Raw genomic sequence first — 115,343 nt, 5'->3', positions numbered from 1 at the left:
TTTTACTGGGAGATTCTGGCGGAGTAAAAACAACTCTTGTTCCTGGTACAAATTATAATATTGCTTTCATTTTAGATATTTCTGGAAGTATGGCTTATAATTTGGATCAAAATGCAGGATCAGCAAATGAACGTATTAATTTATTAAAAGCAGGATTAAAGCAGTATATCCAAAATATTGTTCTACCTTTCGCTGATGCTGAGGGCACGGATAAAGGTGGAGAAATTAATTTAGGTCTTATTTCATTTTCTTCTGCAAGTGGGCAAAGTGGGAATTCTACCGATATTAGAATCAATATTAGCGATGTAAAAAGTGGAAACTGGAGCGCAATAGATACAGCAATTTCAAATTTAGTTGCACAAGGTGGTACAAACTACGAAGCTGCTTTTGGTAAAACAGTGGATTGGTTTAAGAGTTTATCTGCAACAGCTGTAAATAAAACAACGGGTGCTGCTAATACAGTAAATAATTATCAAAACCTGACATTCTTTATAACAGATGGTGATCCAACATCTCGCATGAATGGAACTAGTGAAACAAATGATGGTGATGGCACAACTACTACTGTCACTAAGCTTAGCGAATCAAAAACTACGTTTGATCATGGTTTAAATCAAACTTCTGGCAATGCTGGCTTAGGTAATATTAGTAAAGTCAACGCAATTGGGATTGGTAATGCTGTTGATAAATCATGGTTGCAACTTTTTGATAATACTGATTCCGTTGGCAATATTACTGTTGATGTGGGCACTAGTAATGTACCGACAGCGACTACAATAGCCAATTTCAATAATGATACAGGTTTAAGTACACGTAGCAATTGGAAAGTGCAGTCAGGCAATACAGATGGTGTAGTTACAGCCTCTAGCTCAAGTAATGGTCGTCTTGTATTAAAAGACAATGTAGCCGCAAATGGTAAAGCAGCCGTATATGAAGGGCCTGAGATTACTGTAGATAACACTAAGGTATCTAAAGGGTATATTTCATTTAGTTATACACAGCAAAACTGGACTGCAAATGATAGCTTTACTTGGACTCTACAGAAGAAAAATAATGATGGGACTTGGACTAGTGTCGAAACAGGTTCGAATGCTTCTGCAAATGATCATGCTACTAATTCAACTGCACTAACTATGCAAACAGGTATTATTAGCAGTGAAGGTACTTATCGTTTTGTATTTACTGTAGAGGATAAAAATGGTAGTGCAAATTATCAGGCACAAATTGACGATCTTCAATGGAATGTGAGTGCGGGTAGTGATACCGTGACAGGGTCTGGTGGAGAGCCTGATATTGTAATGACAGCAGATCAATTACAATATGCTTTACAAGCAGGGGGCTTATATCCAACTTTAAATGCTGTAGGCAATGATACGATTAATGGCGGTGATGGTAACGATATTATTTTTGGTGATGTTATCAATACCGATGCACTTACTTTTGGCGGTACTCGTAACTTTAATTCTGCGAGCCAACCTGATGCATTAGGGTCAGGTATGGCCGCCTTAGATAAACATTTACAAGTTATTTTGGGTCATACACCTACGGATTTAGAAAAATATCAGTATATTAAAGATCACTACAGTGAATTCAATGTTGCCACTGATACTAGAGGTGGAAACGATACGCTAAATGGTGGTGCAGGTAATGATATTTTATATGGTCAAGGCGGAAATGATACGCTAAATGGTGGCGCCGGTAATGATATCTTATCGACTGGACAAGGTAACGATACTGTTGTTTATAATGTTCTAAATACTGCTGATACTAATGCTGGAAATGGTCGTGATACGTGGATGGATTTCCATGTTGGGAATGTGACGACCGATGGTAACGCCGATGTTCTCAAATTTGGCGCCAGTTTTTTTGATGGGTTATTAGCAAATAATAGTAATATTTCTAATTATATTAAATTTACCCAAAATGGTAGTGATGTCATTCTTTCTGTTGATCGTAATGGAATGCAAGATAGTGTACAAAACTGGTCTGAGCTTGTTGTATTACAAAATCACACAACAACTGAAGTGAACTTGCAGGACTTACTCAATAATCATCAAATCATCATTGGTTAGATCTAATTAAAATGTTTTTAAAAACTGCTTCAGTCATGAGGCAGTTTTTTTAATAGTGAAATAAAATTTATTGGAATGATAAAGTTTTACTTCAAATCAAGTACAATTTTTGACTTGGATATAAGTTTCAAATTCTGGAACAAAAGAATGAACAAATGGCGACACTTTATAAGAATTCCTTTTTATTTATGGTGTAGTTTGTATGTACCGATCAGCTATGCAGATTCTCCCACAACGACAGGTAAGTCAATTAAACAAAACATAGAAAATTTGTTTAGCCCTCATTCTGATGAAGACTTTAATAAAGTGCAATTTAAGGACTTGTCCAACTTTCAGGTGGATACCTCAAAACTGGATCGGTTGCCTGTGGTGGGGATACGTTCAAACACGGCACTACAAGCTTATCCAGACAATTCCAGTTCGAATCGGCAAATTAATCTCATTGACGCGATTCAACTTGGCATTCAACGTAACCCTGAAATTAGCCAAAGTATTTCTACACTAGCCGCCCAAAACTCCAATATTGATGTTGCCAAAGCCCAATACTATCCGCAACTGACCGGGGGAGTGAGTACCGGTGATTTGACGACAGGTGAACGTGGTCGCCAGTTACTGACCCTAAGCGCAACTCAACTGCTTTATGACTTTGGTAAAGTCAAATCCAGTGTTGATACCCAGAAAGCCAAATTGATTGTGGAGCAGGCCAACGTTTTGGTCAGCATTGATGATATTGCCTATCAGGTTGCCTCTGCCGTCATTAACATTGAACGCTATAAACGCATTAGCCAGATTGGAGAACAACAAGTCATCGGCATCCAAAAAATTCTGGATATTGCCAACATGCGCGCCAATGCAGGAATTAGCAGTCAGGCCGATCCCATACAAGCCGAATCCTATCTACAATCGGCGCAATCGAGTCTGATTGCTGAACAATCCTTATTAAGACAATACCAACAGCGTCTACGCACCTTACTAGGATTTGATGTCAGCAATAAAAACTGGACGATTCCTGATGATTTGGTGAAATCCTCTGATCTGTTTCAAGATCCAGAATTTAATACCATCCCCAAAATGATTGCGGCACAGGCCGAAGTTGAAGTTGCCAAATCGCAGAAAAAACAAACCCAATTAAGCCTATATCCGACCTTATCAGTCAAAGGATCCTTAAGTCAGGCTTTGAATGGCGTTAATCCAAACAATGATAAAGATAATGGACTCTATAGTGCGGTGATGCTGGAAGCGAGTAGCAACTTTTATCAGGGGGGAGCTGTTTCGGCGCAGGTCAGATCTGCCAGCTATGCAGAAGAAGCCGCACGTTCCAAAGTTAACTCAGTTTATCTGGACGTACTTGACCAACTACGCACCACACGAGAAAACATCGAAAACAAACAAAGACAAATCCAGGTCCTTTCAGAAAGACAGGCGACTACGGTCAGAACCCGGGAACTTTATCAAGAACAATATAAACTGGGAACGCGTTCAGTACTGGATTTACTCAATGCAGAAATGGCGATCCATTCGGCGAATAACGAGCTTGAAACAGCACGTTATGACATTTACAACAGTCTGGTTCAATTTATCCAGACCACAGGACGCACTCGTCAGGCCTATCAACTTAACCATATTTCAATTCAGGGATTTGAGGTACAACCATGAGTCAAGCACTTAACTATCAGCCGTGGTTACAATCCGTCCTTGTGATTGCCAAACACTACCGAATTGAACCGTCAGAAGAACGCATCCGATTACAACTGGACTGGAACCAGAACCATAACATTGATGATGTGCTGTTACTGATTTGCCGTCAAATGGGACTCAAGTTCCGCAAACTCAAGTTTTCGGCAGAATTACTCAATCCATGGCGATTGCCTGTGATTGCCGAATTTAATGATGGGCAGGTGGGTGTCATAGACAAGGCGGATGGAGAAGGCCATATCAGCATCCAACTCAGTGGAGAACAAGGCCTGGCCCAAAGCTTTACCGTGGATCAACTCAATACCCTGATTAAACACATCTATATCGTTCGTCCGGAAAGCTCGATTCCAGACGCTCGCGTTGATGAATATATCAAACCCTATGAAGCAAGCTGGTTCTGGTCGATTGTCCTTAAAGACTGGAAACGCTATGTGGATATCATGTTTGCCTCCTTAATTGCTAATATCTTGGCACTGGCAACCATTATCTTTTCCATGCAGGTCTATGATCGCGTGGTCCCCTCTCAGTCCTATCCGACCTTATGGGTGTTGGCGGGGGGAGTACTACTGGCTGCCATCTTTGAATTTGTATTGCGCATTGCCCGAATTTACCTGTCTGATATTATTGGAAAACGTGCTGACCTTAAAATCTCAGATCGTGTTTTTGGCCATGCGCTACGCATCAAAAATAAAGAACGTTCCAAATCAACCGGTACCTTCATTTCACAAATTCGTGAACTTGAAGGCGTCCGTGAACTGGTGACCTCCACTACCATCAGCGCCATTGCCGACTTACCGTTTTTCTTCTTATTCCTTGTGATTTTCTGGATGATTGGCGGTAGCTTATTCTGGGTGATGGTACTGGTTGTCCCCTTAATGATTATGCCTGGGCTATTGGTGCAAAAAAAACTGGCCAAACTGGCGCAAGAAGGCATGCGTGAATCCTCTATCCGCAATGCCATCTTAGTGGAAGCCGTACAGGGAATAGAAGACATCAAGCTACTGCGCGCTGAATCACGCTTCCAGAACCAATGGAACCACATGAACGAAGTGTCAGCTGATATTAGTATGCGTCAACGTAAAATTGTGGGGGTATTAACGGCATGGACCCAAAAAATACAAGGCTTAACCTATGCGATTGTGGTTCTCGTGGGATGTTTTGCTGTGATCAAAGGCGACATGACCACCGGTGCTTTAGTGGCGTGTTCGATTTTATCCTCTAGAATGCTGGCCCCCATTTCTCAAATTACCGGTGTGTTGGGACGATTACAGCAAGCCAAAGTGGCCAAGACCAGTCTTGATGAACTCATGAAGAAATCGGTTGATCAACCTGATCAGGCCCACTTAATCCATAAACCCGTGATTTATGGCGATTACGAACTAAAAGGCGTGGCCTTTCAATATGGTCAGGATGATCCGAAACCCATCTTGATTGTACCGAATCTGAGCATTCAGGCGGGAGAAAAAATTGCCATACTGGGGCGTAATGGCGCCGGCAAATCCACCTTATTGCAACTACTTTCCGGGATGCAATTTCCCGTACAAGGCAAAATTAGTCTGGATGGTCTGGATTTAAGCCTGATTGACCCTGCAGATATTCGTCGTGACATGGGACTATTGAATCAAAATGCGCATCTATTCTATGGCACGATTCGTGAAAACCTTACGCTTGGCGCCCCCTTGGCAAACGATGAAGATATTCTCAGCGTCCTTAAAATGACAGGTGCGCTCAGCTTTGTTGAAGAAAAAAAAGAAGGGCTGGATCATCTTATTTTAGAAGGCGGTGTGGGCTTCTCCGGTGGACAGCGTCAAGCCTTGTTATTGGCTCGACTCCTCATCCGACAACCGAATATTTTATTACTGGATGAACCGACGGCATCCATTGATGACGTTTCTGAAAAAATGCTGATTGATCATCTAAAAACATGGCTTGGACATCGTACCTTGATTGTAGCCACGCACCGACGCGCGGTACTGGAACTGGTTGACCGAATCATCGTAGTCAGTGACGGAAAAATAGTAATGGATGGGCCTCGTGATCAGATTCTTCATGGACAATCCGCAGCACAACAGATTCCAGCAGGACAAGGAGCACGTTCATGAGTGATCAATTACAACGCCCAAAACGTGCTTTAAAAGTGTCCTACAAAGAGCCACCATTACCTCGTGCCAGTTTAGTGATCTGGATTATTGGTATTGGCTTACTGGTCTTATTGCTTTGGGCGTGGTTATTTAAACTCGAAGAAGTTTCTACAGGTACAGGCAAAGTTATTCCCTCTTCCAAAGAACAAGTCATTCAATCACTGGATGGAGGGATTTTGACGAAACTGGATGTACAAGAAGGAGACATTGTACAAAAGGGACAAGTGCTGGCACAGTTGGATCCAACCCGCTTTGCCTCCAATGTTGGAGAATCACAATCCTTACTGATTTCAGCTCAGGCCACTGCGGCTCGGTTACGTGCTGAAGTCAATGGGACGGCACTGGCATTTCCAGAAGAAGTCAGAAAAGATCCAAAGCTGGTACAAGAAGAAACGGCATTATATAACTCCAGACGTGAAAATTTAGAACAATCTGTTTCTGGCTTAAAACAAGCCCTGCAACTGGTACAACAGGAACTGGTGATGACTGAACCATTGGTTGCCAAAGGGGCTGCCAGTGAAGTTGAAGTATTGCGTTTAAAACGCGAAGCCAACGATCTGCAAAATAAAATCAATGATGCACGTAACCAGTATTACGTCAAATCACGCGAAGAGCTGTCCAAGGCCAACACTGATACCGAACAGCAAATGCAGATTGTACGCGGTCGAACGGATACCTTAAACCGCACGACATTTAAAGCACCTGTACGTGGCGTGGTAAAAGAAATTGCGGTAACGACGCAAGGGGGAGTGATCCCACAAAATGGTAAGTTGATGACCATTGTTCCACTGGATGAACAACTGCTGATAGAAGCGCGAATTTCACCGCGGGACATTGCATTTATCCACCCTGGACAGGAGGCATTGGTTAAAATCACGGCCTATGACTATTCGATTTATGGGGGGTTAAAGGGCAAGGTGACGGTGATTTCCCCGGATACGATTCGTGATGAAGTGAAGCAGGATCAGTTTTATTATCGGGTCTATATCCGCACAGATTCTGACAAACTTTATAATAAAGATGGCAAGTCATTTAGTATCACGCCGGGAATGGTGGCAACAGTGGATATTCGTACTGGAGAGAAAACCGTACTGGATTATTTATTGAAACCGTTTAATAAAGCAAAAGAGGCTTTGCGCGAACGGTAAATACAAATAGAGACCTAACGAAATAATTGAATCCTCGCTTTTGCGGGGATTTTTGTCATTGCAACTCTTAATTCACGCTATAATATTGCGTTTATTGTTAATCTTTTTTGCTGTTATGCCTTTTACTATTGCGCAACTGGTTTGTTTTGAAGAAGAAATCAAAAAAAGTCGATTTCAGGCATTTGCAACCCCTGTTGAGAATGAAGAGCAAGTGAAGGATTTTTTGGAAAGTTATAAAGATATCAGCACCACTCATCAGTGTTGGGCATGGAAAATAGGGCACCATGTACGTTTTAATGATGATGGTGAACCTTCTGGCACAGCGGGTCGACCGATATTGGCAACCATTGAGGGTAATGAACTTACTAATGTTTTAGTTTTGGTCAATCGTTGGTTTGGCGGGGTAAAGCTAGGAACTGGCGGTTTAGTACGGGCTTATGGCGGTTGTGCTGGGCAATGTTTAACCTTTGCAGAAAAAATAGAATTAATTGAAAAAAAACAGACTGTATTTTCTTGCCATTTTAATGAATGGCCTATTCTTCAGTATGAGCTAAAGCATCAGCAAATTGAATATATTGAAAATTACACAAGTGAAGGAGTTACAGTCGAAGCAGCTTTACAGATTCATCAGATCGATCCCTTAAAATTAAAACTTCAGGATATTACTCGGGGACGAGAACAATTAAACATCGTGGAGCCTGAGCATGAGTGATGAAGGTTTACTCAAATATCGTGAACAGCATAAACATCGCTTGAATTATATGCCATGGTTGTATTGGAGCTTAAAACCTAAACATCGTGAATGGGCAGAAGCATGGCAAAAGGAATACCAAGCTTATTTGATGGAGATGGAAACGGTTGAAATCGGGAAAAATTGTTTTATTTCTCCTTTAGCGCATATTTTTGCAGAACCTGGACGCAAAATTACCATCGGTGATAATACTTTTATTGCAGCGGATTGTACCTTACACGGGCCTTTAAACATTGGTAATGAAGTTGCGATTAATCATCATTGTATTCTGGATGGCGCGCGGGCCGGTATCATTTTGCGTGATCAAGTACGGATAGCCGCATATTGCCATTTATATGCTTTTGATCATGGGATGGAGCTAGATCGTCCAGTGTATCAACAACCAGTTACCTCCAAAGGCATTGAAATTGGTCAAGATGTCTGGTTGGGGGCACATGTTGGCATTAAAGATGGCATTTCGATTGGCCACCATGCGGTGGTTGGCATGAACAGCATGGTAACGAAGGATATAGAAGCGTATTGTGTGGTTGCTGGAAATCCCGCACGTTGGATTAGAAATAGAGAATAGTTGGTTTTTTAATCATTTGATTGTTTTTCATAGAAAATAAGTTAAACAGCATAAAAAATTACCAAAGTTTTCATTCAATTATGCTAAGTTAAAAATAACAAAACAAAATCTCCAAGGCATTAGACCTTAATGAAGAGAGGCTATTATGAGTCGTGTTATTGCATGTATTGATTCTTCACCTTGCATTAATGCAATTGCAGAAGCTGCCGCGTGGGTGGCTAAACAAACCAAGCGTGAACTGGTGTTGCTTCAAATTCTTGATTACTATCCTGCCAGTTATCATTTGGGTGAAATCAGTGGTGTAATTGGTTTTGAGAGTAACGCCATGTTGCTCAAAGAGCTTGCTGAGTTGGAGCAAAAACAAAGTGAACTGGCTTTAGACTATAGCAATAATTTGCTTAAACACATTTCTGAAATGATTGAAGAGAAATATGGTTTAACAAGTTCAAAGATTCAAGAAAAAGGTGATTTTCTAGAACAAAGTTTTAGTATTTTAAAAGAAGATGATTTTGTTGTAATCGGCCGTGTAGGAGAACGGGCAGCAGAAAAAAATAAACCTATTGGCAGTAATGTTGAAAATTTTATTCGCGGTGCAAATTGTACTGTTATGACAGTAGGTGAAACATTTAAAGCGCCTACACGCTTTATCTTTGCTTATGAGTATTCTCCAACTTGCATCAAGATGATGCATCGAATTGCGCAAAGTGATTTACTTAAAACTTTGCAATGCCATTTGCTCTATGTTGGAGATCACCCACAAGTCTTAAAAGATCCAGAAGAATTTTTAACCCATGCAGGCATTGAAGTGGTCACTGTTTATCGTTATGGCGACGTTTCGGAAAATATACTGGAATACCAACGCGAACACGGTATTCAAATGATCGTATTGGGTGCATTTAGTCACAGTAAAATTCATCAGTTCTTTTTGGGTAGTATTGCAACTTCTATTTTCCGTAATGCGACTGTGCCACTGTTGGTGGCTAAATAATTTAAGCGGGTTATCCATAGTTATCCGCAAATCTTGTGGATAACTATATGGACAAGCAATGTAAATAAAAATAGGATATTGATTTTAAAATAAAAATAAATTAAGAGCGTTTTTTGATCATCACTTTACAATGGCAATTGCAAAGCCATCATGGCCTTTGCTTCCCACCGTTTGTAAGGCTGTACAGGATAAAATACGAGGATGATTCTGCAAGGCTTCAAAAGTCTGGCGAATGCCTTCTATGCTAGGTTTCTTATTATTTTGATCCAGAATATCACCTCCGCGAATCACATTATCTAACACAAGAATAGTACCAGAATGTGAAAGATTCAGAGTAAGTTCTAAATATTCAGGATAGCTTTGTTTGTCAGCATCGATAAAAATAAAATCGAACGGTTCAAAGGTAGCAGGATTTATTTCACGTAAAATATCAGCAGCACGTCCGACTTTAAGCTCAACAGGCACTTCAAATTGGGCATGATCAATATTTTGCTGTGCCAGTGCAGCATGAGTATCTCGTCCTTCAATAGTCAGCAGATAACCCTCTTTAGGTAGAGTGCGAGCTAACCAGACTGTACTATAGGCTGCAAATGTTCCTAGTTCCAAAACACGTTTACACTGATTCATCTGAATCAACATTTGTAAAAGCATACCCTGATTAGGTGCAACGGCCAAATGATCTGGAAATCCCTGATTGGCAGTATTATCCAGCGCAAATTGCAGGTTTGGATCTTCGGGAATTAAATGTGAATCGATATAGTGATCAATGTCTGTCCACATCTGTTGCATAACGGGTGTTACCTATACTGAGATAACAGCATTTTAACCATTTCTAATAGATGTGCAATTTTAAGTGAAGGGAAAATCAAAACCTCACTATTTTAAATATTAAAAAAGAGACACGGATGGTCTCTTCCAAACAAGATAAAAATACCTTTAATAATTACACATTGAACTATTACGACTATGATCTGGCCCCCAAGTTCGGTAGCCTTGCGTATCGATATGGATCTGCCCGGAAGCATAAATACCAATCCCCATATCTAGACTTTGTCCATGCTGTGCCCAGAATTGACATAGCTTAAACTTGGTATTTTCTATAAATGCATAATCCTGAGACTGTGGAAACTCTGGACCAATACGAAAGTCGATAGCGGAGTTAAATAAATGTCGTGATGAATTAGCCCCACCTGCACATTGGTTTAAAGGCAGATCTCGATAAACCGAGGTGACTTCAAAATCGGTTAAAACCTTTTGGGCAACTAAGGCTTTAAAAATACGCAAGGTTGGTATGGCATTATTCCATAGTTCACGATTGGGAACCGCATATTGTGAGCGGCCACATTTTTGCCAGTCGCGTGCAGTTTTTAATAATTCAAAATTAGGTACAACATTGGCGACATTATTACGCTCAAGAAAACGTTCATATTCTTGAACACGCGAACGATTATCGCCCATGCTTAACCATGTCAGATAGGCTGCGGGAACGGTTTTAACTGGAACAGGACGTTCTAATGTGACTTTTTCCTGCGGAATATAAATGCGATGTCCAGTTGAAGAGGTAACTTTTCCAGTTTTTTGAGGGGAGGTAGTACAGGCAACCATGACAACGGGTGCAAGGCTTATGGCAAGCAAACCCTTCAAAAATTTCGGCATAATAGAATCAATTGCTTACTTTAAATTGGGCTTATTCTAATCGAAAAGGATGGATAAAATGAGGAAAAATTGCAATGAAATGTGTGATTCCGATACAAAAAGACCAGCGTTTGCTGGTCTAATTTGCAATTACTTCTCTAAATACTGAAGCTTATCTGGTTTACCATTCCACTCTTCACGATCAGCAGGCTGCTCACCAATTTGAGTAATATTATTACCTGCCCATTTTTCAGACAATTCGGCATTGAGTTCAATAAAGACTTCCTGACCTTCTGGTAATTCATCTTCTGAGAAAATCGCATTAGCCGGGCATTCTGGTTCACACAGTGCACAGTCAATACATTCATCAGGATTGATCACCAAAAAATTTGGGCCTTCGTAGAAACAATCAACTGGGCATACTTCTACGCAATCTTGGTATTTACATTTAATACAGTTTTCAGTGACAACGAAGGTCATGGCGACAGCTACCTAAAAAATATGGTTCTAATTCCGAATGCTGTATTTTAGGCAAAAAAGGGGGTGACTAACAATTCCTTTTATTGATATTTATTATTCGGATTGATGAAAAGGACTGATTTATATCACTCTAGTTGATAGTAACTCTCAATTAAGCCACTATTTAGTGGTTTTATGCGATTTTTTTTGGCCACCGCCATCTTGCTTGTTCACAGTTGCCCATGCAATTCTCTCGGCTTCTTCTTGAGAATGTCCACGTTCTAATTCACTTTCTTCAATATGTTTGGCTTGGCGTTTCTGTTTTTGAGTATAAGCCGATTTATCTCCACGTGACATTTTTATTCTCCTGATTTAAATACAGTATCCTATTTTTAACATTGTCCTCCTTAAAACAGGGTAATAAGTTGTCAAAGATCAGTCTTTCTTTGTAAATTTAAAAATGATACTAATAAGTTAAGTGCATCTCTTTAGGCTCGATTTTTCAGATTAAGTCTATGTTTATATACTTGGGATATCTAAAGTTTGTAAATAAGTGTTCCCTTAAAAACCTATAGTTGTGATTTATATTGAGAGCAAAATTTTTAGTCAATTACTTTAATAAATCAATGAGATAAAATAGTAAAACAGATCACTATAAGTGATCTGTTTCGTAAAAATTAAGAACTCAGCGTTGCTTTTAATGAATAAAGTTGTTCAAGCGCTTGACGGGGCGTGAGGTTATCAACATCAATTTGCTTTAACATTTCTAGAGCAGGTGATTGAGCTTCGACTTCAATGATCTTTTCAATCATGGGTGTTTCAATTTCATGATCAACGGCATTGAATAAATCATTTTGAACGGCTGCCTGAATATGTTGCTGCTGTTGCTTTTCTAATATCTTTAAGCGTTTTTGTGCTTCTTTAATAACGCCTGCTGGAATACCTGCCAGTTTTGCGACTTGTAAACCATGACTTTGGCTAGCAGGCCCATGTTGTACTTTATGCAATAAGATCAGGTTGCCATTCATTTCTTTGGCTGTGACGTGATAATTATCAATACCTGCTTCACTACCCAATTCAGTTAACTCGAAATAATGTGTGGCAAATAAGCATAAACATTTGATGCGTTTGGTCAAATCGAGCACACATGCCCATGCCAGAGACAAACCATCATAAGTACTAGTACCACGCCCGACTTCATCCATTAGCACAAGAGACTGGTGAGTGGCATGATGCAAAATTTGAGAAGTCTCAGTCATTTCAACCATAAAGGTTGATTTTCCAGTTGATAAGTCATCCGCTGAACCAATACGGGTAAAAATCCGGTCAATCGGTCCGAGTTTGGCCGCTTTGGCAGGGACATAACTGCCACAATAAGCCAGTAGACTAATCAATGCGGTTTGACGCATAAAGGTTGATTTACCGCCCATGTTGGGGCCAGTAATAATGGCCATACGGTGCTGACTATCTAAGAATGTATCATTTGGAGTGTATGGCGTTTTACTTAATGCCTCGACCACTGGATGACGACCTGCATGAATTTTAATACCAATTTCAGGGCTAAACTCAGGTCGGCTCCAGTGTTGCAAGCGCGCTTGGTGCGCAAAATTTGCCAAGACATCGATCTGGGCAATGGCTGCACTCATCATTTGTAAATTAGCAATATTCTGTCTAAGGGTTTCAAGTAAGTTTTCAAATAATAATTTCTCGCGAGCAAGCGCGCGTGATTCACTAGAAAGAACTTTATCTTCAAAACCTTTGAGTTCTGGTGTGATATAACGTTCTGCATTTTTTAAGGTTTGGCGACGAATATAATGTTCAGGCGCTTGATGTGCTTGAGCGCGTGTTAATTCAATATAATAACCACTCACACGGTTATAGCCAATTTTTAAAGTCGAGATGCCACTGAGTTCACGCTCTTTAATTTCGAGATCAATAAGAAATTGGCCAGCATGATCACGTATTTTACGGAGTTCATCCAGTTCACCATCATAACCTTCGGCAATAACATTACCATCCCTTAACAACACGGGTGGATTTTCAACGATCGCAGAGATAAGCAACTGATGTAGCTCTTTAAAATCTCCTAGTTGTTGATCAAGATGTGTCAATAAGGTGGAGGATTGAGCCTGAATCACAGGTAATAAAGTATGTCTCAAAAATGGAACTTGAGCACAGGCATGACGCAATTGCACCAGATCACGTGGACGCGCACTACCTAATGCAACCCGACTTAGCACGCGTTCAATATCACCAATCTCTTTAAGCACTAAACGCACAGGGGATTCATGATAACCAGTCAATAGCTGCTCAGTTGCATCCAATCGCGCATCTAGAAGTGCTGTGTCACGGATGGGTTGCATTAAAGTACGACTAAGTAAACGACCACCCATTGCTGTTTGACAGTCATTAATTAAATTAAATAAGGATGTGCCATGTTCAAACAGTGGGTCGATAATTTCTAGATTACGACGCGTGATAGGATCCAGTGCGATAAAATCGGAACTTTGCTCAAGTTGAATCGAGCGAATATGTGGCAGAGCAGTTTTTTGGGTTTCTTTGGCATAGTGAATCAGTGCAGCCGCCGATGCTTTAGCAAGGGGAAGATGGTCGATACCAAAACCAGATAATGTCGCGACACCAAGTTGATCACATAGCGTTTTTTGCGCATTATTTAAATTAAAATCAACATTGGGACGTTTTGTAATCGGACAATCGAGTTGCTTTTTAATCTGTTCCAGAATGTTTTGGTCGACTAAATCTTCATCAACTACAATTTCACTTGGCATTAAACGTGAAAGTTCAATCGCCAATTGCTCAGTTTTAAAGTCATGTTCCTGAACTTTAAAAATACTGGCACTGAGATCGAGTAAAGCAAGACCAATTTTATTTTGCTGAATGCATAAGGCAACGAGGTTAGAGGATTGATAACTGCCTAATAGCGCATCATCAGTAATTGTACCAGGAGTGATAATACGTACCACTTTGCGCTCAACAGGCCCTTTACCTGTAACTTCACCCACCTGCTCACAAATCGCAACGGTTTGTCCCGCCTTCACCAAGCGTGCTAAATAACCTTCTGCAGCATGATAAGGTACACCAGCCATTGGAATAGGTTCACCATTAGTTTTACCACGATGGGTCAAAGTGATACCTAATAACTTGGCAGCTTTATGCGCATCATTAAAAAAAAGTTCATAAAAGTCACCCATGCGATAAAAAAGTAAAGCATGCTGATGTTCCATTTTGACCTTAAGATATTGTTGCATCATAGGGGTGTGGCTGGAAAGATCAGTCATGATTTCTTTCATATTCATGTAACTTTATTCCTTAAATTCAAATAATAAATAAATTGGTTTCAAAAATCTGTCTGTCGAGCAAAATTGGATCAATCGTGTTGGCGAGGTTCATTTTATTTCTCACGGATGTCATCTTAACAAATTGAGTGTGTTTGATAAAAAGAATTCCTAAAACGAATGAAGAAATAAACGACAAAAGAAATTGCTTTCTCAACTCGAGTGAACCCTAAGTTGAATTTTAATAATATTGATAAATCTGATATTAGGAAGGGGGCAGGGCTGGATGGGCGCAAAACAGGATTGTAGACTTTTTTATTGTTAGTTCAGCCACTTTAACAGTTCTTTTAAAACAAGGATTCCAAATAAATATTTTTCCTGTAGCTCATCTAGAAAAGAATCGGGGTCTGTCCTGTTAGTTACCGTTTATCTGATGTTAATCGTTCAGAAAGGTGGCTGCTTATCATATTTACTATTACTGCATTAATTCCTTTGATCACTTGCTTAGCGATAGAAATACGATCAGAGTAAAATCAATGAGATGAATTTATGATGTGAAGCTAAACAGGTAGGAGTGCGTATAATCTAAACTACCTGATTAAGCTGAGGTTTTCTAAAGCTGAGTTATCTGGCTTGTATTTTTCAGGCTAAAAAAGTTTCTTGAAGATAACTCCATAACATTTTCCCTTCTATCTCTTCGATGAGGGCACAAGAGCGTCGAATCAGAACACCCGTGGCTTTAGTATGTTTTTCAGTATAAGTCAGAACAATGGCATCTGGCTTTTGCATCAAAATTTGTTCATCGTAGATTTCAATCTGAATGTCCGGCATCTTGCCCTGATTATTTGCGAACAGACCCTTAACCTCTTGCAGGGAAATACGTTTTCCAGCTGCGCCGACCATTTCAAAATGTTCGGCAAAATAATCAATGAGTAGGCCAAGGTCTTGTTCACTATGTTTACCGCTGAAAATTTTTTCAATCAAGACATGCATGCTATGAATGCTTTCGATTGCTTGTTCTTTTATGAGAGCCATATTTTATTTCCATTAAGAAATTGATCATCTACCTTTATTTTAAAACAAAAATAAATGTAAAATTCAATATCATTTTAAATAAATTTATCTCAAGCGTTCCTCAACTAAAATGATAAAAGCTATAATTACTTGTTAAATATAACTTTTATTAATAAATTAAGTTTTTATAATTTTTTTGCTTACTTGCTTAAATACTGAATAGCTAAAAATATCAAAAAAGTATAATTTTATACCTATTATATTATGGAAAATTCCATGTAAAAGTAATAATTATAACGGAGGATTATTTCTCTTATTGAAAACACCAGAAAAGAAGCAGTGTTCTGGGCATAACGTCTTTCAGTAAGAAGACAGATTAGAATAATGGCATGGACAAGGAAGAAAGATGGATACGCACGCAACTGAGCCAAAACGGGCTCAATCCAATGTATACGCCTGGTATGTGGTTTTGCTCTGCATGTTAGCCTATATATTTTCATTTATTGATCGGCAGATACTGGCATTAATGATTGAACCGATCAAAGCTGATCTTGGTCTTTCCGATACGCAGTTCAGTTTATTGCATGGTTTGGCATTCTCACTATTTTATGCCTTTATGGGATTACCACTGGCTTATTTAGCGGATCGTTTTTCACGTCCAAAAATTATTGCCATTGGGGTGGTGTTTTGGAGCATTGCTACGGCATTTTGTGGTTTAAGTAAAAATTTTATTCAGCTATTTTTGAGTCGTATGGGCGTTGGTGTGGGTGAGGCGGCATTATCGCCCGCAGCTTATTCGATGTTTAGTGATATGTTTAGTAAGGACAAGTTGGGTCGTGCTGTCGCGGTTTATTCGATAGGTTCCTTTGTCGGCGGCGGTATTGCCTTTTTGGTCGGCGGTTACGTCATTGGTTTACTGAAAAATATGGATGCTATTCAGGTTCCAATTTTTGGGGCATTAAGAGCGTGGCAAGCTGCATTTATTTTGGTTGGTTTACCTGGGGTATTTATTGGTTTGCTGGTTTTACTCACTGTGAGAGAACCACAACGTAAAGGTCAGCGTTTAAATGCAGAGGGGCAAGTTGAAAAGACCAGCATGAAGGATGCATTTAAGTTTATTAAAAAGCATGGTCGTACTTTTAAATGCCATTATTTAGGATTTACTTTTTATGCAATGGCGTTGTATTGCCTGATCAGTTGGTCGCCCGCGTTCTATATGCGCAAGTTTGGTTTAACACCAACCGAAGCAGGCTATATGCTAGGTAGTGTGTTATTGGTGGCTAATATTCTGGGCGTGTTTTGTGCAGGCTGGCTCAATGACTGGTTTATTCAAAAAGGCAGTAAAGATGCCCCGATGATTACGGGTGTGATTGGGATTGCTGGTTTAATCATTCCGATAATGATTTTTACGCAAGTGAATGAATTGTGGTTATCAGTGGTGTTTTTGGTGCCTGCGATGTTCTTTGCTTCCTTCCCTATGCCAATTTCAACCACAGCCATGCAAATGCTGGCACCGAATCAGTTACGTGCACAAATCTCAGCAGTGTTTCTACTGATCAGTAATCTGGTTGCGGTTGGGATTGGAACCACATTAGTGGCATTGATTACCGATAAAATCTTTGAAAATCCACTCATGGTCGGTATGTCACTGTCGATTGTTGGAACCATTTCCTGTGTACTGGCTTTTATCCTATTGAAAAAAGGCTGTCAGGCATTTAGCGACAGTATGCAGCAGGAGCATGCTTCTTGATTTAATGCTGTAATGATTTGGCATAAAGTCCATTTTGTTGTAATGGGCTTTGTGCTGTACTGCTGAAATTCATAACAAAGGAGTGAAATGATGCAAGCCTCTTTGAAACTGGATCATTTGCATTATCTAGATGAATTTTTATTATTCAAATCTAATGATTATCAAACTATTAAAGAGCGAATTAGTCATTACCTATGTCCCCATCGTTTTGAGGTTGAGGTACAAGAGCCGCTTAACACGCGGTTGAATGGTTTTAGCTTTGGTAATGGTGCCTTGTATGATCTGAAATATAGCGCACCTGTGGTGATTGATATCCAGGAAACCTTCAGCTTCTATTTATTTAGGATCACTCTGGAAGGGGAATGCAAGGTTGGATTCGAGCATCAACATGTGTTGCAATCTGTAGGGATTATGTCGGTCACGCATCCAAATACCCGACAACAGATTGTGACTAATCAGGATTGCCGTAATATTATTTTGAAATTGTCCAAACAGGAAGTCGAAACCCAACTGTTTAAAATGCTTGGTCATACCAGTCGGGTGCCTGTCTGGTTCGATAGCGGCTTGTCTTGTACTGCGGAAGGGATCAGCTCAATTGTAGAAACGCTGAATTATCTATGCCATGCCTATTATAATATTCGGAACTGGAACTTTATCTCAGCCAGTTTCACCCAATATCTGATTGAGCTGATTTTACTTAAAATCCCGAATAATTATAGTGAGCAGTTGAATGCACAACGCCAGCAACTTGTGCCAGGCTATATCAAAAAAGCGCAACAGTATATTCAGGACAATCTGCATCAGGCGATTTCATTAGCAACGCTGGGCCAATATTGTGAGGTATCGATCCGCAGCTTACAAAAGGGGTTTAGCCAATATCTACAGCAGACACCCGTGAAATATATCCGTGAGCAACGTCTGGAGCGAGTACATTCAGCCCTTCAGCAGGCAGCGGATCATCACACTGTGACCGATATTTTACTGGATCATGGGATTCAAAGTTTTGGGCATTTCTCTACGTTGTATAAAAAGCGCTTTGGCTATTTACCATCACAGACCTTAAAAATGAATCCTGTACAACTGGGTGAAACGCAGTCGTAAATGGAATAATCACTGCGCATTTGGATAAGCCAGTTCACGGTGACCGTTCTATGCTGAATAACACATCAATCAGCAGGAACGCACATGAAAATTACAATACTCGGTGGTGGACACGGATGTTATGCAGCCGCAGCAGAAATGGCAGAAAAAGGCCATGATGTGAAATTATGGCGCCGTGACCGTGACGCATTGCAACAGTTGGCGGCAGCAGGCGTACTCAAGATTAAAGACTATCAGGGAAATCGTGCTGTCAAGGTCGGTTTTGAGCAAAGTCAGATTAATCTGACCGATGATTTATACCATGCCATTCAGCATGCCGAGCTGATTATTATTCCTTTACCTGCAACGACACATCTGGATTTGGCTCAGCAGGCCGCACCTTTCTTTCAAGCGGGTCAAGTGGTGTATTTACCGCCTGCAACTTTCGGTAGCTTTATTTTTGCCAAAGCCATGCGGGAGGCAGGTAATACTGCCCAAGTGGCTTTTGCCGAAACAGGCACACTCCCGTATTTGGTACGTAAGCACGGAGTTAATCAGATTGTCGTGAGTGGCTATGCGACCCGATTACCAACAGGGGTATTCCCAAGCGCCTTGTCCGAACATGCATTCCAAGTGTTAAAACAGGCGTATCCAAGTGTTGAGCCAGTTGAAGACAGTTTGAGTGGTGCATTAATGAATGCGGGGCCGATTATTCATCCACCGTTAATTTTGATGAATGCGGGGCCACTGGAACATTTTGAGGCCTGGGATATTCATAACGAAGGTACACAACCGTCGATTCGCCGTGTCACCAATCAGCTTGATGCCGAACGTATACAAGTTCGGGAAGCATTGGGTTATTCTGCGCCGCATTTCCCTTTGGCCGATCACTACAATAAGGATGGAGAGGGGGAAGAATGGATGTATGGTCGTGGGGCGCATGGCAAATTAACCGATAGTGGTGACTGGCGTGAGGACATCGACTTACAGGTACATCGTTACATGCTGGAAGATACCCAGCTGGGCCTCTCCTTCCTGGTTTCGATCGGGCGTTGGGTAGGGGTTGCTACACCTGTGGCAGAAGGACTACTAAATATTGCTTCTGCCCTCACAGGGAAAGATTTATATCAAGAAGGTCGGACTTTTGAGAATCTGGGGCTGGCAGATAAAAGCAAAGCTGAACTACATGTGACTTTGCAGCAAGGAGTCTAAGATGAACCTAATTAAACAGGTTGCTGTACTGGGTGCTGGGCGAATGGGTAAAGCCATTGCGATTGCCTTTGCCTATGCGGGGTTAAAAGTGGCTTTAATCGATGCCCGACCACGTGCGGAGACTGAGTTTGATCAATACCAGACTCAGATCCAAACCGACTTAAATCAGGAATTGCAGTTGCTGGAAAGTATCCAGTTTATTCATTCTGAACAAACGAAAATTATGCTGCATCGGATTGAGATTTTAAGTCGTGCTGTTTCAATCTCTGCCTTAGCAAACTGTGATCTGGTTCTAGAGGGTGTACCCGAAGTTAGGCAAGCCAAAGAGGATATTTTTACTTGGCTGGATCAATATATTACTCCCACCTGTATTGTCGCATCGACCACTTCAACCTTTTTGGTCACGGATATTGCACAAATGATTTCTCATCCAGAGCGGGTAATCAATGCGCACTGGCTAAATCCTGCCTATCTAATTCCGCTGGTTGAGTTAAGTCGTTCTGAGCAAACCTCAGATGAAGTAGTAAATACCCTGAAAAGCTTTTTGCAAGCGATTGGTAAAGTACCTGTGGTTTGTAATGCTAGAGCAGGCTATATTGTGCCACGAATTCAGGCGTTGGCAATGAATGAAGCGGCACGGATGGTAGAAGAAGGGGTGGCTTCGGTAGAAGATATTGATATCGCAATTCGGACAGGATTTGGCCTGCGTTTTTCTGTATTGGGCTTACTGGAATTTATTGATTGGGGTGGCGGTGATATTTTGTATTATGCTTCGCAATATTTACACCAGGAACTCGGTGAACGTTATCGTACGCCTAAGATTATTGCCGAGAATATGCTACTCCAACGTAATGGCTTGAGGGAAAAGCAGGGGTTTTATAACTATCAGCAGGTTGATATTGCGGCTTATAAACAGCAAGTTCTACATACCTTTTCAGATCGGATTGCCAAAAATCAGCTCAAACCAACGTTTAATATTTTCAATCAGCAATAGATTTGATTGAAACGCGAGCCCATCTCTGAATAGACATGGGCTTTTTGCTGTTTTTAGCTGGATGGCATCAAATCAAACAGTTTTTTCAATTGACCATTCAGCTGATGCAGTTCAGCATCATCAAAAGCATTCAGAATCCCAGATAAGGTCACCTGACTAATCTGATTAATTTGTTCGACCAGCTCTTTGCCTTTATCGGTTAGCTTGACCATTGAGATGCGTTCATCTGCTTCTGATGAAAAAACTTGCACAATATCATCTTCAACCAGACGATAAATAGCTTTGGTTGCCGTTGTCAGTTTCAGTGTAGAGAGATTGGCAATCTCGGTAATGCTCGCTTGTTGCAGGGCATTAGTACTTAAAATAATTTTACGACGTGTATTATCGATTCCTAATTTTTTTATTGATTTTTCAATAAGCTGTGTGTATTTACCATTCACCTGAGAGATCCAGAAAAAAGGATAGCTTTGTAAGCTGCTCGGTTCATTGTTAGGTAGAAATTGTTCTAAATGAGTAAGCATAGCCAAGGAATAACTTTTATAAAAAAGGATACTCAGCATTATACAAAAATTAGAAACATTTTCTTGGTCTTGATGATGAAAAATACTTGACAATTACATTACTTTTTCCGATATTTATATTAAGTATAAAAATACATGGAAAAGTGAATGAATATTATTGTACAAGAAGTACAAAAAGGTACAGGTGCTTTGAAAGTTATGGTGAAAGATTCCATTGACATTCAAGGCATTAAAACCATGGTGGGAAGCAAAGCCCTGATGCACGGCCAAGCTGCAACTGCCAATGCCGATGTGGTTGATCGTATTTTAGCGGGAGATTGTCAAATTATCGCGAAAACCAATTTGCACGAACTCGCTTTTGGGATCACTGGCATTAATCAGGTTTTTGGTACGGCAATTAATCCCAAATATCCTGAACTGATTCCTGGCGGTTCATCCAGCGGTTCTGCGGCAGCGGTTGCAGCGGGTCTTGCGGATTTCACATTAGGCACGGATACAGGTGGTTCGATTCGTATGCCTGCGGCATGTTGCGGGGTATATGGTTTAAAGCCAACCTTTGGGCGAATCAGCCGTCAAGGCGTCCATCCAGCAGGCAGTTCACTGGATTGTGTTGGCCCGTTTGCAAATTCAGTCGAAATGATTGAAAGCGCAATGCAAATCATTGATCCAACGTTCCATATGCATATTGAATTAGCACAGGCACCAAAACTGGCTTGGCTCAATATCGCTGCTGATTCAGTCATTATTGATACGATCCAGAGTTATCTGGCTCAAGCTAGCCTGACAGCGTCGCCTGTGGCTGTTGAAGGCTTTGACGTTGCTTTTGAGGCAGGCATGCAGATCATTAATTATGAAAATTGGCAGGCCTATGGCGAGTTGACCCAAACAGGCTTGTTGGGTGCTGACGTCAATGGGCGTTTGCTGAAAGCAGCCCAAACCACATTGGCCCAAGTTAAACAGGCAGAACAGGTCAAAGCACACTTTGCAGCTGAGATTGATGCTTTGCTGGCTCAATACGATGCTTTGATTTTACCCACTTTACCGCAGCTTCCCCCTAAAGTTATAGATGCTGAAAATACTGTGGCTTTTTTGAATCTTACAGGTTTGGTTCGGCCTTTTAATCTTTCTGGACATCCTGCGATTTCAGTACCACTGGAAACTGAACAAGGTCTGCCAGTGGGCTTGCAAATTGTGGCGAAATGGAATGCGGATGAATATTTATGTGCCATTGCGAAATATATCGTGAAAGCTGCGCAATAAATGACAAGGAATTAGGGAATGAATCATTTAGCGACAAAGGAGTTTGTAATGGGTACCAATACAACACAATTAAAAGCCTTATGTCAGGAAATTCGTGAACGTGCCTGCACAGGGGAGTTTGATAACCAAGCGTACGTTAGTCAGGACATCATCGACAAACTAAAACAGATTGGCGTTTACCGTGCTTTAGTCCCAAAACGTTTTGGTGGAAATGAATGGTCACCCAAACAGTTTTGTGAATTGATCGAGCAGTTGTCTAAGGCCGATGGCTCAGTCGGCTGGGTTGCAAGTTTTGGCATGAGTCCTGCCTATTTGGGCAGTTTGCCAGAGGCAACGCTTGAGCAGTTGTATAAAGATAGCCCTGATATTGTGTTTGCAGGTGGCATTTTCCCGCCACAACCCGCTGAAATTACCGATGCAGGCGTTGTGGTGAATGGTCGCTGGAAATTTTCCAGTGGTTGCATGGGGGCGGATATTGTCGGGGTTGGTATTTCTCCACAAAAGGATAATGAAGCCCAAGGTTTACCTCGTATGGCAGTGATGCCAGCGAATAAAGCACAAATCGCTATGACTTGGGATACTGTTGGCCTGAAAGGCACAGGTAGCCACGATCTAGTAGTAAAAGATGTGCTTGTGGCTAAGGAGTGGACTTTTGTGCGTGGTGAACCATCAAAACTGCCTGAGCCATTTTTTAAATATCCATCTTTGTCTTTAGCCACTCAGGTTTTAACCGTAGTGGGGATTGGTGTGGCAGCCGCAGCGATCGAAGAATTTCAAAAACTGGCTCCTGGCAAGTCTTCAATTACTGGCGGGGCTGAAATTGCCAGTCGTCCAGTGACTCAATATGAATTTGCCCAAGCTGAAGCTGAGTTTAAGGCTGCACGCGTCTGGTTCTACGACACCATGCAAATCGTCTGGAATGAAGTACTAGCAGGACGTACACCAGCCGTAGAACAGATCAGTGATATGCGTTTGTCATGCACGCATGTGGCACGTGTTTGTGCCCGTGTAACCCGCAAAATCCAGATGTTGGCAGGGATGACCGCGATTTATACCCATAACCCATTTAGTCGCTTTGTGAATGATACCAATGTGGTAACTCAGCATGCCTTTATGGGGGATGCCACTTTACAGAACGCAAGTTTGGTCAGCTTTGGTATGAAGCCAGCACCGGGCTATTTATAAGCCTAATTTGATTAAAGATCGTGGTAGCAAGGATGAATGACATGAATGAGCCAATGGATATAACGGAACTGTTACAACGCTTGCAACAGCTTGAAGCTCAAAACGCGATTCGTAACTGCATCAATCGTTATATGGAGATTTGTGATGCCTTGAATGCCGATACCGACCTGAATGAATTGATGGATTTGTTTGATCAGGACAGCATTTGGGAAGGAATCGGCGAGAAATATGCTCAGTCTTTTGGTTGTTATGCATCCTGGCAAGCCATTTATGACATGTTCAAAAGCTATACCCAAAAACAGTCGCATTTTGTCATGAATGCGCATTTTGTTAACTCAGAACAAATTTATATCGAAGCCGATCAGGCCAATGCCAGTTGGTTGATGTTGCAAACCTCAACCTTCCGTGATGGTCGTAGCCATTTAAATGCCGCCAAACTCACGGTGCAATTTAAACAGCAAAGCGATGGTCGCTGGAAGATCAAACATTTTCAGACTGAAAACATTTTTAGTCGCCCTGTATCTCACTGGGATAGTACAGCCACATTGCTAGTACCGTCTCAGTAATAAACTAATGGATAGATCGAAAAGGATAGTTGATATGAACAGTATTATTCCAATGCATAACATTGAAATGGATTACAACGAGTTAGTTCAGAGTGATCGTGCCCACACATCTTTATATAAAGATGAACGCATCTTTGAAGATGAGATGGAAAAAATTTATTACAGCACGTGGGTCTGGGTGGCGCATGCCAGTGAAATTCCTGATGCAGGCAGTTATAAAACAATCAATATTGGGAAACAACCAGTTGTCGTAGTCCGTGATCGTAAGAAAAAAGTCCATGTTTTGTTGAATAGGTGTCGTCATCGTGCCGCAACCGTGTGCGAACATAAAAAAGGTAAAACCAACAGTTTTGTTTGTCCATATCATGGCTGGAGTTATGCACTGGATGGTTCATTACGCGGCGTGCCTTCACCTGAAAGCTATGGCGAATGTCTGGATAAAACCGAATTTCCATTAATCAGCCTGCGTGTTGAAGAATACAACGGCATGATTTTCGCGACCTTTAAACAGGATATTGAACCTTTAGAAGATTTCCTCGGCGCTGCGAAAAAGTGGATCGACTTATTCATGAAACAAGGCGCAGGTTATCCGATCAAAGTGTTAGGTGAACACCGTTTCCGTTTTCCGGGTAACTGGAAAATCCAGCTGGAAAATACTACCGATGCTTACCACTTCCCATTGGTACACAAGTCATTCTTAAGTTCAGTCGATGAAAAAACCGAAGAACTGTTTAACTTTGAAAATCAGCCGGGCTATGTCGAAGACTTAGGCAATGGTCACAGTGTGATGGTGATGATACCTGAACTGGTTGATCTGGATGAAGAACTAATGGAGCGTCCGATTCAGGAACGTTTTGAAGACTTGGCTCAAGCTTTACGTGACGAAGGTCATGAAGAGCTGGAAGTCCGCCGTATTGTCCGTGCAGTGGGAGGTTCTGGATTTAACTTGAACTTGTTCCCGAATATTGCCTGCTCAATGGCGTTCTTCCGTGTCATGCAACCGATTTCGGTGAATGAAACTGAAATTCACCATTCCGTCATTACCATGGATGGCGGTCCACAAATTGCCAACCAGTATCGTTTACGTCTGCATGAACATTTTCAGGGTCCATTTGGTTTTGGTACGCCTGATGATTCGGAAGCATGGGAGCGTGTACAACATGGTGCCAATGCCGGTAATGATTTATGGATCATGTTGAATCGCGGTCTGCCAGGTGAAGTCAAAACTGAAGATGGCTTAAAAAGCGATGTGAGTGCTGAAACAGGGATGCGTGCTGCTTATCAGCAGTGGAAAAAGTTGATGACGGCTTAAGGAGAGTGCCATGAAAACCGATTTAAATTTACTCAATGAAGTGACTGCATTTGTCTGGGCAGAAGCGGATATGCTTGATCATTCTGAGCATGATAGCTGGCTGGATCTCTGGAATGAAAAAGGCGTGTACATCATCCCGATCGATCCAAAACTGACGGATTATGAAAATAATCTGAACTATGCGTATGACGATCATCACATGCGTAAATTACGCGTTGCGCGTCTGGAAAATGGCGAGGCGATTTCAGCTTCGCCAAAAGCAAATACGGTACGTAGTGTGTCACGCGTTCGTATTCTCAAAGATGAAGAGGGTGAAATTATCTTACGTTGCGCACAAAACTTGCGTGAGTTCCGCAAAGAAAATCTTAAACATTATACCGCTGACGTGACTTTCTATTTGGTTCGTGATGCAGAACAAGGGTTTAAGATCAACCGCAAAATTATCAATTTAGTTAACTCGACCGATACCTTGGCGGGTATCAGTTACATTCTCTAGGAGCAAAAAATGAAACAGGTTGTTTTAGTCACAGGTGCCGCTTCTGGTTTAGGGAATGTCATTGCCGAATATTTTGCAGCGCAAGGGCATCAGGTGATCCTGTCTGCCAGTACTTTAGAGAAAGCAGAGCAAGCCAAAGCGCGTAGTCCACATGCAGAGAATCTATTTCCACTGAAACTGGATATTTCCGTTGAGGCCGATTTCCATGCAACTGTGCAGTGGATTCAGCAGACATTCTCAAAACTGGATGTGTTAATCAACAATGCCACCATGACCAAAGCAACGCCTGTTTTAGAGATCAGTGCCGCGGATTTTGACATGATCACGCAAGTGAATCAGCGTGGTACGTTCCAGTCTTGCCAGATCATTGGCAAATATATGGCAGCACAAGGTTATGGTCGTATCGTCAATATGGCATCTCTAGCCGGACAAAATGGCGGTACTGCAACGGGTGCGCATTATGCAGCGACTAAAGGCGCCATTATTACCCTGACCAAAATCTTTGCCAAAGAGTTTGCAGCCCAAGGTGTTACCGTAAATGCGATTGCGCCTGGGCCAATGGAATCACCGATTGTACACAGCGTCGTGTCTGACGAAAAAATGGCGCAATTTATTCAAAATATTCCCGTCAAGGCATTAGGCAGCATGGAATTTATTGCCGAGACCTGCGCTCTATTGGCAAGCCCAAGTGCTGCCTTCGTGACAGGGGCAACATGGGATATTAACGGTGGATTATTTATGCGTTAAGCCTCAGGCGAGATGCATATCAGGGAGAGAAATCATGACGATACTATATAACGTGGTGGTAAAAAACCGTCATGTCGAGGGTGGGAATGTTGCAGTCATGGAATTTGAATCTGCAAATTCGACCGTATTACCCAGAATTGAAGCGGGCGCGCATATTGATGTGCACCTCCCGAATGGCATAGTGCGTCAGTACTCATTATGCCAAAATCCGAATGATGTCGGTAAGTTCCGACTCGGGATTTTACGCGATCCAGAATCACGTGGCGGTTCAGTGTCGGCGTTTGATGATTTAAAGGATGGCATGCAGATTCAGGTCAGTGAACCGAAAAACCTGTTTCCTTTAGTGAAATCTAAACATGCCGTGTTGGTGGGTGGTGGTATTGGGATTACCCCACTGATTACGATGGCTTATCAGTTGGCACAGGAAGGAACATCTTTTGAACTGCATTACTGCGGCGCAAGCCCAGAACGCTGTGCTTTTGTCGATGAAATTAAGCACGGCATCTTGGCGCCTTTCACGACCTTTCATTTTAAATCGGAAGGGGCGAATCATCGTGAGTTTTTTCAGTCGGCTATTCAAGACATTGATCAAGACAGTCATATCTATACCTGTGGCCCAAATGGATTTATGGATTGGGTGATCAATTTAGCCTTCACACAGAATTTTCCTGAACAGCAGATTCATAAGGAATATTTTCAGGTTGACATTGAAACAGGTGGCGATGCGTTTGAAGTCGTGGCACAGCAAAGTGGCAAGATCATTATGGTCAATGCAGAAGAAACCATTTTGCAGGCATTGGCTCGTGAAGGCATTGAGATTGAAATGTCATGTGAACAAGGTGTTTGCGGTACCTGTATGTGCGATGTGGTTGAGGGCGAACCTGATCATCGTGACGTTTATTTTACCGATGAGGAAAAAGCCAGTAATGAACAGATTTTAGTGTGCTGTTCACGTTCCAAGTCAGCACGATTGGTACTGGATATTTAATCAGGATAAATCGGTATCCAATATCGACCAGCAATAGGATAAAAGATTCAGGAGAGAATAATGAATTCACTAAAATCAATGGATGAAATCACAATAGATCCAATGCGATTCAGACGGGCTTTGGGAAATTTTACTACAGGTGTCACTATCATGACTGCGCAAAATGAACAAGGGGAAAAGGTGGGGGTGACTGCCAATAGTTTTAATTCAGTGTCTTTAGATCCACCACTGATTTTATGGAGCATTGATAAAAAGTCATCTAGTTTCCCTGTATTTGAACAAGCTTCACATTTTGCAGTCAATATTTTATCAGGTTCGCAGATTGAGTTATCCAATAAGTTTTCACGCCGCAATATTGATAAATATGAAGACACCCGTTATCAGACAGGAGTGGGGCAAGCACCGATTTTGGATCACTGTTCTGCGGTATTTGAATGTGAACGTCATGACATTATTGAAGGTGGGGATCACTGGATTATTATTGGTAAGGTAGTGAATTTTCGTGATGAAGGACGTAGTCCATTGGTATATCACCAAGGTGCTTATTCGGGTGTGATCCCCCATCCTTTACTTCAGTTAAAAGATACGGTGGAAGTTGAAGAGGATTTAGGACAATTACACCAAGGGCATTTATATAGCAATGTGTGTTATCTGATGAGTCGAGCTTTTAAATTTTATCAGACTGATTATATTCCTAAGCAATTAGTGACAGGGTTTCGTACTAGTGAAGCACGTTTATTGCTAGTTCTAGGCAGTGGCACCGCATCCAATAAAGCAGACTTACCGCGGGATATTGCCATGCCGATGCGGGAAGTAGAGCAGGCAGCTTCAATTTTGCAAAAGGATGGCCTCCTGATTGAAAGTAATGGATTTTTTAAACTCACTGAAAAAGGCAAGAAAACCGCACATTATCTATTTGATATTGCTGATAGCCATCAAAATGAAGTGTTTGCAAAATATTCAACAAATGAAAAAGAAATTTTTATTAAAATTTTAAAGGATATCGCGGGCATCATGTAAACATAGCAAGTGACAAATCAAGTACGTGATTTGTTAATCAATGGGGGCTGTTAGGATTTTGACCATACTAGGCGGAACATAATAGTTCCTCATGATTTCATCTATTTAAGGTGAAATACACGGAGGTAAATGATTCTATGAAAAATGAAATCAGTACATGGACACAGCATATTCAAGGTGTGTGTGGTGAATTTGAAACTCGATTTGATGGACAAAGTTCATTGTTTATAGGCGAGGTAAAAGCATTTTTACTGGGTCAAACTGAAATTGCGTTTATTAAAAGTAATGCGAATTTTATTGAGAGAAAACCTGAAATTTTGGATCGAGTTAAAGATCGTTTTTGTTTCCTGATTTTGCAATATACGGGAAAAATGCTACTTAACTATCGCAATGAAACACTATTCTTGAGTGAAGGTGATGTGGTCTTACTCGACTCAGAGGAACATATTATGATGTATCCGCAAGGTCTATTTAGTCATATTTCAGTTCATCTTTCCCGAGAAAAGTTACTTAAAGAAAATATTAGTTCTGAATATTTTGGTAAGCTTATTACCCAAAATATGAGTGGTTTTTTACTCAAAAATATTTTGAAAAATATGTCTGCTGAAAATATTCAACTTTGGTATGCAAATGAAGATGGTAATGCTTTTGAAGATGCACTAATTGCTTTAATTAAACCGACCATTAATTATAAAAATCTTAATCAGCTCAATCATCTTATGGAAAAGGCTGAGCGCTATATCATTGAAAATTTGTCAAAACCTGAACTTTCCCCTAAGCTGATTGCTGAACACATAGGAGTCTCATTACGTCATCTTTATCGGTTATTTCTTCAAGAAAACTTATCCATTAACAAATACATACAGCACAAACGTTTGGAAAGAATTAAAACAGACCTGCTGGATAAAAAAAATAAACAAAGTTCGATTACCCAACTTGCCTTGAAATGGGGATTTTGGGATGGCGCTCATTTTTCAAAAATCTTTAAAAAAACCTATGGCTTATCTCCGAAAGAATTTCGAGAGACGATGCTGGCATAAACATTTTCGATGTCATTTTTAGACAAGTTCGAGGTCATTCCTGAACAAGCTAGTCCCATGCAACTGTGTTGAAATTAAACCAATAAGGAAAGCTAAGAGCGCTTCAATCAAGTTGAAATATGACGTTGATTTTAGTCGCTGCACACAGAGCAAAGAGCATTTTATCGATCTGATACAGATCGCTCAGGGATAGATGAAAAGGATTAACATGATGCGTAAACAAAGATTATTCAAAGAGATACAAAAAATACTGGCGTTTAACTTAGCCATCGCTGCAAGCTTGTGCGCTGTTCATAACACTGCTTATGCACATGGTGAGGCTGCCGAATTGGTACCGTTGTATCAAAATATGAGTGAGCAGGGTGCTAAAGTTGTCAAAGATGATTTTACCAATACCTATACGATTACCAAAGGTTCTATTGTGGTCAGAGCTAAGCCTAATTCAGATCAGGTTTTAGTCAATGGAAAACCTTTAAAGCTTAGTGTACCTGTCTTAATTAAAGAAGGTAAGCCATTTATTTACAAAGAGTTTTTTAATGAGGTCTTCCAGTCTGGTTTAGATCAGACCTTTAAAATTGAAAATACGTTTCATCCACTGAATAGTTTAAATAGCGATGAAATAAAAAAGACATTTGACGTGATTAATCATTCACCATATGCCTATAACAACATGCGTTTTGCCGAGTTAAAACTCAAAGAGCCTGAAAAGGCAAAAGTGTGGGATTTCTTTATCAACCATAAAGATTATAAAGAAGATCGTGTGGCCTCTTTTATTTTATTAAAAGGCAATCAGGCGATTGAAGGTGAAGTGAATCTGAATACCCAACAAGTCACGAAATGGAATGTCCTTAAAGATACACACGGCATGGTGCTGATAGATAACTTTGAGACCGTACAGCGTGTGATTGAGACAAGTCAAGACTATCAGGATGCGTTACGCAAACGTGGCATTACTGACGTTAAAAAGGTCATTACCAATCCATTAACTGTTGGCTATTTTGGGGGTAAAGATGGTTTAGACAAGCAACTGAATGTTTTAAAAGTTGTATCCTATCTCGATACGGGCGATGGTAACTATTGGGCCCATCCAATTGAAAATCTCGTTGCAGTGGTGGATTTAGATAAAGAAAAAATTATTAAAATTGAAGAAGGCGCCATGATTCCTGTACCAATGGCAGACCGACCATACGTCACAAAGAATACCCAGCCATCGAAAATCAAACCGCTCAATATCAGTGAACCTGAAGGCAAGAACTTTACCATTACGGGACAAACCGTGCATTGGGGTAACTGGTGTTTCCATGTTGCACTGGACTCTCGTGTTGGGTTACAGCTTTCAACAGTGACGTACAAAGACAAAGGCGTAAAACGCAAAGTCATGTATGAAGGTAATCTGGGCGGTATGGTGGTTCCGTATGGTGATCCAGATATGGGATGGTACTTTAAATCTTATCTGGACTCAGGTGAGTACGGGATGGGAACCCTTACTTCTTCTATTCAACCGGGAACTGATGCGCCAGAAAATGCAGTGTTGCTGGATGCGGTCATTGCAGACTATAAAGGCCAGCCGCAAGTGATTCCAAATGCAATCGCCATTTTTGAACGTTATGCAGGGCCCGAGTATAAGCATCAGGAAATTTTTGGGGATCAGGATGCCAGTGAAGCCCGTCGTGAATTAGTGATACGCTGGATAAGTACTGTTGGCAACTATGACTACATGTTTGACTGGGTCTTTGCCCAAAATGGTGTAATTGGCATCAATGCGGGCGCAACGGGCATTGAAGCAGTTAAAGGCGTTAAAACTCGTACTATGCATGACAGTACTGCAAAAGAAGACACCAAGTATGGCACTTTGATTGACCATAATATTGTGGGTACAACGCATCAACACATCTATAACTTCCGCTTAGATATGGATGTAGATGGTGAGAACAACAGCTTTATGCATATGGATCCTGTGGTGAAGGCCAATGATCGAGGTGGTGTGCGTACAAGCACGATGCAAATTGACAGTAAAGTGATTAGCAATGAGCAAAATGCGGCTGAGAAATTTGATCCTTCTACCATTCGGTTACTGACGAATTTCAACAAGGAAAATAAATTAGGCAATCCAGTTTCTTATCAATTGATTCCATTTGCTGGTGGAACACATCCTGTCGCCAAAGGCGCAAATTTTGCCAAAGATGAATGGCTATTTAAACGCCTTAACTTTATGGATAAACAAATCTGGGTGACGCAATATAAGCCTGAGGAACGTTATCCGGAAGGGAAATATTCAAACCGTTCCACTCATGACACTGGTTTAGGTCAATTCATTAGCAACAATGACAATATTGAAAATAAAGATCTTGTAGTGTGGATGACAACAGGCACAACCCATGTGGCACGTGCTGAAGAGTGGCCAATTATGCCGACCGAGTGGGTTTATACCTTAATCAAACCGTGGAACTTCTTTGACAGTACCCTGACGTTAAACTTGGGTGAAGAAGAACAAAACACGCAGCACGACCATCACTAAAAAAAATGCAGATGAGTCAGAAAGGGTAACTTAAGGTTACCCCAAGCTGAGCGTCCAGCAGTCTGCTTACAAAAAGGAATTTTGTATGAAAACGCTACTTTCTCAAGTGATGAAAGGGACTCTCTTTGTCTCAATTTTTTCAACTGTACACGCAGGTGAGGTTGAAATTAAACCAACATTTGAAGCAACTTTCGGGGCTTTTAGTAGTGATAAAAGCTATAACGGCGAAAACTTGGATGATGAAAGAATTAATTGGCAAGAAGGCCATCTTAAATATGGTGCCAAAGGACAATATACATTTAATAACAACCAACTCTATGCAAGTTTAAGCGGAATTAGCTCAGCTACATTTGGAGATGGGGACGCTGGTCAAAATAGTAATGGAAAAGAACGTAAAACAGATGTGAATGAGTGGGTTATTGGTTTTAAAGACGGTATCAATAAAGATGAGTTGACGACTTATGATTTAAGTATTGGTCGACAAAACATCATGATTGGTGACGGATTTTTCATTGCGGGTGATGCATTAAACCTCGGTAAACCGCCTGCGTATGGCGCATTGGATCGGGGCGGGGCCTATTATCTGGCAGCACGTCGAAGTTTTGATTTTACTAGCTTGGTTCAGTACAAACCGCAAGAAAATACAACGCTAAAACTGGCTTACTTAAAATCGGACAATAAAGCACAATTTTCACCAGAACTTTTTGTGACTGATCTCATGTATCAGCTCAAAGATAAGGGCGTTGGGTTTACTTATTTAGATGTATTAGACCTTAAAGATACTGAACAGGTTTCAGGGCGCGAAGATCTTAAAAACTACGCTTTACGTTTGAATTATCAGCCTTTACCAGAACTACAAGTTAAAACTGAGTTTGTTGTGCAAGATAAAAAAGATGGTCAAGAAAATGCTGGCTACTTAGCACTGAGCTATAACTTTTTATCTTCAAAATATACACCCTCATTAGGCTATCGTTTTAGCCATTTTTCGGACCAATACGACCCGATGTTTTATGGAAATACGGTCGGGTTCGGTACATGGTTTCAGGGTGAAGTTGCTGGAAATTATGCAGGGCCTTTCAATAAAAATGCTGATATTCATCAAGTCTCTTACATAATGAACTTGAAGGAAAATTTTATGTTAGGCGTCTTGGCTTATAAATTTAAAACGATAAATAAGTCATTAACCAATATGGATGGGCAGGAGCTAGATCTATTTTCGGTTTGGTCGGTCAACAACAATCTCACTGTTGTACCTCTGATCGGACTTTATAAGCCAAAGCATGATATCCAGAATGGCGGTACTCAGAACTATGATGACAAAACCAATGCGTATGCGCAGTTAATTCTGCAATACAGCTATTAAATCGGATAGCGATAAACAGTGTTTTATCAAATGTGTAGTCAGAGATATGAAGTAAGGATGAAATCAGAGAAATAGTTGCTGTTATGACAGGATTTCAAAAATCAAAAAGAGGAAAATAAAATGAGTGAAGTACAGATTTTAGCAAGTGTACAGCAATTTATGGCACGTCAGCATGGTCATTTTATTGATGGAAAAACGACAATACCAGAAATGCAGGAACGAATTGAGCTTATCAACCCTGCTACTGAACAAGTCATTTCAACGATTGCCGTTGCGACTGAAAAAGAAGTTGAAAAGGCCGTTCAAAGCGCGCACGAGGCTTTTACCAATACTTGGGCTAATACTTCTCCTTATGAGCGTGGTCTAAAACTCAATAAATTGGCCGATCTGATTGAACAACACGCTGAGGAACTGGCACAGTTAGAGACGTTGACTACAGGTAAACTGATTAATTTGTCTCGACACTTGGAAGTTACACAAACGGTGGTGTTCTTAAGGTATTTTGCAGGTTGGGCTACAAAGATTAATGGCCAGACTATGCAGCCGTCGATTCCCTCTATGAATGGAGAAAAATATGCTGCTTATACCTTACGTCAACCTGTAGGTGTGGTAGCCGGTATTGTACCGTGGAATTTCTCCTTAATGATCGGGTGCTGGAAAATTGGTTCGGCATTAACCACAGGTTGTACGATTGTGCTCAAACCGAGTGAGTTCACCACGCTTTCCTTGTTACGTTTGGCTGAACTTGCTATTGAAGCAGGGATTCCAGCTGGTGTGATTAATGTGATCACGGGTAACGGTGATGCTGGGCAGCATTTGATTCATTCACCCTTAGTGAAAAAAGTCTCTTTTACGGGTTCGGTCCCTACGGGCATCGCGATTGGTCAACAAGCGATGAAGAATGACTTAACCCGCGTTAGCTTAGAACTGGGAGGTAAAAATGCCGCAGCAATTTTGGCTGATGCTCATCTTGATGAAATTTTGCCTATTTTGTTGCAAGCGACCTTTGTTCATCAGGGACAAGTGTGTGCAGCACCAGAACGTTTCTTTGTTCACCAGTCTAAGTATGATGAATTGGTGGAAAAGATGACGAGTGCCATCCAACAATTAAAAATTGGTTCGCCATTGGATGAATCCAGTATGTTTGGCCCACTCTCAAATAAGCCCCATTTTGATAAGGTCAAACATTATCTTGATCTTGCCCATCAAAATAATCAAATCATTTGTGGCGGTAACGCTATATCAAAAATGGGTTATTTTGTTGAACCGACGTTGTTAAAAGTGCAGGGTGTGGATGATCCCTTATTTATTGAAGAAACTTTTGGCCCCGTAGTAGATGTCATTGCTTTTGAAAATGATGAAGAGCTGATTTCAATGATCAATCATTCTCGTTTTGGTTTAACTGCCAGCCTCTGGACCAATGATTTATCCAAAGCATTGCGTCTCGTCCCACAAATTGAAGCAGGTTCAATCTGGATTAATATGCATACTTTTCTGGACCCTTGCGTACCTTTTGGTGGAATTAAAGCTTCGGGCATTGGTCGTGAATTTTCTGATACTTTTATCGAAGACTATACAGAATTGAAATCTGTGATGATTCGTTATTAAAATATGTTTTATATTTAATTGTTTAGTTGAATTATGGGGATATTCTTGTTAGGAATAATATCCTAATAAGAGCACTCTAATATTCTGTAGCTCAGATTTCATAAAATTGAAAATAAATATTTAATTGGGAAAAGAAAACATAGTTTAGTTTGATGCCAGATGAGGGTGGGCTGAGATTTGATCTACCTCTTTAAATAAGAAATTATATACTTCTTTTGGATGCACCAATCTAAGGCATTATTTTCTCTATAACAATGGTCAAAATCTACTGCTATGTACTGACCCGATTAAGAGTACAATGGGGTCATTGTCGATTAATTACAGCCATATTATGTGGATTTAATCTTAAGAAACAACACCACTATGCGATAATCCGACCAAACCAATCAAACCGAGACCATGGCAGTAGCAAAATAATCTGAATCAGGTGTCGGGGATTCAAAAGAGATTGTAGCAGTCGTTCAGGCCTTAAATTTAAAAATACAAAAGATTTGAAATAAATATTTAGATTTTAGTGTCTCAAAAGAGAGTTTTAAACTCTCTTTTTTTGATCACTTGATTTTTTGCATGCAGCCATACTAAAGACAAGGTTGTAATGATTAACCAAGGAATAAGCGCGATATTCATAGTTTTCCATCCGATCATATCCAGTAATGCTGTAGCATTAAATAAAACAGGTAATCCCACTACATAATAACCATGTGATCTATATTTAAATTAGAGAATGAGTTAGAAAAGACAAATGAATTGAATAATAAATAAAAGTGTTGACATTGAAGTTTACTTTAATCTTACAGTGTAACCATACTCAAAAGTGGACACCGCAATGGACGTATTTAAAAAATTAGTTTTACCAAATGGCTCCCAAATTCAAAACCGTATTGCTAAAGCTGCGATGGAAGAAAACATGGCAGATTTAGAGCAAGCGCCATCAGAGGAACTTATGCGTTTATATCAGGCATGGGCAGAGGGCGGCGCTGGCTTAATTATTACAGGAAATGTCATGGTTGATCGTCGTGCCATGACAGGGCCAGGCGGAGTGGTACTCGAAGATGAAAAGCATTTAGATATTTTCAAACGTTGGGCACAAATTGCGCGTTCCAAAGGTGCGCAAGTGTGGTTGCAGATCAACCATCCTGGTCGTCAAATGCAATCAAACTTGGGTCAGGAAACTTGGGCGCCCTCAGCTATGGGTCTTGATTTAGGCAAAATGTCAGATCGCTTTAATATTCCAGTTGAAATGACTCAAGATATGATTGATGAAGTTATTCAACGTTTTGCCAACACTGCGCGTTTAGGCGAAAAAGCGGGCTTTACAGGGGTTGAAATTCATGCAGCACATGGTTATCTATTAAGCCAATTTCTTTCACCTTTAAGCAATAAACGTCAGGATCAATGGGGTGGCTCATTACAAAATCGGGCACGTATTTTAATTGAAATTGTCAATGCTGTTCGTGCTGTGGTTTCGCCAAGCTTTACTGTTGCCGTTAAACTTAATTCTGCTGATTTTCAACGAGGCGGTTTTAGTGTTGAAGACGCACAACAAGTGGTGTGCATGCTAAATGAATTATCTGTTGATTTGATCGAACTTTCGGGAGGAAGTCACGAAGCACCAGCGATGCAAGGACAAGCAAGAGATGGCCGTACTTTAGCACGAGAGGCCTATTTTCTGGAGTTTGCTCAAGAGATTCGCAAAGTTTCAAACATGCCAGTGATGGTAACAGGCGGCATTCGTCGTAAACAAATTGCTGAAAAAGTCGTTGAAAGTGGTGTAGATATGGTTGGAATTGCGACTGCATTAGCGCTTGACCCGAATTTACCCAATAAATGGAAACAAGGAAAAAATGTTTCGCCTGAGTTAAACCCCATCCATTGGAAAAATAAAACCCTAGCTTCACTCGCAAATATGGCGACAGTTAAATTCCAGCTACGAAAACTGAGTCTCGGTAAAAAAACAAATCCTAGAATCTCTCCATTGTGGGCATTGATACTACAGCAAGTCACGATGGCTCGTCGTACTCGTCAATATAAAAGTCGTATGCGTAATGGGGCATTTTCATCTTAATGAATGGGAATAAATGCAATAAAAGCACATTGCATACTATGTGGTACAAATGGCTATGCGGGTAAATTAAACGCCCGTGAAGCTGTTTGCTTGTGGCTTAAAGTAACTTTAGTTGTCCATAATAAAGGCAAGCTGAAATAACTCATTTAACTAAATGCTAAGATTTAAGGTTTATATTTTTTATCATTCAGCAATAAATACAAAACTTAACCTTTGTTATTTGTGTAATAAAGATTGAGCAAACGTTGGGCATTTTCTTCACACGTCATTTCGTCGGGTTTGTTATTAATGGCATTGATCATGCTACGTAGATTATTTTTACTGATCGATAACTTTTGTTCTAAATCCTGTATATCCTGAATTTTACTTTCTAGTAAACCAATTAAAATATCATGATCCCAATTTATAACATTAGAAGGAAGGAAGACTTTGATTTCATTCAAAGAAAAACCAACTTGCTGAGCTTGTTGAATCAAAAATAATTGCTTCAGGTCATCTTCACTATATTCTCTATAGCCATTTGCTTTGCGCTTTGCCTTTGGAAGTAACTTAATTTGTTCATAATAACGAATTGTAGGAGTGCTCAATCCACTTTTTTTAGATAGCTCGCTAATATTCATTTCACTTAATTGCTCTTGACATTAAAGCTAACTTTAGACTTATAGTGTATCAAAAGCAATATTAATAAATTTGAAAAAACAGAGGCAGTTATGACGAAACGAATTTTACACATTGTCACTAATTTAGATAAATACAAGGGTTTAAAGTACCCAACTGGATTGTGGTTGGGAGAACTTACTCATGCTTATGATGAATTTGAAAAGCATGATTATATTCAAGATATTGTCAGTCCATTAGGTGGTCGTTCTCCCATCGAACCTAAATCATTAGGGCGCTTGGTCGCTGATAAGTCGGTATTGAAACGTAAAAATGATCCAAGCTTTATGAAATTGCTTGAGAATACCAAGAAACCATCTGAGATTAATTGGCAAGATTATGACGTGATTTATTACACGGGTGGGCATGGGGTAATGTGGGATTTTTTGGATAATCCTGATCTTCAGGAAATCACTAAAAATATTTATGAAAAAGGTGGCATTGTTTCAAGTGTATGTCACGGTTATTGCGGTTTATTGAATGTGCGACTTTCAAATAATAAATATCTGATTCAAGGCAAAAAATTGACTGGCTTTGCATGGTGTGAAGAAGTATTGGCAGGGGTTGCCAAGAAAGTTCCTTATAATGCAGAAAAATTAGCAAAAGAAAGAGGCGCAAATTATCAAAGAACGTTCATTCCTTTCACACCCAATGTTGTACAAGACGAACATTTAATAACTGGACAAAACCCTTTTTCTGCGCGTGTTACTGCTAAAACAATTGTTGAGGCCTTAGAAAAAAATAGCTTATTGGGCGGACTTTGAGGAATATAAAGCCCTCAATGAATTCTACTAATAGCGCTATATTGGGGGTTCTTAGCATGAGGTCATTCGATATATAAAAACTAAAAAAGGCGATATATACGTAGGTTTAGAAACTAAATTATGAGCGCTTTTAATGATCCTCATTACTGAATACGGCAAGCAAATATTTTAAATATACCCCTGCTCATCATGTGTCCGAAGTCATTCAAGACCAAAAATAAATGATCTTTTGGCATTGAATGAACATAGCTCGGGGATGTTTTAAATTTTGATGGTTTAATTGCTAAATTCGCATGCTAACACCGAGTTGAAACCCTCGACCAGGCAGTGGGGCAATATATTTTAATGGTGAGTTTTGTGGACGAGCCTCTTGATTGAGCAAATTCGTGCCATTTAAAAATATGTCAACGTCTGCATTTTTAAGATTGAGCGTTTTGCGGATTTCCATTTCAACTAGATTGTAGCCAGGTAAAGGTACTTCTTCCAAAACATTTTTTCCAAGGTAGCGAGGTTTGTCATAATACATACTGGAAAGGTTGGCAAACCAGCTTTGGTTCTCCCATGACAAACTGGCTCCATAACGGTTAGTTGGCATACTTGGCAGATAGACGCCGTCATTGTGCGAGCGTAGTGAATCAGGATTAGTGGCCTCATTTTTAACGAGATCAGCCAGTGCCGATACTTTAAATTGTCCATATTGTTTTAAGTCAATTTTTTGGGATAAATCGAGCTCAAAACCCTTCACAGATGTATCGGTTTGTTTCCAATACTTAAGGGGTAAGCGATTTTGGACTTGCATGCCTGAATGTCCGAGATATAAATAGTTATCAAATTTCATTTGATATACCGTTGCAGCTAGATCAAAACCTGCGTATTGAAATAATCCTGTTAATTCAAGGCTTTTGTTTTGCTCAGGGTTAAGGTTTTGGTTACCTTCTTCTTGGGTCATGATTGAATAATGAGGATTGCTGGCGTATAACTCGTTAATTTCTGGTGCCCGTTCAGACACTGAATATTTAACTTTAGTGCCAAATAATGAACCAAGTTTAATATAAGATCCCACACTATAATTGTTTAGATGAAATGACTGATCTTGAAGAGTGCTATTAGCTGAATTTCTTGAGCGTATAAATTGATCATTTTGGATATGGTGATCCACTTGTTCATGGCGGTAACCCGCATTAAAGGAAATCCAGTTGAAATCTAATTTTTGCTGAATAAAAACAGCGTCGGTTTGAGTATTTACGTCAGGTAAATAACGCTGTGAACCTGAACCTTTCACATCTCTGCGCTGATAATTTAAGCCGATCAGTCCGCTTAATGGACCTATACGACGCTGCGAAAGTAATAATTCTGCCTGCTGTGTATCGAATTTATAATCATTGGCATTGGATGCTCCAAGATATTCACCTGATTTATTGTTCACTTGTGCAAGATGAACCTCTACATTTTCCAACACAGAGAGAGGTTTTAATAATTTTCCTTCGAGTGTATAACGGGTTTGCTTGGTCTTGACGCCAACGGGTAGTCCTTCATCATTTGAATAAAAGGATTTATTTTCCATAGAAAATCCCGGTACACCATATTGACTATCCTTAGAGTCAAGGCTTGCAGCCACATAACCTTGATCAAAAAAATAGGTACTTCCAATCGCAAAATGTTGATTTTCTAGATAACTATTGCCCAGTTTATGTTTATAGTCAGGTGTAATATCTTTGTTAATTTTTTGTTGAGTAAAGGCAGTTGTACCTGGAACATAGTCTGGATTTACAGGGTTATGATATTCTTTGCCAGACCAGACTGAGACAGGATTATCCGTATAAAAAGAAAACTGACCATCCGCCCAATCAGGATTTTCCGTCATAAATTGATCAATATAAGGCTGTGATGCTTTATTATAGAGTTCATTTATACGAACTTCTTTCTGACAAGAGTCGGCAAGGGAACTATTGATACCGCCATTGTTTATAAATACTTGATTGTTACAAGCATCAGCCTTGCTATTCCCCGGGATTTTATAAGAAGAAATACGCTGTGAGGAGAAAAGTAAATTGGTTGATAGATTATTTTGGTTATTAACGTTTAAGCGAATACCTCGAGCATCAACATCATTAAAACCTTTACGTGCGGTGATTTCAAGTTCATGGCTCTTATCTTCCATTTTTCGTGAAATTGTTCCTGTATCAACATCCACACTTCCGCCAATACCGTGCCCACCATAGCGCACACTATCTGAAGATTTATTTACCGTAACAGAACGAATAAATAAGGGATCAAAAGGAATATTAATATCACCACTCAACGCATTCATGCCCAGAATACTTTGTCCATCTTCTAAAATTTGAACGCGGCTGCCTGTTAAACTTCTAATCACAGGCGCGCCAGCGTTAGGCCCAAATGAGCTGCTTTGTACGCCAGAAATCTGTTTGAGCATATCTCCTAAAGTTTTGTTTTGTGCCTGTGTGTTTTTGACTACTGCGATGCTATCCACCGTTGAAGAATGTTCTGCTTCACTATGAATGATTGGAAGATTAGTCAGTTCAGACAAATCATCTGCAGCATGGCTAGAGTGGATACTGGCTAAAAAAGATAAAGTAATAAAACGATAGAACATCAAAGCACCCCATATGTTATTATTGGTATGTTATAACGTAACATATTGTGGGTCAATTGATATGCTTTGAAAATATAGCGTTTAATTTGTAAATTAAAATCACGTCAGCAGTCATGCGGACAAGTCAGTCAAAACCTCATGTTTTAACGGCTATAATCTTGAGCGTAGATAAAAAGGTACAGACGCGCTATACCTTTCATATCTTGATCATATTTTAATTGAAAGCTACTTTCCGTTAATCATGCAAGAGTATGCCAATAAAAAATGATTTCTTTGAAAATAAACAGATATTTATACTTCTAAATGAAGATTATCGTTACAATAGTTCATGTTTTTCATTAAACTATCAAAATCCAATTAAAAGAGAGTTATATATCTAGAGTTTTGGTGTTAATTTATATAAAATTTCTATCCATCATTTGTTGTAATTTTTCAATTTGATGATTATCCCTGTAGTTATACAGTATGAGTAGATATGGAAAGAGTCAGTCTAATTAATGAGTTTGAACAAGAAAAGCAAAAGATTTTAAATAGCTATTTTTCTGATTTGACTTCATTATTAAAAAAAAACCTTGATAAAAATGAACTTGAGCATTTTTTTAAAGAATTATCTTTTTCATTAAATGATATTGAGCAACAAACAGTACGATTTACATTTCAACAATATCTGGATTTTCTGGTTCGTAGCAATAAAAAATTATCTTTACCCGGATTGGGGCTACGCTTAGGTGCCATGAAAACTGTACGGAATTTTGGAATTTATGGCTATGCCTTAATGTCGAGTGAGAATTATACGCAATTCACTGAAATTGCAAATAAAATTTTTGATACCATTTATGAGTCATTGAGCATTAGCCATTGTATAGAGAACGATCAATTAGTCATTACGTATAATGCTCAATCCCCACTTTCTCAAGAACTTTATATTATTTTAATGGAACAGGTTGTCACTTGTGGTATTTCACTCATGCAAACTCAACTACCAGAAAATATTGATTGGAGTGAATGCATATTAAAGTGTAATTATCCAGTACCTGCATATAATAATGATTATGTTCATTACTTTTTGGGTGAAATTCTATTTGATCAACCCTTTATGCAATTATGTGTGCCTGCTTCATGGTTATCACTCAGGTTAAATACAGGAAATCCTTTTATTTTTTCATTATGTGAAAATAAGGTAGAAACTATTTTAAATAGTATTAAAACAAAAAACTCGATATCTAACCAACTTAAACATATTTTATTAACCAGTAATTTTAATCAGCTTCCGACTGTTGAAAATATTGCTGATCAGTTACATATGTCTGATCGTAATTTGCGCATACATTTATCGAAGCAGGGGACATCTTATCGCGAGATTTTAAATGAAGTAAGAAATGAATTAGCATGCAGATATTTAAAAGAAAGTAGTTTATCTATTCAACAAATTTCTTTCTCTTTAGGCTATGGTCATGTGCAAAATTTTTATCGAGCTTTTTTGAAAAATAATCAGATTACACCTGAAAAATTTAGGCAGCAGTTGTGGTTAAATGACAACTACTGCGAACAACCTTAACGTGTGACTTTATTTCTGATACTTCCAATGTGTTCGATTTCACAGGTAACAAGATCACCCTCTTTTAAAAAGACAGGTGGTTCCATGGCAACACCCACACCTTCTGGTGTTCCTGTCGCAATAATATCGCAGGGTTCAAGCGTAAACGCATTAGATAAATAAATGAGTTGATCATTGATGTTGTGTATCATTTCAGACGTGTTGTTTTCCTGACGTAATTCACCATTCACATAACAGCGTAATTCCAGATTTTGTGGATCCTCGATTTCATCTGCAGTTACGATCCACGGGCCAATTGGACCATGTGTGTCAAATGATTTACCCATGGTAAACGTTGGAGTGTGGAATTGCCAATCACGAGCAGAAACGTCATTCACAACGACATAACCAAAAATGGAATCACGTACATTTTCTATTGTTAGATATTTAGATTTTTTACCAATAATAATTCCTAACTCGACTTCATAGTCTAATTTTTCAGTTACGCCAGGATGAATATCACCAAAAGGATCATTAATACAGGTTATTTGTTTGTTAAACCATGTTTGATGACTGCGTTTTTCTACGCCTAGCTTGTCCGCTTCTTCCTGATGCTTTTTATAATTCATACCAATTGCTAGAAATTTTCCAGGACGAGAAATTGGTGCTAAAAATGTAACATCTGAAAGTGAATAATGCGCACTAACGCCAGTACATGATTGCTGAACAAAAGCCAAAGCATCATTTCCAGCCCAGATTAAACTTTCTAAATCAGAGTAGGGCAGATTAATTTTCTTAAAATCAATAATTCCATCTTGGGTTACTAAACCAAATGAAATGGTGTTATCGATACTAAATTTTGCAAGTTTCATAGCATAATTCCTTTTAAATATTAGGCGCGTAAATGATTTGGTTCATAGTTGTGAGTAAAGTCGTGGGGCGGTTGAGGACCCCATGAATGTAAAGCATCTTCCGGAGGCCAATTTTTAGCTCGCCATTCATTACTATTTTGGATGTAATCCATGTCTGCGTAATACTCCACATAGCTTCCCCATGGATCTGCCACATAATAAAAGAAGTTTGATCCGATAGAATGCCGGCCAAATCCCCAGCCTTTTTGATGTCCTTTTTCCTGCATACGCTGTCCACCTAATCCGACTTCATCTGGAGAATTCACTAAAAAGCTCGCATGATGAAATCCGATATGGCTGGATTTAGCAAACGCAATGACATGATGTTCACTGCCTTCGGCGCAATGAGTGAAAACTACCCCATTTCCTGAACGATCTGATAAACGCATTTCAAATATTTGTTCTAAAAATTTGAGTGAGGCATTCACATCAGGTGTAAATAACAAAACGTGTCCCATGCGCCGTGGTCGAATTGCTGGCAATGTCGATTTAGGGGGTAAAGCACCCTGATTAATACGATTTTTATGTCCTGGCGCATTAATCATAAAGGGATTAACAGCAATTTCTTTATAGCTGTCTTCCGCTTCTATAACATGAAATAAAATACCCTGAGGATCAGAAAACCAGATTCCTATTTCGGACTGTCCAAATTGAATATGGCTCTCGATGTGATGTTGATCTAATCGTGCTTTAATTTTTTGCATCTTGCGATTGCTCACCCCTATTTCTAGATGATCTAAAGCCTTATCTTGATGACCTATCAAGAGCACAATACTGGGATGATCAACACCATCGCAGTAAATATTGATGCGATTTGCTGCTTCATGAGAAATTCGTAATCCAAAATCCTGATAAAATGCCTTGGCCAATTCAACATCCTGTTCAGGGATATTCAGGGCGACATGTTTAATAAATATATCTGTCATCACAATTCTCCTTTCAAGCAATCAGTTCCAATTGACAATCAAATTGTGCAATTTGCTCTTTGAGTTGCGAGAGAATGCAACTCAATTCTTGCTTATTTTTAGCTGTCCCAAAAACATAGTGATCTGGTCGAACTAGGAGTGCATGTACTGATAGCGAATTCATGAAAGATAAGATCTGCCCTTGGGTATCGGCAAATTGATGATCTAAAGCATGTTCTTTTGGGGCAACAGGGATGATTTGAATATCTAATTGTTGGATCAATGAAGTAAGGTAAGCATCAAATCCAGTTAGATCGATAGACTGATCGATCAACAGTTTAAATTTATTGCAATCCGTGAAGCGGTCCAATCTGCCCGTTCTACGTTGAAAGCGGACCATGCCATGTGGAGAAAGCATTCCTGCACCATGTAATGGCTTACCCTGATCATCTTGAGCTAATAGACCAGAAGTGAGGTGTGGAAACGGTTGAAGCTGTGGAGGATGATCTGAGAGAAAGGCTGCATCTCGTTTTTGAGCTTGATCCTGATCAGGCATACAAATAATGCTACCGAGAAACATCGAAAGTTTAATCACTTCTGTAACATGAGGTTTACGTTCAAGCTCATACGTTTTTAGAAATTCAGGAGCCGCTTGATGACTCAAAACTTTGTGTAATTTCCAACTTAAATTCCATACATCACGCAGCCCCGCACACATTCCTTGCCCCATAAATGGAGGCATAACGTGTGCGGCATCTCCTGCAAGAATAATACGTTCATTCACCCATGTATCGGTAATAAGAGAACGGAATGTATATAATGCATGACGTACCAGATGGCCTTGTTCAGGTTTAATCCAGTTACCTAATAAAGCATGAACTTTATCTTCCTGAAGCATTTCCTCTCTAGTTTCATGAGGTAAACGCATAAATTCCCAGCGTCTATTTTCTCGACCATCTATTGTTCCGCCAGGTACAATTGTCGTTGGGCGTTCAGGGTTGCAATATTGACCACATTCCACCAGACCTAAGTCTTTCGCTGTAAGATTTTCATTGAGCGTGTAATCAACCACAAGCCAATCAGCTTCAAATCCTAGATCGGTACGCGAGATATTTTGTGATTCTCGAACCAAACTATTTGCACCATCCACACCGAGAAGATATTTAGCTGAATATGTCTTAGTTTCACCACTGATGATATCTTTTACTTCAACCAAAACATGATCTGAAAATTGCTGAATTTGTATACATTCATGTTCAAAATAGACATGGATTTGGTTTCTGTTTCTAACTTCAAGGTCGAGTTCTTTTTCAAAAGAGGGCTGATGAATAAATCTAACTTCACATGTGCCCGAAACAGAACCCTGTGGCCAGTCTATTTTTAACAGTTCTTTCCAGTCCTTGTTAAACCAACGATAAGCTGGAGCGGGTTGAGTAACCTGATTTACAATCTTTCCCAAGCCTGCGGCATGCAGCATTCTATAGATTTCATGATCAATACAGACTGCTCTTGGTAAAGGATAGACCTCGCCCCATCGTTCAAATATTCCGACACTCCAGCCTAATTTCTCTAATAATAAAGCTGAAACTTTACTAACAGGGCCATAACCTATTTGAATAACATCGAAATCTGTCTTGGTTGGATTTTTATTCATTTCTCTAACTCCTTGAAATATCATAAACCCTTATCTTTGCTAGTAAGTTCTAAATAATGTTCTTATCCAAATTTTATTTAGAGCTTTACCTGTCTAGCTAGAATTAAAATATCACCAGAGCATCTTCCTATATAATCTCATTTTCGGAAAAATAATTATCATTTTCGGAAGTTTTCATTTTTTTTAAATAAAAATAAATTTTGAAACTATAGAATTATTAATATTTACTCGATCTGTACACTACTTATTTTTGAAAATTAAATCAATATTTAAAATAAGTTTTTAAATTATAAGTAAAAGTAAAATTCAATGAATGTATTGAGGATATTATTTGTATCTGGATGTTTTGTTTTAAAATGTAGTGGTGAATATTTTGATTTATTTTTTTGTGGTTAACACCTTGTCTGTATTAAGTTTTATCTTAAAAAATATAGAGAATAGTTTACATAAAAATACTTAAAATAAAGTTTATACAATTTTATTGTCGAATTTTTTGTGTTGAAGTGGGGAAGTACTTTATTGGTTTATGTATTTTATATGAGAGTATAAATATATAAATGATTCATAGAAATAAATAATACAAGTCATTGAGATTTATTTAAGTGACTTATTCAACTAAGCATGAGGTAAAGAAAATGAAAAAATTATTGGCAAGCAGCTTAGCATTAAGTTTTGTTTTTATGCTGGCAGGCTGTGAAAAAAAGCAAGATACGAATGATCCCGTAACTCAAGGTGAGACAACCACTCCTCATTCTATGGAGGCAGAACCTGTAACTCCAGCTAACCAAATACATGATGACCTACGAGAAACTTCAGCTCCTGTAGCGATTGAACAGGGTACATCGAGTGCCCAGACTGGACATGCTCAATCCAATCCTTAAGCTCAAATATCTTATATTTAAGTGCCTTTAAAAAGAAGACAAAAGTTAGCATTACTTTTGTCTTCTTTTTAACAGAGGGAGTGCCGATTAAAAAAATAAGGAAAAAGAATTTATAATATTTTTCCGATATTGTAAGATTTTTTGTATTATTTAACTCGTATTTTAAATGATTACAATCAGCCCCCCGAATAGATGTAAAAGTTATCGCCAACTCCATATAATAGGAGTTAACAAATTATGGTTTAAATATTTAAAAATAATTAAGAAACTCTATAGCGTTAGTATCTATTAATTTATATGTGCCGTATTTAATGATTCTGCCCAGTCTTTACCTTTACATCGAGGACATTCATGATCTAAATGGATTAAACGTTGTGTCATTCCGCAATACATACACGAATAAAAAACATCGCTATCCAAATTTTTTGACTTTTTATAGTGATTGGGAAATATCGGCAGCCCCCATTTTGTTTCATCTTTGCCATAAAACAAAATACTTAGACACCCGTCAGTCTCCAATAGAGCCACTTTAATTTGCCCCAAATGTTCTACACTTTGCTGACGCATTTCAGCAAAGAATTCATCATGGGAATATTTTTCTTTGCGCATATCCTGGGTCACCATCAGACCGTTTTCAACAATACATAAAGGCTTACCTTCCAAAAAAATCTCAATTTTTTTACTTTTCATCATGGCCCAAGTTACAAGCCTGTATAGAATAATAATGGTACACATGACCACAAAAGCTTGAGCAATCGGTGCATCATCAATAAACATCGGGTCGCCCGCCGCGCTTCCAAGACTAAGAATAATTGCAATCTCGAAAATAGAGAGTTGTCTAATTCCCCTTTTTCCAGAAAGCTTTAAAAAAATCAGAATAAGCAGGAACATGACACAACATCGAATGATGATTTCCATAACAAGACCCCAAGTTGTGTCATGGAGAAAAATATCGATTAGATCCATCTGGGATACTCGTTCTTATAATAAATAGTTGATAATATTCTACGCAAAAAAATGAGCTTATGTTTTAAATAAGCTCATTTTATAGGATCACAGGTTTTATATTTTATCCCATGCATCTTTCATAGCTTGCTTGGCATGTTCCCATTTCAATCTTGACTCAGCTTTAAGTTCTTCCCAAGACTCTTTCAGATTACCTTCGACTTCTTCAAATCGTGTATCACGATTATACGCTGAACGTGCACGGCTACCCAGCTCATAGGCCTTTGAAAAATCTCGGTCATACTCTAAATCTTCGGTTTCAAGTTGCGCTTCCTGAAAATAGGGGCGAGTTTGATAATTTTCACGCCAGTGTTTATGAGAATCTGTGTCTAACTGTAAACCTTGAGCATTTTGATCCGTGGTCGGTTGATTAGCCATTATAATTCTCCAATAAGTTTCTTACTCTGGATGAAATTTAGGAGAATATTAATTTTATTCTCCTAAATATGCTTGAATTGAAAAATAATCAAATATTACTTTTGCTGATTATTTTGGTTAGATCCTTGCTGATTAACATCTTTTTGGTTAGACCCTTGTTGTTGACGGTTGTCATTTTGCTGTTGTTGCTGACGATTGTCATGGTTAGGATTTTTTTGCTGTTGATTATTACGTTCTTCATTACGTTGATTGTTGGTATTACTCATGATTCTACACCTTACTTTGGTTATAAATAATATCTGAGTAAATCAGATGATTTGATTAAAACATGTTTTATTTTAATTAATAGTGATAACCTGTTTCATTATATTTAAATGTAAAGAAGGGATTTTGGAAAATAAATAACTTTGAACGAGTTAAGGGTTTTAGAGGTTGAAAAATATAACAGTAGTTATATGAGTTGATAGAAAAGAAACATAAAAAAACATAAAGTGTTTTGCTTATTTATTAATTTTTTAATCATGCTTTTAGATATATTATTCAATAGTTTTTTTAATTTAATTCTAGGTTTTTTTAAATATGTGTTTGAAATGATGAAGTTTATTTTTATAACCTATGTAATAAAAAATTCAAATGGATTTTTCTTTAGTTTCTGATCATCTTGATTTAAGTAATCCTGTATAGGTAATATAAATATCAGATTTAAATATTTTTGTCTTTTTAATCATTTCTTCCGTAATTTCAATGGATTCAGCCCTATACTTTTTAAGAGACTGTGTGGAATGTTTAATATATTTTCTTTCATTTTAAGATCATAACAAACCAGACTTTCATGTAAAATGTTTTCTGAGAAATAACTTAATAACAATTGATAAGATAAATAGCCTGCTGAAGCACTTTCAATAAAGAAAATAGCCAATTTCCTTTGAGCCAGTAACCTACATAATTGTCCAAATATTAAGGTCTCAGAAGAATATTTCTTAACGTATTCATTATTTTAACGCGTATTATTTCAATAAGTAATTCAAAATATTAAAATGTAAGATAAGGTTTTTTTATTTAGTTGATAGATAAAAGGTTTTTAAATTTTTCTATTTCAACATTAACCTGATTTAACAAAATTTCGGTAGTAATAAGGGAGGAGTAACGTAAGGTAGTTTTATATTTTCAATTCGGAGAATGAAAATGCCTGTAGTTGTAAAAAAAACATTAGGGAATCTATTGCAGGATGAACATAAAAATTATTATGAATTGGTCTCTTTCTTTTTGGATAGCGATATTTCTAACTTAGAAAAAGAGAAAAAAGCAACTTATCTATTAAATGATGAACTTGATAAGATTCAGCTCAATAAAATTTCGTTACCTCATCATCCTCAAGACATTAAAGAATGGTATAAAAATGAAAATCAAATTGTGGGTCAATGTTATCAAGACTATTTAAATCGACGCAAAGCGGGCAGTGAGCGAGAATATTTTAAAAATGTGGGGCAGGCTTTTGAATTTCTGATCAAGGTGGCCCCTGTAAAAAAAGTTGATGGGTCATGGTTATACAGCCTTATGAAATATTGGAGTGATCCTGTTTTTCATGATCTGATTTTAATCTATCTGGAAGAATTAGGTTTAGGTCAAGCCAAAGCTAATCATGTATGTATCTATGATAATTTATTGCGCAAACTAGGACTGGAGGATTTTGAGCTTTTCCTTGAGGATGAATATTATCATCAACCTGCTATTCAATTGGCTCTAGCGTATGCACCGCCTGTATTTATCCCAGAAATTATTGGTTTTAATCTTGGTTATGAACAACTCCCATTACATCTTTTAATTACCAATTATGAACTAAAAGAGTTGGGTATCGATGCCAAATATTTTAACTTGCATATTACCATCGATAATTTAGACAATGGACATGCCCATAAATCTTTCAAAGTTTTTGAAAATATTTATAAAAAATATAAAGATAAAGAAGTTTTTATGGAAAAGGTCAAACGTGGTTATGCCCTAAATCAGCAAGGGATATCCTCCGTGCACATCATTAAAAATCTTAATTTAGAAAACTTAGTTCATGCAATCCTCAAACGTAAAGCATTGGTGGGGCAATGGGTACATAACGACCAGCAAGAGATTGGTTGTAAAACTATCAATCAGTGGCTGACAAATCCTCAGGAGATTGGCAGTTTTATTGATCAACTGGTAGAAAAAAAATGGATTAAATTGAATTGTAACCCAGAAGAAAGTGTGTTTTGGCGAATGATCAGTCATGCAGAGGGAAAAATGTATGGCGTATTTACCCCAGCAGAAAGACAGATTATTCATGACTGGATGGGGGGAGAACAACATGCATCAAAAATCTTACCTTATAAAAATAATTTGAGTAAAGCCGAGCCTCTACATGATTATCTATTTCGCCATGTGCTGGATGAGCAACTGCAAAACTTGCAGACTAAAGTTGACCAGACAGATCGTTTTGAGCTGAAGTTTTGTAAATTAACGCCTTTTCTGGCTCCTGAATTTCATCATCAAGGCATAGGTCTATGGAGTACCCGTAAATATGCTGAACTTTTATTTCCTTATTTAACGGTTTCAGTGCGTTAAATAAGTGTGCGATGGAGGATCGTATACTTCCTCGTAATTTACGTTTGATACAGAGCTTTGGTGTACATATTTTTCGCTTTAAATAAGAAGATGAAATTTAATAGTGTCGATAAACCTGACCTTAGGGAAGAGGCTAGATTAGAGGGACTTGGTAGCAAAAAATAGACGAATCATATAGAGGATTTAGTGAATTTCGCTGTTTTCAGTATTTGATAATAAAATAAATAACGATTCCATTATTAACTACAAGTTAATGAATGTGCATTTTGGTTGATTGATCCGAATACTAAAAAGGTTTTTGATAAGGAACGGATCAAGACATAACCAAGGAAAAGTACATGGAAGGTTCTGTTCAACATAAAGAGCGATTATGGACAACTCGTCGGCATAGTAAACAGCTTAAACTAGAAATGGCTCAGAAATATACAAATGGTGCTGTTATCCCGACTCAGGACATCATTAAGGTTTTGGAAGTCCTAATTGCTCCGGGAGATCGAGTCGTTTTAGAGGGCAATAATCAAAAACAAGCAGATTTTTTATCGCGCTCACTTGCTCAAGCTAACTCAGAGATTTTGCATGATTTGCATATGATTATGCCAAGTGTTGGTCGACCTGAACATTTGGATTTATTCGAAAATGGTATCGCACGAAAACTAGATTTCTCATTTGCTGGCACACAGAGTTTACGGATCAGCCAATTACTTGAAGATGGTTTGCTGGAGATTGGAGCAATCCATACGTATATCGAATTATATTCTCGTTTGTTGGTTGATCTTATTCCGAATGTCGTGCTGTCTGCTGGTTTTATGGCAGATCGTCAAGGCAATATCTATACAGGTCCAAGTACAGAAGACTCACCTGCACTCATTGAACCGGCTGCATTTAGCGATGGTATTGTGATTGTTCAGGTAAATGAACTGGTTGATGATGTTAAAGATTTACCGCGTGTCGATATCCCTGCTTCGTGGGTGGATTTCGTTGTGGTTGCTGATAAACCTTTTTATATCGAACCTTTATTTACCCGTGATCCAAAACATATCAAGCCTGTTCATGTGCTCATGGCGATGATGGCGATTCGCGGTATTTATGAAAAGCATCAGGTGCAATCACTCAATCACGGTATCGGTTTTAATACGGCAGCGATCGAACTTATTTTACCTACTTATGGGGAATCCTTGGGTTTAAAAGGGAAAATTTGTCGAAACTGGACACTAAACCCGCATCCTACTTTAATCCCTGCGATTGAAACAGGCTGGGTTGAAAGTGTGCATTGCTTTGGCACTGAATTGGGAATGGAAAAATATGTAGCTGCGCGTCCCGATGTGTTTTTCACGGGCAGAGATGGATCTTTACGTTCGAATCGAATGATGTGCCAACTCGCCGGTCAATATGCGGTTGATTTATTTATTGGTGCCACCCTACAGGTAGATGGTGATGGGCATTCCTCTACAGTCACTAAGGGACGTCTGGCGGGGTTTGGCGGTGCGCCCAATATGGGGCACGATCCACGAGGTCGCCGTCATGCTACACCAGCGTGGATGGATATGCGGATTGCTGGAAATACTGAAACTGATACTTATCTCGCGCGGGGTAAGAAACTGGTTGTACAAATGGTTGAAACCTATCAAGAAGGCGGAAAACCAACATTCGTTAAAACTTTAGATGCAGTGGATGTGGCCAAAAAAGCAGGAATGGATTTAGCACCCATTATGATTTATGGCGATGATGTGACCCACCTTCTTACAGAAGAAGGCATTGCCTATCTATATAAAGCCAGAAGCTTGGATGAACGTCGAGATATGATTGCTGCCGTTGCGGGTGTAACTGCTATTGGGCTCAATCATGATCCGAAGAAGACACAAAAATTGCGTCAGGAAGGGCTGGTGGTATTTCCTGAAGACTTGGGAATTCGACGTACGGATGCAACGCGTGAGCTTTTGGCTGCAAAAAATATTGCAGATCTAGTGACATGGTCAGATGGACTGTATCAGCCACCAGCCAAATTTCGGAGCTGGTAATGAATGCGATTTTTAAAAAGTCCCGTTTTGCTACGGCTGAACAGTTGGCTGATCTTGCAGTTCAGGCCTTGTTAGATGAAGTGAATTTGACACCCAAGCCAGCATTGGTTGATCGTCGTGGAAGTGGTGCTCATGATGATTTAAACCTTGAGTTGATGGAGCAATCTGCACACAGCCTATTTTCTATGTTTAAAGCGATGGCAGAAGCAGCGGAATTACATGGCGAAGTCTGTCAGGCACTTCGAGAAGATATTGGACAACTTGGCCGACATGGTGAAAAGCGTATGTTGCAAGTTACGCAAGGCGTGAACACTCATCGTGGAGCAATCTGGTCTATAGGGCTAGTGGTAACAGCAGCGGCTTTAAATATAGGCAATGATGAATCACATTTTATACAGAGAGTATGCACTTTAGCGGGTGAAATTGCTTCGATTGAAGATCGTTTTATTCCAAAGCAGACATTGAGCCATGGACAACTGGCACATCAGAAATTTGGTGTAAGTGGTGCTAAGGAGCAAGCACAGCAAGGATTTCCAGTTATTTTGAAATTTGGATTACCTCAATTAGTGCGTAGCCGTAATTTAAGAATGACAGACACCCAAGCTAATTTGAATGCATTACTTGCGATGATGACACAACTAACGGATACGTGTGTGATTCATCGGGCAGGACTTGATGGACTTTACGAAATGCAGCGTGGTGCTCAGGAGGTACTTGACCTAGGAGGATGTTCAACACATCAAGGGCAGCAACGATTTGAACAGTTGGAACAACGCTTACTCGCCATGCGAGCATCAGCTGGAGGTGCCGCAGATTTACTCGCGACACTGCTGTTCCTGGATCAGGCTGAACAATATAACGTCAAGGAATTACAGGGAAGATATCAATGGAAATATTAAATTTTGAATTTATGGCAAATCGACCGCCTCTAAAAATGACTCGTGTCGGTTGTGTCGGATCGGGTGATTTAGAGATTTTGATGCAACCAGGTATATCAGGAAAAACGACCATTCAGGTAATGACGTCTGTGGATGGTAGTGAGCAGCGTTGGAAAAATTTGTTTGAGCGTATTTTTTTAGAACAAAATGTCCCCGCAGTTCATATTGATATTCATGATTTTGGTGCAACCCCTGGTGTTGTTCGATTACGACTAGAGCAAGCATTTGAGGAAGTACAACATGGCTGATATTGATTATTTACTTAATAAGCAGAGCTTTATTGAACTTGATGCACGTGAACGTGCTAGATCTTTGTTAGATCAAGGTAGTTTTAAAGAACTGCTAGATCCTTTTGCCCAAGTAATGTCACCTTGGCTACCAAAACAAAATATTGTGCCACAGGCCGATGACGGTGTAGTGGTGATGAAAGGGCTGATCGAACAACAGCCTGTGGTGGTTATTTCAATTGAAGGTGTTTTTCAGGGCGGAAGTTTAGGAGAGGTCGGTGGTGCCAAAATCGCTGGTGCACTTGAGCTGGCGATTAAAGATAACCTTAATAATATTCCCACCAAAGCTGTTTTATTACTAGAAACTGGTGGAGTGCGTTTACAGGAAGCTAATTTGGGATTAGCTGCAATTGCGGAAATTCATTCTGCAATTGTTGAGTTAAGACAGTATCAGCCTGTAATTGGTTTGATTGCAGGGAGTGTTGGGTGCTTCGGAGGCATGTCAATTGCGGCAGGATTATGTAGTTATCTGATTATGACGCAGGAAGGCCGTTTAGGTTTGAATGGGCCGCAAGTGATTGAGCAAGAGGCAGGTATTGAAGAATATAATGCCAAAGATCGTCCATTTATCTGGAGTATTACCGGTGGTGAACAGCGCTTTGCTAGTAGTTTGATTGATGCTTATGTCGAGGATGACCGTGATCAAATTAGAGGGCGGGTAACTGAATACATCCATCTAGGGCTCCCTCCGATTCAGCGTAGTACTCAGGCCGAATTTTATTTATCCAAATTGGCTCAGGTTGACACCACACAGCAAATTTTACCGGTTGAGGTTCGAGCATTGTATCAAGGAGATCAGTCGTGAATATGGACGTAAATAACCTTAAAAATTCGATAAGAGGCAAACACTGGTTTCATGCCTTGACCCAAAATTTTGAAGCAGTTGATAGTGGTATAGACTCTTTGCTTATTGCTACTGGGCAATTGCAGGCGGAACCATTAAGCATATTTTGTGTTATTGAGGATCATCATAATCATTTCCCACGTGCAAATAGAGGGGAAGTAGGTTTGTTGGAAGGGTGGTCACTTGCTCAGGCTGTAGATAAGGTGATTCAGGCAGATCAAAACCTTGTAAAAAAGCGTGGCATTCTTTGTATTGTGGATGTACCTAGTCAGGCCTATGGACGTCGTGAAGAACTGCTAGGCATTCATCAGGCTTTAGCTGGTGCTGTGGATAGTTATGTACGTGCCAGACTTGCGGGACATCCCATCGTGAGTTTACTGGTCGGCAAAGCAATGTCTGGTGCATTTTTGGCTCATGGTTATCAGGCGAATCGTGTTCTTGCATTAAAAGATCAGAGCGTGATGGTACATGCTATGGGTAAGGAATCTGCGGCACGCGTAACGTTAAGAACAATTGATGAACTTGAAAAATTAGCAGCCAGTATTCCACCAATGGCGTATGACATTGAAAGCTATAACTCATTAGGATTGTTGACAGATTTGCTTGAAGTAAGTGATCCAGATGATCCTACAGCTTTAGATATTGATTATATCCAGCAGGTATTGATTCACACTTTTGAAGATATTCGTCAACAAGGTAAACATGATCTTAAGCATCGTTTGAGTGCAGAAAATCGTAGCGCATCTCGACATGTTCGTGAACTTTTACATGAGCAATGGCTATGATTTCTTTGCAGCCACATGATTTGCTGTGGGGCATGACATCGGAAATATTATCTGATGATGCACCTCAATGGGTGATTGATACTGTAAATGATTATAGTCCCGTTGTCGTAAGAAGGGCTGAATCTTGGAACAATATGATCCCTGTCGGCATACGTGGTAAACAACGTAATCAACGTTTTGCGCTACAAATGCCTGTTGCCATGATTAAAAAGTGTGTAAAGCCTGAAAGTTTAATCGAAAGGGATTTGAATGTATTTCCGCATCTTCGAGCGAAATTAGCAAATATTTATCCGCTTATGCAAAGTCTAAATTTGCCTTGGGGATATACGGGTAGTGTGGGTTTTGAATTGGCAACAGGATTGAGAACTGTTACAGAAAATAGTGATATTGACCTATTGATTCGCGTTAGAAAAGCCATGTCAAAAACCGATGCCCAAGACATTTTGCTACGACTTGATTCATTGGAGATGAAGCTTGATATACAGCTGCAAACACCTGCTGGAGGAGTTGCACTCAAAGAATGGGCTACCACAACAGGCAAAGTTCTCCTAAAACGCAATGATAATGCCGTTTTGGTTGAAAATCCGTGGTGTTAAAGGAGGCGTGATATGAGCTCGATATGGGTATATCCAGGACAAGGTGCGCAAAGGATCAATATGTTGCATGAATTTCCTAAGCATCACTTGGTCAAGCAATATCTTGAACATGCTTCTGATATTTTAAAAACAGATGTGATGTTACTGGATCAGGCTGAGATGTTGAAGTCAACTTATTCAGTTCAGTTGTGCCTGTATTTGGCTGGTGTAATTAGTTCTGCATTATTACAAGCACATGGATTAAAACCAAAAATTGTTGCGGGTTTATCTATAGGTGCTTGGGCAGCAGCAACTGTAGCAAATGTAATGAGCTTTGAAGATGGTTTACGTTTAGTGGCAAAACGCGGTCAACTTATGCAGGAAGCATACCCAAGTGGCTATGGTATGACTGCGATTTTAGGAACTGATCGAACACAGGTGGAGCAGTGGATTACCCAGATTGATGAGCATACCAATGTATTTATTGCAAATCTGAATGCTGAAAATCAAGTGGTTATTTCTGGCTCGGTACAGGCCATGCAAAAGTTAGTAGCGACTGCTCATGAAGCTGGAGCAACTGCTAAGAAGATTGAGATCAGTGTGCCATCACATTGTGTATTGCTAGAAAAGCAAGCACAGCAACTCGCTTGCTTTATGGAGGGAATACCAACTAAACAACCAACGATTCAATATTTAAGTGGCACATCCGCACGCTTACTCAAAACAGATACGCAGATTGTGGATGATTTGGCGTTCAATATGAGTCGGGTGGTTGACTGGCACAATATGGTTCAGGCAGCTTGGGAACGAGGTGTCCGTTTACAGATAGAGGCTTTCCCAGGAACAATACTCACAGGTTTAGCGAGAAAAGTATTTAAAGAAGGAACGCTTTTATCGTTTCAGAATACACAACTTGAAAGTCTGATTATTGCAATGCAAAAGCAAGAGAATTTTGTATAGATCAATATCAGAAAGAATCATGACACTCAAAGGATAGAGGAAATTTACAATGATTATCTATGGAACAGCAATTTTAGCGATTTGTCATTTATTAGGTGATTACTTGGGTAATACACTTGGAATGTTTTTAGGCGTTAAAGCAAATGTAGGTGGAGTAGCTATCTCAATGATTTTGCTAATTTTATCTAAAGAATTATTAGCAAAAAAAGGTTATCTTCCTCAAGTCACCCAATTTGGAATTTTATATTGGTCAGGCATGTATATTCCAATTGTAGTTGCGATGTCTGCTGGCCAAAATGTCGTTGCCGCGCTTTCAGGCGGAGTCCTAGGCATTATTGTATCTGTGGCTTCACTTGTTGGAACTGTTCTTGTGATCCGATACTTAAATCGTTTAAGCGGTGATTATGAAACATATCAATGGTCTTTAGAAACACCAGAGAAAACTGCATAAGACATTACAATAATATATGGAGATTTAAAAATGGATAATTTGTTTCTTGTACTAAGTAAAAATGCACTTGTAACAGCACTTGCTGTTACGGGACTGATGATGTTTGTTTCACATTTACTATCTAAATATTTAACGAAAGGTAAATTACAAAGCTCAGCAATCGCAATTACATTAGGATTAGTTGTTGCCTATTTTGCTGGAGTTTATACACACGGTACGAAAGGAATCTCTGATATTGCCATTTTTTCAGGATTTGCGCTGTTGGGCGGCGCAATGATTCGAGATTTAGCAATTGCTTCTACGGCGTTTGAAGTGGATGTTAAAGAAGTAAAAAAGGCAGGGAAAATTGGATTAGTTGCATTGTTATTAGGTTGCATTGTACCTTTTGTAATTGGCGTGGTGGTTGCATGGTGTCTTGGTTATAAAGATCCTATTTCAATGACAACTATTGGTGCAGGAGCAATGACTTATATTGTTGGTCCAATTACTGGAACAGCAATTGGGGCGAGTTCAGATGTAATTGCATTATCAATTGCAATCGGTTTGATTAAATCTGTATTTTTTATGATTGGCACTCCTCTTTTAGCTAAGTTTATGTATTTGAAGAGTCCTAGATCCGCTATGGTTTTTGGCGGTTTGGCTGGTACCACAAGTGGTACTGCTGCGGGATTGGCTGGTACAGATGTGCGACTGGTTCCATATGGCGCTTTGGTTGCTACTTTTTATACTGGATTAGGATGTTTGTTAGGACCCTCCGTATTTTTTCTTACGGTCAATGCCATTTTCGGATAAGTTTTAATTATTAAGATACTTGTGGGTAACAGATAAAATCCGTTGCCCCAAATCTACATTTCAAGATACTCCTTGGCAAACATTCTGCACTCCGCAATCAATGCCAATAAATTAGGATCTCTTTCCTTACTTTTTAAAAAAACCAGCCCAATTTCCTGCTTAATTTGATAAGGCTTTTGTAACGGTATTAATTTGACAGAGCTTTCATAAATACTCGAAATACGTCCTGGTAGCAATGCTAATCCTACTCCTGTACTGACCATACTAATCAAAGTGAAAATATCACTTACTTGTAAAAACACTTTGGGATCGATTCCAGCTTTCTCGAAAACAATATCACTATCATTACGCGTTGCAAAACCTTTAGATAGTGTTAAAAAGGTTTCATCTTTAAGTATACTTAAATCAACTTCATGCAGTTTCGCGATTGGTGAGTGTGTGTTGACTGCAAGATAAATGCTATCTTGAAACATGGGTAGACTCTCAAAGTCTGAATCTTGAGTGGTTTCATTTAACGCTACAATAATCGCATCTAATTCGGTAGACTTCAATTTTTTGACAAGATCTAAATTGGAACTAAGCAGCAACTGAATATCGAGTTCCCCACGTCTTAGTTTTAATCGACTGATCACATTTGGAAGAGTATTCACTGTAAGTGAATATAGAGAACCCAAATTGAGCACCTTAGCCGCAAAACCTGCGGCCTCACGGGTTTTATTCACAGTTGTCACAATATCCTGTACAAGTTTATGCGCATGTTCCTGTAGAACATAAGCACTTTTGAGGGGAATCAGATTTCTACCTTCATGTTTGAATAAAGGGCACCTTAGCGCACTTTCCAGTGAATGCAATGCTTTATGAACACTGACATTACTGATTTGCATTTCTCCAGCAGTTTTGGACAGATTTCCATTTCGCATAAAAGCTAAAAAAATCTGAATTTTTTTTAAAGTTAATTCTTCATCAATTTCCATTTTAACGTTTATCCATTTTTGAAAGTGTTAAAGATTTAATCCTTGTATAGATAAGAATATATCTATTGATTTTCTATTAACTGAAAATCTTTAAATTGTGGCTTCTTAGCATCAGCTTGATCACAAAACTTGGCAAAACAATAAAGTTTAATCGATTGTATGAAGTTTTAATTTGTTGATAAATTAACCCTAAGTGGTATCTACTGAAAAATTGAGTATCAAATTGAAATCTAACATATTTTACTAAGTTTTTAAATAAGCTATTGTTTTTACAAGTGCTTATTTTCTTATCTGTGCCTTTGTTCTACGCTCCATAAAATTTTTGGATTGGAATAAAACTATCCTACGCAAGACTGCTCTCAAAGATCCAATCATTTGACTCATGTACATCATTTTCAGAAAGGATTGCAGCAGTTAGCTCACGTTTTAAATTGAAAAAAGCAAAAGGTTTAAAACGAATACTTGGATTTAAACGGGTAAAGATGAGCGTTTTTAACTCGTTTCTTTTGATGAATACAAAATTGTCGAATTGGATAAGGATGAAGGGTTTATAGGCTTTATATACGAACTGTTTTTCAGTGAATAAGGCAGACTTTCTTTTTAGATGTTGTAAAAACAACACTGATTTTTAAAAATGATGAAATATAAACAATAAATTGATCTCTGTTTTTGATTAAGTTTATGAAAAATATAAGAAATAAAGTTTGGCATAAAAGATGCTCTATACAAGTGATATGAAATTGGAAATATCCTAAGGAATACCTATGTCACTTGTTGTCGATAAAAAAGAAGATTCTAAAGAGATCATTAAGAGCGCGCTGTCTGAAATATGGGTCACTCGATGTCCAGTCCCAACCGCAACCGGCATTTCATTAAAGCGTGGTACTTTGATTGAAAAGTTTAAGCAACATCGGATTGATGTGGCTGTACTGCAGGATGCTCGTAAGGGATTATCTATTCATCACTTTGATCATCAGCTTCCTGCATTATTTCGTGAAGGAGGCAATGTGCCGGCATTGGCTGCTCGTTCAGAGGGTGCGCCAAGTCGCCTAATTGGTCTGACGTGGATTGATGAGTGGCAAGTCATTATTGTTCGACCTGATTCGCAGATTAGCCAGCCAGAACACTTAAAAAACGTAAAAATTGCTTTACCAGAATATGCCGATAAACGTGCTGGTAGTATTTTCAGGGCAATGTCATTACAGGGTGTTCGAGGTGCGTTGCAACTTGCTAATTTAACCTTCCGCGACGTTAATTTTGTTGAAGTTCCTGAAAGAGCTGAATCTAAACAAGATCGTGATGCCAGTGCTTATTGGTCAGGTCTGGATGCCTTAATTACGGGTGAAGTGGATGCTGTTTATGTTAAAGGTGCATCTGCTGTTGAGGCTGCAACCAAACGTGGTCTAAAAGTGGGGATTGATCTGGATCAATTTGCAGATGTGACTTCACGTGTAAACAATGGAACCCCTCGACCAATCACTGTGCATCAGGATTTATTAGAAGATCACTTTGATGTGGTGGTTGATTTTCTGGAAGAACTATTTGATACCGCAGATTGGGCGCAAGATCATTTGGATGAGGTGTTGGTGATTCTTGAAGATGAGACTATTGCTGGAGCAGAAAGTGTTGCCACGGCTTATCGTAATAATTTCCATAAATCGTTACATCCCTCATTAAGCGAAGAACGTTTAGAGCTTTTAAAACAACAAAAAGACTTTCTCTGGCTACATGGTTTCTTGGAAAAAGATGTCGATCTCAATGCATGGGTAGATCACCGACCTTTACAAGAAGTCCTTAAGCGCCGTCAAAATAAACAATTTTAAAGAGGATATTGAACATGACTACTCTTATACAAACTCCACTTTCTACTGAATTAACTCATTTTATCGAACAGCACCGTGAAATTGCTGAATTTGCATTTGATGTATTTCGTGAAACAGGCACGATCACGGCAAATGGAACAGTCAATTTTGTTGAACGTGCGCCTGAAAACACCTTGGTAACTTTTAACTATGCCGGCCCTTGGTCTAGAGATAAAAAAAGTAAAGTGGTTGTGGAAACACTTGATGGCGAAGTTCTATTGGGACGAAAAGGGGCGGGTGGGCGCTACAACAAACTTTTTCGTGAACATAGCGACGTTACGACGATATCTCATGTACATGCTCCTAATTTAGGTGCTTGGGCGCAAACACATCGTACGTTACCGCTTCGTTATGTGCCTGTTCAACGCTTCCATTTATTTAAAGAGTTGCCGATTTATATTGATCGTCGTCAGGCGGAAGTTGATTTTATTTTGGATCAACTCAACGTTGATATTGAATATCGCGCGATCTTAGAAGCCAATGGCGGTGCAACGGTATGGGGGCGACAAGGTTTGCAAGAGACAGCTGAATTTATCCTTTTACTTGAAGAGGGAGCTCAGATTCAGCTCTTGGCTGAATTGGCCGGTGGAAGTCGAGAATACGGGCAGGGTGTTTTACAACAGCAGTGGCGAATGAGTGGCTTAACCGATAAAGCGAAGTCGCTTGGATTACTTCCCCTTCATTAGAAATATGATTTGAAAATAAATATAGAGAACACTATGGCTGTAAAACTTTTATGGTATCTCACATCTCCCGATGGGCCCTATCCTTGGTTAGAGTCTGGTCGTTGGGATACCGATTATGAACATTTGCAACAAATTGCAATTACCGCAGATCGTCTTGGTTTTTACGGTTCATTAATGGGGACAAGCGAGTATGAAACATTGGCTGTTGCTGCGAGTCTAATTCCATTTACTGAACGTTTGAAATTTTTGGTTGCTCAGCATCCAGGTGAAGTCCAACCAGCAGTTTTAGCAAAGTACGCACAAACTTTTGATGCATTTTCTAAAGGGCGTTTGTTGTTTAATGTGGTCAATGGCAATGATAAGGGGTTGGCTGCTTTAGGAATCCATTACTCCCATGATGAACGTTATAACTTTAGTAAAGAATATTGGACTGCTTTTCAGCAAAACTACTTAGGAAATAAGGCTGGCTTTCAGGGGGAGTTTATCCAGATTTCTCCACGTCAGGAGGGCAGTTCGCCAATGTCAACTTGGCATGGCCCAACACAAAAACAGGGTGTGCCGCTTTGGGGAGCTGGAACCTCTGCAAAAGGTGTTCAGCATTCGGTTGAACTGCTGGATGTGTATCTAAGCTTTGCAAATACACCGCCATTATTAGGTGAAAAATTTCAAAAAGTTGCTTCTGAGGCTGCAAAAATTAATCGTAATTTAGAGTTTGGCACCCGATTGCAAATTATTGTTCGGGAAACAGAAGAAGAGGCTTGGCAGTATGCTCAATCCTTACTTGATAAAATTGATGTTAGCTATGCAATTGAAGCAGTAAAACGCCAATTGCCACCGCATGAGACGTTGGAAACTTATCAAAGTACCAATCCAATTGTCCAAAGAAATCTGGAATTGTTGCGTCAGGGTATTTTACCGCAAGCTAAAGATTTTGAAATTTATCCTAATGTATGGACTGGGCCATCTTTATTTGGTTTCGATATTTTAAGCCCAGCCGCCGGTACTGCTTTAGTTGGTAGTGCGGAAAATATTGCTAAACGAATTAAAGAATATGAAAGCTACGGTGTATCAGCATTCATCCTATCGGGTTTCCCTTTAATTGGGGAAGCTTATCGTGTGGCAGATTTACTCTTTCCTCTCCTTGAGCTTGATCATGGGTTTGAGTTACCCAAGTTGAATCAACACGTATCTGTTGGTTCTGTGTTGAATCAAGACGTCGTGATTTAAGAGGAAGAGATATGACTAAAATCACACGTAGAGAACTCCTTCAACAGACAGGTTTAGGTTTGGGTGCATTTGCTGCTGTCAGTCTCGTGGGATGCTCTCGTTCTGATTCCATTCCATCGAAGGAAGCTGATTCAAACCTTTCCCAAAATGAAACGCCACAAAAGGGGGGAGTTATTAAAATTGGGGTAATTAATGGTAATCAGGCTGGAAATTTAGATGCACATAAACCGATTGGCATGTCCAGTGCATTTCGAGGTTGGCCCTTATATGCCAAGTTATGGGAGTGGGGGCGTGATATCCAGCCTAAACTGGCGCTGGCTGAATTTGCTGAACCGAATGAAGACGGAACTAAATGGACAATTCGTCTAAAAAAAGGACTTGAGTTCCATCACGGTAAAACTATAACTGCAGATGATGTGATTTTCTCTTTACGTCGTCTAACAGATCCTAAACTTGCTTCGCCTTTTGCAGCATACCTTTATTCCTTACAACGCGATGCAATCAAAAAGCGTGATGATTACACGGTTGAGATTCCATTTGCACATGGTAAAGGATTGGTCGCCTTGCCAGAGGCATGGATGAGTTGGGGGGGCATTGTGCCTACCGATTATGATCCTGTTAAAAATGTGGTGGGAGCAGGTCCATTTAAACTTGAAAGCTTTAACCCAGGACAGCGTTCACGCTTTGTTCGTTTTGAAAACTATTGGAAAGAGCATCAGCCTTATGCTGACGCAATTGAGATTATTGATTTTAAGGATCAAACAGGTCGCCTTGCTGCTTTGCAATCAGGGCAGATTGATATTGCCTCGGGAATCAGTGCTGAGCACCTTTCTTTAATTCAAGCCAATAAGCACTTGAATGTAGTTGCTTCTGAAACAGATGCATGGCAGTCCTTTGACATGAATACCAGCAAAGCTCCTTTTAATGATGCTCGGGTACGGCAGGCATTTCGCTTAATTGCTAATCGAGATGATTTAGTCAAACGAGCGTTAGCTGGACAAGGACGTATTGCCAATGATTTGTACTCCTTTAGCGATCCTGTTTACAACCATGATATTCCTCAGCGTCAGCAAGATTTGGCGAGAGCAAAAGCATTATTAAAACAAGCAGGTTTTGACCATAACCTAAAGGTTGATCTGTATACGGGACCTGATAGTAATGCGGCATTGGTTTTTGCCCAACATGCAGCGCAAGCAGGTGTAATTGTCAATGTTAAACAGGTTGAGGCCGCAACATTTGCAGATGCAGTTAAACAGGATTGGGTATTTAGTACGGGTTCGAATGTTTCTCGACCTTTCTTATTAACGGTCTTGCAAATTGATGGGCCAGGCGCAGCCAATAATAAAACTCGTTTTAATAATGAACGTTTTTCTGAATTGGTTCATGCAGCTTTGCAACAGCCTGATCTGGAGAAACGTAAAGTTTTGGTTCATGAAGCTCAAAAGATTCAGCATGAGCAAGGTGGTTTGTTGATTTGGGGGTTCAACAATGTACTTGATGCCCATTCAAGCCAAATTGGAGGAGTAACGCCTGATCGCACGGGTTTTGCTGCATGGCGTACAGATGAATTCTGGCGAAGAGGGTAATGACTATGACGACTCAGGCCAGCAAAGTAGAGACACAGATTCAACAGCAAGCACTCGCCAAATCATTTGAATTACCAGCATGGTTACCTTGGTTTTTGACCCGTATTGTATCAGGGCTGCTAGTGATTTTTGTGATTAGCTTAATCGTATTTGTTGCCACACAGGCACTTCCATCTGATCCTGCCCGCGTCATTTTAGGGGCAGAAGCACCTGAGGCAACGGTTGAATTACTTCGTGAACAGTTGGGGTTAAACCAACCCATCTTGCTTCAATACTGGAATTGGTTCAGTCAATTATTACAAGGGAATTTTGGAAGTTCGATTGATTCAAACGTTCCTGTTTCACAAATTATTAAGAATTATTTTGGAAATACGATTGCTTTAACGAGTTTAGTGGTGGTCATAACTGTACCAGTTTCTGTGGTACTGGGTGTCTGGTTAGCCCTTCGACGTGATAGCAAACTCGATAGAATCATTGTCTCCAGTTCTATTGTGTTTAAGGCAGTTCCTGGTTTTGTGATCGCGATTTGGTTAATGATGTTTTTTTCAACCTCAGTTCTCCACATCTTACCCGCAGCATCGTTGTTGATTCCAGGGCAATCCCCTTTTAGCCAGATAGAGTTTTTAATTTTACCCATATTAACCTTGGCATTATCTCTCATTCCTTATCTGATGCGTTTAGTACGTGGTTCCATGATTGATGCTTTAGAGTCAGATTATGTGACCTCTGCACGGCTACGTGGTATTCCTGAGCGTCGAATTATTTGGAAGCATGTTTTACCTAATGCCTTAGTGCCCGTGGTACAGGGTACTGCATTGACGATCAGGGTCTTACTGAGTGGTGCTTTAATTATTGAAGTGGTATTTAGCTATCCGGGGATTGGTAATGCGCTTAATGCAGCCATTGAAATGCGAGATATTCCTACTATACAAGCGGTAGTTTTATTGCTAACCATTTCTGTGGTGGTGGTTAATTTAATTGCAGATTTAATTACAACTTTACTCACTCCAAAAATACGCACCGCGAAAAAACATAAAGCACGTTCACCCGGTCTGCGTCAGGCAATACGTTTATGGAAATCAGGGCGGCCAATTACAGTGAAACCTGTCGATCGTCGCAATGCATTGAAGAATACTCAAGTGGGAGGTGAGAAATGAGCACACTTCACTGGTATGAACGAACATTTTTTAAAACGTTAATACGTGAGCGACAAGTCCGTTTTGGTTTTGTAGTGACAAGTCTGGTTTTGATTTTCGCTCTGGTCGGCCCTGCATGGGTACCGTTTGAACCTACTGCTCTGGTGGGAATGACTTATGGCGCACCTGAGGGACGCTCGTTTCTAGGCTACGACTATATTGGGCATGATGTCTGGTCACGTGTACTGGCTGGCGGTGCTTCTATGATCTGGATGACCCTTGCTGCAAGTTTATTGGCTTTAATCATTGGTTCCAGTTTGGGCATATTGGCTGCTTTCGCTCGTAACAAGGTCGACCAGTTCGTGACATGGTTGACTGATATTTTTATGGCATTTCCCGATCTGATTTTAGTTCTATTAATTGTTTCAATGTTAGGACGGCAGCCTTGGTTAATTGTATTGACCGTTTCAATTGCATTTATTCCAGGGGTAATACGTCTTGCTCGAAGTGTTGCACTCAATCTAGTTGAACAAGAATATGTAGAAGCAGCAAAAATTCTTGGTTACTCAAAAAGCTATATTTTATTTCATGAAATTCTACCGAATATGCTGACACCGTTGTTGATTCATCTGGGTGTGATGCTGACGTGGGCGGTTGGTATGTTATCTGGTTTAGCTTTCCTTGGTTATGGCGTCGCACCACCAGCAGCAGACTGGGGGCTCATGATTAATGAAAATCGTGCAGGGCTATTGGTTCAACCGTGGGCTGTTTTTGCACCCGTGATTTTAATTGCCTTATTTGCACTTGGAACCAATGTGCTGGCTGAAGGTGTGGGCCGTGCAGCAGCTCGGATTGAGGAAAAATGAGCATGGCAAACACTTTTAAAAATACAGTATTAACCGTTACAGATTTAACAGTTGCATTGGTAAACACTGGCAATGATGTAGTTTCTAATATTTCATTCAGTCTACGAGAGGGGGAAGTTCTAGGACTGGTTGGAGAAAGTGGTTCAGGTAAAACTACACTATCCAGTGCTTTATTAGGTTACGCGAGACATGGGGCCAAAATTATTCAAGGAACTATTGATCTGGATGGAGAGGACATTCTTCGTCTGGATGATCCTGCCTTACGTCAGGTTCGTGGTTATAAGATTAGTCATGTCGCGCAAGATCCTGGAACCGCACTTAATCCAGCTTTAAGTATTGGCCAGCATTTATTTGAACTATTAGAGGTGCATCAATCAAAGTTATCGAGTGCCGAACGCCAACAAAAAGTGGCCAAGATTTTGGATGAAGTGGGCTTGCCTCAGGATGAGCATTTTTTAAAGCGTTATCCTCATCAACTGTCTGGTGGTCAACAGCAACGAATTTTATTGGCATTGGCGTTTCTGTTGCAGCCACGGCTAATTGTTTTGGATGAACCCACAACGGCACTGGATGTTACCACCCAAACGTTAGTACTTAATATTATTCGTAAATTATGCAACGAATATAACGTTGCAGCTATTTATGTATCACATGATTTAACGGTGGTAAAAGATATCGCAGATCGGGTCATTGTGCTGTATTCAGGGCGGATTGCTGAAGATGCGGTATTAACGCAATTATTTGACATGCCTAAACACCCTTATACACAAGGTTTAATTAATGCCATTCCTGATGTGGCAATTCGTAAATATTTAGCGCCGATCGAAGGGCATGCACCCTCGCCGAATGATCGGCCAGCAGGTTGTGCCTTTGCTGCACGTTGTTCTTTTGCGACTGAATTATGCCGTCAGCAGCAACCAGAATTGATTCAGTTAAAAGATGAATTCGATCCACATTTTGTTGCTTGTCATCACGTGGATCAAGTGGATGTAATTCGTTTTAAAGAGATCGAGCATCACGGGGTCAATCTGAAAGCTGACAGCGAAGTGTTGTTAAAAGTTGAACAGATTAATACATGGTATGGACAGCAACAGGCACTTTTTAATATCTCATTGCAATTAAAAAAAGGTGAGTGTTTAGCCTTGGTGGGTGAATCCGGGTCAGGTAAAACGACGTTATCACGTGTCATTGCTGGATTAAATGAAAATGCGGATGGACAAATCATTTTAGCAGGGGAAGCCTTATCTTTACGTGGACAACAACGTCATTTGCAGCAACGTCATAAACTGCAATATATCTTTCAAAACCCTTATAAGGCCCTGAATCCCGCACATACCATTGGTCAGACTTTAGTTAAGGTCGTGCAACATTTCTTTGGGACATCTCGACACGAGGCGATAGAAAAAGTCACGCAAGTACTTAAACAAGTCTCTTTGCCTGTACAAGTTCAGGAACTCTATCCAAGAGATTTATCTGGTGGAGAACGGCAACGAGTGGCCATTGCAAGAGCTTTGCTGTGTCAGCCTGACGTCTTGATTTGTGATGAGATTACTTCTGCTTTGGATGTTTCTGTACAAGCTTCTATTTTAAAACTGTTGCAGCAACTTCAACAGCAAGGAGTGACTTTGCTATTTGTCACCCACAACTTGGGCGTAGTAAGAGCAATTGCCGATCGAGTTGCCGTATTAAAACATGGACATATTGTGGAATATGGTGAAACCGATCAAGTCCTTAGCCATCCAAAACACGTGTATACCAAAACATTGCTTAGCCATGCGCCTAGTCTATTTAAGCATGTGCATGAACTTACGCATCAAGACACTTACGTATAAAAAAGAACAGATGTTCTGGAGTTAAACATGAACGATATTCATCCGCACAATTTTTTAGAATTGGGCAGCATACGACATATTCAAAGCGATCAAGAAGCACTTGAGGTTGCAAAGGACGTCGCAAAACAACTGACTCGATTTGCTCAAAACCCTGCCCATAATAAGACAATACCTTATGAACAGGCGCGTTTGATTTCGGAAGCTGGTTTATCCGCCATTATTGTTCCTAAACAATTTGGTGGTTTAGGTGCCAGTATTCCAACATTGGTCAATGTGGTAAAAATTATTTCTTCCGCAGATGGTGGTGTAGGGCAGTTGTTGCAGATTCATTTCACTATGTTTAGAGGAATTTTGACGGGTTATGAAGATGAAATCCGCGATCAATTGCTTCGTGATGTCTTAAGTGGTAAGCGTTTAGGCAATGCACTTGCAGAAGTGGGAGGTAAAGATAAATTTCATCACAAAACAAGGGTAGAACGAAATGCACATGGTCAATTGATTCTAAATGGCAGTAAATTTTATTCTACGGGTTCTTTATTGGCAGAATGGATTTCTTTATTTGCGGGCAGTGAGGATGGACCTGTCTCAATTTTAATTCATCGTGATACGCAGGGTGTCGAGTTACTGGATGATTGGGATGCAATGGGACAAAATAATAGTGTCAGTGGCACTGTCAATTTTAAAGATGTGATTGTTGATGAACGGTATATTGCCAAACGTAATACAGGTGGTTTAGGAACTGTTTTACGTACGGGTTTGACTTGGCCCCAGATTTTACATGCTGCTATGGATACTGGTATTGCAAAAGGCGCATTAGAGGGCGGGATTGATTATCTACAACATCATGCACGTCCTTGGGTTGAAAGTGGAGTGGATTCACCGACACATGAATCGCATATCATCAAACAAATCGGTGAATTTGCTGTTTTAGTTCGTTCGGCAGAAGCTTTACTGGATCGTTCGGCAGAAATATTTGAACAGCATTTAGCCAACGTGACAGATGAGGATTTACAAACAGAACTGATTTTATCTGTAGCTGCTACACGGAGTCAGTCTGATCATGCTTCCTTAAAAATATCGAGCGAAATTTTTGGATTACTGGGAGCAAGTTCGACCTTATCGAAATGGAATCTTGACCGTTTTTGGCGTAATGCACGGACACACACCACGCATGATCCTATTCGTTGGCGTCTATATCATGTTGGAAATTATTATTTAAATAATATTCCGCCAGGTGAATATAATTCTGTACTGTTAAAGAAACAGGCACAGAATGTGACTAAATTTAATTAGGCTGAGTTTGAGTTAAATATTTTTATAACATATTGAAAATAAATATCTTGATGGAGTCTTGCCGAGTTCTCGTCCATTTTCAGGATAAGCCATCGGCTCGACCTATCTTGCGAAACGTGGTTTTTCATTCGGAAAAAGTAAGCAAAATCTGAGCTGCGACTAAAGCAGCCTAAAATCCGCAAAATTCGTTGACTACCACCAGTTAATTGATGAGCCGCAGAAATAATACTTTGTTTACGGAAGCCTGTCTCAAACAAATGCGGATGACGTTTCTGAGTATTCTATTTCTTACCTAACGCATGTTAATTCATAAAATCAAGTTTAAAAAAGGTTGTCATCATGACAACCTTTTTTAAATCATTATGCTACTTGAGCTTGAATAGAAATGTCTTGGGCAAGCCATTCACGAACATTGATTTGAGCAGGGATAAAGTTCCAGCGATAGAGGAAATCACTTAAATCCTGTAAGGCAACAATCGAAATTTCATCAAAGTTGGTATTTAGTTTTAGATGCGCATCTGCACCATAGGCTGCATGAACCCATTGTTCACTACTATTGCATTCCTTTGCGAGATAACGATGGGTTTCATCTGCATGCGTATGTGCCCAATGTTCTGCTTGCAAAACAGCATCGACAATAGATTGGGCTTGTTCTGGATATTGAGTTAAAAAATCTTCATCTACTGTCAGCGTGCGAGGAGTACCATTATTAGAGCGTAGGATCGGGTCTGGATGTGAACCAATATCAATAATGGTATGTAACGCAAAATCATCAGCAATTTGCGCTGCATGCGCTCCTTTTAAAAAGATCGCATCGACATCACCTTTGATCAGCGCCACAATTTCAGCACTTGCATTGAGTTTATTGCGATTGCCATAAAAACTTGAGTCATTTTCTTCGGAATGAAGTTGCTGTGCTGCTAAAATATCTGCTCTTAAGCAATCAACTAACTCAAGATCACTCACCTTCAAATTTACTGTCTTTAAGGCATTTTCTAAGCCACGAATGGCTTGAGCGCGTGAGAAATCAATGAGAGCATCTTGATTGAGGGGAAGCCCAAAACGTTTACCTTTTAAATCGGCAACAGATTTGATGTTGGAATCATAGCGAGTCAGTAGTAATTGCACTTCATCTGCCCAAGATAAACCAATCACTTTGGTTTTTTGACCAGAAGCATAGGCCCAAATCGCAGGAATGCTGCCACCATGCCGTACAGAATTTTCAAGTGTATGATTAAAATGAGAGTTACGAATATCCTTTGAATTAGATTCACGGATCGATTTTATTTCGATTCCTTGTGTTTTAAATTTTTCATTGAACCATCCTTTTTGAATGGCAATCCCCAAACCTGTTGGTACAGGACAACGGGTATACCACAGAGTATTTAGGCGACTTGGAGTAAGTGTACTCATAACAACATCCTTTGATTAGTTTGCTACGATAGAGCAAAATTAATGCCAATTAATAAACTGTTGATAATTAATACAATTTTTTTATATCTCATTTTTTTATGTGTTTATCTGAATATCTGTTGAAATCGCAACATAAAATTTGGAAGACTGCTTTTAAATCAACATACAAATGCTTAAAGAATTAAAAATTTTATTTAAAAACATAGAATTAATTTTTTTTTATTGTTGCTTTTAAACTGGCATGCTTCTCGCAGTAGGCAGAAGATTAATCGCAATGATTCTGTTTTTATGTTGAAAGATTACCCTCTATTACGTAGTTTGGCATTGTATCGATTTATGCCATTTCGGTTTGGTTTAACGGCCTTTTTATTTATTGTTGCAAATTTAGGATTGGCGATTCAGCAATATTCGATTGGTCATGCCATCGACACTTTAAAGCACAGTCATCCTGCGACTTTATTTCAACATGCGTGGTCAGATCCTCTCAATCCGTGGTTCTGGTTCATTCTACTTTCCTGCATTGCGGTGATTCGTGCAGCAGTTCAGTATCTTGCAGGGTTGAGCGCGTTAAGTATTGGACAGCATTTACTGACGATTTTAAGAGAGAAAATTTTTAGTCAGGTTCAACATTTAGATATTTCATGGCATTGGAAACATGGTTTAGGCGAAGTTCTGTCGAGAAGTACACGTGACTCCGATAAATTAAAAGAAGCATTAATCAACTTTTGGCGTCAAGTTTTTGAATCAACCCTCGTGGTGATCGCGACTGTAGGCTTACTGTGTTGGTATCAATTATGGCTAGGTATTATCCCGCTATTGTTTATCGTATTGGGTTTAGCCGTGTTGTTTAAACTGACGACTCATATGGTTCATCTTGATCATGAGGTGGCTCATGCCTATGAACAGGTCAGTGATACGTTAGCTGAAAGTGTGAATGGGGTAAGGGTAATTAAAGCATTTCGGCTAGAAGCTTTATTGCAATTTCGTTTTTCTACGGCCATTGATCATTTCATTGAACATTCACGGATTGCAATTAAAACCAGTGCTCAGCGCTTACCGATTCCTCAAGTCATTATTGCCTGTTCTTATCTTTGGGTGATTGGGTTCGGTGCCTATTTGATAGGCCAACAGCAACTCCAAGTGGGTGAGTTTATTGCAGCAGTTTTGATGGCTAATCTTTTGGTTTTTAGGATTGAGAGCATAGGCCAAGTATTAAAAATCTTTGCCGATGCCCGTTCTTCGGCAACCCGTATTTGGCAAATGTTGGATGAGAAAGCACAGATTGTGGATGGTACAGGAGCAATAACCTCTAATTTGAACATTCACATTCGGCTTGAAAATGTCAGTATTTTTGTGCCTGAAACTCAGAAATATATTTTGAAGCAGTGTTCTACCGAATTTCGTGCCGGTGAAATCGTCACGATTGTCGGTAAAACAGGTTCAGGTAAAACCACATTAATGAACTTGTTAAATCGTTTTGTAGATCAGACCGAAGGCCGCATTTTGATGGGTTCAGATGAACATGGCTGGGTTGATCTTAATCAGCTAAAACTCAATGATTTAAGAGCATTGATTCAAATTATTCCTCAGGAAAATTTCTTTTTTTCTGGAACATTGACTGAAAACTTAAGAGTTGCAAAACCTGATGCAACTGAGGCCGATTTGCTTAATGCGTTAGAATTAGCCTCAGCGCTTGAACTTATTCAACGACTTGAACATGGTCTAAATACAGTTATTGGAGATCGTGGTGTCACGCTTTCAGGAGGGCAAAAACAGCGTATTGCTTTGGCTCGCGCGATTTTGAAAAACTCACCTGTATTGGCCCTTGATGATTCGACCAGTGCTCTGGATGCAACCACTGAGCGTAATGTACTTGAAAATTTAACTCAATCTTCGATTCATAGTCACCAGAAAACTCTGATAATTAATTCAAATAAACAGACCACGATTGCGCTTTCTGATCGCGTTATAGTGTTGAATAATGGTGAAATTATTGCACAAGGGCCTCATCATGAATTGTTGGCACATTGTTCATTTTATCGGGAATTGATGGGATTCAATCAAGATGACCAGATCACAGGTGCGGCATTTAATACGTCCTACCAAGAGGTGACACCATGAGTCACGCTTTAAAACAGGAACAAACATTCACAAGAAAAATGAATGACCTACAACTTGAAGAATATTTGGCAAAAACATCTATTCATCGGAGTATGTTCAAAAAACTAGCGCCGTTAGTGTATCCCGTAAGGTACTTATTGCTTGCAGTAGTTCTTGTGGAATTTTTTCAAGTGATCAGCATTTTTATTCGCCCTTGGGTCATCAAATATATTCTTGATCATGGATTTACTCAACATGTAGAACGTTTGGTTTTAAATTGGAATGTACTTGCTATCGCCTTGCTGATATTGAGCTTGAGCTGGATTGCACGATTTGCTCTGGCGGGTGCATCCAAATACCTTTCGGGTTTAGCCGGCTTAAAAGTACTAAATGCATTGCGGTGTCGGTTGTTTGCACACATTCAAACGTTGAGTATCGGATATTTTGATCGAACGAAAGCTGGGCGAATTATTTCTCGTGCAGACAGTGATGTAGATGTCCTTGAACCAGTGTTAATACAGGGACCACCTGAATTACTCTCTGCTATTTTACGCTGTGGATTAGCCTCTATTTTGCTTTGGATTATTTATCCACCTTTTTTCTGGTGCTTATTTGCGGTTATTCCAGTTTTGCTGTTGGTCACCGTTTTTTTTAAACGCTCGTCTCAAAAGCATTGGGGGCGTGTTGCTGAGGAGCGAAGTCGTTTTACCGCACATTTAGTTGAAACTGTAAATGGTGCAAAAATTATTCAGCAATTAAATTATGCAGAACAAAATCAGCGGCATTATCAACAGTTGTTAAATGATTTTAATCAATCAATTATCTATGGCAGTAAGCGGACCAGTTGGTTTGCGCCATTTACAGGTGTGCTTTCTACTCTGGCAACCGCCGCGTTTCTTGTGATTGGCAGTTATGCACTCAGTGAAGGGAATATTACCATCGGGCAGTTTGCAGAATGCATTTTTTATGTGTTCTTATTTTTGGCACCCTTACAAGAAATGACGGATTTGTTTGAAAGATTTGCCAATGGTACAGCATGTGCCCAGCGTATTTTTTTATTGTTGGACACTCAACCGACGATACAAAATAAACCCTATGCGCATCAACTTGATCAGCTTAACGGACATATCCGTTTTCATAATGTTGAGTTCGCATATACCACCAAGCCTGTGTTAAACCAGTTTAGTCTTACAATTGAAGCTGGACAGGTTATTGCAATTGTAGGGCCTACAGGACATGGAAAAAGTACAGTTGTACAACTTCTGACACGGTTTTATCAACCTCAAGCGGGACAAATTTACTTGGATCGATATCCTCTCGACGAAATTGATCAAGCCAGTTTACGTCAGCATGTGGGTATTGTACTTCAGGATAATGTGTTGTTTAGTGGAACGATTTTAGATAATTTACGTTTGGTAAAACCCGAAGCAACGGATCGGCTACTGGTTCAGGCGATTGAAGAATTAGGGGCAGATGAAATTTTGAGTCAGCTTCCAAATGGATATTTGACGCAAGTTGGAACATTGGGAGCAAATTTAAGCCATGGACAACGCCAGTTGGTTTGTCTGGTTAGAGCCTATCTGGCAGACCCAACTATTTTAATTTTAGATGAAGCAACTTCTGCAATTGATATTTATACCGAGCAGAAAATTCAATATGCACTAAGACGATTATGTCAAAATCGAACCTGTATTGTCATTGCGCATCGGCTGAGTACAATTAAGGAAGCAGACAAAATTGCAGTGATTGAAAATGGAACCGTGGTTGAACAAGGTACACATCAACAACTCTTAAGTCAGCAAGGCAACTATTATCAATTGTATCAATCATATTTAAACCACCAATTAAATGGAAGCAGTTCATCATGAACTGCTTTTTGGCAAAAAAAGCAGTGATAATCTAGTGAACAAATCAACAGTTTTTTACAGTAACTGTCTGAATTTCAACAATCAAGCATGTGTTGAAAAATATAACTATATGATTTTAATTAATAAAAATAATGGTCTTTACTTTGCAAGTTTCCTTGTTTGAATTGAATAGAACTGAAATATGAATTGCAAAGAAAGGCATGCTCATTATTTAGTGGCAGTTATCTTGATGTTGGTCAGCACTTTTTCAAGTGCCAGTGAACCCACCACCTCAATTGCATTTAGGCATTTACAGCAAAACATTGACCAAGACCTTATCCGAATTCAACCCACATTAATTCAGCTAAGGCATAAAATTCATGCTCATCCTGAATTGGCAAATCAGGAATATGAGACCAGTCAATTGGTTGCTGAGTATTTAACAAAGCTGGGCCTAGAGGTACAAACAGGAATTGCAAAAACTGGAGTGGTCGCTACGTTAAAAGGAAAACATACTGGTCCTGTTATTGCCTTACGTGCTGAACTTGATGCATTACCGATTAAAGAGCAAACCGGACTGAGTTTTGCCTCTACCGTAAAAACACAATGGAATCATCAACAGGTAGATGTAATGCATGCTTGCGGTCATGATAGTCATATTGTGATGTTACTGGCTGTCGCTGACGCATTTTCAAAGCATAAAGATGAATTACGTGGCACCATAAAATTTATTTTTCAGCCCGCAGAAGAAGGTCCACCAGAAAATGAAGAAGGTGGTGCTAAACTCATGATTAAAGAAGGAGTTTTAACAGCACCGAAACCTGATGCGATCATTATGTTGCATGTCGGAGCAGGGCAAGCAGGAAGTTTAAGTCTGACTCAGGGCATCGCTGCAGCGAGCTCAGACCGGTTCAAAATTACGATTCAGGGGAAACAGGCTCATGCGGCCTCGCCTTGGAATGGGGTCGATCCTATTCAGATTGCGGCAGAGGTCATTTCGTCACTTCAGTTAATTCCAAGTCGACAGATCGATTTGGTCAATGCCCCTGCGCCGATTATCAGTTTTGGCCAAATTTCAGGGGGAACCAAGCATAATATTATTCCTGAGCAGGTCACTATTGAAGGTACGCTACGCACAAAATCCAATGATCAGCGAGCCATTGTTTTGCAGAAAATGCAAAAATTAATTGAAACCCTTCCACTTGCCTATGGGGGAACAGGACATTTTTTTATTGATCCGCATGATTGGCCAGCAGGTTATAATCAGCCGGAACTTTCTAAACGTTTACAACCCATTTTAGAAACTTTGGCAAAGCAATATGGAACATCATTTCAATTAAATACAGTCAGTGGTTATCATGGTGATGATTTTTGGGAATACGCAAAATATATACCTGCGGTTTCGTTTGGAATGGGCGTAACACCTCAGAAAATTGATCCTAAAAAAGCCGTCAATCATTCTCCTTTTTTTCAGGTAGATGATTCAGTTTTAATTATTGGTGAACAAGCCTTGTCCCATTTCATTTTAGATTTTTTCGCAGTGGGCAAGCAAAATAACGCTGTTAAATAGCCTTTTCTTCAATTTAATGGTGTTCCAGAGGGTGATAAAAGTACAACTCTCTGGGATAAAAAGGAAAAAATTAAAAAGTTACTTTTCAAACAATTTATCTAAAAAGTGTTCCTATAAAAACAAAAAACATATCAGTAAAATTTTAAACATTTGATTTTTATACTTAAAAATATTGGCATTGCGTTTGCTCTAAAAGAGGCATCTTTAAGGGGAAACCAATGAATAAAACGTTAAAACCATTTGTTATAAAATCTTCGCTGTTTGCCTTAAGTGTTTTAGCAACTTCTATTGCTGTTGCTAATGGACAACAAACGCCTGTTCAGACAGAAGAGGATGTGATTACTTTACAATCGGTTGTGATTACAGGGTCACGCCGAGCCGTAAAGAGCGCATTGGAGGCGCCTGCTCCCGTCGATCTGATTTCACCTCAACAACTTCAGCAGACAGGTGAGTCCGATCTTGCGAAGGCATTATCTAAATTATCTTCTTCTGCTACCTTGCCGAGTACACCCGCAGGAGGATTTTCTGCATCAGTCGCACCTGGCATTGCTCTGAGAGGGCTTTCTACTGATCAAACGCTTATTTTGATTAATGGAAAACGTCGTCATACTTCTGCTTATTTTACACGTCAGAGTTTTGCGGGAGGACGTGGTTCAGCAGGCACTGATTTAAGTCTTATTCCAATCAGTGCGGTTGAACGTGTTGAGATTTTGCGCGACGGAGCGGCTGCACAGTTTGGTTCAGATGCAATCGCAGGGGTGGTCAATATTATTTTAAAATCCAAAGACTCAGGGGGCGGTGTCAGTTATCAAGCGGGTGGATATACGCAAGGAGATGGGGAACAGCACAAAATTACAGGATGGACGGGATTTTCTTTACCTAATGATGGAAGTCTGACTCTGGCGTTTGATGCAGGTAAGCGTGCTGCCGCAAACAGTACAAATCCGGATACACGAACGTTTTATACATCGAATAGTAGTCCAGATGCGCAATACACGGAAACCACAACGCCATACCGTAAATGGAAGTTTGGTGCCCCTGAGATTAAAGATCAAATTAATTTAAGTTACAACGCAGATTTGCCATTAACCGATGATGTCTCTTTATACAGCTTTGGCACATATGGACACCGAGAAACAACGGGCGAAAACTTTTATGAACCGCCTTCGTCTACCAGTACTGTCAACCAATCTGCGTACTACAAAGCCCGTTATCCCGATGGTCGCATTCCGCTTAGCATTGTAACAGTGGATGATTTTGCGATTACTGCGGGTGCTAAAAAAGGAGAACAAAAAACAGGGAAACTAGATGGCTTTGTGACCTATGGTCGAAATAAAGTACACAGTGAACAGGAAAATGGCATTAATCCAAGTTATGGGCCTGATTCTGCATCAACGTATTCGTTAGGGAATAATATTTTTACTCAAATTAATACAGGGCTTGATTATAGTCGTGATCTGGCGATTTCGTGGTTACATAGCCCTTTAACCGTGTCGACAGGTGGGCTCTATCGATGGGAGGAATATAAGCAACTCGCGGGAGATCCTATCGCCTATACACGTGGTCCTTATTACAATGTAAATACAGCACCTGAAATTTATGCAGGAATCACTGCTGAAGATGAACGTACAATTGATCGTAATGTTTACGGTGCATATCTCGATTTAGAAGCAGATTTAATTGATAAATTAAATGTAGGCGTGGCTTTGCGGAGTGAAAAATATTCCGATTTTGGTAATACCACCAACGGTAAGCTTACACTCAAATATGATTTTAACCCTAAAATTACGTTAAGAGGATCGGCAAGCACAGGTTATCGCGCTCCTTCATTGACGCAACTGGGGTATTCAACCTATAGCGTACAAGCTGTTGAAACTACAACAGGATCGGGCGTCTATCACGATGTACAGCAACGTACTCTTGCCGCAGGCAGTGAGGCTGCACGTCTTTTAGGTGGAAGTGAACTGAAACCAGAAAAATCGACCAATTACTCGCTTGGATTCGTGTGGAAACCGTGGGAGCAAACCTCGCTTACATTAGATGCCTACCAAATAGATATTCATAACCGAATTTTATTATCTGACAATATTACAGGCAGTGTTTTGACCAATGCATTTGCTGGTACAGCCTACGAAAATATCAATAATGCGGCATTTTTCAATAATTTACTGGATACCCGTACCCGTGGGGCTGAATTAGCAATTAAACACGATGTGAATTTGGATAAATACGGTGATTTAGGCTTTAATCTTGGATTTGCAGTCAATAAGAATGAAATCACGGAAGAACGTGATGCTGTGACATCAACAGGCCAGATATTATCGTCTTCTTTAATTGCTGGACGTAACACCAGTAGCTTGATTGAGTCTGCAGCACCCACCAGTAAAACCACTTTAAGTGTGTTATGGAGCAATGACACGTGGAGTGTAAATACCGGAGTACGCCGTTATGGGAAATGGAAAATTTTAAGTAATTCATCTGCAAGTCTGGATCAAACTTTTAGTGAACAATGGATTGCTGATCTGGATATTGGCTATAAAGCTGATCGTGTTCTTAAAGGACTTAAATTTAACTTAGGGGCAAATAACTTATTTAACAGTCACCCGGATACCACGATATCTTCTCAACCCTATGGTGTTGTGAAATATAGCTTTAACTCACCAGAGGGGGCTTATGGAACCTATCTATATGGCCGTGTAAGTTACGATTTTTAAGTCAACCGAGCAATGATTATGCACATGATTAGAAAATTCATGGTGGGAGGATTGCTTGGTTTTGGCTTACAGCAGGTACAGGCACTTCCAGTACCTGTTGAACACTCTCAACCAAATTCGTTGTATGGCGATAAAGTTCTCTCAGCATTTTATGAATGGAATGAAAAAATTCCCCAACATCCTGGATTATTGTTGCGCATTGAACCTCTTGATGAAGGGATTCGATTGGCTGAAAGTCAGGAGCAATACCGCATTTTATTTTCATCTACTAATGGATTAGATAGTCGGTCTACCACACTTGTTTCAGGCTCATTATTCATTCCTAAGGGGCAAGCGCCTGAAGGGGGATGGCCTTTATTGGTTTGGGGACATGGTACAGTTGGTCTGGCAGATCAATGCGCACCCTCATGGTCAGGACGGGTATATCGTAATGCGTATTATCTCAATCAATGGTTAAAACAAGGTTATGCGATTGTTGAACCAGATTATCAGGGATTAGGCGTTGGAGGACCGCATTTATTAATCAATATTCCGCAGTTGTCTTTTAATATTTTGGATAGCGCACGTGCCGCTTTAAAAGCAAATCCTAAAATTGCCAATAAAATTATCATTGCTGGTCAATCTCAAGGGGGTGCGGCTGCATTTGGTGCTGCATCGTATTCTGAAAAGTATGCCCCTGACTTAAATATTAAAGGCACTATTGCAACGGGTGTTATTTATAAACCGAAGCAAAGTAAACAAGCCACCTTAAACATTGCAAATCGTCAAATACCCAATCCTGCGTTAGCTTATCAAATTTTGGGTTTTCATGTATTGCAACAATATGATCCGAGCCTAAAAACAACCGATGTTTTTACAGAAAAAGCTGCAGCTTTGGTGGAGCATTCACGTTCTCAATGCGTAGGTCAAATTTTTTCAGATGTTGCCTTTGAACAACTTAGTTTTGCTGATGCTCTGCTGGAGTACCCCTCTGAAAAATACCTGACTTTACAGCGCACTTTTGAGCAGCAATTTTCACAGTATCCCACCTTGAAAATTAAGCATCCTGTTTTTATTGGAACGGGAGTTGAAGATAAAACCCCGGATGCACGTAACCAAATGGCGTTAGTCAAGGATGCCTGTGCTCAAGGCACCGCAGTTCAAGCTCATTTATATCATGGGCGTGGTCACAGTGAAGCTGTTCCCCGTTCTCTACCTGATGCACTGAATTTTGCACGTCAGGCCTTAAATGATGAAGCCATTCCAAATCTTTGTTCAATCGATTTTAACTAAAGGATCATGATAAAAGTGAATACATTATCAAAATTATTATGTCGCTCAGCTTTGAGCTGTGCTGTATTGAGTAGCACATTCACAGCAGCACAAGTACCGCCAGAACCTCAAGAAAAATATGGAGATGGCCGTGTTTCAGAATTCTACACATGGAAGAAAGATATTCCGGAACGCCCCGGAGTCCTACTGAAAACTGAAACTATCACTAACCCGTATATTCGTTTAGATAATGACAGTCAGGCCATACGAATTTTATACAGTTCTACCAGTGGTAAAGACAGTAAAACACCTGTGATTGTTTCAGGAAGTATCCATTTACCAAAAGGTACACCACCAAAAGGCGGTTGGCCTGTTGTGCTGTGGGCACATGGTACAGTTGGATTGGCTGATGCATGTGCACCGTCATGGAATGGCCGTTCATATCGAGATGTTCAATATCTAAATCGCTGGTTACAAGAAGGGTTTGCTGTTGTTGCAACCGATTATGAAGGTCTGGGAGTCGCAGGCCCACATTTATTAATTAATGTACCAATGCTAGCATATAGTGTATTGGACAGTGGACGAGCCGCATTACAAACTCAACTCCCGCTTTCAAATAATTTTGTAATTGTGGGGCAGTCACAAGGAGGAGCCGCTGCAGTTGCGACTTCATCTTACTCCGCAACCTACGCACCTGAATTAAAAATTAAAGGGTCGATTGGAACAGGCGTAATTTATCGTGATCCAAATGCGACTCCAGCAGACAACCAACTCAAACTCAATCCATATGAGGTGAGTCCTTCACTGGCATATAATATTTATAGTTTTCTGGTGACGCAGAGTCTTGCTCCTGATCTCAAAACCGAAGATGTATTTACGCCTGCGGCTGTACCTTTGGTTGAACAAGCACGTAACGCGTGCCTGTCAAGTTTTATGGGCGACATTCAGTCTGCTGGGCTTTCACCTGCTCAAGCTTTACAACCCAATCCTCCTGAACGCTATAAAGCATTACAGGAGCAACAAGCAAATGCCTATGGATATTACCCAACCTTAAAAATTAATCACCCCTTGTTTATTGGGACAGGTGCAAATGACCGCACACCCGATGCACGCACTCAAGTTAAACTGGTTGCAGATGCATGTAAGGCTGGAACGACCGTAGAAGGGCATTTATATTATGGTTTAGGGCATAGTGAAACAGTTAATGCATCTCTCAAAGACTCGATTCCTTTTGCTAAAAAAGTGATTGCAGGACAAAAAATTCAATCTATTTGTAAGCCCGATATTAAATAAAAGAATGCCACTTTAGACGATTGACTAAAGTGGCGTTTTACATCCATTTCAAAAAGGTTTAGGCAATGTGCTGTTTTCGTTTTTCAGCTTCCTGTCGAACAGCAGGAATAATATAACGTCCATAATCGACAGTGTCGTAAATAGGATCATAACCACGGTTCAAAAAAGTAGTAATCCCTAAGTCTACATAGTCAAGTAATGCTTCAATAATAGTATCTGGTGTTCCTACTAATGCCGTGGTATCGCCATAAGCACCAACGGCAGTTGCTGTTGGCATCCATAATGCACGATCATGCCGATCACCTTGCTGTGCTGCGGCCAATAACCGTTGAGATCCAACACCTTTAATTTTATGTCCTGTGACCGAACCATTATTTTGGAACAGCGGGTTTTTTTGAATATCAGATAAAATAGTTTCTGCACGTTTCCATGCAAGCTCTTCTGTTGCTCCAATGATTAATCGTACCGATAAACTCACACGTGGTTGAGGTTTTTCAGCACGTTCAACAGCTTTTTTTAACTTGTTAATTTGCTCTTTTACCCCAGAAAGTGGTTCACCCCATAAGGAATATAGATCAGCATGTTTAACTGCAATATCGTAAGCAATATCTGAAGAACCTCCGAAGGAAATAGGAATAGAACCATAAACTGGTTTTAATGGGCAAAAAGCATTTTCAAGTTGGAAATATTTGCCGGAGTAACTAAAGGGTTCATCACTCTTCCAAAGTGCTTTCACAATTTCAAGATATTCACTGGTCCGTTCATAACGTTGAATTTTATCAATAATAGAGTCACCTTCCTGAGGTTCTGCTGTAATACCCGTAATTGCATGTAAACGAATGCGGCCCCCACCTGTAGTATGGTCAAGCGTCGCAAATGTTCGAGCTGCAAGATTTGGAGTCATTAAAGCAGGACGATGAGCAATCATAAAACCGAGTTGTTCAGTATGTTGGGCAAGGTAAGCTGCAATTTGGCTACTCTCAGGCGCACTGGGTCCATTGGCAATTAAAACTTTATCAAACCCCGCATATTCATGTGCCCGTGCATGATAACGTAAATATTCGAGGTCAATTTTATGACCAACCCGTGTACCTTTTGTTTCTGACCATTGATTTGGAAAAACCATGCCTACAAATTCGATGCTCATTATTTCGTCCATTTGGAAAATTTAAAATAAAGAGCAAAATAAGTGCCAAACCTTAATGTTATATAAAATAAACAATTAGGTCATCGTATTTAGTTTAGATGTCTATATTTGATCAGAAAATATTATATTTTGTTTAAAAAACAACATGGCATAAAAGTGAGATTATGTTGATGATAAATTTATAAAATGCATGCTTAAAGAAAACTATTTAAATTTAGGATTAAATATCTGTAATTGTTATTTATCAGCTTTGTAATTGGATTGTACTATTCTATTTTAATATCATCCTAATCTATTTAAAGGATTAATTATGAAATCCTATTTGGATAATGATTATAAAGTAATTACTTTGCCAGATAATGGGGTACCTATAAAACCAATTCGAGCAAAAGCAATTATTTTCTCAGATCAAAACTCCCGTAAGTTGTTAAATCAGGTGGAGACTATAGCTCCAAGCTCTGCCAGTGTTATTATTCAAGGTGAATCTGGTACTGGTAAAGAGCTGATTGCACGTGAAATTCATTTAAAAAGCGACCGTAAAAACAAGCCATTTCTTGCTGTGAACTGTGGGGCTTTGGTAGAAACACTGGCTGAGTCAGAGTTATTCGGTTATGAAGCTGGTGCATTTACAGGTGCAAACAAAACTCGACCCGGCATTTTTGAAACGGCAGACGGTGGAACTTTATTTCTGGATGAAGTAGGCGAGTTGCCACTATCTTTGCAAGTCAAACTATTACGCGTATTACAAGAAAAAGAAGTGGTACGTGTGGGGGGAAGAAAACCGATTCCTATCAATGTACGGATCTTGTCTGGTACACATGTGGATTTGCGTAAGGCGGTTGCAGAAAACAAGTTTCGGCTAGATTTATACTATCGTTTGAATGTCGTGGTGCTGAATATTCTGCCATTACGGGAACGTAAGGGCGATATTTTACCTTTGGTCGATTTTTTCTTAAATTCATATTCGCAAAAGCTCATTACATCAAAACCAAACATTAGCGATCGCGCTCGAAATGCGCTGCTAAATTATAGTTGGCCGGGTAATATTCGTGAATTAGAAAACAATATTCATTACGCTTTACTCATTAGCGGTGGGAAAACCATTGATATTGAACATCTAAGATTTTCAGAAGAGGGTGGTTCAGCAGCTTTACCCGACAATGATTTGATTCAAGAATTTGAAGATATCCTGAAGCGTTTATTTCAGGAATATGATGGTGAAGCTTGGCATATTATTGAAGATAAGATTGTAAAAACAGCTTTTTCAAGTTGCTGGAATAATCAGGTCAAGACTGCAAAAATGTTAGGCCTTTCACGTAATGTTCTACGTAACCTTCTCTCTCGCTATAACTTATTACCTAATAATAAGAATGAAAATGAAATTGCCTAGACGAAAAATATTTCTTTTCTAGAACATCCATCTTTGACCTATGGATGTTCTTTTTTTATTGTGGTTAGTTTTGTGATCCATAAACCCAATTCAAATAATAGCCACATAGGGACGGCAAGAGCAAGCATACTAAAGACGTCTGGAGGAGTAATAAACATTGCAATAAAGAAGAAAAACACGATGATATGTTTACGGTGTTGTTCAAGCTGATGAATAGATAAAATACCAATAAAAATAAGAATATAAGTAAGAATTGGAATTTGAAATGCTAAGCCGAAAGCCAAAAAAAGTTTTAGACAGAAATCCAGATAGCTGTTGATATCGGTCATCGGTAATACATTTTCAGGTGAAGCCAATACAAAGAACTTTAAGGCAAGCGGTAAAATCAGGCCATATGCAAATAAGATACCGAGATAAAATAAAAAAATACTGGAAAGTGCTAAAGCAATTCCCAATTTTTTCTCATTTTGGTATAAAGCAGGAGCAACAAATTGCCAAAACTGATACAAAATGAAAGGGATACTGACTAGAACTGCCAGATAAATATTGAGTTTGAACGGTGCTAAAAATGTACTCATTACATCCGTTGCGATCATGGTGGAATGTATAGGAAGCAAAGAGATTAAAGGTTGAGCAAGAAAATGATAGTTTTGTTGGGCGAGGGGTAATAACAGTAAAAAAATAGCAATAACAGCAGTAATGCTATAGATCAAACGCTTTCTTAATTCTTTTAAATGCTCGCTATATCTCATTCTGGTGAATGTTTCACTGGTAATTTGTTCGCTCATACGGCCTGATCCTCTCTTAAGATATGTGATGATATTGAGTGACTTAAAAAAGGTGCTTTCAACCCAGGACTGGAAAACGGATAAAAAGAATAAGGGGTAAAAGGAGAATCAGCTTTAGCTACGGCTGTAATAGTTGATTTCTGTACACTTTCGATATCTTGCTGCATTTGAGCAAGTTGTTGTTTGAGTTGTTCTTCATTTTGCTTTATTTTTTGCAACTCTTCTTGCATGATTCTTTTTAGTTCTATTAATTCAAGTTCATTTTCCAGATCATTTTGAATTTTATTTATTTGATTTTTAACTGCTCTATATTTTAGCAATACAGTTCTTAGTGCTTGAGGAAGCTTTTCAGGTCCTAAAATAATCAGTGCAATCACAGCAAAAGCAAATAACTCCCCAAAACTAATATTAAACATTAGAATAAATCACTCATGCCTTGGATTTTTCTCATTATGTGATTCTAATGAGTTGAGATCTTTGTATTGTTGGTTTGATAATAATTTCTGATCATCTGGATTAACCGAGTCCTTAAAGTCTTTAATTGCTCCCCCTAAGTCTTTACCCAAATTTTTAAGTTTAGACGTGCCAAATAATAAAATGACGATCACAGCAAATAATAAAATATGCCAAATTGATAAACCCATGATGAAGCTCCTAAATAATATAAAATAAGTGTATTAATATCACGATATCATCTGTTTTCTAAATCACATTAATATCGATCAATATTCGATTTAATTATGCTGTGTGATCTAGCATGTGGAGTGCCTGATTTCTAAAATTGAATAAGCTCTCACTATCTTTATGTCGTGGATGAGCCAAAGGAATTTGAATGATTTCCTTAATTTTTCCTGGGCGAGCAGACATCACAATGACGCGGTCACCTAGATATACGGCTTCCTCAATATCATGTGTTACCAAAATCATAGTGATTTTTTCATGTTGCCAGATGCGTTGCAGTTCAGCTTGCAAATGACTCCTGGTCATGGCATCTAATGCACCAAACGGTTCATCTAAAAGTAAAATATCAGGTTTATTGACGAGTCCACGTGCGATGGCAACGCGTTGTGCCATACCGCCAGAAAGTTCATGGGGGTAAGCATTTTCAAATCCAGTAAGCCCTACAATTTCGAGATGCTCTTTAACACGTGCATTTTTTTCTGAACGGCTTAAGTCTGTTTCTTCCAGTGCTAAATGGATATTTTCTGAAACAGTGAGCCAAGGCAATAAGCGATGTTCCTGAAAAATTAATCCTCGTTTTAAATCTGTCCCTTGTATTTGCACCTGATTTAGTAAAATCTCGCCTTGATAGTCTTGATCTAATCCGGCAATCAGGCGGAGTAGGGTCGATTTTCCACAGCCACTACTGCCAACGATAGAAATAAACTCTCCTTGTTCAATGTCGAGATGAATACTATCTAAAACAGTTAGGTCGTTTTGATTACGCTGAAATGATTTATTCAATTTTTTAATGGAGAGTAAAGAAAAAGACATATTAAAATCCTGCTCGTATTTGGGGATCAAAGGCTAGGCGCGCCATTGCAATAAACGTTTTGAAATAAGGTGGATACACGTGGTCATCAAAATGCCACTGATTGTGACGGTGATTGCACATACAAGCAGGATGTCCATTTCGGCATTAATTTCAGCTTTCATCATGAGATTACCTAAGCCAGCCCCTGCATTAAATAACAGCTCACTTGCTGTGGTGGTAATCCATGTAAACGGTACTGCCAAATTTAATCCTGTTAAAATGTGCGGTAAGGCTTGTGGAAAGCGTATTCTTTTAAACTCACGCCAGAAAGAAAACTGATACATACGGGCGATTTCGCTGTATTTTTTATCGTAGTGGCTAAGTCCCTGAAATGTATTGATCACTAATGGGAAAAAAGAAGCGAGAGCAATGATAAATATTTTGGCTTCTTCGCCATTACCAAACCACAAGGCAATTAATGGAGTTAAACCGAGCAATGGAACTTGCCGAATACTATTAAATAGCGGAGAAACCAAGGCATTTAAAATTTTTGAATAGGCAAGTAATGCACCTAAAAACAATCCAGCGGTTGAACCCAATAAAAAACCTAATCCTGCTTTTTTTAGACTGCCCCATGTGTTCAGCCATAATTCACCGGTTTCCAGCAAGTGAAGAAAGGCAAAATAAATGTGTTGTAAAGGGACAAATGCATAGGCCTGACTTGAACCTAGTCCCGAGTTGTATTGCCATAAAGCCAGCAATAAGATAGGAAGTATTAGACCTTGTATCAAGATTACAGGCTGTTGCAAGAGAGGCTTTAAAGTAGATGATTGAGACATTATTTCCCTCTTGAACTAAGAGCAGGAGATATAAAGCGTTGTTCCAGCAAACGTAAAAGTTTATCGAGAATAAACCCGATTAAACCTGTGATGAATACACCCACCATGACCACATCAAGACGTAGCATTTGGCGGCCTAGTTCCATCATTTGACCAATGCCAGTTCCTGCTGCAAGTAATTCCACTGCCACTAAAATCAACCATGCTCGACCTAATGCGATTCGTAAACCACTAATCAAAGGCGGTAAAATTGAAGGAATAATGATGTATTTGAGCCATGCTCGCGTTTTAAGTTTGTAGATTTGACCGATTTCAATATATTGTTTTGGAATGTTTTTTACTGCGTCGGATGTTGCCAATGCAATTGGGAAAAAACAGGCTTTAATGATAAGTAAAATTTTAAATAATTCACCAATCCCAAAAACAAGAATAAAAATAGGAATGAGGACAAAGATTGGAATTTGATAAAGAATATTAAATAAAATAAAAGTGTAATGGCGAAATGTACGGATTGAGCCATAGGCGACACCAAACGCAATTGCACTAATTGTGGCAATAGAAAATCCAAAAAATAACCGAGAAAGGCTATCCTTTAGATGCAGTTGTAGTTCACCACTTTGTATTAAACCGATAAATGCATGCCAGACGGATAGGGGCGGTACTAAAATTTGGGTAGGGAAAATTTGCAAATAACTAATGAATTGCCAAGTGAGTAACGCGATTAAGGGTGAAATCAGCGAAAGCACCCAATAAAATTTCTCAGCTGAAACCCTCTTCCATAGCGGAGGCTTAAGTACAATAGTATCTTTTTCAAGGGCAGGATTAACAAGCGTTTTCATCGCCTAGTCTCCTTGCTTATTCTGGTGATCTTGGCTATTTAAGTTTTGGATAGCTTGATTAGTAAATTTTGGATTTAATAGTTCATCTGCTTGGATTGGGGTTTGAATGAGCTGATTTTTCAGAGCATGGTCGATAACTTTGGCATAATGTTGTTTAAGAAAATCAACTTTATATACAGGTGACCAATCCTGTTGCCATGTGCTTTGAGTATTCTGGCTTTCTCTTTGAATCACACGAAGAGGTTGACCAAACTTGGTTTGACTTTGCTGGAATTCATCTTGATGTTGTGATACCCAATTCATAGCCCGTACAGTCGCATCAGCAAGTAACTGCGTGGTTTCTGGATGTTGGTCAATATAATCTTTACGCCCCCATAGCTCTGCACGCATTTTCCAGTCGGCGGGTAGGGATTGTGAAGACCAGATAATTTTTCCGAGATGACGATCCTGTAAAGTCAGTGCATCACTTAAAGTAAAAAATGCATCAACACTTTTGGCTGATAGTGCCGCAGCACCAGCTTGAGGATTTAAATTAACAATTTGAAAATCTTGGAGTTGTAATCCTTTGCTTTGTATAAGTTGACCAAAATTAATTTCCCAAGGACGACCACGATGTAAAGCAATTTTTTTACCTTTTAGGTCTTCAATTGATTTGACGTGTGAATCAGGAGGTACAATAAGATAGACATTATTGCCAATTCCACCAGGAACCACAATTTGTGTCCTAACACCTGTTGCATTGAGTACCACAGCAGGAAGATTGCCATAAAAAGCAAAATCAATTTTATTATTTAGAAAACTTTCGTTGACTAAAGTAGCAACAGCAGCAGTGGTAACGGGTTCCCACTTTAGCTCAATATTATGCTGCTTCAATTCCTTTAAAAAAATTGGGTCTTGTGAGATGAGCTGTGGTACACCAATAAAGTCCAGTGTCCCCGAAGTGCCATTGGCAACGACAGCAATACGCAACTGTTGCTGAACAGATTTATTTTGAGTTGATTGTTCGGTCTTTTGTGCATCACACGCGACAAGTCCTAAAAGACTCAAACTCAAAAATAAGCTAGAAAAAATACGCATATCATCATATGAATTAAAAAATATAAGGGAATAGAGCAAGAACCAAGCCAAAATATTTATTTTATATAAATCAATTAATTAAATTTTCATTCGAGAGTTTTGCTGATTAATGAAAGACGTTGTGTTGTAAAATAGACAGGCTGAAGGATTTAAATGTTGAAATTTCAACATAATGTTTTTGGCCTGTTTGATGAAATATATATAAAACAATAGGCTACATTAAATACTTATTAAATAAAAAACGGCATGATTTCTGCTCATGACATAAATAACGATCCAGATATCGTCAAATGTTTAATTATTGAGAACTATTATGTCAGTTGAGTTTTTATGGAGAATCCCTGTTCATGGGGATGGTCGTCGAGCACATCAGTTACATACCCGTGGGGAATGGAATCAATTAAATTCAGCCACTCAATCGCCACAACGTGTTGCACCACAACATCAAGACCATTTGTTTGCCTACTATGATTATGTTGAACAAGTAGCAAAAGCAGCTGATATTGTTGGTTTTCATGGTGCATTGATTCCTGCTTTTCCACATACGGAAGAACCTTGGGTGCTGGCTTCGGCTTTGGCAAGAGAGACCAAAAGACTGCGACTGTTGATTGCGATTCAACCGTGGTTTATCCATCCTGCCTATGCCAGCCAAATGGCTGCCAGCTTGCAACGTTTAAGTCAGGGAAGAGTAGAATGGAACGTGATTTCAGGCGGTGGCGGGGCACAGCAACGTGCTTACGGCGATTTTATTGAACATGACCAACGTTATGCTAGAACCAATGAATTTTTGGAATTTGTCAAAGGTTATTCACATCATGCTCCTTTTGACTACGATGGCAAGTTTTTCCACGTCGAACAGGGCGGATTAAAATACCCGATGAATCAATATGAGGTGCCTCGTTTATGGCTGGCTGGTGCAAGCGAGGCTGCTTTACGTGTAGCAGGACGTCATGCGGATATTCATTTAACATGGGGTGAGCCTGTTGAACAGCAGAAAAAAGTGATTGAACAGGCACAGGCATTTTTTGAGAAAAATACGCCAAATCGTAAAGTAAAGTTTGGTATGCGCATTGATATTTTGGCACGGCCAACACAAGAACAGGCTTTTCAGGAACTTAAACAGATGTATGAAACCACTGCGGTTGAGGGTAATGTATTTGAACGGAAAGACACTGAGTCAGTTGGAGCAAAACGTCAGCAGGCTTTGGCTCAAGGCAATCGTTTTGAAGATCTATTTGTGAGCCCAAATGTTTGGGCAGGCATGTCCAGTGTACGGGGTGGACCAAACTGTATTTTAGTGGGGAGCTATGAACAGGTTGCGGAACGTTTGCAAGAGTATATTGATGTTGGGGTGGGGCATTTCATTTTAGCAAGTAACCCTCATTTGGAAGAAGCGTATCGTGTAGCAGAGGAAGTGCTGCCTTTGGCGGGATATAAATTAAAATAATAAATTTAGATCCCTTTGATATATCAGGGGGATCTTGTTGTTTGAACAGCATCACATTGTTTGAAAACCAACATATTTAGTATCAATCATTTGGAAAATTTAAATTAAATTTATAAAAATTAGAGACTTATATTGTTGGCATGACTTGTGCAATTTTTTATTCAATATTTTAATTCTGTTTACTTTCTTATGAGCGACCTAATATTTAACTCGCATAAACGGGCATTGCTGTTTGAACACTATGCGCCTGCATCAGGGTCGAACCATATAGCAGATCCGTTTACACAATATTCTTCAGAGGTTAGTGAAGTAGTTCCACCTCGATTCAATAAATTGTTGATCGCAATTATTGCGGTGGCTTCAGCACATTTGGGAATTTGGTATATCGCAAAACACTTGCCAACACCTACTCTGGAAATTCATAAGCCAGAGCCAGTGGTGATTGAAATTGTGAAACCAGAAGAACCGCCTAAAGTGATTGAACCTAAAATTCCGCCTATCACAGAAAAGCCCAAAATTCCGCCAGTTGTGGAAAAACCCAAACAGATTGAACAGCCCAAGCCCCTACCGAAAACTGTGGAACAGCCTAAGCCTGTAGCAAAAGCAGTTGCTCAGCCAACACCGCAAAAGGTTGAAGAAGCTGTGGTGACCAAAGAAGCGATATCTGAACCCGTTCACAAAGCCGTTGAACCTGTTAAGCCTGTGGATGACAACCTTCCAGTGACTGAGGCGAAAGGTTATGCAGGTTATCTCAGTAATCCTGCCCCAGAATATCCAGAGCAGGCATTGGAACGCGGTTGGGAAGGCTCTGTGATTTTACGAGTCAAAGTATTAGCAGATGGTCGTCCTGATACTATCAGTGTCAAACAAAGTAGTGGCAAAAAGCTATTAGACAACGCTGCCATCAGAACAGTAAAACAATGGAAATTTTCACCAGCCCTAAAAGGTAAAACCCCTGTTGAAGGCTGGGTCGATGTTCCGATTCATTATCAATTACCGAAATAAATTTAATTTTGTAGATTAAGAGGATATTCTCATGACTGACATTAATTCATTGATCCATGACGGGACAATATGGTTATTGGTTGCTTTTTCAATTGTGACCTGGGTATTGATTGTTATTAAGGTGATACAAACACAACGGGCAAGTAAACAAAGTAAGATTTTTGTGGAAGAGTTTTGGAAAGCAAAAAATTTATCTGATGCTGTGGCCAAATCGGAAGCGGGTGAAGGACCAGCAGCACGTATTGCAAATACTGGTTTTAAAACGCTGATTGAAGCAGATGAAAAGACACATCATGATTTGCAAAATAGCTGGAGCCGACAGGATTTATTGGAACGCCATTTACGCAAACAAATTTTAACTGAACGTCGCCAATTGGAGAAAGGTTCAGCATTATTGGCTTCTATTGGTAATAATGCGCCGTTCATTGGTTTATTCGGAACAGTTTTTGGGATTATCCATGCATTACAAGCGATTGCACATTCTGGTAATGCAAGTATGGATGTTGTCGCTGGACCGATTGGTGAAGCATTGATTGCAACTGGGATTGGTATTGCCGTTGCTGTACCTGCGGTGCTTGCTTATAACTACTTTGTACGTAAAGTCAAAACCATTGGTGCAGACTTGGATGACTTTGCTACGGATTTTGTGAGCTTAAATCAAAAAGCTGGCTTTCAGTTATCCACCACTAAAACTAAAAATACGACAGGCCATACAGTCGTGAATGACGTTTCAACAAAAGAAGTGAAAGAGAAAGGAGTATTTGCATAATGGCAATTTCTACCTCTCAAGACGATGATGTCGTCAGTGATATTAACATTACACCTTTGGTGGATGTGATGTTGGTTTTACTTATCGTGTTTATTGTTACAGCGCCTTTACTGACCAATACCGTGAAAGTGAATTTGCCGAAAGCTGCACCGACACAGTCAACTGACCAGAACAAAGCAGTAGTGATTAGTGTCAATCCGCAGGGTGAAATATTTCTTGATAAAGATAAAGTGACGCTTGCCAATTTCGAGCAGGAGATTCAATCACGTAAAGATAGTAATCCGAAGTTAGCCTTGAACTTGAACGCTGATGAGACTGTACCTTATGGAACAGTAGCAAAATTATTAGCAGGCATTGAAAGGGTGGGCGTCGATAAACTCTCTGTGATAACAGTACCCAAATAATATTTGAGAAACACCCAAATAGCTGCTACGGCAGCTTTTTTTATAATTTGTTTAAACGTATTCAGTGATGGTTTTGTGTAGAGGGAAAATATACAGAAGCATTGAGATTCCACAAAACATCTCAACATCATAATTCGGTTAAAATATTAAAAATAATAGTATTAAAAATAAGGGTGCGTTGGCCAGCACCCTCTAAATAAATCAATATGGTTCACTATAGACGTGAACCATGTTTGTCTTAGATTAGGCTTTCCATAATTTCTCAAAACGCCATGTTGGAAAAATGGTATGTTCAGGTGCTAACCCTCCAATATCTTTTGCTGCTGCATCAATGGTGTGGCTAAATCCCCAGATCAGCATTCCGCCACGTTCGTGTTGAATTTTCTGTGCTTGAGCTAAATGGATTTTTCGTTTTGCTAAATCTGGTTCGGCAAGTGCTTTGTAAAACAGCTCACTATATTCAGGATCTTTAAAATTGATTTTATGGGTTGTTGAAATCGGTGCATCGTTGACAACCGCGGTGGATAAATAAGGCGTACCGACATTGGTGGCATTACTCGACAACTGCCATTTAGTTCGATCAGGTCCATTAAATGTGGCAACATCAACTTGCTTTACGCGTATAGTGACATTAGCAAGTTTAGCCTGTTCAGCAAAGATCAGTGCCGGCTGAGCACTTCCAACTGAAGTAATTAGTTCAACATTTAAACCTTCTTTAAAACCTGCTTGTGCCAATAAATTCTTTGCCTCAGTAATATTTTGCTGACGCTGCGGTAATTTTAAAAAAGCGGGGTCTTGTGGTGAATAGAGATCATTGGCGATACGTCCCTGACCATTCAATCCACGCTGTACGAGTTCCTCACGATTGGCAATTAAACGAAATGCCTGACGCACTCTGGGATCATTAAAAGGAGCTTGTTGGGTATTAAAGTCAAAACTATTATGAGTATTTGTCTGGGAGCGAATAGTTTGAATATGTTTTGCTTGCTCCAGAATTTTTATATATTCAGGAGAAATTGCATTGGCGACATCAATTTGCCCTGCTAATAATGCATTTAAACGAGAGACTTGATCCTTAAAATCAATCACTTCAAAACTGTCTGCATAAGGTTGACCAGTTTTGAAATAGTTTTCAAAACGAGTGAAAACCGAGCGCTGACCGGGTATAAATTGTTGGACTTTATAAGGACCTGCACCTACTGGATTATGGATTGGATCAAAATCGGTGGGTACAATTCCGCCAAAATTCACCCATGTTTCTGGCAGGGCAACGAAACCTGAAATCGAGTTGATAAAAGGAATACGAACGGTATATTCATCCAGTTTTTGAATACGGTCTCGGTCAATCCATTGCACTAAATTGCGAAACGGCGAAGCAAGTTTCGGATCAGTTAAACGTTTTATTGAAAAAATCACATCATCTGCAGTGATGGTTTTGCCATGATGAAACTCTAAACCTTTACGCAGTCGAATTGTCCATTCACTGGCATTATGGTTGGGTTCAGCAAACTCAGCCAAGGCAAGGCGTGGAAGCATATTTTCGTCCCATTCCCAGAGCTTATTATAAATGGCAAAACCTCGGGTAATTCCTGCACTAGAGGTAGATAGATGGGGATCTAAACTACCTGACTGTTGTCCACCAATCAGACCTAGCCGAATAGTTCCACCATGTTTAGGGGTTACCGAAGAAGAATTTTGTGATTCAGCAGAGGTTTGGGGAGATTGGCCACAGCCAGATAAACCACCGATTAACGAAACACCTCCTATCGCGGTAAGGCTTTGTGCTAAAAACTTTCGTCGTGATAACAGAAATGATTGATTTTTCATTAAAAACACCGTGTTTGATAATCGTCTGTATTGGTCTTGCAGAATAAATGCCAAGTTTTTTTTATAATTTTTTAATATTTATCATTGGGTTATATTGTTTATATTTTTTAGTACTGTCTTTATTCCAACAAATCTGTTGAAAAAATAAATCTTCTTAAAAGTGATAAATAAATAATTAAAAATAAAAAATAACTAAATCAAGGCATTACCTATGATTTTTATGTAAATAAATGATTGGCATAAGCTTTGCGTAACGCCTTGTAAATTTACTTTACTGAGTCTGATATGAAACAGCCTTTTCAACTAAAACCTTTAGTCATTGCGCTTGGCATATTTGGGGTGGCTTTTCCCCTCTATGTTTTTGCTGAAGATACACCCCAAAAAACGAATGATGCTGAAAATGATGTCATTACTTTAGAAGATGTCGTGGTGACTGGAGCAAATAAAACACAAACTGTTGTTCCAAATCGTAGAGTGACCTCTATTTATGGAACGGATAGTTCAGTATTGGATACACCACGTGTAGTCTCACAAGTTACAGAACAGCAGTTTCGCGAAGATGTAATTCGTAGTGCCGATGATTTAGTAAAATATGCGCCAAGTATTACTCGAGGTGGAGGGCAAAATGCCAATTTCGCGCCACAAATTCGAGGACAAAACTCAGAAGTATTTCAAGATAGCCAAAGGATTTACAGTACCCGTCATCCGACCAATTTAAATGCTTATGAAGCAGCTGATATTGTGGCAGGACCGACGGGCGTAATTTTCGCCCCGACTTCAGGTTCAGGTGGATATATTAATTACCTCACTAAAAAGCCAAGCTTTAATAAAGCAGAAACAACGATTGCTGGTTCAGTGGGTTCCATCTATGAAGGCAAAGGTGCGGAACCTAATTTTTCTGTCAGTATTGATCATACTGCGCCCATTTCTAAAGAACTCGCATTTCGTGTCAGTGCCACAGCTCAAAAAACTGATGATTATTATGACAATGTGAAAAATAACTTTAATGCATTTTATGGGGCCTTGGCTTGGCGACCAGATGACAGCTTACGTGTTGACTGGAACATCACTTATGATGATTATTACGATTTTAATGTCACGCATGGCTGGAACAGAGCCACCCAACAATCGGTTGACAATGGTTTATATTACAAAGGGAGAGCCACTCCAATTATTCAAAATGGCTCAACTTTCTGGTCGCCAGTATTTGAGTCTGGGGCAGCAAATTCCAAAGTTATTGGTTGGCAAACTCGACAGAAGAATGACAAGAATCAATATATTGCGGTCGGCCCTGTGCAAACAACACCCTTACCCAATTCGACAGCTGATCAGGCAGGAAGCATTAAGGGTTGGGTCTATGATCCATCTATTCCAGGAAATGAACTAGTTAAATTGGATGATAATGTCTCAGGTCGAAGCGAAGATAAAAATAGTGCCAAGCGATTCAGTACCCAATTAAAACTGGTCAAAGATTTAAATGATCATTGGTCTATTTCCAATAGTGCGCTTTATCAAAACAGCAAAGATTTAGGTGATTCGGTTGGGAGTTTCTTTACTGATCTGGAGCATGAACTATTTGATAACCGGTTTGAGTTTTTGGCTGATTATGACTTTGAGTTATTTGGCATTAATGTCAATAATAAAAGCAGCACTGGGGGAGCATATCGTCATGAAAAATTCACGTCCTTAGCGGCAAATAATAGTTTTAATATTAATCCCTATGATTTGACTAACGATCCTTCTCAAAAAAATCCGGGGGATCTATTAGGATTGGTAAATAATAGTTCTTCGACTGGGGGCTGGATTGGACAAGCAGGCGTTCCTCAATATTCTCAATATTTTGGATATTTAAACCTACCCGCAATGTATCCTATCGGTGATGGTTTATATGCGGAAAAGGGGGGCTTTCCTCCTAATGGCGGTGGAGCTGTTTATACGGGAACAGGCTTTTGGGATACATTTAGTGTATTTACTCAGCAAAATTTCACATTTAATGATGTTTTTGGGGTGAATCTTGGGATTAATCATAGTTCTATCAAAGCCAAGCTTGAAAATCCATTGGTGCTGGTACCCGCTGATCTTCGTTCAGATAGTAATGAATATAGTTTGTTGAGTTATCAAGCCAGTACATTTGTGAAGCCGACAGAAAAGACGACCTTATACTTTACCTATGATAAAAGCACGGCATTAAATACGGGAGTTTTTGGACCATTTTTGATCTGGGGGGCAGGTAATCTACTCAATCCTCTAGCGTTTGATAGTCAAAGCGAACTAAAAGAATTGGGCTTTAAATATGAACCAATCAAAGATCAATTGTTTTTAACACTTAGTGGATTTGAGCAAAAACGTGATTTATCGCCTGATACCAATGGCAATATGGCACGTTTTGAAATTAAAGGAATTGAATCTTCATTACGTTGGCAGTTGCAGAAAAATATTGCGATCGGTGGGAATTTAACTTATTTAGACGCTGAATATAGTTCAATTATTCCTGCTGGCTTTTCACCCTTTGGATTTCATGCAGACAATGCTACGGTTTGGGGAGACAGTAATGCTTTAAATCAGCGTAAAGCGGGACGTTATGATGCGGCTGGAATTCCGAAGTATTCTGCAAGTGCTTATGTAGATTACCAACATCAATCTGGTTTTGGTGTGAATCTGTCAGGCTGGTGGACCAGTGATTGGTATACCAATTTAAGCCAGACGGTCAAAGTTCCAAATAATTATAATTTAGATTTGGGGCTATATTATCGCCAACCGCAATGGACAGTAGGCCTAAATATTCTCAATTTGACCAATGAACGCAATTTCGTGAATGGTTTAGCGGGAGCAAATAGTGAGTTTTTACAACCGATGCGCCCACTCACAGTACAGGGACAGTTTAGCTATAAATTTTAAGCAATAGTTCTTTTGATGATTATAGGCCATACCTTTGTATGGCTTTTTTATTCATTTTTCTTTGAGATATAAAGATCAAATCAACAATGTTGGAATAACAGCAATAAGTTGGGTGAAAATGTTTATCTATCAGCAAAATTTAATAATAAATTTCATTTTTATTTTATAAGTAATTGAAAATATTTAAATAAATTAAATGGCATAGAAGTTGCCAATAGAAGAATAGATTTATTTAAATGGAGTCACCATGTTTAAGGTAACAAAAATTAGGCAGAGTATTTTAACTGCTATGTGGGGGGTAACAGCGAGTGTTTCGACACTGGCTTTGGCAAATGAAGATGTTGATACAGACATTACTACAGAGCAACAAGCTCAAGTCGTCAATGCAAAAGACGTCAAAAAATTAAATGATGTGATCGTAACAGCACAATATCGAGCGCAAAATATTCAAAAAGTTCCCACTGCGATTACCGCAGTTTCAGGCAAAGATTTGGCTGCAAAAGGTTCGACATTTATTGGCGATGTGCTGACGTATACGCCAAATGCTGCTGCAGAAAATCCTGATGGCGATAGTCGCCCACGCTGGTATATTCGTGGTTTAGGAACGGGGGATGTGGCGGCATCGACTGTATTTCCGGTTGGTATTTATGCTGATGGTGTTTACTTGAATGCGCCTGTTGCAGGTGCAGGGGATTTATTTGATCTAGAACGTATTGAAGTATTACGTGGTCCTCAGGGAACACTCTATGGAAAAAATACCACAGCGGGCGCAGTTAATTATATTTCTAAAAAACCGACCTTTTCAGAAAAACCAAATGGCTATGCAACCATTGGTGTAGGTGATTATAACCTGCGTACCTTTGAGGGTGCTGCAAATGGTAAAATCTCAGATAATATTGCAGTACGGGGCGCTTTTTATTCTGAAGATCGTGATGGTTATGCAAAGAATCTGGCCAATGGAGAGGACTATGGAAATGTTGATAAAAAATCGTTTCGCTTCCAGATTTTAGGTAAAGTCAATGATCAATGGAATGCATTGGTCAATTTGCATAGCCAAACCTACAACGGTTTAGGAAGTAATGGTTCTTTAAGTGTTGGGAAATACTGGGGAATCTATGAGCGACCTGATGGTCGTGACACCAATTTAGATCTGGATGAAAGTAATAAAATTCAGCATGATGGAGCATCATTAACGTTAACTGGTGATCTGGGCGGTGGGCATACGTTTACCTCTATCACTGCTTTTGATAAGACCACACAAAAGTCGATTTCAGATGGTGACTATACACCTTATGATGTTGCGCGAAGCTATAGCGACAACGAATGGCGTCAGTACAGCCAAGAGTTTCGGATCTCATCTGATGCAGATAAACGCCTAAGCTGGATTGCAGGTTTCCACTATTTTAACGAAGATTTAGATTCTACGGGCGTCAGTGCGCGTGTAAATAAAACATTGCCTAATGGCGCTGCGTCACAAACAGCATCTACCCCAGCATTTAGAGATATTACTTATAATCAAGCCACGCAAAGTTTTGCTGTATTTGGAAATAGTACTTTTAAATTCACAGATAAATTTAAAGTGACAGGTGGTCTGCGCTGGACAAGCGAAGAAAAAGATATCGATTTAGATCTTACTCAAATTACAACGGGCGACTATACAAAAGGGAGCTGGTGGAAAAAAGAGGGCTATACCAATGCAGTCTATAATCCAACTCCAAATGCTAATGGTTCAACGAGCCGTAAAAAAACTTGGAATGAACTGACCTATGATATTACCCCTGAATATGAGATTACGCCTGATTTGAATAGTTATTTCAGATTTGCACGTGGATTCCGTTCAGGTGGTTTTAATACAGGTTTGTCCAGTAGCCTAACTCAACTTGCGGATGTTAACCCTGAATATTTAAACAGTTATGAACTCGGTTTGAAATCTGCTTTATTGGGTGGGGATTTAGTCGCAAATGCCAATATTTTCTATTATGACTATAAAGATATTCAAACCAATTTATTGGTTGCAACAGAGGGCCAAGGGGGAGGCGTTACTTCAGTTTTAGCCAATGGACCAAAAGCGGAAGTGAAAGGTGCTGAACTAGAGCTTGATTATTTAGCGACGGAAAATCTACGTTTACGTTTCGCGGGGGCTTATTTAGATAGCGAATATACTGACTTTATCGACAAAAATCCTGTGACGAATGTCGTTAATGCTGACAATACTGGGAATAGTTTAGTTCGTTCACCTAAATATACCCTTGGCGTTGGCGGTGAATATACGTTTAACCTGAATAATGGCGCACGTGTGATCGTGGGTACTGATGCAAGTTATCGTGATCGTGAGTTTTTTCTAGTCAATCGCCAAGACTATTCCGTTGATCCGATCTTAAGTCAAAAGTCTTATACCTTGTGGAACGCCAATGTTGGTTATCACAGTGCAAATGACAAATATCAAGTTAATGCATATGTGAAGAATTTACTCAATGAAGAATATCAAGTACATGGTCGTCCAAATGGTCCAGTAGGACAATACGTTTTAACATATGGAAACCCGCGTCAGGTTGGTGTTTCTCTTACAGCTAAATTCTAAGTGATACGGAGAACCTCATGGGAATTGAATTTTTTACGCGTTTACCTTTGCATGGCGAAGCTGAATTTTTAGCAGGCGATCCACGCAATCGTGGTGATTGGACGCGTGTGTCTGGTGTGGAAAATACAGGAGCTGTATCCAATTACCAAGTGGGTGATGATTTCACTTATATTGATTATTTGGGGCAAGTGGCACGTGCAGCAGAAATTAATGGTTTTGCAGGTGCTTTGATGGTCAATGCACCTACAGGTGAAGAACCTTGGACAGTTTGCTCGCTATTGGCCAGAGAAACCAAACGGCTGAATTTTGTGACGGCATTTCAGCCTTATCACTTTAGTCCATATAATGCAGTGCAAAGTGCGGCCACCTATCAGCGTGCAACAGGTAATCGTCTTGTATGGAATATTATTAATGGTGGATCTGAGGTGATTCAGCGTCAGGTTGGAGATGTTACACCTCATGATGATCGTTATATCCGCGCGACTGAATTTCTGGATGTGGTAAAAGGGTATTGGTACAACGAATCATTTCATTATCAAGGTAAATATTATTCTGCCGAGGGCGGTGGATTAAAATATCCGCTCAATAAAGCTGAGTTACCCATTATTTGTACCGCAGGCTCTTCAGAAGCTGCCAGAGAATTCGGTGCAAAGCATGCGGATTATTATTTAATGCGTGCTGAAAAGCCAAGCGAAATTGCAGCACTGATTAATGATGTCCGTCAACGTGCTGCGAAATATGGTCGTGACAAGATCAAATTTGGTTTATCCATTGACACGATTGCCCGCCGTACCGAACAAGAGGCTTTGGCCGAGGCACAACGTTATTTGGATGAAGCTGCTGAAAAACAGCGTTTACATGCATCTGCTGCCCATGCAGGATTACGATCTGCACGTGTATTAAGTTTTGAAAAAGAATATACAGATAAAGCGGGAAGTAAAAATGTGTATGACTTCTTTATCCACCCCAATGTTTGGTCTGGTTTTGGCTATATTGGTATTCCACCAGGCGTAGCATTGGTTGGTAGCTATCAGCAGATTATTGAACGGATCCAAGAATATAACAGTATTGGGATCGATTTGTTCTTCTTGGCAGGTTATCCGCACTTGGAAGAAGCGTATCGATTGGGAGAACATGTTTTGCCTTACTTTAAAAATCAACGTCAGGCCTTACAGCGTATTCCAGAAGAGTCAAAATATCGAATTGCATAAAATCGTATTTAAAATTTTAACCCAAGGCTTTGCCTGAAAGCCTTGGGTTATTTTCACAATCCTTGTATCTAACAGTATGTCGCTGCTGCACATTGTTATTATGGTGACACAGAATTCATACTCATGGCGTTCAACATGACAGCAATTTTCTATTCCTCAAAAGGTTTCATACGGGTGCTTGTCAATGGGTCGCGACCCATTGCTCAAGAATATCTTTGTAGGGTTTAATAAAATTTTCTTCAGTCCATTTGCCTTGCTTAACTGCCAACTGTCCACGTTCCACACGGTCATAGACAATTTGCGTTAATGAGTAATCAGGATATTCTAGGCTGGCCTGATACACTTGAGCCGCTGTTGAATTGGCATTATAAATTTCGGGACGATAAATCTTCTGAAACGTTTCCATTATGCTAATCGCACTCATCAGTTCAAGATCAGTATAATCACGCAATAAATCCCCCGAAAAATAGAAGGCGAGCGGTGCCACGCTGCCTTTTGGCATAAAATAACGTACCTGTAATCCCATTTTGTGAAAATATTCATCGGTACGTGAATATTCATTTTGTCTATATTCAACACCTAAAACAGTATGTTGGTTGGCTGTGCGCTGATACGTTTTCGTCGTAGAAACACTCAAACAAATAACAGGCTGTTTATTGAACTGAGATTTAAACACATCTGAGTTCACTAAATATTGATAAAGTTTGCCATGCAAATCACCAAAACCTTCTGGCGCATAGGATGTAGAGTTATTTTTATTACATGCTTTAAGCAGCACACTAAAATCATAGTCCCGCACATAAGATGAAAAACTGTTGCCAATCATGCCATCAATAAGCTGATTGGTGTGATGATCAGTAATCGTACTTTTAAGCATTTCAATGGCTGGGAAAGCTTTGCCATTATCCTCAACATCTAAATTTACTGAAATAATATCAATTTCAAGCGAATAACGATCCCTTTGATGATTATCAAAATCTGCTAATGCATTAAAACGATTATTAATCATTTGAAGTGTATTCAGTAGATTCTGTTTGCGACGTTCACCACGCGCTAAATTAGCAAAATTAGTCGTCAGGCGTGTGCTATCTGCAGGTTGATAGTTTTCATCAAAACGAATGCATTTAATTGAACAGGTAAATGTTTTATTCATTGTCATTTGCTCCCCAAATTTTTGAGATAAACCTTAATTTCTTTATGGGTTTAATTTATATCCGAATCACTACATGAATAAAAACGATTTTCTTTCACCAAAAGATGAGTGAAATTCATGTTTGAAAATTTGATTAGGATGAATAAAGGTATATTTTTAAAAGTCTCAAAAATGCGCAGGAAATAAGATTTATAAAATTATCAAGCTAAGTATAAACACGACTATTGTCTGAAACTGACAACATTTTCAAAATGGAATACCCATCTTGCTTCTTAAATATCGCAGTAATATTTAACAGATTAAAAGTAGTCGATACTCATTATCCCTTTCAACAGGCGCTCTATGAACACAAGCTAAGACCTGTTGTGTAGGATGATCTACCGCGAGCCGCCAAAGATGTCCTGAACCTAAATTCACTGGTGTTGAATTAGGTTTAGGCTGATAATGCAGATCAAAGAAATGGTCTTTCAGAAATATTTCAAATTCATCTTCTGAACCAACATGTAGCTTTTTGAGTTTTTCTCTAATCTCTGGAATTAAAATCTTTTGATCAACCTGATGATGAGGGAGAATATCGCTTGCAGGGCCATGATAGGTGCATAAAAACGTATCTGTTTCGATGGGTGAGCGATCAACATGATATGAATAGACATCTGTTGAAATGAAATCTAGCTCTTCATCTCGTTCATAGCTTTTAAGTAGATTAAGAGAAGGCGATGCTCCAAAATCAGTTAGTAGCTGAATATCCTGGAGAATAATTTCTCTTGCCAGATTGCCTTTTTCTGAGAGTTTTAGTACTGCAAGATCTTCAATAGAAACTTCAGTAATATTTTCTTTTAATCGGAGTTTAGCCACAATTTCTTTAAAATCCCCCACCAAATCTCTATGCCAGCAAATGGCATTCGTATTTCCTTGAAAGCGAGTGTTTACTAGCTCAGAAAAACTCGAAACATGTCTATAATGGTGATTATGGGGAAATGTGTTGTTCATACAAGAATGAAAAAATCATGAAGTCAGCATGATAATACATGCTTGGTGTTATACATATATTGTATTTCAATTTTGCAGTACGTTTATTTGATTCGATTGAGGTTCTATCCAATACGCAAGGATAATGATCGAGTATGGCGCCAAAATGTGAATTCGACTTAGATCAGTTAGAAGTTTATATCGTAAATCACAAGAATTTTAGGTTCATGGTAATTTATTAAGATTTACTTTAATTAGTGCTTGACTTATTTAAATGATAATTATTATCATTTGTGTGTTTATTGTTTTGAGTCCCATTATTGTGAACAAAACTTCTTTACTTGTAGATCAGTTATATAGAACTCACCAAACTTGGCTTCACCAATGGTTGAGACAAAAAATAGGAAATGCTGATCAGGCCTTAGATCTGGTTCAAGATACATTTATTAAACTACTCCAAACACGAGACGAGTTATTTGGTATTAAAGAACCTCGTGCTTATCTAACTTCGATTGCTAAAAATTTACTCATTGATCAAGTGCGTCGTAAACGCATAGAACAAGCCTATTTAGAAGGCTTGAGCCAAATGGAATATATATTTGAAGAGGTGGCCTCGCCTGAAGATAAAATGCAGATTATTCAGGCAATTAATCAACTTTGTAAAGCTCTTGAAACTGTATCTGTAAAAGCACAACAAGCCTTTATTTTGCACTATATGGAAGGTTTTACCCATAAAGAAATTGCTGCACGTTTAAATGTCTCCACTAAAATGATTCAAAAATATTTGGCGAGTTGCTTAATTCAATGCTATCAAATCCGTCGAGATATGGATGCCTGTATTTAAATGTCAATAAATAAAAATAGTCATCAAAAGCTTGTTGAAGAAGCCGCGAATTGGATTGTTCAATTGAGTTCTGATGATGAACGCTGTCGAAAACAGGCTAAGTTAAAATTTGAGGTCTGGAAAAAAACCAGTGAGCAGCACCACCAAGTTGCTACGGATATCGAGCAATGTATAGGAACTGTTAAAAAAATATCTCAAAATACAGGCCATAAAAAAGTAGCCAAAGTTGCACTTAAGGCAGGTTTGGAATCAAGTAAAGCCTATAAATATTTACGTGCTGGAACTGCTTTTGCAGTTGTATTTGTGAGCATAAGCGGGATTTTATTTTATTTAACTGGTACCACAGTGGCCTATATAACTGCTGATGTGAAAGGACGATCGGGGCAGTGGACAGAGCAAAGCTTACCAGATGGTTCGCATCTAATCTTACGGGGTAAAAGTGCAGTTAATCTGAAGTTTAGCAATAATCAAAGAGTGGTGGAATTGGTACAAGGACAAATCTATGTCGATGTTGCTAAAGATAAAAACCGACCGTTTCTGGTAACAACTACACATGGAAAAATTCAGGCATTAGGCACAGCATTCAGTGTAAATTATGACCCTGCGGCAACTGAATTAAAAATGTTGCATTCCCGTGTAAAAGTAGCAGCGACACAAGTTAAACATGCCCAACAGCAATCAATTTATCAAGCTATTGTGCATGCGGGACAGGCCGTAAAAATAGATAAAAATGGAATACAAAAACGTCCTGAATTGAATATTTATAACGAGCAGCAAAAATGGAAAAAGCATCAATTAATGGTGGAAAATCTCCCGCTTAATCAAGTTTTACACGAGTTGGATAAGAACTATAAAGGCAAGATTATTTTTAATGACCTAGATCTACAACAAGTACGAGTAAATGCCGTATTACCTTTAGACCAAACACAAGAATCACTTAAGCTTTTAGTCACGGTTTTTCCAAATTTGAAAATTAAACAGATCACTCCTTATGTAATCATTGTTTCTCTAAAGCAATAAAAAAATAATTTTTTTAAAATTTTAGGTTCCACTTTTTTTCGAGGCATTCGTCATAGTAAGTAGAAGCAATAAATATGGATCATTTTGAAACATTATATTGAATGATTCTTATTACGATTTACTGGGGCGGGGCTAATGATAGAAGTGAAAACAGGCAAAATAAGGAATGGATCGATTTTTCGATTTTCAACACTTGCATTTGCCATACATGCTGTGTCGATGAGTGGGCTAATAGCTTTACCTTTACAACAGGTTTATGCAGAAACAACTCGGGTTAAAAATTATAATATTCCTTCAGGCAGTCTGGCGAATGTACTGAACCAATTTGCAGAACAATCTGATACTTCAATTGCAATGGATGCTCAGCAACTGCAACAGCGAAAGAGTCTTGGGTTAAAAGGCAACTATGCGGTAGAGCAAGGGTTTGAGGAAATATTAAAACAAACCGAGTTTGATGTTATAAAAGTCGGACAAGGTTATACACTGATCAAAAAAACTTTAGCCAGTACTGTTCCACCCAAAACTCAAACAACTGCCGAGACTTCAAGCAGTACGGCAATCAATGAAGATGCCTCAGTGCGTTTGACACCGATTGTGGTGTATGGCAACGAAGATCGTGATACAGCAGGTTATGACAAAGTCTATGATGCAAATCATTCTTCTGTTTATGCGGGGAAAGATTACGTAGAACGTTTTAAGGGAACTAACCCTGCCGATGTTTTGCAAGGTATGGTAGGAGTCTATAGTGGTGATGCCCGTAACAGCGGGGCTTTGGATCCGAGTGTGCGTGGCGTACAAGGGGTTGGTCGTGTACCTCTAACTATTGATGGTACAGAACAGTCAATAGCGGTGTGGCGTGGTTATAATGGAGTGAATAACCGAAACTATATCGATCCGAATTTAATCGCTGGTATAGAAGTCATTAAAGGGCCTTCACTAGAGCGTAATACCACAACCTCTGTTGGAGGGGGCGTGGTGGTTAAAACTCTTGAGGCCGATGATATTGTCCGTCCAGGTCAGTCTTTTGGCGCGGAGTTAAAGGTAGAAGGTTCCACCAATTCAATTGATCCGTCATTGCCAGACATGAGTAAAATTGGCAAGAACTATAATGATACTGTGCCTTGGATTGAGATGAATGGCGCAAAGTATGACCCTGATATTTACAAAAAGAACCGAACCAAAAATGATAATTCTACCTTTTCTGGCGATGATTTAGCGGGGCGGTTAGCAATTGCGACCAAGCAAGATCAATTCGATTTATTAGCAGTTTATGCTGTTCGTGAACGGGGTAACTATTTTTCGGGTACACATGGCGCAGGGTATTATAAAAGAGCAACACCAGACAATAGCCTCGATTTTATTCCTTACTTTGCCTATGTTTATCAACCTGGCGATGAAGTTCCCAATACCTCAAGTCATATGGAATCTTGGCTATTAAAAGGAACGTATCGACCAACCGATGACCAGACACTTAAACTTACTTATCGAGATACCAAAAATATTTTTGGCGAAATTATGCCCTCTCGGATTGTTTGGGGCGTTACATCAGACTTAGGTGTTCCTCAGTGGCCTTTAAGCAATATTCACTCTAAAGCATATAGTCTTGAGTATAAATTCAAACCTGAAAATAATCGCTGGATTGATTTCTATGCCAATATTTGGCAAACCGACACTGAAAGCCAGACATATACACGTGGTGGGTGGCCCACTACAATTGACTATCGTGATAACACTATTATTAACACTGCATTCAGTCATTCGGATAATACGCGTAAAGGCATTACAGTAAGTAATAAAACACGTTTGTTAGAGCAGCTTGATTTGACATTAGGCGGAAGTTTCTTAAAAGAAAAACTGACCTCTGATGATATATATGGAGAATACGGTCCAAGTTATTCACTTTATCAGGCCTTGCCTCGAGCAGGACGTCGTGAAGAAAAAACCTTCGATTTTAATTTTAATTATAGACCATTGTCTTGGTTAAGTTTTGATGCAGGAATGCGTTATCGCTCATATTGGGCATTTGATGATTTTTTAAATAATTCTTTGCAAAGCGAGATTGATCCAACTTTAAATCCGCTATTTACCAAAAAAACTAAGCTTAAAGAATATACCTTTGAATATCAAACCATGCCAGAGAGTTACACCTCGACTCAACAGCGCTTAATTAATGTTTTAAAACAACGTTACGCCACAAAAAATCCAGAATGGGATGGGCAGTTAGACACCGTTCCTGCAACAGAAAGCACTTTATATAATATGATCTGGTCCCAGAAAAATACGCTGAGCTGGAAAGCGGATGCCAATGGTAATTTGTCGCTGGCAGATAATCCATTAAACCAGCTCAATGCATCGGGACAAAAGTACGTGGTGACTGGCGGTAATTTCATGTCAGTGGTAGCTCAGATTCCAGTTGAATCTGCTGAAAAAGTTAAAGATAGTGGCTGGGCGCCGCAATTAGGTGCTTCAATTCACTTAACCCCCAATAGCAGAATCTATGCGCGTTATGCAGAAGAATATCGCTTACCGAGTTTGTTTGAAAGCACTGTGGGTTTCTCAGCCATGTTGCCCTATCAGACAATCAAACCTGAACATGCCTTTAACTATGAATTGGGATATGTCTATGACTTGCGTAATTGGCTGAGTACAGCGCGTAATGCCGATATTAAGCTGGCTTATTACTATAACAAAACTAAGAATGTCATTGAGCGTGACCAGAATCTTATTTTTACCAATATGGATGAGCAAAAACTCTCAGGCCTAGAATTACAAAGTCGTTTTGATAATGGAGGCTTTTTCACAGACCTGAGTGTGGCGTATAACCTAAAAAATGAAGTATGTGATACCAATAGTGCCATTAACAAAATGATTTTGGGCGGTACGGTTCAAACTGAACAAGGTTTAGCGTTTCGTGAACCCTATCAACGCTGTGTCGATGACGGTTTTCCAAATGGGTATTTGGTCACAATGGCAACACCAGAGCTGAGTTTTCACGGTTTACTGGGTGCGCGTTTTTTTGACGAAAAGCTTGAACTTGGCGCCCGTGCAACATTTTATAAAGCATATGAAAGCCCATTACGTAAAAACAATGATGCAAGCGTCAACAAAGGTTATTACCTCAACGTGCCTTTGGCTTGGGATGATACGTGGATTTTTGATGCTTATGCCCGTTATCAGGTCGATGACTATAACACCGTTGAATTTGTAGGCAGCAATCTTTCTAACCAATTTTACATTGATCCTTTAACTCGTAGTGCAATGGCCGCACCGGGCCGAACACTGAAAGTCAGTTGGACTACCAAATTTTAAGCAGAATTTGATTCCCTCTATACATATATAAAAGGGGAATCGGATAACGGTAAATAATATTGAATGATTATTATTTACAAATTCACCTGAGTAGGACTCTCTCTAAACCTACTCAATAAACTAAAAATAGCGAAATCGTTATTTTAATTTAAACAATAACTTAGTCTTATAAAAGATGGAGTAACAATAAATGAAAATCTCTCAATTATTCTTAGGTCTTGTTGCGTGTTCAGCGATGTTTGCTCAGGCCGGTATTGATGGCATTTCGAGTAATGAAAGCAACATCAAAATCGGTGCTGCTGCCAATGCAAGTCATCCAGGCGGTGTAGCCGCGGTATCTGTACAGGCCGCGAGTGCGCCATACAATGCTTTTACTGGCTTTAGTTCGCTAAAAGGTTTAGCTCAAGCTTTTGCGGCTCAAGGTACAAGCAATACCAATGTCACTGTTGGCACAAAAACATTTAATATTTCGCATATTCCTGTATCGGCAATGCCACCTTCACACAGTGCTTTAGGTAATTTTAACTTTGGTCAGGTGGGTACGCAGGAAGTTTATTTTGGGGAATGGTGGAAAGCAGGCGATACACCTGCAAGTGCAAGCCATACGGTTTATTATGCGGGTGATAACACCAATACCAGTGTACCGACGACTGGTACTGCAACCTATACTGTTGCAGGTATTAACGGTTCAGCAACTAACCTGTTAAGTGGTAATTTTACCGCGAACTATGGAGCTGGCACACTCGCAGGTACGCTTACAGGAACAGGCACGGCTGTTTCATCATTAAGCTTGGATGGTGTGACATTTAACCCCGGTACTGCTGCCTTTGCTGGTCTAGCAACGGCTAATGGTACGTCTGGTTTAGATAACACGGGTGTGGTTCAAGGTCAATTCTTTGGTGCAAATGCTGCTGCTTTAGCAGGTATTGCTCAGTTTGATAACGTATCTTACAACACTGCATTTGGTGGTGCTAAAAACTAATTAAGGTAAAAGGAATCTACGTATGTAGATTCTTTTTTAGAGTTTTTGCTTTGTCGCCGTCGGTTTATTGTTTTATGAAACGAACACTTTTGTGCTGTCTAGCTTTATTGAATTGTCGATGTTTATATGCTGATGACGAGACACAATTTCGTCTTAATCAAAGTCTGGATCAGCGACTTTTACAAGAACAACGACAGTTTCATGAACAGGGAACAATTCGCAGCACTGATCCATTACCTCCACTTCAAATTAATGGACAAGAATATCGTGTTGAGCAAAACCCGAATGATCTTGCCAAAGCTTTATATTTGGCTGTCATGCAAAAACAGTGGGGCAAAGTCACGATTTATCTGGAACACTATAAAAAATATGTTGACTATGATCGAGCTTTGACAGACTTTGCCGAAGGGGCTGTTGCACGATCTCAAGGGCAACTAAAATGGGCTGAATTAAAATTTCAAAGCAGTCTTAATCAACAACCTAATAATTTGATTTGTGAACTTGAGTTAGCGCGTGTGCTGTTTGAACAACAAAAAAATAAGGAAGCAGCACGCCTTTTTATTTCTATCCAAAACAAACTAAAACAAAGCGACCCTTCAGTGATTCCATTGGGGGTTTTAAAAACAGTTAATACATTTTTGCAGGCGCTGGATCAGCGAGATTCATGGCAAGGTTCCGTCGCAGTTGGATATACCTATGCCACCAATTTAAATAGCTCGTCTGAACAAAGTAAAACTTGGACGCTCTATAGTACGGATGGTAAAGGTAACATTATTCCAATTCAGGAAATCACGCGTGGTAGTCCGAAGGCTGAGTCAGCAATGGGTCTAGATTATGAAGCAACGCTTATGAAACGATTTGCAATTCAGAATCATCATGGTTTGACTTTACGTGCGCTGGTTTTTGGACAGTCTTATAAAGACAATACTGCTTTTAATGAATCTACAATCAATATCAATGCAGGCTATAGCTACTTTGATTTAAAAAATCAAATTGGAGTCGCTCCTTTGTTTGAACAAAAGCGATATGGCAATGATGGTCTGTACAATGCTTGGGGTTTGCGCGCTGAATGGATGCATTTTATTTCAGCAGATAAAGCATTTAAATTTGAAGTCGAATCCAAAGATTTAAATTATCAGAAATATACGACATTAGATGGAATAGAAAGCTCGATCTTTACCACCTTCTGGAAAATTCTTCCTAATCAGTGGACTGTTTTTGGTGGATTGGATGTGCTCGATCATTCAACCCAAGAAAAATATATGGCTGCTTATCAACAACAAGGCATTCGTCTGGGATTAACTAAATCTTGGAATACGGGTTTCAATACCACCTTATTAAGTTCTTATCGTTGGCGTCAGTTTGATAAATACACGGAAACTTTCTTGGCACGACGCCATGATTTTGAACAGAATTATACTTTTGTACTGCAAATGCCACGCTTGGCGTTTTATGGTATGACTCCAAATTTAACCTATCGCTACAACCATAATAAAAGCAATGTGGATTGGCTCTATTCCTACGATAAACACAATATTAGTCTCAAACTTGAGCATCGTTTTTAGGGATAAATCATGAAATCAAAATCTTTATTCCCTGTGCATGAGTCCATTCTAAAATTCACTTTAGTGCTACCGTCAAAGCCTTCTTTTAAGTGGCTAATAGTTACTTTTGTAATGGGTATACATGTGTTTGTTGTTTGGATATTTAGTCATTTAATTGAACCCTATACCTTTACAGCATCCCCCAAAATAGATGCATTAAAAGTAAGTTTTATATCGCTGTCGACGACTAATGACCCTTCTCCTGAGCAGAGTGCAAAAAAACACATTGAACATCCTCTAATACCTCAAGCTGTTTCAATAGAATCAGCGTCTAATGTGCATCAAAAGCAGGAGATTACATCTACCAGTCATCCAAGATTAGTCACAAAAACTGCTTCTCAAAAGATTCCTGAAAAGAATTTAAGTAAAGAGCCATCTGGGAAATTGAACCCTCATTTACAAGATATAGCATCTCATCAATTGCAGCAGAATGCAGACAGGTTACACGCCAACATAGATAAACAGTTTAGCCCTACAGACATGCAATCCATGCTAAGAGAAGATGGATCTGAAAGCACCAAAAATCAAATAAAAAATGGGGGAGTCAAAGCAGTTGCGACACAACAAGAATATTCTAAAGCTCCTGCCACGCAAGCTGAACCTGATGACATTATTCAGGTGAGTACTGTTGATGTATTGAGTTTTGGCCAGCTTAACTATGATGATCGAGAACTACAACAAAAAAATCGTTGGGTTGAACTTCGGCTTCGTATTAATGCAAAAGGACAACCCATTGACGTCCAATTGCGTCAAAGTTCTGGCATTAATAGCCTTGATGAACGAGTGATGCAAGCGGCACGTCAAGCAAGATTTAAACCGCATAAAATTAACGGTCAAGCTAAGACCGTTGTCGTGGATTTTCCAGTCCAACTTAAACTCAGCCGGGATCGTTAGCCGATGAGCAATATCCATTTCTCAGGAGAAAAAAATGATGAATTTGTCTAAAGAACAGATTATTAATAATAGTTTATCTTTACGTTTAAAACAGGAAACTGCTGCTGAGCATGAACGTATGCATCAGTTAATGGCACAGGCAAACGTATTTTCAAATAAAGAAAAATATGCGCAATTTACCCTATCTCAATACTACTTTCAGCGTGAAATTGAGCATCTTTTTGAAAAAGAGGGTGTCGCAGAATTGATTCCGGATCTTGATATTCGTGGTCGATCAAAACAAGCCCTTGCTGACTTAAATGATTTAGATATTCAACCTTTTGGACAGCAGCTCCAAAGTGAGTATGTGCAATTACCAGAAGCTTTGGGCTGGATTTATGTCTCTGAAGGTTCAACTTTAGGTGCCGCTTTTTTATTTAAGGAAGCACAAAAACATCTTGGGTTCTCTGAAACTTTTGCTGCGCGTAATCTGGCTGCTTATCCTGAAGGGCGCGCTAAAGTTTGGAAGCGATTTGTGCAAGCATTAGATGAAACGGGCTTCGATCAAATTGAGCAAGATCGTGTAATTCAAGGGGCTTTAGATGCATTTGGATATTTTGGCAAAGCACTTGTTCAACTTGATGAATTGAAATAATCCGAATTGTATAAAGGCTTACCCAGTATGGAAAAAATAGATCAGTCAGACGTGATTGTAAGTCAAGAACAGCCACCATCATCCGCTCGTTCAGCTACGAAATTGGCTCGTTCTGCTTGGGCACGCTGGATCTTTATTGGTTTGGCCTGGCTATGTATCGCACTTGCTATATTGGGTGTTTTTATTCCAGGGTTACCTACGGTTGATTTTATAATTTTGGCCGTTTTCTTTGCTGCACGTGGGTCAGAAAAACTTCATCAATGGTTTCAAAACCAGCGGTATATTGGCCCCATTATTCAGGAATGGCAACAAAATCGCCGTATTCCTCAAAAAGCCAAATACATCTCGACAGTGAGCATGAGTTTAGCTGCGGGGCTGATGATCTGGACTATTCCACATCCTTGGTTTGTCTACCCCGCAATTTTGTGTATGGCTGGAGTATTAGGGTGGATGTGGCTTAAAAAATAACTTTTCTCACGATTCTATTGGGTAAAAATTATTCATATTAAGAGTGTGTGGTGAATTTTTTAATTCTGATAAATAGTTGGACTTGGTTCATGTCGATTGAGTTATCGCTAAGCTCGCCTAAGAGAAGATTAAATTAAACAATATGAGGATGAGAACATTCTCCAAAGTTTCATTAAAAGAAGTAGCAATAAAATGGGTGTTTTATAAGCTGATTACTGTACAGGTTATGTTAGAATAGCAAGTTGACAAATATATATAAATTTTTTTAAAAAAAGCCTACAATCCATACTTTCTATATGGATTAATTCAGTTAAACTCAAGCGAATTCATTTTAGAATAAAAATTGCTTTTATTATTTCCTGTTATTAAAGGAAGCTTTCCCCCATGTTTGATTCTGGAGTTTGCATGAGTAAAGAATCATCCACTTTAGTGAATGCTGAAGAAAAGATGTTGTCTCATGATACTGAAACAACACTAGAACACGTGATTAGTATCATTCCCCAACTCATTCATTGGTTGATCAGATCGGGTATTGGGTATACAGAATTTGCGACAGGCCTTAAAGCATTGTTTTATAATGAAGCAATAAAGGAATTAGATCGTATTCAACAAAAAAAAACAGATTCTGCAATCAGTTTATTATCGGGATTGAATAGGCGAGATGTAAGAGCATTTTGCCAAACCTACGGTGAGTATATTCTGGTCGACGAATCCCATTTACAACTTCCTATTAGCGTACCTGCACGTGTAGTAGGAGCTTGGATTCATCAAAAGTTACCTCTCGCACTTCCTTTTCAGGGAGCAGAAAATAGTTTTGAAGCTTTGGTTCGACAAATTTCTTCTGAAAAACACCCTAAATCAATATTATTGGAATTAAAACGTTTGGGTATCGTCATTGAAGAAAATCAGCAGGTGGTGCTTCAGCAAACCAGTTTCACACCTGATCCAAAAGTTGATGAAAGTAAACAAATTTTTTCCCAAAATGTTTCTGATCATTTATCAGCTGGCATACGAAATCTGACTGAAAATACCAATTTTTTAGAGCAAGCGATCTTTGCTGATGAACTGTCGCAGGAA

97 protein-coding genes (2 of these 97 running past the window's edge) are annotated in these 115,343 nt (G+C 39.4%); 68 read left to right on the top strand and 29 right to left on the bottom strand.

The features are described from left to right. The 7 genes from IAE20_RS05650 to IAE20_RS05620 form a co-directional block, all read left to right on the top strand. On the top strand, nt 1-2,072 hold part of the coding region annotated (locus IAE20_RS05650; RefSeq protein ID WP_200529616.1) for a tandem-95 repeat protein (this coding region is incomplete at its 5' end). 1,566 nt of the annotated region lie to the left of the window's left edge; 2,072 of 3,638 annotated nt are visible. A gap of 147 nt (nt 2,073-2,219) precedes the next feature. Further along, complete coding sequence (locus IAE20_RS05645) at nt 2,220-3,728, top strand: TolC family outer membrane protein (RefSeq protein ID WP_200481419.1); 1,509 nt, start codon at nt 2,220-2,222, stop codon at nt 3,726-3,728. Continuing rightward, the gene (locus IAE20_RS05640; protein ID WP_200481418.1) at nt 3,725-5,869 is read left to right on the top strand and encodes a type I secretion system permease/ATPase; all 2,145 of its coding nucleotides are present in this window, start codon (nt 3,725-3,727) and stop codon (nt 5,867-5,869) included. The genes IAE20_RS05645 and IAE20_RS05640 overlap by 4 nt, the downstream gene beginning before the upstream one ends. Next, nucleotides 5,866-7,056, top strand: a complete 1,191-nt coding sequence (locus tag IAE20_RS05635; RefSeq protein ID WP_200481417.1) for an HlyD family type I secretion periplasmic adaptor subunit — start codon at nt 5,866-5,868, stop codon at nt 7,054-7,056. Before IAE20_RS05640 ends, IAE20_RS05635 begins: the two co-directional genes overlap by 4 nt. A 115-nt stretch (nt 7,057-7,171) precedes the next feature. Further along, the gene (locus IAE20_RS05630) at nt 7,172-7,768 is read left to right on the top strand and encodes an IMPACT family protein (RefSeq protein WP_200481437.1); all 597 of its coding nucleotides are present in this window, start codon (nt 7,172-7,174) and stop codon (nt 7,766-7,768) included. Further along, nucleotides 7,761-8,375, top strand: a complete 615-nt coding sequence (locus IAE20_RS05625) for an acyltransferase (RefSeq protein WP_200481416.1) — start codon at nt 7,761-7,763, stop codon at nt 8,373-8,375. Before IAE20_RS05630 ends, IAE20_RS05625 begins: the two co-directional genes overlap by 8 nt. Before the next feature lie 145 nt (nt 8,376-8,520). Continuing rightward, a complete protein-coding gene (locus IAE20_RS05620; protein WP_200481415.1) occupies nt 8,521-9,363 on the top strand; it encodes a universal stress protein in 843 nt (280 codons plus the stop codon). Nucleotides 9,364-9,483: 120 nt separating this feature from the next. On the opposite strand, the gene IAE20_RS05615 is transcribed toward IAE20_RS05620, so the two are convergent. The 6 genes from IAE20_RS05615 to IAE20_RS05590 form a co-directional block, all read right to left on the bottom strand. Continuing rightward, on the bottom strand, nt 9,484-10,152 hold the full coding sequence (locus tag IAE20_RS05615; protein ID WP_200481414.1) for an O-methyltransferase: 669 nt from the start codon (nt 10,150-10,152) through the stop codon (nt 9,484-9,486). 147 nt (nt 10,153-10,299) lie between these two features. After that, entirely contained in the window at nt 10,300-11,019 is a 720-nt protein-coding gene (locus IAE20_RS05610) for a D-Ala-D-Ala carboxypeptidase family metallohydrolase (RefSeq protein ID WP_200481413.1), read from the bottom strand. Nucleotides 11,020-11,148: 129 nt separating this feature from the next. Then, nucleotides 11,149-11,478 carry a ferredoxin FdxA gene (fdxA, locus tag IAE20_RS05605; RefSeq protein ID WP_004652744.1) on the bottom strand — a complete coding sequence of 110 codons (330 nt, stop codon included), beginning with the start codon at nt 11,476-11,478 and terminating at the stop codon, nt 11,149-11,151. 159 nt (nt 11,479-11,637) lie between these two features. Next, nucleotides 11,638-11,814, bottom strand: a complete 177-nt coding sequence (locus IAE20_RS05600; RefSeq protein WP_200459830.1) for a hypothetical protein — start codon at nt 11,812-11,814, stop codon at nt 11,638-11,640. A gap of 320 nt (nt 11,815-12,134) precedes the next feature. Beyond that, on the bottom strand, nt 12,135-14,774 hold the full coding sequence (gene mutS, locus IAE20_RS05595; RefSeq protein ID WP_200481412.1) for a DNA mismatch repair protein MutS: 2,640 nt from the start codon (nt 14,772-14,774) through the stop codon (nt 12,135-12,137). Nucleotides 14,775-15,395: 621 nt separating this feature from the next. Beyond that, a complete protein-coding gene (locus IAE20_RS05590) occupies nt 15,396-15,788 on the bottom strand; it encodes a DUF4440 domain-containing protein (RefSeq protein ID WP_200481411.1) in 393 nt (130 codons plus the stop codon). A gap of 385 nt (nt 15,789-16,173) precedes the next feature. Between IAE20_RS05590 and IAE20_RS05585 the strand changes: the two genes are divergently transcribed. The 4 genes from IAE20_RS05585 (at nt 16,174) to IAE20_RS05570 (ending at nt 20,803) form a co-directional block, all read left to right on the top strand. Next, nucleotides 16,174-17,517 carry a spinster family MFS transporter gene (locus IAE20_RS05585; protein ID WP_200459827.1) on the top strand — a complete coding sequence of 448 codons (1,344 nt, stop codon included), beginning with the start codon at nt 16,174-16,176 and terminating at the stop codon, nt 17,515-17,517. A gap of 90 nt (nt 17,518-17,607) precedes the next feature. Continuing rightward, on the top strand, nt 17,608-18,618 hold the full coding sequence (locus IAE20_RS05580; protein ID WP_200459863.1) for a helix-turn-helix domain-containing protein: 1,011 nt from the start codon (nt 17,608-17,610) through the stop codon (nt 18,616-18,618). An 84-nt stretch (nt 18,619-18,702) separates the two neighbouring features. Then, complete coding sequence (locus IAE20_RS05575) at nt 18,703-19,809, top strand: NAD/NADP-dependent octopine/nopaline dehydrogenase family protein (RefSeq protein WP_200459826.1); 1,107 nt, start codon at nt 18,703-18,705, stop codon at nt 19,807-19,809. A gap of 1 nt (nt 19,810) precedes the next feature. Then, entirely contained in the window at nt 19,811-20,803 is a 993-nt protein-coding gene (locus IAE20_RS05570; RefSeq protein ID WP_200459825.1) for a 3-hydroxybutyryl-CoA dehydrogenase, read from the top strand. Between the two features lie 53 nt (nt 20,804-20,856). On the opposite strand, the gene IAE20_RS05565 is transcribed toward IAE20_RS05570, so the two are convergent. Then, entirely contained in the window at nt 20,857-21,324 is a 468-nt protein-coding gene (locus tag IAE20_RS05565; protein ID WP_004771095.1) for a MarR family winged helix-turn-helix transcriptional regulator, read from the bottom strand. A gap of 147 nt (nt 21,325-21,471) precedes the next feature. Between IAE20_RS05565 and IAE20_RS05560 the strand changes: the two genes are divergently transcribed. From IAE20_RS05560 to IAE20_RS05500, 13 genes are all read left to right on the top strand, one after another. Beyond that, on the top strand, nt 21,472-22,584 hold the full coding sequence (locus IAE20_RS05560) for an amidase (RefSeq protein WP_200459824.1): 1,113 nt from the start codon (nt 21,472-21,474) through the stop codon (nt 22,582-22,584). A gap of 18 nt (nt 22,585-22,602) precedes the next feature. Then, complete coding sequence (locus IAE20_RS05555; protein WP_413784483.1) at nt 22,603-23,769, top strand: acyl-CoA dehydrogenase family protein; 1,167 nt, start codon at nt 22,603-22,605, stop codon at nt 23,767-23,769. Between the two features lie 41 nt (nt 23,770-23,810). After that, a complete protein-coding gene (locus IAE20_RS05550) occupies nt 23,811-24,335 on the top strand; it encodes a nuclear transport factor 2 family protein (RefSeq protein WP_200481410.1) in 525 nt (174 codons plus the stop codon). 34 nt (nt 24,336-24,369) lie between these two features. Beyond that, nucleotides 24,370-25,647, top strand: coding sequence for an aromatic ring-hydroxylating oxygenase subunit alpha (locus IAE20_RS05545; protein WP_200459821.1), 1,278 nt, complete (start codon nt 24,370-24,372; stop codon nt 25,645-25,647). A 10-nt stretch (nt 25,648-25,657) separates the two neighbouring features. Further along, nucleotides 25,658-26,143 (top strand): aromatic-ring-hydroxylating dioxygenase subunit beta, encoded by a 486-nt coding sequence (locus tag IAE20_RS05540; RefSeq protein WP_200459820.1) that lies wholly within the window; start codon nt 25,658-25,660, stop codon nt 26,141-26,143. A 9-nt stretch (nt 26,144-26,152) separates the two neighbouring features. Further along, nucleotides 26,153-26,890: an SDR family NAD(P)-dependent oxidoreductase gene (locus IAE20_RS05535; RefSeq protein ID WP_200459819.1), complete on the top strand. Its 738-nt coding sequence runs from the start codon at nt 26,153-26,155 to the stop codon at nt 26,888-26,890. Nucleotides 26,891-26,924: 34 nt separating this feature from the next. Further along, nucleotides 26,925-27,878 carry a PDR/VanB family oxidoreductase gene (locus IAE20_RS05530; RefSeq protein ID WP_200459818.1) on the top strand — a complete coding sequence of 318 codons (954 nt, stop codon included), beginning with the start codon at nt 26,925-26,927 and terminating at the stop codon, nt 27,876-27,878. Between the two features lie 60 nt (nt 27,879-27,938). Then, nucleotides 27,939-28,898 carry a p-hydroxyphenylacetate 3-hydroxylase reductase component gene (locus tag IAE20_RS05525; RefSeq protein WP_200459817.1) on the top strand — a complete coding sequence of 320 codons (960 nt, stop codon included), beginning with the start codon at nt 27,939-27,941 and terminating at the stop codon, nt 28,896-28,898. Between the two features lie 137 nt (nt 28,899-29,035). After that, nucleotides 29,036-29,938, top strand: a complete 903-nt coding sequence (gene feaR, locus IAE20_RS05520; RefSeq protein WP_200459816.1) for a transcriptional regulator FeaR — start codon at nt 29,036-29,038, stop codon at nt 29,936-29,938. Nucleotides 29,939-30,140: 202 nt separating this feature from the next. Next, nucleotides 30,141-32,456, top strand: a complete 2,316-nt coding sequence (tynA, locus tag IAE20_RS05515; RefSeq protein ID WP_200481436.1) for a primary-amine oxidase — start codon at nt 30,141-30,143, stop codon at nt 32,454-32,456. An 85-nt stretch (nt 32,457-32,541) separates the two neighbouring features. Further along, nucleotides 32,542-33,819 (top strand): hypothetical protein, encoded by a 1,278-nt coding sequence (locus IAE20_RS05510; protein ID WP_200481409.1) that lies wholly within the window; start codon nt 32,542-32,544, stop codon nt 33,817-33,819. A 120-nt stretch (nt 33,820-33,939) separates the two neighbouring features. Next, nucleotides 33,940-35,427 (top strand): aldehyde dehydrogenase family protein, encoded by a 1,488-nt coding sequence (locus tag IAE20_RS05505; protein ID WP_200459814.1) that lies wholly within the window; start codon nt 33,940-33,942, stop codon nt 35,425-35,427. An 826-nt stretch (nt 35,428-36,253) separates the two neighbouring features. Then, a complete protein-coding gene (locus tag IAE20_RS05500) occupies nt 36,254-37,492 on the top strand; it encodes an NADH:flavin oxidoreductase/NADH oxidase family protein (RefSeq protein WP_200481408.1) in 1,239 nt (412 codons plus the stop codon). A 206-nt stretch (nt 37,493-37,698) separates the two neighbouring features. Here the strand turns inward: IAE20_RS05500 and IAE20_RS05495 are convergent, their stop codons facing one another. Beyond that, on the bottom strand, nt 37,699-38,112 hold the full coding sequence (locus IAE20_RS05495; protein ID WP_200481407.1) for a MerR family transcriptional regulator: 414 nt from the start codon (nt 38,110-38,112) through the stop codon (nt 37,699-37,701). Between the two features lie 90 nt (nt 38,113-38,202). On the opposite strand from IAE20_RS05495, the gene IAE20_RS05490 reads away from it, so the two are divergent. Then, nucleotides 38,203-38,913, top strand: a complete 711-nt coding sequence (locus IAE20_RS05490) for a type 1 glutamine amidotransferase domain-containing protein (RefSeq protein WP_200481406.1) — start codon at nt 38,203-38,205, stop codon at nt 38,911-38,913. A 283-nt stretch (nt 38,914-39,196) separates the two neighbouring features. On the opposite strand, the gene IAE20_RS05485 is transcribed toward IAE20_RS05490, so the two are convergent. Further along, entirely contained in the window at nt 39,197-41,527 is a 2,331-nt protein-coding gene (locus IAE20_RS05485) for a TonB-dependent receptor (RefSeq protein ID WP_200481405.1), read from the bottom strand. A 475-nt stretch (nt 41,528-42,002) separates the two neighbouring features. On the opposite strand from IAE20_RS05485, the gene IAE20_RS05480 reads away from it, so the two are divergent. Beyond that, entirely contained in the window at nt 42,003-43,085 is a 1,083-nt protein-coding gene (locus tag IAE20_RS05480) for an AraC family transcriptional regulator (RefSeq protein ID WP_200481404.1), read from the top strand. On the opposite strand, the gene IAE20_RS05475 is transcribed toward IAE20_RS05480, so the two are convergent. Genes IAE20_RS05475 through IAE20_RS05465 form a run of 3 tightly spaced genes read right to left on the bottom strand, consistent with a single transcriptional unit; the run spans nt 43,082 to nt 46,534 of the window. After that, nucleotides 43,082-43,936, bottom strand: a complete 855-nt coding sequence (locus tag IAE20_RS05475) for a fumarylacetoacetate hydrolase family protein (RefSeq protein ID WP_200481403.1) — start codon at nt 43,934-43,936, stop codon at nt 43,082-43,084. The genes IAE20_RS05480 and IAE20_RS05475 overlap by 4 nt on opposite strands. Before the next feature lie 20 nt (nt 43,937-43,956). Next, on the bottom strand, nt 43,957-44,901 hold the full coding sequence (locus IAE20_RS05470; protein ID WP_200481402.1) for a VOC family protein: 945 nt from the start codon (nt 44,899-44,901) through the stop codon (nt 43,957-43,959). Nucleotides 44,902-44,914: 13 nt separating this feature from the next. Beyond that, nucleotides 44,915-46,534: a bifunctional 3-(3-hydroxy-phenyl)propionate/3-hydroxycinnamic acid hydroxylase gene (locus IAE20_RS05465; protein WP_200481401.1), complete on the bottom strand. Its 1,620-nt coding sequence runs from the start codon at nt 46,532-46,534 to the stop codon at nt 44,915-44,917. 635 nt (nt 46,535-47,169) lie between these two features. Between IAE20_RS05465 and IAE20_RS05460 the strand changes: the two genes are divergently transcribed. Further along, nucleotides 47,170-47,415, top strand: a complete 246-nt coding sequence (locus IAE20_RS05460; RefSeq protein ID WP_200459806.1) for a hypothetical protein — start codon at nt 47,170-47,172, stop codon at nt 47,413-47,415. Between the two features lie 288 nt (nt 47,416-47,703). Here IAE20_RS05460 and IAE20_RS05455 read toward each other — a convergent pair whose 3' ends face one another. The 4 genes from IAE20_RS05455 to IAE20_RS16760 all read right to left on the bottom strand — a co-directional run bounded on the left by IAE20_RS05455 (nt 47,704) and on the right by IAE20_RS16760 (nt 49,717). Then, complete coding sequence (locus IAE20_RS05455; protein WP_200481400.1) at nt 47,704-48,381, bottom strand: DUF421 domain-containing protein; 678 nt, start codon at nt 48,379-48,381, stop codon at nt 47,704-47,706. A gap of 96 nt (nt 48,382-48,477) precedes the next feature. Continuing rightward, a complete protein-coding gene (locus IAE20_RS05450) occupies nt 48,478-48,798 on the bottom strand; it encodes a hypothetical protein (RefSeq protein ID WP_200481399.1) in 321 nt (106 codons plus the stop codon). A 95-nt stretch (nt 48,799-48,893) separates the two neighbouring features. Further along, complete coding sequence (locus IAE20_RS05445) at nt 48,894-49,064, bottom strand: hypothetical protein (protein WP_200481398.1); 171 nt, start codon at nt 49,062-49,064, stop codon at nt 48,894-48,896. A gap of 458 nt (nt 49,065-49,522) precedes the next feature. Then, complete coding sequence (locus IAE20_RS16760) at nt 49,523-49,717, bottom strand: CinA family protein (protein WP_265092574.1); 195 nt, start codon at nt 49,715-49,717, stop codon at nt 49,523-49,525. A 266-nt stretch (nt 49,718-49,983) separates the two neighbouring features. Here IAE20_RS16760 and IAE20_RS05435 point away from each other — a divergent pair, with 266 nt between their 5' ends. From IAE20_RS05435 to madM, 10 genes are all read left to right on the top strand, one after another. After that, on the top strand, nt 49,984-51,393 hold the full coding sequence (locus IAE20_RS05435; protein WP_200481397.1) for an iron-containing redox enzyme family protein: 1,410 nt from the start codon (nt 49,984-49,986) through the stop codon (nt 51,391-51,393). A gap of 338 nt (nt 51,394-51,731) precedes the next feature. Then, nucleotides 51,732-53,411, top strand: coding sequence for a malonate decarboxylase subunit alpha (gene mdcA / locus IAE20_RS05430; RefSeq protein ID WP_200459801.1), 1,680 nt, complete (start codon nt 51,732-51,734; stop codon nt 53,409-53,411). Beyond that, the gene (locus IAE20_RS05425; RefSeq protein WP_200481396.1) at nt 53,411-54,310 is read left to right on the top strand and encodes a triphosphoribosyl-dephospho-CoA synthase; all 900 of its coding nucleotides are present in this window, start codon (nt 53,411-53,413) and stop codon (nt 54,308-54,310) included. The genes mdcA and IAE20_RS05425 overlap by 1 nt, the downstream gene beginning before the upstream one ends. Beyond that, entirely contained in the window at nt 54,298-54,597 is a 300-nt protein-coding gene (locus IAE20_RS05420; RefSeq protein ID WP_200459799.1) for a malonate decarboxylase subunit delta, read from the top strand. The genes IAE20_RS05425 and IAE20_RS05420 overlap by 13 nt, the downstream gene beginning before the upstream one ends. Next, on the top strand, nt 54,590-55,441 hold the full coding sequence (locus IAE20_RS05415; RefSeq protein ID WP_200481395.1) for a biotin-independent malonate decarboxylase subunit beta: 852 nt from the start codon (nt 54,590-54,592) through the stop codon (nt 55,439-55,441). Before IAE20_RS05420 ends, IAE20_RS05415 begins: the two co-directional genes overlap by 8 nt. Then, complete coding sequence (gene mdcE, locus IAE20_RS05410; protein ID WP_200481394.1) at nt 55,438-56,265, top strand: biotin-independent malonate decarboxylase subunit gamma; 828 nt, start codon at nt 55,438-55,440, stop codon at nt 56,263-56,265. Before IAE20_RS05415 ends, mdcE begins: the two co-directional genes overlap by 4 nt. Further along, entirely contained in the window at nt 56,262-56,861 is a 600-nt protein-coding gene (locus IAE20_RS05405) for a malonate decarboxylase holo-ACP synthase (protein WP_413784482.1), read from the top strand. Before mdcE ends, IAE20_RS05405 begins: the two co-directional genes overlap by 4 nt. 12 nt (nt 56,862-56,873) lie before the next feature. Beyond that, a complete protein-coding gene (gene mdcH, locus IAE20_RS05400; RefSeq protein ID WP_200481392.1) occupies nt 56,874-57,800 on the top strand; it encodes a malonate decarboxylase subunit epsilon in 927 nt (308 codons plus the stop codon). Between the two features lie 49 nt (nt 57,801-57,849). Next, a complete protein-coding gene (madL, locus tag IAE20_RS05395) occupies nt 57,850-58,251 on the top strand; it encodes a malonate transporter subunit MadL (RefSeq protein ID WP_200481391.1) in 402 nt (133 codons plus the stop codon). A 30-nt stretch (nt 58,252-58,281) separates the two neighbouring features. Continuing rightward, nucleotides 58,282-59,043, top strand: a complete 762-nt coding sequence (gene madM, locus IAE20_RS05390) for a malonate transporter subunit MadM (RefSeq protein ID WP_200481390.1) — start codon at nt 58,282-58,284, stop codon at nt 59,041-59,043. A gap of 53 nt (nt 59,044-59,096) precedes the next feature. On the opposite strand, the gene IAE20_RS05385 is transcribed toward madM, so the two are convergent. Continuing rightward, the gene (locus tag IAE20_RS05385; protein ID WP_200481389.1) at nt 59,097-60,017 is read right to left on the bottom strand and encodes a LysR family transcriptional regulator; all 921 of its coding nucleotides are present in this window, start codon (nt 60,015-60,017) and stop codon (nt 59,097-59,099) included. Between the two features lie 764 nt (nt 60,018-60,781). On the opposite strand from IAE20_RS05385, the gene IAE20_RS05380 reads away from it, so the two are divergent. From IAE20_RS05380 to IAE20_RS05345, 8 genes are read left to right on the top strand one after another with little or no spacing between them, the layout of a single operon-like run. After that, a complete protein-coding gene (locus IAE20_RS05380; protein ID WP_200459791.1) occupies nt 60,782-61,840 on the top strand; it encodes an ABC transporter substrate-binding protein in 1,059 nt (352 codons plus the stop codon). Between the two features lie 14 nt (nt 61,841-61,854). Further along, a complete protein-coding gene (locus tag IAE20_RS05375) occupies nt 61,855-62,565 on the top strand; it encodes a class II aldolase/adducin family protein (protein ID WP_200481388.1) in 711 nt (236 codons plus the stop codon). Between the two features lie 33 nt (nt 62,566-62,598). After that, the gene (locus IAE20_RS05370; protein ID WP_200481387.1) at nt 62,599-63,792 is read left to right on the top strand and encodes an LLM class flavin-dependent oxidoreductase; all 1,194 of its coding nucleotides are present in this window, start codon (nt 62,599-62,601) and stop codon (nt 63,790-63,792) included. Between the two features lie 11 nt (nt 63,793-63,803). Beyond that, nucleotides 63,804-65,378, top strand: coding sequence for an ABC transporter substrate-binding protein (locus IAE20_RS05365; protein WP_200481386.1), 1,575 nt, complete (start codon nt 63,804-63,806; stop codon nt 65,376-65,378). A gap of 5 nt (nt 65,379-65,383) precedes the next feature. Further along, nucleotides 65,384-66,535: an ABC transporter permease gene (locus IAE20_RS05360; protein ID WP_200459787.1), complete on the top strand. Its 1,152-nt coding sequence runs from the start codon at nt 65,384-65,386 to the stop codon at nt 66,533-66,535. Then, nucleotides 66,532-67,380, top strand: a complete 849-nt coding sequence (locus IAE20_RS05355) for an ABC transporter permease (RefSeq protein ID WP_200481385.1) — start codon at nt 66,532-66,534, stop codon at nt 67,378-67,380. The genes IAE20_RS05360 and IAE20_RS05355 overlap by 4 nt, the downstream gene beginning before the upstream one ends. 2 nt (nt 67,381-67,382) lie before the next feature. Beyond that, nucleotides 67,383-69,212, top strand: a complete 1,830-nt coding sequence (locus IAE20_RS05350) for a dipeptide ABC transporter ATP-binding protein (RefSeq protein WP_200481384.1) — start codon at nt 67,383-67,385, stop codon at nt 69,210-69,212. A gap of 27 nt (nt 69,213-69,239) precedes the next feature. Continuing rightward, nucleotides 69,240-70,505, top strand: a complete 1,266-nt coding sequence (locus tag IAE20_RS05345) for an acyl-CoA dehydrogenase family protein (RefSeq protein ID WP_200459784.1) — start codon at nt 69,240-69,242, stop codon at nt 70,503-70,505. Nucleotides 70,506-70,865: 360 nt separating this feature from the next. Here IAE20_RS05345 and IAE20_RS05340 read toward each other — a convergent pair whose 3' ends face one another. Further along, on the bottom strand, nt 70,866-71,918 hold the full coding sequence (locus tag IAE20_RS05340; RefSeq protein ID WP_200459783.1) for an ABC transporter substrate-binding protein: 1,053 nt from the start codon (nt 71,916-71,918) through the stop codon (nt 70,866-70,868). Between the two features lie 288 nt (nt 71,919-72,206). Here IAE20_RS05340 and IAE20_RS05335 point away from each other — a divergent pair, with 288 nt between their 5' ends. The 6 genes from IAE20_RS05335 (at nt 72,207) to IAE20_RS05310 (ending at nt 82,693) form a co-directional block, all read left to right on the top strand. Continuing rightward, nucleotides 72,207-74,039 carry an ABC transporter ATP-binding protein gene (locus IAE20_RS05335; RefSeq protein ID WP_200481383.1) on the top strand — a complete coding sequence of 611 codons (1,833 nt, stop codon included), beginning with the start codon at nt 72,207-72,209 and terminating at the stop codon, nt 74,037-74,039. After that, nucleotides 74,036-75,886: an ABC transporter ATP-binding protein gene (locus tag IAE20_RS05330; RefSeq protein ID WP_200481382.1), complete on the top strand. Its 1,851-nt coding sequence runs from the start codon at nt 74,036-74,038 to the stop codon at nt 75,884-75,886. The genes IAE20_RS05335 and IAE20_RS05330 overlap by 4 nt, the downstream gene beginning before the upstream one ends. A gap of 181 nt (nt 75,887-76,067) precedes the next feature. Beyond that, entirely contained in the window at nt 76,068-77,435 is a 1,368-nt protein-coding gene (locus IAE20_RS05325; RefSeq protein ID WP_227610762.1) for an amidohydrolase, read from the top strand. Between the two features lie 218 nt (nt 77,436-77,653). Continuing rightward, nucleotides 77,654-80,149 (top strand): TonB-dependent receptor plug domain-containing protein, encoded by a 2,496-nt coding sequence (locus IAE20_RS05320; protein ID WP_200481381.1) that lies wholly within the window; start codon nt 77,654-77,656, stop codon nt 80,147-80,149. A 24-nt stretch (nt 80,150-80,173) separates the two neighbouring features. Further along, the gene (locus IAE20_RS05315; RefSeq protein WP_200459779.1) at nt 80,174-81,421 is read left to right on the top strand and encodes a lipase family protein; all 1,248 of its coding nucleotides are present in this window, start codon (nt 80,174-80,176) and stop codon (nt 81,419-81,421) included. 15 nt (nt 81,422-81,436) lie between these two features. Continuing rightward, nucleotides 81,437-82,693, top strand: a complete 1,257-nt coding sequence (locus IAE20_RS05310) for a lipase family protein (RefSeq protein WP_413784481.1) — start codon at nt 81,437-81,439, stop codon at nt 82,691-82,693. 58 nt (nt 82,694-82,751) lie between these two features. Here the strand turns inward: IAE20_RS05310 and IAE20_RS05305 are convergent, their stop codons facing one another. Then, nucleotides 82,752-83,840, bottom strand: a complete 1,089-nt coding sequence (locus IAE20_RS05305; RefSeq protein WP_200481379.1) for an LLM class flavin-dependent oxidoreductase — start codon at nt 83,838-83,840, stop codon at nt 82,752-82,754. 310 nt (nt 83,841-84,150) lie between these two features. Between IAE20_RS05305 and IAE20_RS05300 the strand changes: the two genes are divergently transcribed. Continuing rightward, nucleotides 84,151-85,230, top strand: a complete 1,080-nt coding sequence (locus IAE20_RS05300; protein ID WP_200459777.1) for a sigma-54 interaction domain-containing protein — start codon at nt 84,151-84,153, stop codon at nt 85,228-85,230. 38 nt (nt 85,231-85,268) lie between these two features. Here the strand turns inward: IAE20_RS05300 and tatC are convergent, their stop codons facing one another. From tatC to IAE20_RS05265, 7 genes are all read right to left on the bottom strand, one after another. Further along, on the bottom strand, nt 85,269-86,018 hold the full coding sequence (gene tatC, locus IAE20_RS05295; protein WP_200459776.1) for a twin-arginine translocase subunit TatC: 750 nt from the start codon (nt 86,016-86,018) through the stop codon (nt 85,269-85,271). Further along, nucleotides 86,015-86,434: a Sec-independent protein translocase protein TatB gene (gene tatB, locus IAE20_RS05290; protein WP_200481378.1), complete on the bottom strand. Its 420-nt coding sequence runs from the start codon at nt 86,432-86,434 to the stop codon at nt 86,015-86,017. Before tatB ends, tatC begins: the two co-directional genes overlap by 4 nt. A gap of 9 nt (nt 86,435-86,443) precedes the next feature. Next, on the bottom strand, nt 86,444-86,662 hold the full coding sequence (locus tag IAE20_RS05285) for a Sec-independent protein translocase subunit TatA (protein ID WP_200459774.1): 219 nt from the start codon (nt 86,660-86,662) through the stop codon (nt 86,444-86,446). Nucleotides 86,663-86,756: 94 nt separating this feature from the next. Further along, nucleotides 86,757-87,512, bottom strand: a complete 756-nt coding sequence (locus IAE20_RS05280) for an ABC transporter ATP-binding protein (protein ID WP_200459773.1) — start codon at nt 87,510-87,512, stop codon at nt 86,757-86,759. 33 nt (nt 87,513-87,545) lie between these two features. Beyond that, on the bottom strand, nt 87,546-88,331 hold the full coding sequence (locus tag IAE20_RS05275) for an ABC transporter permease (RefSeq protein ID WP_200459772.1): 786 nt from the start codon (nt 88,329-88,331) through the stop codon (nt 87,546-87,548). Then, nucleotides 88,331-89,170 (bottom strand): ABC transporter permease, encoded by an 840-nt coding sequence (locus IAE20_RS05270; RefSeq protein ID WP_200459771.1) that lies wholly within the window; start codon nt 89,168-89,170, stop codon nt 88,331-88,333. The genes IAE20_RS05275 and IAE20_RS05270 overlap by 1 nt, the downstream gene beginning before the upstream one ends. Before the next feature lie 3 nt (nt 89,171-89,173). Beyond that, nucleotides 89,174-90,247: an ABC transporter substrate-binding protein gene (locus IAE20_RS05265; protein ID WP_200459770.1), complete on the bottom strand. Its 1,074-nt coding sequence runs from the start codon at nt 90,245-90,247 to the stop codon at nt 89,174-89,176. A 313-nt stretch (nt 90,248-90,560) separates the two neighbouring features. On the opposite strand from IAE20_RS05265, the gene IAE20_RS05260 reads away from it, so the two are divergent. The 4 genes from IAE20_RS05260 (at nt 90,561) to IAE20_RS05245 (ending at nt 93,872) form a co-directional block, all read left to right on the top strand. Then, a complete protein-coding gene (locus tag IAE20_RS05260; protein ID WP_200459769.1) occupies nt 90,561-91,694 on the top strand; it encodes an LLM class flavin-dependent oxidoreductase in 1,134 nt (377 codons plus the stop codon). A 189-nt stretch (nt 91,695-91,883) separates the two neighbouring features. Next, nucleotides 91,884-92,699, top strand: a complete 816-nt coding sequence (locus IAE20_RS05255; protein ID WP_200481377.1) for an energy transducer TonB — start codon at nt 91,884-91,886, stop codon at nt 92,697-92,699. Between the two features lie 31 nt (nt 92,700-92,730). After that, nucleotides 92,731-93,468, top strand: coding sequence for a MotA/TolQ/ExbB proton channel family protein (locus tag IAE20_RS05250; RefSeq protein ID WP_200459767.1), 738 nt, complete (start codon nt 92,731-92,733; stop codon nt 93,466-93,468). Next, complete coding sequence (locus IAE20_RS05245) at nt 93,468-93,872, top strand: ExbD/TolR family protein (protein ID WP_200481376.1); 405 nt, start codon at nt 93,468-93,470, stop codon at nt 93,870-93,872. The genes IAE20_RS05250 and IAE20_RS05245 overlap by 1 nt, the downstream gene beginning before the upstream one ends. Nucleotides 93,873-94,115: 243 nt before the next feature. On the opposite strand, the gene IAE20_RS05240 is transcribed toward IAE20_RS05245, so the two are convergent. Beyond that, nucleotides 94,116-95,699, bottom strand: a complete 1,584-nt coding sequence (locus IAE20_RS05240; protein WP_200481375.1) for an ABC transporter substrate-binding protein — start codon at nt 95,697-95,699, stop codon at nt 94,116-94,118. 285 nt (nt 95,700-95,984) lie between these two features. On the opposite strand from IAE20_RS05240, the gene IAE20_RS05235 reads away from it, so the two are divergent. From IAE20_RS05235 to IAE20_RS05225, 3 genes are all read left to right on the top strand, one after another. Then, nucleotides 95,985-98,597, top strand: a complete 2,613-nt coding sequence (locus IAE20_RS05235) for a TonB-dependent receptor (RefSeq protein ID WP_200481374.1) — start codon at nt 95,985-95,987, stop codon at nt 98,595-98,597. Nucleotides 98,598-98,844: 247 nt separating this feature from the next. Then, the gene (locus IAE20_RS05230; RefSeq protein WP_200481373.1) at nt 98,845-101,178 is read left to right on the top strand and encodes a TonB-dependent receptor domain-containing protein; all 2,334 of its coding nucleotides are present in this window, start codon (nt 98,845-98,847) and stop codon (nt 101,176-101,178) included. A 17-nt stretch (nt 101,179-101,195) separates the two neighbouring features. After that, nucleotides 101,196-102,389: an LLM class flavin-dependent oxidoreductase gene (locus IAE20_RS05225; protein WP_200481372.1), complete on the top strand. Its 1,194-nt coding sequence runs from the start codon at nt 101,196-101,198 to the stop codon at nt 102,387-102,389. Between the two features lie 181 nt (nt 102,390-102,570). Here the strand turns inward: IAE20_RS05225 and IAE20_RS05220 are convergent, their stop codons facing one another. After that, on the bottom strand, nt 102,571-103,542 hold the full coding sequence (locus IAE20_RS05220; RefSeq protein ID WP_200481371.1) for a putative oxygenase MesX: 972 nt from the start codon (nt 103,540-103,542) through the stop codon (nt 102,571-102,573). Nucleotides 103,543-103,833: 291 nt separating this feature from the next. Then, on the bottom strand, nt 103,834-104,532 hold the full coding sequence (locus tag IAE20_RS05215; protein WP_200481370.1) for a DUF1826 domain-containing protein: 699 nt from the start codon (nt 104,530-104,532) through the stop codon (nt 103,834-103,836). 301 nt (nt 104,533-104,833) lie between these two features. Between IAE20_RS05215 and IAE20_RS05210 the strand changes: the two genes are divergently transcribed. The 9 genes from IAE20_RS05210 to IAE20_RS05170 form a co-directional block, all read left to right on the top strand. After that, nucleotides 104,834-105,355, top strand: coding sequence for a sigma-70 family RNA polymerase sigma factor (locus IAE20_RS05210; RefSeq protein WP_200481369.1), 522 nt, complete (start codon nt 104,834-104,836; stop codon nt 105,353-105,355). Next, on the top strand, nt 105,356-106,375 hold the full coding sequence (locus tag IAE20_RS05205; protein WP_200481368.1) for a FecR family protein: 1,020 nt from the start codon (nt 105,356-105,358) through the stop codon (nt 106,373-106,375). It begins immediately after the preceding gene. 135 nt (nt 106,376-106,510) lie between these two features. After that, nucleotides 106,511-109,684, top strand: coding sequence for a TonB-dependent receptor (locus IAE20_RS05200; protein WP_320159385.1), 3,174 nt, complete (start codon nt 106,511-106,513; stop codon nt 109,682-109,684). Nucleotides 109,685-109,874: 190 nt separating this feature from the next. Next, nucleotides 109,875-110,666, top strand: coding sequence for a Slam-dependent surface lipoprotein (locus tag IAE20_RS05195; RefSeq protein ID WP_200459758.1), 792 nt, complete (start codon nt 109,875-109,877; stop codon nt 110,664-110,666). Between the two features lie 74 nt (nt 110,667-110,740). Continuing rightward, nucleotides 110,741-112,231, top strand: coding sequence for a surface lipoprotein assembly modifier (locus IAE20_RS05190; protein WP_200481367.1), 1,491 nt, complete (start codon nt 110,741-110,743; stop codon nt 112,229-112,231). Nucleotides 112,232-112,240: 9 nt separating this feature from the next. Beyond that, complete coding sequence (locus IAE20_RS05185; RefSeq protein ID WP_200459756.1) at nt 112,241-113,164, top strand: energy transducer TonB; 924 nt, start codon at nt 112,241-112,243, stop codon at nt 113,162-113,164. Nucleotides 113,165-113,198: 34 nt separating this feature from the next. After that, nucleotides 113,199-113,798, top strand: a complete 600-nt coding sequence (locus IAE20_RS05180) for a biliverdin-producing heme oxygenase (RefSeq protein WP_200459755.1) — start codon at nt 113,199-113,201, stop codon at nt 113,796-113,798. A gap of 27 nt (nt 113,799-113,825) precedes the next feature. Continuing rightward, nucleotides 113,826-114,266, top strand: coding sequence for a YbaN family protein (locus IAE20_RS05175; RefSeq protein ID WP_200459754.1), 441 nt, complete (start codon nt 113,826-113,828; stop codon nt 114,264-114,266). Between the two features lie 405 nt (nt 114,267-114,671). Beyond that, on the top strand, nt 114,672-115,343 hold the 5' portion of the coding sequence (locus tag IAE20_RS05170; protein ID WP_200459753.1) for a hypothetical protein. It continues 153 nt past the right edge of the window; 672 of the gene's 825 nt are visible here — the first part of the coding sequence; its start codon is at nt 114,672-114,674; the stop codon falls past the right edge of the window.

Source organism: Acinetobacter sp. S54, assembly GCF_016624945.1.
In the GTDB taxonomy this organism is placed as follows: domain Bacteria; phylum Pseudomonadota; class Gammaproteobacteria; order Pseudomonadales; family Moraxellaceae; genus Acinetobacter.
The sequence above is the reverse complement of the archived record's forward strand: the minus strand, read 5'-3'. Positions and strand labels throughout refer to the sequence as shown.

Bases quoted from the DNA above. Each gene is read 5' to 3' on its own strand.
- IAE20_RS05645 (WP_200481419.1), top strand. From the start codon at position 2,220: ATGAACAAATGGCGACACTTTATAAGAATTCCTTTTTATTTATGGTGT.
- IAE20_RS05640 (WP_200481418.1), top strand. From the start codon at position 3,725: ATGAGTCAAGCACTTAACTATCAGCCGTGGTTACAATCCGTCCTTGTG.
- IAE20_RS05635 (WP_200481417.1), top strand. From the start codon at position 5,866: ATGAGTGATCAATTACAACGCCCAAAACGTGCTTTAAAAGTGTCCTAC.
- IAE20_RS05630 (WP_200481437.1), top strand. From the start codon at position 7,172: ATGCCTTTTACTATTGCGCAACTGGTTTGTTTTGAAGAAGAAATCAAA.
- IAE20_RS05625 (WP_200481416.1), top strand. From the start codon at position 7,761: ATGAGTGATGAAGGTTTACTCAAATATCGTGAACAGCATAAACATCGC.
- IAE20_RS05620 (WP_200481415.1), top strand. From the start codon at position 8,521: ATGAGTCGTGTTATTGCATGTATTGATTCTTCACCTTGCATTAATGCA.
- IAE20_RS05615 (WP_200481414.1), bottom strand. From the start codon at position 10,152: ATGCAACAGATGTGGACAGACATTGATCACTATATCGATTCACATTTA.
- IAE20_RS05610 (WP_200481413.1), bottom strand. From the start codon at position 11,019: ATGCCGAAATTTTTGAAGGGTTTGCTTGCCATAAGCCTTGCACCCGTT.
- fdxA (WP_004652744.1), bottom strand. From the start codon at position 11,478: ATGACCTTCGTTGTCACTGAAAACTGTATTAAATGTAAATACCAAGAT.
- IAE20_RS05600 (WP_200459830.1), bottom strand. From the start codon at position 11,814: ATGTCACGTGGAGATAAATCGGCTTATACTCAAAAACAGAAACGCCAA.
- mutS (WP_200481412.1), bottom strand. From the start codon at position 14,774: ATGAATATGAAAGAAATCATGACTGATCTTTCCAGCCACACCCCTATG.
- IAE20_RS05590 (WP_200481411.1), bottom strand. From the start codon at position 15,788: ATGGCTCTCATAAAAGAACAAGCAATCGAAAGCATTCATAGCATGCAT.
- IAE20_RS05585 (WP_200459827.1), top strand. From the start codon at position 16,174: ATGGATACGCACGCAACTGAGCCAAAACGGGCTCAATCCAATGTATAC.
- IAE20_RS05580 (WP_200459863.1), top strand. From the start codon at position 17,608: ATGCAAGCCTCTTTGAAACTGGATCATTTGCATTATCTAGATGAATTT.
- IAE20_RS05575 (WP_200459826.1), top strand. From the start codon at position 18,703: ATGAAAATTACAATACTCGGTGGTGGACACGGATGTTATGCAGCCGCA.
- IAE20_RS05570 (WP_200459825.1), top strand. From the start codon at position 19,811: ATGAACCTAATTAAACAGGTTGCTGTACTGGGTGCTGGGCGAATGGGT.
- IAE20_RS05565 (WP_004771095.1), bottom strand. From the start codon at position 21,324: ATGCTTACTCATTTAGAACAATTTCTACCTAACAATGAACCGAGCAGC.
- IAE20_RS05560 (WP_200459824.1), top strand. From the start codon at position 21,472: ATGAATATTATTGTACAAGAAGTACAAAAAGGTACAGGTGCTTTGAAA.
- IAE20_RS05555 (WP_413784483.1), top strand. From the start codon at position 22,603: ATGAATCATTTAGCGACAAAGGAGTTTGTAATGGGTACCAATACAACA.
- IAE20_RS05550 (WP_200481410.1), top strand. From the start codon at position 23,811: ATGAATGAGCCAATGGATATAACGGAACTGTTACAACGCTTGCAACAG.
- IAE20_RS05545 (WP_200459821.1), top strand. From the start codon at position 24,370: ATGAACAGTATTATTCCAATGCATAACATTGAAATGGATTACAACGAG.
- IAE20_RS05540 (WP_200459820.1), top strand. From the start codon at position 25,658: ATGAAAACCGATTTAAATTTACTCAATGAAGTGACTGCATTTGTCTGG.
- IAE20_RS05535 (WP_200459819.1), top strand. From the start codon at position 26,153: ATGAAACAGGTTGTTTTAGTCACAGGTGCCGCTTCTGGTTTAGGGAAT.
- IAE20_RS05530 (WP_200459818.1), top strand. From the start codon at position 26,925: ATGACGATACTATATAACGTGGTGGTAAAAAACCGTCATGTCGAGGGT.
- IAE20_RS05525 (WP_200459817.1), top strand. From the start codon at position 27,939: ATGAATTCACTAAAATCAATGGATGAAATCACAATAGATCCAATGCGA.
- feaR (WP_200459816.1), top strand. From the start codon at position 29,036: ATGAAAAATGAAATCAGTACATGGACACAGCATATTCAAGGTGTGTGT.
- IAE20_RS05510 (WP_200481409.1), top strand. From the start codon at position 32,542: ATGAAAACGCTACTTTCTCAAGTGATGAAAGGGACTCTCTTTGTCTCA.
- IAE20_RS05505 (WP_200459814.1), top strand. From the start codon at position 33,940: ATGAGTGAAGTACAGATTTTAGCAAGTGTACAGCAATTTATGGCACGT.
- IAE20_RS05500 (WP_200481408.1), top strand. From the start codon at position 36,254: ATGGACGTATTTAAAAAATTAGTTTTACCAAATGGCTCCCAAATTCAA.
- IAE20_RS05495 (WP_200481407.1), bottom strand. From the start codon at position 38,112: ATGAATATTAGCGAGCTATCTAAAAAAAGTGGATTGAGCACTCCTACA.
- IAE20_RS05490 (WP_200481406.1), top strand. From the start codon at position 38,203: ATGACGAAACGAATTTTACACATTGTCACTAATTTAGATAAATACAAG.
- IAE20_RS05485 (WP_200481405.1), bottom strand. From the start codon at position 41,527: ATGTTCTATCGTTTTATTACTTTATCTTTTTTAGCCAGTATCCACTCT.
- IAE20_RS05480 (WP_200481404.1), top strand. From the start codon at position 42,003: ATGGAAAGAGTCAGTCTAATTAATGAGTTTGAACAAGAAAAGCAAAAG.
- IAE20_RS05475 (WP_200481403.1), bottom strand. From the start codon at position 43,936: ATGAAACTTGCAAAATTTAGTATCGATAACACCATTTCATTTGGTTTA.
- IAE20_RS05470 (WP_200481402.1), bottom strand. From the start codon at position 44,901: ATGACAGATATATTTATTAAACATGTCGCCCTGAATATCCCTGAACAG.
- IAE20_RS05465 (WP_200481401.1), bottom strand. From the start codon at position 46,534: ATGAATAAAAATCCAACCAAGACAGATTTCGATGTTATTCAAATAGGT.
- IAE20_RS05460 (WP_200459806.1), top strand. From the start codon at position 47,170: ATGAAAAAATTATTGGCAAGCAGCTTAGCATTAAGTTTTGTTTTTATG.
- IAE20_RS05455 (WP_200481400.1), bottom strand. From the start codon at position 48,381: ATGGATCTAATCGATATTTTTCTCCATGACACAACTTGGGGTCTTGTT.
- IAE20_RS05450 (WP_200481399.1), bottom strand. From the start codon at position 48,798: ATGGCTAATCAACCGACCACGGATCAAAATGCTCAAGGTTTACAGTTA.
- IAE20_RS05445 (WP_200481398.1), bottom strand. From the start codon at position 49,064: ATGAGTAATACCAACAATCAACGTAATGAAGAACGTAATAATCAACAG.
- IAE20_RS05435 (WP_200481397.1), top strand. From the start codon at position 49,984: ATGCCTGTAGTTGTAAAAAAAACATTAGGGAATCTATTGCAGGATGAA.
- mdcA (WP_200459801.1), top strand. From the start codon at position 51,732: ATGGAAGGTTCTGTTCAACATAAAGAGCGATTATGGACAACTCGTCGG.
- IAE20_RS05425 (WP_200481396.1), top strand. From the start codon at position 53,411: ATGAATGCGATTTTTAAAAAGTCCCGTTTTGCTACGGCTGAACAGTTG.
- IAE20_RS05420 (WP_200459799.1), top strand. From the start codon at position 54,298: ATGGAAATATTAAATTTTGAATTTATGGCAAATCGACCGCCTCTAAAA.
- IAE20_RS05415 (WP_200481395.1), top strand. From the start codon at position 54,590: ATGGCTGATATTGATTATTTACTTAATAAGCAGAGCTTTATTGAACTT.
- IAE20_RS05405 (WP_413784482.1), top strand. From the start codon at position 56,262: ATGATTTCTTTGCAGCCACATGATTTGCTGTGGGGCATGACATCGGAA.
- mdcH (WP_200481392.1), top strand. From the start codon at position 56,874: ATGAGCTCGATATGGGTATATCCAGGACAAGGTGCGCAAAGGATCAAT.
- madL (WP_200481391.1), top strand. From the start codon at position 57,850: ATGATTATCTATGGAACAGCAATTTTAGCGATTTGTCATTTATTAGGT.
- madM (WP_200481390.1), top strand. From the start codon at position 58,282: ATGGATAATTTGTTTCTTGTACTAAGTAAAAATGCACTTGTAACAGCA.
- IAE20_RS05385 (WP_200481389.1), bottom strand. From the start codon at position 60,017: ATGGAAATTGATGAAGAATTAACTTTAAAAAAAATTCAGATTTTTTTA.
- IAE20_RS05380 (WP_200459791.1), top strand. From the start codon at position 60,782: ATGTCACTTGTTGTCGATAAAAAAGAAGATTCTAAAGAGATCATTAAG.
- IAE20_RS05375 (WP_200481388.1), top strand. From the start codon at position 61,855: ATGACTACTCTTATACAAACTCCACTTTCTACTGAATTAACTCATTTT.
- IAE20_RS05370 (WP_200481387.1), top strand. From the start codon at position 62,599: ATGGCTGTAAAACTTTTATGGTATCTCACATCTCCCGATGGGCCCTAT.
- IAE20_RS05365 (WP_200481386.1), top strand. From the start codon at position 63,804: ATGACTAAAATCACACGTAGAGAACTCCTTCAACAGACAGGTTTAGGT.
- IAE20_RS05360 (WP_200459787.1), top strand. From the start codon at position 65,384: ATGACGACTCAGGCCAGCAAAGTAGAGACACAGATTCAACAGCAAGCA.
- IAE20_RS05355 (WP_200481385.1), top strand. From the start codon at position 66,532: ATGAGCACACTTCACTGGTATGAACGAACATTTTTTAAAACGTTAATA.
- IAE20_RS05350 (WP_200481384.1), top strand. From the start codon at position 67,383: ATGGCAAACACTTTTAAAAATACAGTATTAACCGTTACAGATTTAACA.
- IAE20_RS05345 (WP_200459784.1), top strand. From the start codon at position 69,240: ATGAACGATATTCATCCGCACAATTTTTTAGAATTGGGCAGCATACGA.
- IAE20_RS05340 (WP_200459783.1), bottom strand. From the start codon at position 71,918: ATGAGTACACTTACTCCAAGTCGCCTAAATACTCTGTGGTATACCCGT.
- IAE20_RS05335 (WP_200481383.1), top strand. From the start codon at position 72,207: ATGTTGAAAGATTACCCTCTATTACGTAGTTTGGCATTGTATCGATTT.
- IAE20_RS05330 (WP_200481382.1), top strand. From the start codon at position 74,036: ATGAGTCACGCTTTAAAACAGGAACAAACATTCACAAGAAAAATGAAT.
- IAE20_RS05325 (WP_227610762.1), top strand. From the start codon at position 76,068: ATGAATTGCAAAGAAAGGCATGCTCATTATTTAGTGGCAGTTATCTTG.
- IAE20_RS05320 (WP_200481381.1), top strand. From the start codon at position 77,654: ATGAATAAAACGTTAAAACCATTTGTTATAAAATCTTCGCTGTTTGCC.
- IAE20_RS05315 (WP_200459779.1), top strand. From the start codon at position 80,174: ATGATTAGAAAATTCATGGTGGGAGGATTGCTTGGTTTTGGCTTACAG.
- IAE20_RS05305 (WP_200481379.1), bottom strand. From the start codon at position 83,840: ATGAGCATCGAATTTGTAGGCATGGTTTTTCCAAATCAATGGTCAGAA.
- IAE20_RS05300 (WP_200459777.1), top strand. From the start codon at position 84,151: ATGAAATCCTATTTGGATAATGATTATAAAGTAATTACTTTGCCAGAT.
- tatC (WP_200459776.1), bottom strand. From the start codon at position 86,018: ATGAGCGAACAAATTACCAGTGAAACATTCACCAGAATGAGATATAGC.
- tatB (WP_200481378.1), bottom strand. From the start codon at position 86,434: ATGTTTAATATTAGTTTTGGGGAGTTATTTGCTTTTGCTGTGATTGCA.
- IAE20_RS05285 (WP_200459774.1), bottom strand. From the start codon at position 86,662: ATGGGTTTATCAATTTGGCATATTTTATTATTTGCTGTGATCGTCATT.
- IAE20_RS05280 (WP_200459773.1), bottom strand. From the start codon at position 87,512: ATGTCTTTTTCTTTACTCTCCATTAAAAAATTGAATAAATCATTTCAG.
- IAE20_RS05275 (WP_200459772.1), bottom strand. From the start codon at position 88,331: ATGTCTCAATCATCTACTTTAAAGCCTCTCTTGCAACAGCCTGTAATC.
- IAE20_RS05270 (WP_200459771.1), bottom strand. From the start codon at position 89,170: ATGAAAACGCTTGTTAATCCTGCCCTTGAAAAAGATACTATTGTACTT.
- IAE20_RS05265 (WP_200459770.1), bottom strand. From the start codon at position 90,247: ATGCGTATTTTTTCTAGCTTATTTTTGAGTTTGAGTCTTTTAGGACTT.
- IAE20_RS05260 (WP_200459769.1), top strand. From the start codon at position 90,561: ATGTCAGTTGAGTTTTTATGGAGAATCCCTGTTCATGGGGATGGTCGT.
- IAE20_RS05255 (WP_200481377.1), top strand. From the start codon at position 91,884: ATGAGCGACCTAATATTTAACTCGCATAAACGGGCATTGCTGTTTGAA.
- IAE20_RS05250 (WP_200459767.1), top strand. From the start codon at position 92,731: ATGACTGACATTAATTCATTGATCCATGACGGGACAATATGGTTATTG.
- IAE20_RS05245 (WP_200481376.1), top strand. From the start codon at position 93,468: ATGGCAATTTCTACCTCTCAAGACGATGATGTCGTCAGTGATATTAAC.
- IAE20_RS05240 (WP_200481375.1), bottom strand. From the start codon at position 95,699: ATGAAAAATCAATCATTTCTGTTATCACGACGAAAGTTTTTAGCACAA.
- IAE20_RS05235 (WP_200481374.1), top strand. From the start codon at position 95,985: ATGAAACAGCCTTTTCAACTAAAACCTTTAGTCATTGCGCTTGGCATA.
- IAE20_RS05230 (WP_200481373.1), top strand. From the start codon at position 98,845: ATGTTTAAGGTAACAAAAATTAGGCAGAGTATTTTAACTGCTATGTGG.
- IAE20_RS05225 (WP_200481372.1), top strand. From the start codon at position 101,196: ATGGGAATTGAATTTTTTACGCGTTTACCTTTGCATGGCGAAGCTGAA.
- IAE20_RS05220 (WP_200481371.1), bottom strand. From the start codon at position 103,542: ATGAATAAAACATTTACCTGTTCAATTAAATGCATTCGTTTTGATGAA.
- IAE20_RS05215 (WP_200481370.1), bottom strand. From the start codon at position 104,532: ATGAACAACACATTTCCCCATAATCACCATTATAGACATGTTTCGAGT.
- IAE20_RS05205 (WP_200481368.1), top strand. From the start codon at position 105,356: ATGTCAATAAATAAAAATAGTCATCAAAAGCTTGTTGAAGAAGCCGCG.
- IAE20_RS05200 (WP_320159385.1), top strand. From the start codon at position 106,511: ATGATAGAAGTGAAAACAGGCAAAATAAGGAATGGATCGATTTTTCGA.
- IAE20_RS05195 (WP_200459758.1), top strand. From the start codon at position 109,875: ATGAAAATCTCTCAATTATTCTTAGGTCTTGTTGCGTGTTCAGCGATG.
- IAE20_RS05190 (WP_200481367.1), top strand. From the start codon at position 110,741: ATGAAACGAACACTTTTGTGCTGTCTAGCTTTATTGAATTGTCGATGT.
- IAE20_RS05185 (WP_200459756.1), top strand. From the start codon at position 112,241: ATGAAATCAAAATCTTTATTCCCTGTGCATGAGTCCATTCTAAAATTC.
- IAE20_RS05180 (WP_200459755.1), top strand. From the start codon at position 113,199: ATGATGAATTTGTCTAAAGAACAGATTATTAATAATAGTTTATCTTTA.
- IAE20_RS05175 (WP_200459754.1), top strand. From the start codon at position 113,826: ATGGAAAAAATAGATCAGTCAGACGTGATTGTAAGTCAAGAACAGCCA.